Origin of the sequence: Microbacterium sp. 4NA327F11 (assembly GCF_005503465.1) — a bacterium.
Classification (GTDB): Bacteria; Actinomycetota; Actinomycetes; order Actinomycetales; family Microbacteriaceae; genus Microbacterium; species Microbacterium ginsengisoli.
In genome coordinates, this window is sequence record NZ_SCOB01000006.1 from 1 (window position 1) to 113,025 (window position 113,025).

Below are 113,025 nucleotides of genomic sequence, written 5' to 3' on the forward strand. Positions count from 1 at the left end.
GAGGCGGTCCAGGAGGGCTTTGCGGTCGGGGTTCGCGGCCGCCCAGGCGTCGAATTGTTCCTGCCAGGCGGTGTGGGCGTCGTGGCCGCGGGTGATGAGCTCACGGGTGTGGGTGAGCAGTTCCGGGGCGATCACGAAGGACTGGTCGGGGTCGTAGCCGAGGACCTTCTTCGTCGCGGCGAGTTCGGCCGCGCCGAGCGCGGAGCCGTGGATCTTGCCGGTGTTCTGCTTGCCGGGGGAGGGCCAGCCGATGATGGTGCGCAGGATGATCAGCGACGGGCGGGTCACATCGCCCTTCGCGGCCTCGATCGCGGCGTGGAGCTCGGCGACGTCTTCGACGTACTGGCCGGTCTTCTTCCAGTCCACGACCTGCACCTGCCACCCGTACGCCTCGTACCGTTTCGCGACGTCTTCGGTGAACGCGACGTTGGTGTCGTCTTCGATGGAGATCTGGTTCGAGTCGTAGATCGCGATCAGGTTGCCCAGCTGCTGATGCCCGGCCAGCGACGACGCTTCCGCGGTCACGCCTTCCTGCAGGTCCCCGTCACCGGCGATCACGTAGATGTGGTGATCGAACGGGGACGTGCCCGCGGGCGCGTCCGGGTCGAACAGGCCCCGCTCGTAGCGGGCCGCGTACGCGAACCCGACCGCGGACGCCAACCCCTGACCCAGAGGGCCCGTCGTGATCTCCACACCCTTGGTGTGTCCGTACTCCGGGTGCCCGGGCGTCAACGACCCCCACGTCCGCAACGCTTCCAGGTCCGACAACTCCAACCCGAACCCGCCCAGGAACAACTGCACATACTGCGTCAAAGACGAATGCCCCACCGACAGGATGAACCGGTCACGACCGATCCACGACGTGTCCGACGGGTCATGACGCAACACCCGCTGATACAGCAGATACGCCACCGGCGCCAGGCTCATCGCCGTCCCCGGATGACCGTTCCCGACCCTCTCCACCGCATCCGCCGCCAACACCCGCGCCGCATCCACCGCACGCTGATCCAACTCATCCCAGGCAAGAATGGCCACTTCGTCCTCCGCATCGTGACGGCACTGTCGTCGGATGTCCCGGGCGGACACCGCGAACATTATTGACAAACCGGTTGACCAATTTCAAGTCCGCCTCTCCCCGGTATCGTGTCTGCATGCCCGCCTACCCGTCCGATCGTGCCGAGGACATCGCCGCCTCGCTGGTCGCGCTGCCGACGGGAACCCCCGTGACCGAGGTCGCCCGGCGCCTCCTCGATCTGTTCACGGGCGGGCAGGTCGCCCCCGGCACCCGACTCCCTCCCGAGCGTCAGCTCGCCGCGACCCTCGGGGTCGGGCGGTCCGCGGTGCGTGAGGCGCTCGCGGCGCTCGAGATCCTCGGCATCGTCGACGTGCGTCCGGGGTCGGGAACGTACCTCCGCGGCGCGGCGAGCGAGCTGCTGCCGCAGACCCTCCGCTGGGGCCTGCTGATCAGCGAGCACAACACCGTCGAGCTGCTCGAGCTGCGTTCCGGGCTCGAGACGTACGTCGCCCGACTGGCGGCATCCCGGGCGGAGAACGCCGCAATCTCGCGGGTTCAGGGGCATCTCGACGAGATGCGCGCGGCCCGCGACGACTACGCCGCATTCGCGGTGGCCGATCGAAAGTTCCACCAGGCGCTGGCCGAATCGGCCGACAACGCGACCCTCATCGACCTGCTGCACGTCGTGCGCTCGCTGCTGCACGTGTATGCGAATCGTGCCGTGCACGACGACGACAGCGTCGCGACCGCCATCGAGGAGCACGCGGCCGTTCTCGCCGCGGTCGCCCGTGGCGATGAGAACGGGGCTGCGGCGGCGATGGCCGACCACATGGCGACCGCCACGCATCGCCTCAAGGCCGAGATCACCCGATAGCGGCGAGATGCCCGCGATGCCTCTCCTCGCCGGCCGGAGGGGTCGCGTCGGCATGCCGTCGTCGCGGAGTGATCCGAGGCATCCGGAAATTCCGTCTTGCAATTGGTCAACCGGTTTGCCAAACTGTCCAACCGTGACAGCAGTCACAGATCAACGCTGATTTGCCAGGAGTCAATGTGGACACACGACCCACCACCGAGGCGAACCCGATCGCCCGGTCAGCCATCCGCAAGGTGGCAGTGCGCCTCGTACCGTTCGTCGCGCTGATGTTCTTCATCAACTACCTCGATCGCACCGCGATCGGGTTCGCCGCCCCCAACGGCATGAACACCGACCTGGCGCTCAGCGCCGCTCAGTTCGGTTTCGCCTCGGGCGTCTTCTTCATCGGATACATCATCCTCGAGGTGCCCTCGAACCTCGCCCTGCACCGCTTCGGAGCGCGCCGCTGGCTCGCCCGCATCATGGTCAGCTGGGGCATCGTGGCGCTCCTGTTCACGTGGGTGCAGAACTTCGAGCAGCTCGTCGCGCTGCGCTTCCTCCTCGGTGTCGCCGAGGCGGGCTTCTTCCCCGGAGCGATCCTCTTCCTGAGCATGTGGGTTCCGGCCGCCTACCGCAGCCGCATCCTGATGCTCTTCTACCTCGCCCAGCCGCTGACCACCGTCATCGGTGCGCCGCTCGCCGGTGCGCTCATCCAGCAGCACGGGGTCTTCTTCGGCCTCGAGGGCTGGCGCTTCATGTACTTGGGCGTCGCGATCCCCGCGATCGTCGTCGGTGTCATCGCCTGGTTCTACCTGAAGGACAAGCCCACCGAAGCGAAGTGGCTGACCCGCGACGAGCAGTCGTGGCTGACGACGGCCCTCGACGCGGAGAAGGCCGAGACCGGCGCCGCCGCCAAGCACACCTCGGTGAAGTTCGCCTTCAAGTCGGGTCGCGTGTGGGTGCTCTCGCTCGTCTACTTCGGCTTCATCTACGGCCTGTACGCGCTGGCGTTCTTCCTGCCGACGATCATCAAGGGTTTCCAGGATGCCGCGGGCACGAAGTTCGACGTCTTCCAGACCGGACTCATCACGGCGATCCCGTACGTGCCGGCCGCCATCGCGATGTACTTCTGGTCGCGCGACGCCTCGAAGCGCGGCGTGAAGACGTGGCACATCGCGATCCCCGCGGTCGTCGGCGCCGTCACCATCCCGCTCGCGCTCTACGCCGGCTCGCCCGCTGCGACGATCGCCGTCATCGGCCTCACGGCCATGTCGATCTTCGCCGCGCTGCCGAACTTCTGGACGCTGCCGACGCGCTTCCTCACGGGGGCCGCAGCCGCCGCCGGTGTCGCGCTCATCAACACGATCGGCAACATCGCGGGCTTCAGCGCGCCGTACATCACCGGTGCGGTGCACGACTGGACGGGCGGCTACCAGGTCCCGATGATCCTCGTCGGCGTCTTCATGCTGCTCTCGGCCGTGCTCGTCGTCTCGCTCGCGCGTCGTGACGCGAAGCTGCGCGCCACGGCAGCCGTCGCGCCGCAGACCGACGCCGTGGAGGAGAACGCGCGATGACCCGCCTCTGGAACACCCCTGCCGAGTTCGCCGACGAGATGGTCGACGGCTTCGTCGCCGCCCATCCCCGCTACGTGCGGAAGATCTCCGGTGGCGTCGTGCGCCGCGCCGTCTCCCCCGAGGGCCAGGTCGCTCTCGTCGTGGGCGGCGGCTCGGGCCACTACCCCGCCTTCGGAGGTCTCGTCGGACCCGGACTCGCGCACGGTGCGGCCATGGGCAACCTGTTCGCGTCACCTTCGACGCAGCAGGTGCTCTCGGTCGCCCGAGCCGCCGACAACGGCGGCGGGGTGTTCCTCTCCTACGGCAACTACGCCGGCGATGTGCTCAACTTCGACGCCGCCCAGGAGCGGCTGCGCGCCGAAGGCATCGCCTGCGAGACCGTCACCGTCACCGACGATGTCGCGAGCGCCCCGCTCGCCGAGCGCCACAAGCGCCGCGGCATCGCCGGAGACCTCACCGTGTTCCGTGCCGCCGGTGCGGCCTCGGCGGCGGGCTACCCGCTCGCCGAGGTCGCCCGCGTGGCGCGGCTCGCGAACGACCGCACCCGTTCGTTCGGCGTCGCCTTCACCGGCTGCACGCTGCCGGGTGCCCCCGAGCCGCTGTTCACCGTCCCCGAGGGGAAGATGGCGGTCGGCCTCGGCATCCACGGCGAGCCCGGCATCGACGTGGTCGACATCCCCTCGGCCGACGAGCTCGCCGCCCTTCTCGTCGAGCGCCTGCTCGCCGAGGTGCCGGACGGCGCCGACGGGCGCGTCATCCCCATTCTCAACGGCCTCGGCTCGGTGAAGTACGAGGAGATGTTCGTCGTCTACGGGCGCATCTCGGCACTGCTCGAGGCAGCCGGACTCACCGTCATCGACGCCCACGTGGGCGAGTACTGCACGAGCTTCGACATGGCGGGGCTCTCGCTCACCCTGTACTGGCTCGACGACGAGCTCGCCGACCTGTGGGAGACGCCGGTCGACACGCCCGCCTACCGACGCGGCTCGGTCGGCGCGGTCGAGCTGTCGGATGCCCCGGACGAGGCGCCTGTCGCGGAGGTCGTGCTGACCCCCGGCGACGCCGAGTCTGTGGCTCTCGCCGAGACCGTCGTCGCGGTGCTCGAGACGATCGTCGCCACGATCGACCAGAACGTCGACGAGCTCGGCCGCATCGACGCGATCGCCGGAGACGGCGACCACGGCATCGGCATGCAGCGCGGCTCCCACGCCGCCCTCGCCGCGGGTCGTGCGGCAGCCCAGGCGGGCGCCGGCGCCGGAACGGTGCTCGCGCAGGCCGCCGACGGCTGGTCGGACAAGGCCGGCGGCACCTCGGGCGCGCTCTGGGGCGTCATCCTCACCGCGATCGCCGGGTCGCTCGGCGACACCGGACGTCCGGAGGCGGCCGCGGTCGCCGCGGGCGTCGCCGCCGGCGCGAAGGGCGTGACCGACTACGGCAAGGCCGAGATCGGCGACAAGACGCTCGTCGACGCGCTCCTGCCGCTGACCGAGACCCTCACGGCGCGCATCGCCGCCGGAGACGACTTCGTCGACGCCTGGCAGGTGGCCGCGGCATCCGCCGCCGCCGCCGCCGAGGCGACCGCCGACCTGCTGCCGCGCATGGGCCGTGCCCGCACGCACGGCATGAACAGCGTCGGCACCCCCGACCCGGGCGCGATCTCGCTCGCGCTCATCGCGACCTCCGTCGGCGCACTCCTGGCCGACCGCATCGAAAGGAAAGCCCATGCCTGAGCCGCTGCGCATCGTCGTCGGATCCGACGACGCCGGATTCGACTACAAGGAGATCCTCAAGCGCGATCTCGAGAACAACGACGGCGTCGCGTCGGTGGTCGATGTGGGCGTGGACGCAGACGGGCACACCGCGTACCCGAAGGTCGCCGTGCAGGCCGCGGAGCTCGTCGCCCGCGGCGAGGCCGACCGTGCGCTGCTCATCTGCGGCACCGGTCTCGGTGTGGCGATCGCGGCGAACAAGGTCGCCGGCATCCGTGCCGTGACCGCGCACGACTCGTTCTCGGTCGAGCGCGGGGTGCTCTCGAACAACGCGCAGGTGCTCACGATGGGCCAGCGCGTCGTCGGCATCGAGCTCGCCCGCCGTCTCGTCAAGGAGTGGCTCACGTACCGCTTCGACGAGACCAGCGCGTCGGCCGAGAAGGTCGCCGTCATCGGACAGTACGAGACCACCGGCTCCTGCTGATGAGCACGGTCACGGTGGGGGTGAGCCTGAAGGCCTACTTCGGCAGGCAGCAGGCGCGCGACTGGTTCGCCGACGTCGCGGCGCGCGTGGCGCGTCACGACGCCGTGCAGGCCGGCGCGGTCGACGTGTTCGTCATCCCCACCTACCTGCAGATCGCCGACGCGCGGGCTGCGCTCGCGGGCACTCCCGTCGCGATCGGCGCGCAGGATGTCTCCGCCTACGGCGTCGGCGCGTACACGGGGGAGATCAACGCGGCCGAGCTGGCCGACTCGGGCGTCTCGCTCGCCGAGATCGGCCACGCCGAACGCCGTCGGCTGTTCGGGGAGACCGACGACGTGGTGGCCGCGAAGGCCGCCGCCGCGCTCGCCCACGGCGTGACCCCGGTGCTGTGCATCGGGGAGACGATCGAGACGGATGCCGCCTCCGCCGCCCGCGCCACTGTCGCCCAGCTGCACACCGACCTCGCCGACGCCCCCGACGGACCGGTGATCGCCGCGTACGAGCCGGTGTGGGCGATCGGCGCCCCCGCGCCCGCCCCGGATGCGCACATCGTGACGGTGATCGCCGCGCTGCGCGAGGCGCTCGCGTCGCTCCCCGGCCGCGCCGGCTCGCGGGTGATCTACGGCGGGTCTGCCGGCCCCGGCCTCCTCGCCCGGCTCGGCGACGGCGTCGACGGACTCTTCCTCGGCCGTTTCGCACACGACCCGGCCGCGCTCGAGGCCGTGCTCGACGAGGCATCCGCTCTCGCGACCGCCCGACGGGGGGCGTGATGTTCGGCCTCAGCACCTATGCGTTCTTCTGGCAGCTCTCCGACCGGGTGAGCCGCCCGATGACCCTCGAGGAGGCGTTCGTCGCCACGACGGAGTCGGGCGTCGACCTGTTCCAGATCTGCGACTACGCGCCGCTGGACACCTGGGACGACGCGCGCGTGGCGGATGCCGCGGCATCCGCTCGCGACCTCGGACTCACCATCGAGCTCGGCACCAAGGGCGTCGACGCCGCGACGCTGCGACGCTACCTGCACCTCGCCGACCTGTTCGGCGCGACGCTCGTGCGCAGCATGCTCTACTCGCCGACGACACGGCCCGACTCGACCGCCCAGGCCATCGCGTGGCTCGGGGAGACCCTTCCCGAGTACGAGTCCGCCGGAGTCACGCTCGCGCTCGAGACGTACGAGCAGGTCGCGACCCGCGACCTCGTCGCCGTCGTCGAGGGCGCCGAGAGCCCCGTGATCGGCGTCTGCCTCGACCCGGCGAACGTCGTCGCCCGCCTCGAGACCCCCGGCGACTGCATCGCGGTCGCCGCCCCGCACGTCGTGAACGTGCACGTGAAGGACTTCGCGTTCGCGCGCCAGGACGGCTGGGTGGGCTTCACCTACTCGGGCGCGCGCATGGGCGAGGGCCTGCACAACTACCCCGACCTGCTGCGCGCGGTACGTCCGCGGGAGCGCGGCATCAACGAGATCGTCGAACACTGGCTGCCCTGGCAGGGCGACGAGGAGTCGACGACCCGCACCGAGCGGGACTGGACCCGCACCACACTCGACTATCTGAGGAGCACACTATGAGCACCACTGCGACCGACACGTACAAGATCGCGGTCATCGGGGCCGGCGGGAAGATGGGCATGCGTGTGTCCAACAACCTCGTGAAGACCGACCACACCGTCTGGTACGTCGAGAACTCGCCCGCCGGTCAGCAGCGCACCCTCGACGCGGGCCGCACCCTCACCGACGCGGCCGAGGCCGTGGCCGATGCCGACATCGTCGTGTACGCCGTGCCCGACCTTGCCCTGCAGTCGGTGACCGCGCAGCTCGTGCCGCTGATGAAGGAGGGCTCGATCGCCCTCACCCTCGACCCGGCCGCCGCCTACGCGGGCCTGCTGACCGACCGCGCCGAGGTCATCCGCGCGGTCGCCCACCCCTGCCACCCGTCGATCTTCCTGCAGCGTCAGACCCCCGAGGAGTGGGCCGACACGTTCGGCGGCATCGCCGCCCCGCAGGACGCCATCGCCGCGATCGAGTCGGACGACCCGGCCAAGAAGGCGATCCTCGACGCGACCGTGCGCGCCATCTACGCGCCCGTCATCGACGTGCACTACGTGACGATCAAGCAGCTCGCCCAGCTCGAGCCGACCCTCGTCGAGACGATCGCCTGCATGATCGGGGCGCTGCTGAACGAGTCGCTGCACGAGGCCGTGCACACCATGGGCGTGCCCGAGGCGGCGGCCCGCAGCATCCTGTACGGCCACACCCAGGTGGCCCTCGCCAACGGCCTGCGCGGCGACAACCCGTTCAGCGACGCGTGCCTGATCGCGATGGACTACGGCCGCGAGTCGATCATCAAGGACGACTGGAAGAAGATCTTCCAGGACGACGAGCTCGACAAGAACCTGTCGCGCATGCTGCACCTCGACCACATCGAGCGCTGACCCCGCACGTCGCATCCCCCGGCCGCCTCGGCGTCGGGGGATGCGACGTCTCCCGGCGCGGGAGAGAGTGGATGCCGCGGCCTCCGCGGCCGCGTCAGACGTCGCCCTCGAGCAGCTCGCGAAGGCGCGCGAGGTCGGCGGCCACCGCCGTCGCGTCGGCCTCGAACGCCTCGTCGCTCACGCCCGGGTGCTGGAACAGGGTGAAGACGATCTCGGCGCCGTCGGCGTTGCGCAGCACCCGCAGCGAGTTCTGCACGATCGTGCCATCGGGGAAGACGACGTCGTGATCGAGGATGCCGAGCTCGACAGGGGCGGTGAAGACCACCTCGACCTCGCCCATGGGCGAGTCGGTGCGCCACCGGCCGCCGTGCTGACACACCCCGCTGCTGAGGCCCGCCGCCCACCGCGGCAGATTCTCGTAGGTGCCCGCGAACTCGGCGACGATCGCCGGGTCGCGATCGATGGTCTGGGAGATGTGACGCACCGGGAAGGTCATTCCTCGATCATGCCCGCACAGCCTGTGCACGAGCCGCCCTTGCGCGGCGCCGGGGAGAGCCGGTAGGTCGTTCGCCGCGGCGGCGATATCGTCGGCGCATGAGCGACCACGACGCATCCCGTGACGAACGCGCCCGCGCCCTCAAGGAGCGCATCTACGTCACCTTCGCGGCGCTCGCCGTCGTCGTCACGCTCGCGAGCCACGGCGAACACGACGCACTGAACGCGCTCGTGACGCTGCTCGTCACCGTGCTCGGAACGATCTTCGCCGTGTTCACCGCCGACGTCATCTCCCACCTCGTCGTGCACGAGCGGCTGATGAGCGCGCGCGAGCTGCGCAGCGCCGCGGCCACCAGCTTCGGTGCGCTCGGTGCGGTGGCGCTTCCGGCGGTGCTTCTGCTCGTGGCCGCGCTCGGGGCATGGCCCACGTTCACCGCGCTGGTCGCGGCCGCCGCCGCTCTGCTGCTCGCCCTGGTCGTGATCGGGTACCTCGCGATCCGCAGGCTGCGCCTCGCCTGGTGGCAGCGGCTCGTCGCCCTGGGCGCGGAGGCCCTGCTCGGTGTGCTGACCGCCGGACTGCAGCTGCTCGCGCACGGGTGAGGGCGTCAGTCGACGACACCCGCGATCAGCACCTCAATGAGGTAAGCCCGGAGCGCCGGGATGTCGCGCACGAGAGTGCGCCAGACGCGGCGTGGATCGAGATCGTCGTACTGATGCGCGGCAAAGTTGCGCATGTCGATGATCTGCCGCCATGGCTGCCCGTCGAACCGCTCGCGAATAGCAGGTGGGATGCGTCCGATGGCCTCGCCGATGCGGATGAGACCCATCTCTGCTGCCCATTGCGCACGCAGGTCTGCGACGAAGGCGTCTTGCCCGCCCGCCACGATCTCAGCGAGCACGTCACACACCGCCACCACCCGTCGTGCGGCATCATGCGCCTTCTGCGCATCGCGCGCGGTCACAGCGCGACTGCCTCGCGCAGAATGCGCTCGCGGATATCGCCGTGCAACGCATCCGCCCCAACGACGTCGACCTCCACCTGCAGGAGGTCGGTGAGGGCGATGCGCAAACCGACCTCGTCGAGCAGCGTGGCCTCGTCGGTGAAGTCGACGAGCAGATCGACATCGGATGCCCCGTGGGCGCTGCCGCGGGCGACGGAACCGAAGAGCCGCGGGGTCGTCGCGTGGTACGCGGGGAGGAGCCTCAGGATCTCGTCGCGGTGGCGAGCGACGCGCTCGGAGGCCGTCGCGGCGAGTGCTGTGCGAATGCGTTCGACGACGGCGCCACTGGGCGAACGACGACCGTTCTCGTAGGCCGAGAGGTTGGGTTGCGAGACCTGGGAGGCCAGAGCGAGCTGCGACTGACTCATGCCCGCCGCTTCCCGTTGCGCCCTGATGTCCACGGCGCCAGGGTACCCGAGAGTTATCGCGGGCGATATAGGTGTAGAAGGTGGAGGGGCTGACGGGAATCGAACCCGCGCTGTCTGCTTGGGAAGCAGAAGTTCTGCCATTGAACTACAGCCCCGAGGCGGCGTGACCGCCGGGATGACGCCTGACGGCGCCTCGCCAGCATAGCAACCGCGCCCGGCGGCTACGCTGATCGCGTGCTGCTCTCCGATCGCGACATCCGGTCTGAACTCGACTCCGCCCGCATCGGCCTGGAGCCCTCGGATGCCTCGATGGTGCAGCCGTCGAGCGTCGACGTGCGCCTCGACCGCTACTTCCGGCTGTTCGACAACCACAAGTACCCGTTCATCGATCCGGCGGTCGATCAGCCCGAGCTGACCCGTCTCATCGAGGTCGCCCCCGACGAGCCGTTCATCCTGCACCCGGGCGAGTTCGCGCTCGGGTCGACGTTCGAGCGCGTCACCCTGCCCGACGACATCGCGGCCCGCCTCGAGGGCAAGTCGTCGCTCGGACGCCTCGGCCTGCTCACCCATTCGACCGCCGGCTTCATCGACCCCGGCTTCACCGGGCACGTGACCCTCGAGCTCTCGAACGTCGCGACGCTGCCCATCAAGCTGTGGCCGGGCATGAAGATCGGCCAGCTGTGCTTCTTCCGCCTGTCGTCGCCGGCCGAGAACCCCTACGGCTCCGGCCCGTACGGCAACCGCTACCAGGGCCAGCGCGGCCCGACCGCGTCGCGGTCGTTCCAGAACTTCCACCGCACCGACGTCAGCATCACCGACGCCGGGTCGCCCGGGCGGTGACGGATGCCGCGCCTCGGGGCCGCGGCATCCGTCACGCTCCGACGTCGAGCAGTTCTCGCAGCGTCGCGCGCTCGGGGTACTCGGAGCGGTAGGAGCCGCGGTCCTGCAGCAGCGGGATGACCCGCTCGACGAACTCGTCGAGACCGTGCGGAGACGTGGTGCCGACGACCACGAAGCCGTCGGTGGCGCGTTGCTGCACGGCGTGGTCGATGGCGTCGGCGACGGTCTCTGGCGTGCCGACGAACGACTGCCGCCCGAGGAAGCGCACCGCCAGGTCACGGGCGCTGAGGTTCTCGGCCTCGGCGAGGGCGCGCCACTCGCGCGCGGTCGCCACCGGGTCGGCGACGAACCGCACCCGGCCGGCGAACACCGTCGACTCGGGGTCGGGATCGAACGCCGGCAGCGGACCGTCGGGGTCGAGGCCTGACAGATCGGTTCCCCACACCTGCTCGAGGAACGCGATCGCGGTCGGCGGCGTGATCTGTGCGCGCGAGACGACCCGGGCGCGCTCGGCGGCCTCCTCGGCGGTGTCGCCGAGGATCACGGTCGCCGCCGGCAGGATCTTGAGGTCGTCCTCGGCGCGGCCGAGCGGGCCGAGCCGCCGCTTCACGTCGTCGTAGAACGCCCGGGCCTCGTCGAACCCGGTGTGCCGCGAGAAGATCACGTCGGCGTTCTCGGCCGCGAACTGGCGACCCTCGTCGGAGTCGCCCGCCTGCACGATCAGCGGGCGGCCCTGCCGGCTGCCCGGCAGCGTCGGCAGCGCCTGCACATCGAACTGCGAGCCGTGGAACGCCACCGGCTGCGGGGCATCCGCGCCCTGTGGCCATGCCCGCCACAGCTGCGAGGCGAGGTCGATGAACTCCGCCGCGCGCACGTAGCGGTCGGCGTGGTCGAGAAACGCGCCGCGACGGAAGTTCGCGCCGTGGAACGCGTCGTTGGTGGTCACGACGTTCCAGCCGGCGCGGCCGTCGGACACGAGATCGAGCGTCGCGAGCTGGCGTGCCAGCTCATACGGCTCGTTGAACGTGGCGCTCAGCGTGCCGACGAGGCCGATGTGCTCGGTGACGGCGGCGAGGGTGGCGAGCACCGCGAGCGTCGCGGGCCGACCGGCCACGTCGTACTCGTGGATGACGCCCTTCTGCTCCCGCAGGCGCAGCCCCTCGGCGAGGAAAAGGTAGTCGAAGCGGCCGCGCTCGGCGGTGCGCGCGAAATGCTCGAACGCCGAGAACTCGATCTGGCTGCGATGCAGCGGGTCGGACCAGACGGTCGTCGCGTTGACGCCCGGGAAGTGCGCCGCGAGATGGATCTGGCGGCGGGGTTCGGCGGTCATGCGAGCACCTTCTCGAAGCGGTTGGCGGGGCGGGCGAGACCGAGGGCCGCCCGAGCCGTGGCAGGCGCGCCGACGGTGTCGGGCAGCACGTCGGACAGGATCGCGTCGAGGTCGGCGGGCAGCCGCGCCGGCACCAGCCGCACGCCGTCGGCGCCGGCCGCGGAGAGCTCGGCGAGCCGCTCCCGCACGCCGTCGGCCGTGCCGACGAACGCCGGCGCGAGGCCGAGACGGTCGGCCGCGCGGCGTGCGAGCTGCGGGTCCGCCTCGATCAGCACCTCGAGGTCGACCCACACGCGCAGCGCCTCGTCACGATCGGATGCCGCAGCCTCGGCGCGCACCCCGGCCACCTCGTCGAGCAGCGCGGCGTCGACGAACGCCAGGTCGGCGTGGTGGGCGGCGATCCGGCGGGTGTGCGCGTCGACGACATCGACCGCGACGAGCGGCTGGCCCTGCGGCGACCGCGGCACGATCGACGGGCCCTTCACCGAGAAGCGGCTCGTCTCGACGTCGACGTAGTGCAGGCGGTCACGGTCGAGGAAGCGGCCGGAGGCGGCATCCCGGATGATCGCGTCGTCCTGCCAGCTGTCCCACAGGGCGCGGGCGGTCTCGACGACGTCGCCCGCCTCGTCCCACAGGTCGTCGGCGCGCACGGCGGCGTCGGTCGGCAGGGTGCGACGCCCGAACTGCGCGGCGTGCGCGTCGAGCGGGGAGACGGCGACCACCCAGCCGGCGCGGCCGCGTGAGGCGAAGTCGAGCGTCTGCAGTGCGGTCGCCACATGGAACGGCTCGGTGTGGGTCGTCGTCACCGTCGGAAGCAGGGCGATGCGCGAGGTCAGCGGGGCGAGGTACGACGCGAGCAGCAGCGCGTCGGGCCGCACGGCGTCGGGCGCCTCGGGGTCGGGGCCGAGTGCGTCGTCGATCGTCACCAGCGTCGCGCCACCCCGGTCGAGGCGCTGCACGGCGTCGCGCCACCACGTGACGCGGGCGGCCGGCTGATCGTGACGGGGCGTCGCGGCGGCGCCGGACAGGCGCACGCCGAGCGGCAGGTGCTGACTCATGGTGCCACCCTCGGGTGCCGCGGCCCCGCCGCCAATACGACGCGTCACCGTGGGAAACACGGACCGGCGTGTGACCTCGCGTGACGGTGAGCGACAGCGGATGACGGGTGGGTCCGCGGGGCACGGGCACGCCGTCGCAGGATCGCACCTCGGCGGCAGCCCCATGTCGCCACGACGGAGGCGATGCCATGACTCGCTACATCCTCGGACGGCTGGCGCAAGCCGTCCTCGTGCTGTGGGCCGCGTACACGGTGGCGTTCCTGCTGCTGTTCGCCCTGCCCTCCGACCCGGTGAAGATCCTCGCCGGCGCGGACGCGACCGATGTGACCGAGGCGCAGCTCGACCAGTTGCGCCACCAGTTCGGTCTCGACAAGCCCCTCTGGCAGCAGTACCTCGACAAGCTCGGCGCGCTGCTGCACGGCGACCTCGGCACGTCGATCACCTCGGGGCGTCCGGTCGCCCAGGTCGTCGGCGAGGCCATCCCCCCGACCCTGCAGATCGCCGCGCTCGCGCTCGTGATCGCGGTGATCGTGGGCACTGCCGTCGCCGTCGGGGCGACCTGGTTCCGCATCGCGTGGCTGCGCTCGCTCCTGCTCGCCATGCCGCCGCTCGGTGTCGCGGTGCCGTCGTTCTGGCTCGGCCTGCTCCTCATCCAGTGGTTCTCGTTCCAGATCCCGATCTTCCCCGCCGTCGGCGACCGCACGCTCGCGGCGGCGGCGCTGCCGGCGATCGTGCTGGCGGTGCCGGCCGGCGCGAACATCTCCCAGCTGCTCGCCAAGAGCCTCAGCGCGACCCTCGGAGAGCCGTTCATCGGCACGGCCCGCGCCAAGGGCGCGAGCCGCTCGCGGGTGCACCTGCGGCACGCCCTGCGCAACGCGTCACTGCCGGCGTTCACGATCACCGGTCTCATCGTCGGGCAGCTCCTCGCGGGCACCGTCGTCACCGAGACCGTGTTCGGACGCCCCGGGATCGGCCGCGTGACCGCGGCGGCGGTCGAGCAGCAGGACCTCCCGGTCGTGCTCGGCGTCGTACTGTTCGCGGCGGCGGCGTTCGTCATCGCGAACCTTTTCGTCGATCTGCTCTACCCCGTGCTCGACCCGCGCATCTCGGTCGTCGTGCGACGGGCCGCTGCCAGGGCGCGGGCGTCGTCGGAGCCGCCCGCGCCCTCCTCCGGTGCGTCCGCGCCGGTCGACGCGCCCCCCGTCCTCGCCGGAGGTGCCCGATGAGCGAGGTCACCGCCCTCGTCACGTCCTCGCCCGCGGCCGTCGGCGACGGGTTCGCCGACACCGCCGCCGACCGCTTCGACGACGCCGTGCGCGAGCGCGCCGGCGGAGCGACGGATGCCCCCTCCCGCACCCGCAGCCTGCTGGTCGCCGTGCGTGAGCAGCCGCTGCTCGTGGTCAGCGTCGTCTGGCTCGTCCTGGTGATCGTGTCGGCTCTCGTGCCCGCGCTTCTCGCACCGGGTGACCCGCTGCTCGCCGCTCCCGCCGACAAGCTGCAGGGTCCGAGCCTCGCGCACCTGTTCGGCACCGACCAGATCGGCCGCGACCTGTTCACCCGCGTCGTGCACGGCACCGGGCTCACCATCTCGGCGGCGTCCGCGGCCGTGCTCGTCGGCCTCGTCATCGGTGCGCTGCTCGGCCTCGTCGCCGGCTTCCTCGGCGGCTGGGTCGACAGCGTGATCATGCGCATCGCCGACGTGCTGCTCGCGATCCCGAGCCTGCTGCTCTCTCTCGCGATCATCGCCGCGCTCGGGTTCGGCACCATCAACGTCGCCATCGCCGTCGGTGTCGCCTCGATCGCGGCCGTCTCGCGCATCATGCGCGCCGAGGTGATCCGGGTGCGGTCGGCTCCGTTCATCGAGGCGGCCGGGGCATCCGGCAACACCCGGCTGCGCGTGCTGCTGCGCCACGTGCTGCCGAACTCGGTCGGCCCGGTGCTCGTGCTCGCGGTGCTCGAGTTCGGCGGCGCGATCCTCGCCGTCTCGGCGCTCGGCTTCCTCGGTTACGGGGCGCAGCCACCGACCCCCGAATGGGGCTCGCTCGTCTCCGACGGCCGCGACTTCCTACGCACCTCCTGGTGGCTGACGACGCTCCCCGGCCTCGTGATCGCCCTCACCGTGCTCGCGGCGAACCGCGTCTCGCGAGCGCTCGACCGGGACGGGGAGGGGTGGGGATGACCGCCGCGCTGCTGCAGGTCGACGGCCTGCGCGTCGAGTACACCACCCGCCGCGGGCCGGTCGTCGCCGTGCGCGACGTCTCGTTCACCCTCGCCCGCGGCGAGACCCTCGCGATCGTCGGCGAGTCGGGGTCGGGCAAGTCGACCACCGTGCACGCCCTGCTGCGGCTGCTCTCCCGGGGCGGGCGCGTGACCGCCGGGCGGGTGCTGCTCGACGGCACCGACCTGCTCGCCGCCGACGACCGCGCGTTGCGCGCCGTGCGCGGCCGCGCCGTCGGCCTCGTGCCGCAGGACCCGGTGGTCAGCCTCAACCCGGTCGTGCGCGTCGGCACGCAGATCGCCGAGGTGCTGCGCATCCACGGGCTGGCCGACCGCGACGAGGCCCGTCGCCAGGCGATCGTCGCGCTCGGCCGCGCCGGCATCGCGGACCCCGAGTTGCGCGCCGCCCAGTACCCGCACGAGCTCTCCGGCGGACTCCGCCAGCGCGTGCTCATCGCGCTCGCGATCGTCGCGGGACCGGCGCTCATCCTCGCCGACGAGCCCACCAGCGCCCTCGACGTGACCGTGCAACGGCAGATCCTCGATCATCTCGACACCCTGAAGCGCGAGGCGGGCACGAGCCTCGTGCTCGTCACCCACGATCTGGGCGTCGCCGCCGACCGCGCCGACCGCATCCTCGTGATGACCGACGGCGAGATCGTCGAGAGCGGCACTCCCGACGAGGTGCTCGGCGACCCGCGGCATCCGTACACGAAGCGCCTGATCGCCGCGGCGCCGAGTCTCGACGCCGTCTGGTCGGATGCCGCGGCCCCCGCGGCGCCGCCCACGACCGCCGCCGCGCCGGGTGCGCCGCTCGTCGTGGCGCGCGGCCTCGTCAAGGAGTTCCCGCGCCCCCGCGCGCAGGGCGGCGGACGGTTCCGGGCCGTCGACGGCGTGGATGTCGTGATCGCCGCCGGCGAGACCCTCGCGCTCGTGGGGGAGTCGGGGTCGGGGAAGACCACCACCGCCCGCCTCGTGCTGCGCCTCGACGAGCCCACTGCGGGCACCATCGCCTACGGCGACGCCGACGTCACCCGCCTCGGCAGTGCGGCCCTGCGTGGCATCCGCCGGCGGGTGCAGCTCGTGCAGCAGAACCCCTATGCCGCCCTCAACCCCCGCCTCACGGTGGCGCAGAACATCGCCGACCCGCTCGCCGCGTTCCGCATCGGCGACCGGGCCTCACGGCGCCGCCGCGCCGTCGAGCTCGTCGATCGTGTCGCCCTGCCTGCGTCCGCCCTCGACCGCAAACCCGCCGAGCTGTCCGGGGGCCAACGGCAGCGCGTCGCGATCGCCCGCGCCCTCGCCGTGCACCCCGAGCTCGTCGTGCTCGACGAACCGGTGTCGGCGTTGGACGTGTCGATCCAGGACCAGATCCTCACCCTGCTGGCCGACCTTCAGTCCGACCTCGGCCTCGCCTACCTGTTCATCTCCCACGACCTCGCCGTCGTGCGTCGCATCGCCCACCGCGTCGCGGTGATGCGCGGCGGACGCGTCGTCGAGAGCGGAACCGCCGCCGACGTGCTCGGCGACCCCCGCCACGAGTACACCCGAGCGTTGATCAACGCGATCCCCGGGCGCGTCCGCACGTCCCACTGACCCCCCGCCGTGCGTCGACCGACCCGCGGCATCCGTTCCCACACCCCTTCACCGAGGAGCACCCACCATGTCACTGCGCAGAGTCATCCTGCCCGTCGCCGCCGCGCTCGCGGCGGCGCTCGCCCTGTCGGCGTGTGCCGGCACGTCGACCCCCGCGTCGACCGCCAGCGCCCAGCCCGTCGACGGCGGCGCGCTCACCTTCGCGGTCGCCAACGACCCGATCTCCCTCAACCCGTCGGGCATCGGGTCGGGTAACGACACCTGGTATGTCACCCGCCAGCTCGTCGACTCGCTGCTCTACCAGAACCCGCAGACCGACGAGCTGCAGCCGTGGCTCGCGACCGGCTACACCGCCAGCGACGACGCCACCCAGTTCACCCTCACCCTGCGCAACGACGTCACGTTCTCCGACGGCACGCCGCTGACGGCCACCGCCGTCAAGGACACCTTCGACGACATCGTCGCCGCGGGGGCCAAGAGCGGATCGGCCTCCAGCTTCGTCGGCTACAAGGACACCACCGTCGTCGACGACCACACCGTGCGCGTCGACTTCTCGAAGCCCAACGCCGCGTTCCCGCAGGCGACCACCTCGGTCGGCCTCGGCATCGTGTCACCCGCGACCACGCAGACACTGTACGACTCCCGCGCAGACGGCAAGGCCGTCGTCGGCACCGGACCCTTCACCCTCGCCTCGTACACGAAGAACGTCTCAACGGTGCTGAAGAAGCGCACCGGCTACGCATGGGGGCCGGCCTCCCTCGGCAACTCCGGCGCCGCCCACCTCGACACCGTCACGTTCCAGATCGTCCCCGAGGCGAGCGTGCGCACCGGCGGGCTCGAGTCGCAGCAGTTCGACGCGATCGGCAGCGTGCAGCCGACGGATGTCGCGGCCCTGACCTCCGCGGGGCTCAGCCTCGTCGACCGCGGCAACCCGGGTGTCAGCTTCGGGCTCTCCTTCAACCTCGGGCACTCCATTACCGCGGACATCGCGGTGCGCCAGGCGATCGCCGAGGCCGTCGACAAGCAGCAGGTGCGCGACACCGCGCTCAACGACCTCTTCAATGTCGGCACCAGCGTGCTCGCCAAGAACACCCCCGGCTGGGTCGATGAGAGCGCCCACTTCGGATACGACCAGGCCGGGGCGAAGAAGCTCCTCGACGACGACGGCTGGACCGTCGGGTCTGACGGCATCCGCACCAAGAACGGTCAGCGCCTGTCGCTGTCGCTCATCTGGATCACCAACTTCGGTCCGAACAAGACCTCCCTCGAGCTCATCCAGCAGCAGCTGAAGGCCGTCGGCATCGAGGTCACCCTCACCGGTTCGACCGTTCCCGAGTTCCTCGCCGCCCAGACCGCCGGCACCTGGGACATCCAGTGGGGCAACCTCTCGCGCGCGGACGGCGACGTGCTGCGCACGACGTTCTCGGCCGCCACCTCGAAGTACAACATCGCCGACGCCGACCTCGAGAACCTGCTGCAGGCCCAGCTCGCCGCCGGCGACGCGGCCAAGCGCACGGCCATCATCGGGCAGATCCAGGACCGCATCGCCACGCAGTACTACCAGGTGCCGGTGCACGAGCTCACGTCGATCATCGGCACGCAGACCGCCGTGCACGGGGTCACCCTCGGCGCCGACTCTCGCCTCGACAGTCTCGTCGGCGCGTGGAAGGCCTCGTCGTGAGCGAACCGATCATCGGCCGGGCCGGGTTCATCCTCGCGGGCAACTACCCCGAGCACGACCCGGCCACCGGGCTGGCCGAGGTGCTCGACCTGGTGGAGTTCGGCGAGCAGGCCGGGTACCAGGTCGCGGGTGTGCGGCAGCGGCACGTGGAGCGCGGAATCTCCTCCGCGCTCCCGTTCCTCGCCGCGGCGTCGCAGCGCACCTTGCGCATCCGGCTCGAGACCGACGTCGTGCCCCTCGGGTACGAGACGCCGTTCCGCCTCGCCGAGGACTTCGCGACCGTCGACGCACTGTCCCGCGGGCGGGTCAACGTGGGGGTGAGCACGTCGGCGCCGCACGCCGACCTGCTCGCCGACCTCGCCCGGCCCGACGCGGCGTCGACGACCGACCCGTACGAGCTCATCGAGCGATTCCTCACCGCGCTCGAGGGCAACGTGCTCGGCGAGGACGTCGCCACACCCTACGGCACCCAGTCGCCGCGCGTGCAGCCGCACGTCGAGGGTCTGCGCTCGCGGGTGTGGCTCGGCGGAGGATCGGAGCGCTCGGTGCGCTGGACCGCCCGCCGCGGTCTGAAGCTGCTGCTCGGCAATCTCGCCGACGGCGACGGGCACGACTCGTTCGAGTCCGCGCAGCGCGCGCACATCGACCTCTACTACCAGGAGTTCGCCGGCAGCGGGGCGGCCGTCGGGGTCGAGCGGGTCATCCTGCCGCTCGACTCGACGACCGACGAGCAGCGCGCCCACTACACCGGCTACGCCGCGGCGCGTGACGAGCGAACGCAGGCGGCCGTCGGCCCGCGGGGCACACGCTTCGGGCGCGACCTCATCGGCACCGGCGAGCAGATCGCCGAGCGCCTCGCCGCCGACCCAGCGTTCGACGGCCTCACCGAGCTGAGGGTCGCCCTGCCGTACGCGTTCACCTCGGACGAGTATCGGCAGGTCCTGGGCGACATCGTCGAGCACGTGCTGCCGCATCTCGGGTGGGTGGCGGCATCCGCCCGGGAGACCGTCGCCGCGTGATGACGTGCGGGGTGACCGGGCGTCCGGTTACCCCGCATGACGGCGCGTGACCCATGTTGACACCCCTCGTCGCCGACCCGGTGGGCGGCGACGAGGCTCGTGGCACGACCACCACCGAGGAGCGCTCCATGAGCCGACCCTTCACCCTCGGCGTCGCCCTCGACGGCGCCGGCTGGCACCCCGCCGCCTGGCGCGAGCCGAGCGCACGCCCCGACGAGCTGTTCACCCCCGACTACTGGGTCGACCTCGTGCGCACCGCCGAAGCCGGCGGCATCCACTACGTGACGATCGAGGACTCGCTGGCGCTGCAGTCGGCGCAGTACAACGTGCCGGACGAGCGCACCGACGAGGTGCGCGGTCGTCTCGACGCCCTCCTGATCGCCTCGCGCGTGGCCCCGCTCACCCGCACCATCGGACTCATCCCGACGGTGACGACCACCTACACCGAGCCGTTCCACGTCTCGAAGGCCGTCGCCACCCTCGACCACATCAGCGATGGCCGCGCCGGCTGGCAGCCGAAGGTGTCGGGACGCCCCGACGAGGCCGCGCACGTCGGCCGCCGCTCCGTGCCGTCGCTCGAGGGCGGGCTGCACTCGCCCGAGGTCGAGGCCTTCATCGTCGACATCTTCGGCGACGCGGGCGAATCCGTCGAGGTCGTGCGCCGCCTCTGGGACAGCTGGGAGGACGACGCCGAGATCCGGGATGCCGCGACCGACCGCTTCCTCGACGCCGACAAGGTGCACACCATCGACTACGTCGGCGAGCGCCTGAGCGTGCGCGGCCCATCGATCACGCCGCGCTCGCCGCAGGGGCAGCCGGTCGTCGCGGCCCTCGCCCACGCCGCCGTTCCCTACCGGTTCGCCGCCGGATCCGCGGACGTCGTGTTCGTCACGCCCGCCGACCTCGACCACGCCCGCCGCATCCTCGACGAGGTCGCCGACGCGGCCGCACAGGTCGAGCGGGTCGGCGAGCCGCTGCGGGTCGTCGCCGACATCCTCGTGCTGCTCGACGGCCCCGACGAGACGGCCGCGGCACGTCTGGAGAGACTGGATGCCGCGGGCCGCCCGCTGACCTCCGACACCCGCATCGTCGCCGGCTCCGCCGACGAGATCGCCGACCTCGTCGCTCAGCTCGCCGAGCTCGGCTACGACGGCGTGCGCCTGCGCCCCGCCGTGCTCACCGACGACCTGGCCCGTATCGGCACCGACCTCGTCCCGCTGCTCGCGGCTCGCGGTGTGCTCGTCCCCGCCGACGACCAGGCCGTGGCCCTGCGCGCACGGTTCGGGCTGGAGGCATCCGTCCCCAGCCGCTACGCCACCCCCTCGCTGACGGGAGCAGACCGATGACCACCCCCACGCGCACCCCGATCATCCTCGCCGCCTACGTCGGCGGCGTGAACGAGCAGACCCTCTGGGAGCACCCCGACGCCGGCAGCCAGATCGCCTTCTCGTCGTTCCGTCACGTCGCGCAGACGGCCGAGCGCGGCCGGTTCGACTACTTCTTCCTCGCCGAGGGACTCGCCCTGCGCGAGCGCGACGGCCGCATCTTCGACCACGACATCGCCGGTCGCCCCGACACGCTGCCGGTGCTGGCCGCGCTCGCCGCGGTCACCGAGCACATCGGCCTCATCGGCACGCTCAACGCGACCTTCAACGAGCCGTACGAGCTCGCCCGGCAGGTGGCCACGCTCGACCATCTCTCCGGCGGACGCGCCGGCTGGAACGTCGTGACATCGTTCGACGCGTTCACGGGGGCGAACTTCCGCCGCGGCGGGTTCCTCCCGCACGCCCAGCGCTACGAGCGGGCCGAGGAATTCGTGGCGGCGGTGCGGGCCCTGTGGGACTCGTAGGGAGAGCACGCCATCGTCGCCGACAAGGGGGCGGGCCGGTTCCTCGCCGACGCCCGCGCGGGCGAGTTCGACGTCACCGGCAACCAGTTCGACATTCGCGGGCGCTTCACCGTGCCGCGCAGCCCTCAGGGCCGGCCGGTGCTGGTGCAGGCGGGCGTGTCCCCGCAGGGCCGCGACTTCGCCGCCGCCAACGCCTACGCGATCTTCTCGCCGTTCTCCCGGCTCGCCGAGGCGCAGCCGTTCGCCGCCGACATCCGCGCGCGTGCCGCCCGCGCCGGCCGCGACCCTCGAGACGTGAAGATCCTGCCCGGAGCGGAGTTCGTGATCGCCGACACCGAGACGCAGGCGCGGGAGAAGGCGGCTCACATCCGCGAGCAGCAGCTCACCGGACGGACCATCCGGGTGATCTTCGAACAGGTGTGGAACCGGGATCTCTCCGACTACGACATCGACGGGCCGGTGCCCGACATCGACCCGGATCCCGATGCGCCGACCTTCATCCAGGGTCGCGCATTCCTCTATCAGGACCGTTTCGAGACGGTGCGCACCTGGCGAGCCCTTGCGGAGGAGCGCTCGCTCACCCTGCGGGGCCTCGCCCGCGAGGTGTCGCGGGTGGAGACCTTCGCCGGCACCCCCGACCGGGTCGCCGACCAGCTGCTCGCGCTTGTCGATGGCGGCGGCGCCGACGGCGTCGTTCTCGGCTCGCACCTCACCCCGACCGGTCTCGACGAGTTCGTCGACCGCGTCGTGCCGATCCTGCAGGAGCGCGGCGCGCTGCGCACGGAGTACGAGGGCACCACCCTGCGCGACAACCTCGGCCTGCCCGTCCCCGTCCGCGCCGCTGAGCGCAGCGCCGTCGCCTGACCCCACCTCCTCCACCCGAAGGACTCTCATGACCGCCGCCCCTGCCCTCGACCGCGCCGCCTTCGCCCTGGAATGGGAGAGCTGGCATCGTGCGCACGAAGAACGCCGCGCGAGCGACGATGGGTTCCTCGCCGTGACGGGCCTGTACTGGCTCGACGAGACGCCGGTGCAGCCCGCGGGGGCGCCGGGGGCGTGGACGACCGGTCCTGACGGGGTCGAGGTGCGCCTCGCCGCCGGCGAGAGCGTCACGGTGGATGGGCGCGAGGTCACCGGCGGGCACCGGTTCGCGCCCATCGCCGAGCGGGCCTCGGTCGTCGTCGGCTTCGCCGACGGGGTGATCGAGGTCGCTCGGCGCGGGGGACGCGACATCCTTCGACCTCGTCGACGCGACGCGGCCTACCTCGCCGGGTACCACGGCACCCCCACCTACGTGCCGAACACGCGCTGGCGCGCGGAGGCCCGCTTCGAGGCGTACGACGCACCGCGGCCCATCACGGTCGATGCCGCCGTCGACGGCATCCAGCACGTGTACGACGCCCCGGGCGAGCTGGTGTTCTCGCTGCGCGGTGAGGAGTTCCGGCTGATCGCGTTCCCGGGACGCACCGACGACCTGCTCGTGCTGTTCACCGACGCAACGAGCGGACTCACCACGTACGCTGCGAGCCGCTCGCTCGCCGTTCCCCCGCCCGACGCCGACGGCCGCACGGTGATCGACTTCAACCGGGCCGTCAACCTGCCGTGCGCGTACACCGACTTCGCGACCTGCCCGCTGCCACCGACCGGCAACCGGCTGCCGGTCGGCATCGAGGGCGGCGAGAAGACGCCGCTGGCCCGCGTGGTCGGTCACGTGACCGCCCACGGCCTCGAGCTCGCCCCCGTCGAGGCCACGCCCGTCGAGGCCTCGCCTGCTGAGGTTGCGCCTGCTGAGGTCGCGCGATGAGAACCCAGCTGCTCGACATCATCCCCTACCGCGCCGACCCCCTGTCGGGGCACCAGGTGTCACCGGCCGAACGGCTCGAGCAGACGGTGATCGCCGCGGTACGGGCGGAGGAGCTCGGCTACGACGCCGTCGGCGTGGGCGAGCGGCACGCGGGCCCGTTCCTGTCGTCGTCACCGACGGTCGTTCTCGCCGCGATCGCGCAGGCGACCCGCACCGTGCGGCTCACAACCGGGGTCACCGTGCTGTCGGTGCTCGACCCGGTGCGGGTCGCCGAGGACTACGCGACCATCGATCAGCTGTCGCGAGGCCGACTCGACCTCGTGATCGGCAAGGGCAACGAAGCCGCCCAGTTCCCGCTGTTCGGCCTCGAGCTCGACGACCAGTGGGAGCTGCTCGAGGAGAAGTACGCCCTGCTGCGCGTGCTCTGGGAGCAGGAGTCGGTGACCTGGCCCGGCGGGCCGTTCACACGCCCGCTGAACGACGTCACGACCCTGCCGCGACCGTACGGCGGCCGACCGAGGGTATGGCACGGGTCGGCGACCACTCTCTTCTCCGCCTCCCTCGCGGCGCGTCACGGCGACCCGCTGTTCAGCGCCAACGCCATCCAGCCGCTCGAGAACTACGGCGTGCTCGTCGACCACTACCGCAGCGAACACGCCCGCCACGGCCACGACCCGCGCACCGCGTTCGTCGGTGCCGGCGCCGGGGCGCTGTTCATCGCCGACACCCGCGAGGAGGCGATCGCCCAGTACGGGCCCGTCTACGAGGCGATCGTGCAGGCCACCAACGTGCCCGGCAACAACACCCCGTTCCGCGACATCCGTCACGCGGTCGCCGAGGGTCCCGCCCTCGTCGGCACGGCCGCCGACGTGATCGACAAGATCGCACGCTTCCACGACCGGCTCGGGCACTCGCTGCAGTCCATCAGTCTGCCGACGACGCTCCCCTTCCCCCAGCAACTGGAGATCCTGGAACGATTCGCGCTCGAGGTCGCCCCGGCGCTTCGCCGCTCGTTCCCCACACACCTCTGGACCGACGACGACCCCGGGGCGGGTCGGGCGACGGTCCCGGAGAACCCGGCATGGGGCACGCCGGGAGAGGTCGTCCCGGCGGTGGGTGCGACGGCGAGTGCTGCGCCGTCGACCGCCGGGGCGACCCTGTGACCCCGGCGCTGTTACCCACCGTTGCCCTCACGCCAGGTCAGGAGTACGGGGCCGGGCAGACTGTCCGGGTGAGCGCACCGCAGACCTGGACGATCACCCCTGTTGATTGGCATGACCCACGCGCCGCCGCGCTGCGCGACGCGATGGATGCCGAGATCGGTCCGCGCTACGCCGACCGCTTCGAGGCGCGCGCCGCCGCGGGCATCCAGGACGACCCGGCCGACTTCGCGATCGACCCCGCCACCCTGCTCGTCACCGTGCTCGTGCACGACGCCGACGGCACGCCGGTCGGTCACGCCGCACTGCGCCGACTCGGCGACGAGGTCGAGGTGAAGCGGGTCTACATCGGCCCGGCCGTGCGCGGGGCGGGGGCCTCGCGCGCCCTCATGTCGGAGCTCGAACGCCTCGGCCGCGATGCCGGTGCCGTCCGCCTGATCCTGCAGACGCGCGATAGGCAGCCCGAGGCGATCGCGCTCTACGAGCACATCGGCTACACGCCGATCCCGATCTTCGCGCCGTACACGGCGTACGAATTCTCCCGCTGCTACGAGAAGAGGTTGGTGTGACCGACGCGCGTGTGATCGTCGTGGGGGCGGGCGTCATGGGCGCCGCCACCGCCTGGCAGCTGGGTCGACGCGGCATCCCGACGATCCTTCTCGAGCAGTTCCGGGTCGGTCACGACCGGGGCGCGTCGCACGGCACCAGTCGCAACTTCAACGTGTCGTACGGCGATGCCGGCTACCTCGCGTGGCTGCGCGAAGCGCGGGTGCTGTGGCGCGTTCTCGAGCACGAGGTGCGTGCACCGCTCATCACCCGCACCGGCATCGTGTCGCACGGCAGCGGGCTCGACCTCGTGGCGCTCACGACCGCGGTGCGCGCGGGCGGGTTCGACGCCCGCCTGCTCGATGTGCGGGAGGCGCAGCGCCGGTGGCCCGGGTTCCGCTTCGAGACGCCGGTGCTGCACACGCCCGAAGCGGGTCGCATCGATGCGGATGCCGCGGTGCGCGGCTTCGTCGCGGCGGCGCGTGCGACCGCGGTCGAGGTGCGCGAGGGAGTCCGGGTGGCGTCGGTGAGCGCCGATGAGCGCGGCGCCTCGGTGGTGCTGCGCGACGAGGAGGGTGAGCGCACCCTGACGGCGGAGCGCGTCGTCGTCACCGCGGGTGCGTGGACCCGCGGACTGCTCCCGGAGTCGATCGCCCTGCCGCCGCTGCGGGTGACGCAGGAGCAGCCGGCGTTCTTCGCGCCGATCGCGCCGGCCGAGGAGACCTGGCCGGGCTTCAACCACATCGCCGATTCGTCCGGGGAGACGGGATGGTTCCCAACCGGGGTGTACGGCATGGCGACGCCGGGCCTCGGTATCAAGGCCGGTTGGCATGCAGCAGGCCCCGTGGTGGATCCCGACGAGCGGTCGTTCGTTCCCGACCCGTCGCTGACCGAGGCGCTGCGACGGTACGCCCGGGAGTGGCTGCCGGGCGTCGACGCCGATCGGTTCAGCGAGGTGACGTGCACCTACACGTCGACACCCGACGCGAGTTTCGTGCTCGAACGGTTCGATCGTGTGGTGGTGGGGGCGGGATTCTCCGGCCACGGGTTCAAGTTCGCTCCGGTGATCGGCCGCATCCTCGCCGATCTCGCCGAGCTCGGCTGACATGCTCATGCGGCGATATCGCGGGGGACCGCGCGAATGCGGGCCGTGTCGGGCTCAGGCCGGCGTCAGGTCGTAGCCGAACGCGAGCAGGTCGATGAATCGGCCGGGCTGCACCTCCACGGGATGCTCGCGCTCGGGGAGCCGCACGAAGCCGAGGCGTGCGTAGAGGGCGTGGGCGCCTGTCATCTCGGGGCCGCTGTTCATGACCACCCGGTGCGAGCCGCGCGCCCGAGCCTGGGCGATCACGTGGTGAACGAGGGCCGCCCCCACGCCCCGGCGCTGGGCGGCGGGTGTCACGGCCAGCTGCCGGAAGTCGGTCTCGCCGGGCCGGGCCAGATGCGAGAGGGCCTCGCCGGGCCGCGACATCCACACCGTCCCGAGGATCTCGTCGCCGTCGAGCGCGAGCCACACCTCACCCCCGTCGGCGCGCGCGGCCACGTCGCGCAGTGAGGCGATGTACTCGTCGGTCAGCGCGCCGTAGGCCGACGTGTACGCGCTGACCGTCGCCTCCCCGGCGCGGACGTACTCATCGGGTCTGGCCTCGCGAATGGTGAGTGAGTCGGATGCCGCGGTCACGCGTGCGCGCCAACGGTGGCCGGTGTCGGGGCACCCGCGAGGCCCCAGGTCTCGGCGAGCAGCTCGACGGAGCGCTCGCGGTCGCGCGGGTCGTGCGTGATCGTGGTGATCAGCAGCTCATCGGCCCCCGTCACCCGTTGCAGGGCCTCCAGCTGCTCCGCCACCTGTTCGGGTGTGCCGACGAACCGCGTCGCGAGGCGGTCGCGCACGACCGCGAGGGCGGCGGCATCCAGAGGCTGGGCGCTGGCCTCGTCGGGCGTGGGGTAGACGATCGCGCCCTGCCCGGCCCGGATGGAGTGCACCCAGTGCGCATATCCCTCCGCGAGACGCGTCGCCTCGGCCTCGCTGTCGGCGACGAGCACGTCGACCGACACGATGACGCGCGGCTCGGCGAGGCGTCCCGGCCGGAATGCGTCGCGGTAGGCGCCGACGGCCTCGCGCACGAAGGTCGGGGCGACATGGTAGTTCGCTCCGAACGGCAGGCCGAGCCGGCCGGCGAGGGCGGCGGATGCGCCCGCCGTGCTGCCGTGGATCCAGACGTCCACGTCGGTTCCCTCGGCGGGGGTGGCGTGGATCGGCACGCCCTCCGGGGCGACGTAGTCGCCCGTGATGAGCGCGATGATGTCGAGCACGTCCTGCTCGAAGTGGTCGGCGTCACCCGGGGTGCGGCGCAGCAGGCGCGCCTGCACCGCGAAGCGCTGCAGATCGAGGGTGAAGTCCGGGGCGGCCGGGATCAGCAGGCCGTCGACGGTGACGTCCTCCTTCGCGCCCTCGGTGAGCGCGGCGAAGCTGTGGGGGGTCTGGGCGGCGCTGGTCGACCCGGAGCGCCCGATGCCGAGATCGACGCGACCCGGGAAGAGTGCGGCGAGCAGCCCGGCCGACTCGGCGACGTGCAGAGGGCTGTAGTTGCCGATGATCGTCGCGGCGGTGCCCACCCGGATACGGTCCGTCGCCTGGGCGATGAGCGGAAGCAGCACGTGGGGGAGCGCGCCGGAGATGCCCGGGTTGAGATGATGCTCAGCCAGCCAGTAGCGCGCGTAGCCGAGGGCTTCCGCGCGCTGGGCGAGGCGCACGCTCGCCCGCAGGCCGTCGGCCGGCGTCTGGCCGGTGCCGAACGGGGAGAGATCGAGGATGGAGAGGGGAACGGGCACGGTCTGCTCCTGCGCGGGTCGGTGGCGGGTCGGAAACGGGAGGAGGCGGGAGGGGACCGAGGTCCCCTCCCGCCTATGGTCGCTCAGGACTTGGGAAGTCCGGGAGGGTTGATCTCGGAGGTCGTGACGGCCTCCGCGTCCAGACCCCACGCGTCGAGCACCTTCTTGTAGGTGCCGTCCTTGATCAGCGCGTTCAGCACGATGTTGACCGGGGTGATGAGCCCGTTGCCCTTCTTCGTGGCCGCCGCGATGTTGGCCGTCAACGGCCAGCCACCGGGGATCGTGCCGACCAGCTTGATGTCGCCGGTCTCGCGAGCCTCCCAGGCTCCGGTCGGGTTCGGACCGAAGTTGGCGTCCGCGCGACCCGACTGGAGGGCCAGCGTCGCGGCGGCGACGTCGTCGTAGTACTGCAGCTCGGCCGGCGCCTTGCCGCGGGAGACGAGGTCCTTGTTCCACTCGAGGAGGATCTTCTCCTGGTTCGTTCCCGAGCCCACGATGATCTTCAGGCCCGAGATGTCGTCGGCGGTGGCGATCTTCGAGATCGAGCTCGTGGACTTCACGTAGAAGCCGAGCACGTCCTGACGGTAGCTCGCGAAGTCGTAGAGCTCCTTGCGCTCCTCGGTCACCGTCACGTTCGAGGTGATCAGGTCGTACTTGCCCGACTGGATTCCCAGCGGCCAGTCCGCCCACGCCACCACGACCGGGTTGTAGGTGAGGCCCAGACCCTGCGCGATGAGCTTGCCGAAATTCGGCTCGGTGCCGGCGGGCTCGGTCTGACCCTCCGGGATGTACGCGAGCGGCGGCTGGTAGGCCGCGACCGCGACGGTGAGCTTGCCCGGGTTGATGGGCGTGAAGCCGCTCGCCTTCAGAGCGGCGACCGCCTCCGGGACCTCGTGCCCTTCGATCCAGGTGATCTGGTCGGTCGCCGGGTTCGACGATGATGCGGCGGGGGCGGCGGCATCCGCCTTCGCCCCACCCGCGATGTTGACGGCGGCGATGATGCCGCCGACGACAGCGGCCACCGCGACGACGGCGATGCCGGCCGCGATGCCCTGCTTCTTGCTGATGGCCATTGCTGTGTTACTCCTTCGGTGGTCCTCGGGTCCGGGTGGGCCGAGGGTCGGGGGGCGGATCGGGCGGGGGTTCCGCTCAGGTGAGCACCTTGGCGAGGAAGTCCCGTGTGCGCGCATGCTGCGGGCGCACGAGAACGTCCTCCGGGGTGCCTTGTTCCACGACCACCCCTTGGTCGAGGAACACGATCCGGTCTGCCACCTCGCGCGCGAATCCCACTTCGTGGGTCACGATCACGAGAGTGGTGCCCGCGTGCGCGAGGCCGCGGATCACGTCGAGCACTTCGCCGACGAGTTCGGGGTCGAGAGCGCTGGTCGGCTCGTCGAAGAGCAGCACGCGGGGCTCCAGCGCGAGTGCGCGGGCGATCGCCACGCGCTGCTGCTGACCGCCCGAGAGCTGCCGGGGGTAGTGGTCGGCGCGGTCGCCGAGCCCGACGCGCTCGAGCAGGCCCAGGCCGAGCTCCCGTGCCGCCGTCTTCCCCACGCGCCGCAGTGCGAGCGGTGCCTCGATGACGTTCTCGAGCGCGGTGAGGTGGGGGAAGAGGTTGAAGTTCTGGAAGACGATGCCGACCTGCGTGCGACGCTTCAGGATCTCCCGCTCGCGCAGCTCGTGGAGCTTCGTGCCGCGCACCTCGTAGCCGATCAGGGTGCCGTCGATGGTGACCGAGCCCCGGTCGACCGATTCGAGGTGGTTGATCGTGCGCAGCAGGGTGGATTTGCCCGAGCCGCTCGGCCCGAGGATCGCCACGACCTCGCCGGGGGCGATGTCCAGGTCGATCCCGCGCAGCACCTCGATGCCGTTGTAGCTCTTGTGGACGTTGTGGATCTCGACCCGCCCGGTGCGGGCGGGGACGACGGTGGCGCTCATCGCGAGGCTCCTTCCGAGGCGGATGCGGCGGCCGCGCCGGCGCCCGCCGGGCTCGCCGCGGCATCCGGGCGGGGTTCGTCACCGAGACGCGCCCACCGCAGCGCCACCCAGCGGCGGAACCGCTGCAGGGGGGTCGGGGGCAGCACCCGCACGGACCCCCGGGCGTAGTGACGTTCGATGTAGAACTGGGCGATGCTCAGCAGGGTGGTGATGATCGTGTACCAGACGACCGCGACGAGAAGCAGCGGGATGACCCGGCTGTTGCGGTTGTAGATGACCTGCACGGCGTAGAAGAGCTCGGGCAGTGCGATGACGAACACCACCGAGGTGCCCTTGACGAGGCCGATGACCTCGTTGGTGGCGTTGGGGATGATGGAACGGGCCGCCTGCGGCAGGATGATGCGGCTCAGTCGTCGCCACGCCGGGATGCCGAGGGCCGCGGCCGCCTCGTGCTGCCCCTGGTCGACGCTGAGGAGTCCGCCGCGGATGATCTCCGCAGAGTAGGCCGCCTGGTGGAGGCCGAGGCCGAGCACGGCGGCGGCGAAGGCGCTGATGAGCTGCACCGTCGGGAACTGCACGATCCAGAAGTCGGTCGTGAAGGGCGTGCCGAGGCCGAGCGTCGGGTAGAGGTAGCCGAGGTTGTACCAGACGATGATCTGCACGACGAGCGGCACCGAGCGGAAGAACCAGATGTAGGTCCAGGCGATGCCGTTCAGCAGCGGCGAGCCGCTGAGCCGGGCGAGCGCGAGCAGCGTGCCGAGGCCGAATCCGACGACGGCGGCGATCACCGTCAGCGTGAGGGTGTACCCGAAGACGCCGGTGAGCACCGGCTCGGAGAAGAAGTAGCGGGCGAAGACGTCCCACTCGTAGTTCTCGTTGACGACGAGTGACCACGCGAACTGCGCGATCGCGAAGATCAGCAGGGCGCTGAGCACCCAACGGAACCAGTGCCGGGTGTGGACGACGCGGAACGATCCGAGGTCGACCCGGGCGGCCGGGGCGGGGGTCGGGTCGTCGACGACGCGGGCGCGTGCGAGCGTGTCGGTCATGCCTGCTCCTTCGGGGGATGCGGCCGGTCGCCGCGTTTCCGCCACGGTAGGGGCGTCGCCGGTGTGCGCCGGAGGGCGCGTTTCACATGCCGCAACCGCGCGTCGCACGCGGTAACAGTGCGATCAGGCGGTGCGCAGGATCCGCTCGGTCACGCGGGTGCAGAAGTGCAGGGCGTCGACCGGCACGCGCTCGTCCGCGGCGTGGAACTGCGCGAACACGTCGAACTCGTGCGGCACCTGCAGGGCCACGAAGCCGTAGCCATGGATGCCGAGCCGGGCGAAGCTCTTGTTGTCGGTGCTGGCCGGCAGCAGGTAGGGCACGACGAAGCCGTCGGAGTCCTCGGCGCCGATGGCACGGTCGAACACGTCCAGCAGGGGAGAGTCGGAAGCCGCGAGGGTGGCGGGTGTCCAACCGCCCCAGCGGATGTCGATGTCGTCGCCGACGATTCGCGTGATCTCGGCGCGCAGGGAGTCGTCGTGACCGGGGAGCACGCGGATGTCGAGGCGCGCCCGCGCCTCGGCGGGGATCACATTGGTCTTGTCGCCCGCGATCAGCACCGTGGGGGAGACGGTGTCGCGGGCTGAGGCGGCGAGGAACGTCTCCGCGTGGCCGAGGCGCGCGAGGGCGTCGGACAGGTCACCGAAGGGCTCGCCCGTGTGGGCGGCGTACACCCGCAGGAAGCGGTCGAGCGCCTCGGTGCGCTCGACCGGGAAGGGGTGGTCGCCGAGGGCGGCGACCGCGCGAGCGAGACGGACGACGGCGTTGTCGGCGGTCGGGCGAGAGCCGTGCGCGGCGCGACCGCGGGCGGTGAGGGTCGCCCAGGCGACCCCCTTCTCGCCGACGGCGGCGACGTAGGCGCGCCGGCGCCCGGCGGGGATCGAGAATCCGCCCACCTCGCTCACCGCCTCGGTGACGCCCGCGAGCAGGTCGGGTCGGTTCTCGACGATCCAACGCGCACCCCAGACGCCGCCGGTCTCCTCGTCGGCGACGAACGCGAACACGATGTCGCGCGCGGGCACGATGTCGTTGCGGCGGAAGTGGCGGGCGAGGGCGAGCAGCGTGCCGGCGAAGCCCTTCATGTCCACGACTCCGCGACCGTAGAGGTAGCCGTCGTCGTCGATCTCGGCGGCGAACGGCGGATGCGTCCAGTCGGCCGCGACGGCGGGGACCACATCGAGGTGGGCGTGAACGAGCAGGGCGCCGCGGGCCGGGTCGGCACCGGCGAGCCGCGTGACGATCGATCCTCGGCCGGGTCGCGGTTCGAGGAACTCGACCTCGTAGCCGACCTCCTCCAGCGCCTGCTGCGCGAGGCGCGCGGCGCGGGTCTCGCCGTCGCCGATCGTCGCTGCGTCGCCGGTGTTGACCGAGTCGATGCGCAGCAGGGCCCGGGTGAGGTCGAGCGCGTCCTGTTCGACGGCCGACGTCATCGCGGTTCGCCGCTCAGTGCTCGTGAGGGCGCGCGTCGCCGGCGAGCTTGAACGCGAGGCGCCCATGGGCGTAGCCGCCGCCGGCGCGGATCGCGGTAGCGACCCACGCGGCCTCCGCCAGCTCGGTGTCGGTCGCGCCGGCCTTGACGGCGTTCTGGCTGTGCGCGTCGATGCAGTACACGCACTGCGTGGTGATGCCGACGGCGAGGGCGATCAGCTCACGGTACTTGAGCGGGATCGCCCGACCCTCCTCGGCGAAGACGGCCTGGTCGAAGGCGGAGAACGCCTGCAGGATGTCGGGCGTCTCGGTCTTGTAGACCTTGGTGAAGGTGCGGTCGGCGGTGCGGTCGAAGTAGTCGGACACGATTCCTCGGGATCAGTCGAGACGGGAGTGGTCGCCGAGGCGGTGCCACGTGCGGTTGTGATAGACGAGCGCGTCGCCGTGGTCGCCGGGGTCGACGTCGCGGGCGATGCTCGACTGCAGCGCGTGGGCGGCGATGACGGTGGAGCCGCCTGCCTCCATGCGGTTGATGATCGCGCAGCGCACCCAGGCGCGCACACCGTTGTAGACGGGCTCGCCCGTGGGAAGACGCGACCAGTTCGCGGGGTCGGCGAAGCGGTCGACACCGCTGGTCGAGGCGAGCCGGGCCACGTCGAGATCGTGGGCGTCGAGCAGGTGCACGACGATCGTGTCGGCCGCGACGATCGTCGGGGTGGCCGATGAGAGCGACGACACCGAGAAGATCAGCAGCGGCGGCTCGGCGCTGACGGAGGAGACCGAGGTCGCGGTGAGGGCGACGGGTCCGCGTCCGTCGTCGGCCGTGATGACGGCGACGCCGCCCGGGTGGCCGCGGAAGAGCGCCTTGAAGTCGTCGGGCGACAGCGAGCCGCCGAGCAGGTGCGGGCTGTCGAACACGGGGGAGACCTCGGCTGCATCGGACATGACATCGACGCTACCCACCCCGGTCGGGTGCGGGGCCGTCGGTTCGAAACAAAGAGAAACCGCGTGCCCGCGCACGAGGGGATGACCTCGTGTTGCGCCGCGTGTCGCCGTGTTGCCCGGCGGGATGACGCTCGCGCGCGGCGGCGCGCAGACTCGCGCCATGTCCCCCCTCATCGACGTCGCCGGGCTCACCGAGGCGCTGACCGGTCTGCGGCCGGTGCGTCTGCTCGACGTGCGGTGGCGATTGGATGCCCCGGAGGGACGTCTGGCGTACATCACCGGTCATCTCCCGGGGGCCGTCTACGTCGACCTCGAGCGCGAGCTGTCGCGGCCGGGCCATCCCGAGGCGGGGCGGCATCCCGTGCCGGCGTTGGCCGACCTCGAGCACTCGGTGCGCCGCTGGGGGATCGACGAGGGCGATCTCGTGATCGCCTACGACGACAACGACGGGGTCGCGGCGGCGCGGGCCTGGTGGCTGCTGCGCCGTCGGGGTGTGGACATCCGGGTTCTCGACGGCGGGCTGCGCGCCTGGATCGCGTCGGGCGGTCTGCTCGACACGCACGACGTCGCGGTGGAGCCGGGCGGCATCTCGCTGCGCGATGAGGATCCGGGCGTCGCGTCGATCGATGAGGCGGCGCTCGCGCCGCTGACCGGGGTGCTGCTCGACGTGCGGGCGCCTCAGCACTACCGCGGGTCGGTGCCCTCCGCCGATCCGGTGTCCGGGCACATCCCGGGCGCCCTCAACCTGCCGACGTCGGTGCACATCTCGCCCGAGGGTGGGGCTGCTTCCGTCGAGGCGAGCGCGGCGCGATTCGCCGACGTCGGAGTGCGCGCCGGCGTGCCGGTCGTCGTGTATTGCAGCTCGGGTATCGCCTCGGCGCACACGGCGCTCGTGCTCGCCCGGCTGGGGATCGGGGCGCGGGTCTATCCGGGGTCGTGGTCGGAGTGGGCGCGTGCGCAGGGGCGCCCGGTCGCGACCGGGCCCACCCCCGCGCACGCCGTGCACGCGGTCTGATCGCGCTCAGCCGCGATCATCGGATGCCGCGTCCCGCGCGCCTTGCGCGTCGGGGCGACGGTCGCCGCGCTCGCCGTGGCCGTGGTGCCCCGCGTGGGCGGCGCACTCGCCGCGGCCGAGGTCCTCGCCGAACCGGCGGTGTGCGCCGGGGCCGAACCCGCGGTGGCGGTTGCCGCCCGCGAACGGGCGGAAGCCGCGGCCGCGACCGAACGGCGGGAATCCGGCGCGGGGGCCGAAGCCGTGCGGGGCGTCCGAGTCGGCGCCGGGGCCGAACCCGGGGCCGAAGCGGTGGCCGCGCGGGCCGCCGTGGTGGCCGAACTCGCCGGGCCGCGGCATCCCGTAGGAGTCGTCCCAGCCGAGCTCGCGGGCGATCGCCTCGAGTGTGCGCGAGGTGGTGGCGAGGTCGTCGGCGCTGGCCGCCGCCTCGACGCGCTCGCGGAATTCGCGGGGCGAGTGCACCGCGCCGCTGCGAAGCAGGGCGCCGACGGCGCGCAGCCAGTAGCCGACGGGTGCGGGGGTCTGAGGAGTGGTCTCGTCAGTCATGGGGTGTCCTTTCGTGGCGCGTCCGGAGACGCCGATTACATGTCATGTGGCATGTACATGTCTTTGTACATGCTTCTGTGATGCATGTCAAGGTGCATGTATTCTCGGATCATGACCGCCGACGACCCCGCCACCGACCCCGTCGACGCCATCGCCGCCGCCCTCGGGCAGCTGCGCGGTCGGCGCGGACCCCGGCCTCCCTGGGTGACCGGGCACGACGGCCCCCACCCCCACGGCGGGCGCGGCCGGCACGGGTTCGGACCCGGCGCGCACGGCGGCGGGCCCTGGGCCGCGGGTGCCCCCGGTGCATGGGGCGGGCCGCCCTGGGCGGGCGGCGGCAGCGGACGCTTCGCGGGGCCGGCGCGCCTCCGTCTGCTCGACGCGGTGGTGGCGGCATCCGAGCCCCTCACCGTCAGCGAGATCGCCGAGGCCGTCGGCGTCGACCAGCCGCGCGCCTCACGGCTGGTGCAGCAGTGCGTCGACCTCGGGCTCGTGCGCCGCGAGGCCGACCCCGACGACGCTCGCCGCACACGCATCGTCGTCACGGAGCAGGGCCGCACCCTCGCGCGCGGATTCCGCATCGACCGGCGGGAGGCCGTCGAGACCGCGCTCGCCGCCTTCACCGACGACGAGCGCGCCGAGCTCGCGCGCCTGCTCGCGAAGCTCGCCGCGGCCTGGCCCGCGTGAGACCGGCCGCAACCCCCGATCCCGCCGGTAGCGTGACGGGGTGACCCTCGCCTTCCACCGGGCCGCCGTGCGCGACATCCCTGCCGAGACCCTCTACCGTCTGCTCTGGCTGCGGGTCGCCGTGTTCGTCGTCGAGCAGGAGGCCGCCTACCCCGAGCTCGACGGCCGCGACATCGAGCCCGGTGCCGAGCTGCTGTGGGCCGAGGAGGACGGCGACGTGCTCGCCACCCTGCGACTGCTCGCCGACGGCGAGGCCGGTCCCGCCCGCATCGGCCGGGTCGCGACCGCGCCGCCCGCCCGCGGCAGGGGGCTCGCCGCGGACCTCATGCGCATGGCCGTCGACCGCGCGGGCGAGCGGTGGCCGGGCCGCGACATCGTGCTCGACGCGCAGGAGCACCTCGCCGGCTGGTACGCGCGGTTCGGCTTCGAGATCAGCGGCCCGGGGTTCGTCGAGGACGACATTCCGCACGTGCCGATGCGCCGCGCGGCATCCGTCTGACCCGGTTCAGCGCGGCGCGCCGGCCGCCCGCACGGGGATGAGCAGTGCGAGGCCCACGAGCAGCACCAGCACGATGCCGAGGATGCCCCACACCTGCGCGCCGCCGATCGTGACGAACAGGCCGAACGCGGTCGGTGCGAGGAACACGGCCGCGCGGCCCGTCGTCGCGTAGAGCCCGAACACCTGCCCCTCGCGCCCCGGTGGGATGAGCCGGGCGAGGTAGGTGCGCGACGCCGACTGCGCCGGGCCGACGAACAGGCACAGGATGAGGCCGAAGATCCAGAAGATCGTCTGCCCGCCGCCGTGGAACACGAACACCGCCAGTCCGCTGATCACGAGACCCACAAGCGAGGTCAGGATGAGCGGCTTGGGCCCGAACCGGTCGTCGAGGGCACCGCTCGCGATGGTCGCGACTCCGGCGACGACGTTCGCCGCGATCGCGAAGATGATGACCTGCCCGGGCGTGAAGCCGAAGGTGCCGGCGGCGAGCACGCCGCCGAACGTGAAGACGCCGGTGAGGCCGTCGCGGAAGATCGCGCTCGCGAACAGGAAGTACACCGTCTGGCGGCTGTGCGTCCACAGATCCCGGATGCTGCGGAACAGCACGCCGTACGACGCGAAGAACCCGACCCGCGGCGCCTCCGGGTCGAGCGGCCGGTTCTCGGGCACCGCGAACAGCACCGGAAGGGCCGAGAGCGCCATCCACACGGCGGCGATCAGCATCGACACGCGCACGGCGAGGCCGTCCTCGCCCGTCACGCCGAACAGGCCCACGTCGGGCTCGATGAAGCCGAAGTAGAGGATCAGCAGCAGCACGATGCCGCCGATGTATCCCATCCCCCACCCGAAGCCCGACACCTTCCCGACGGTGCGGGGCGTGGAGATCTGGGCGAGCATCGCGTTGTAGTTGACGCTCGCCAGCTCGAAGAACACCGTGCCGATCGCGAGCAGCGCGAGACCGAACCACAGGTAGGCGGGCGACGGGTGCACGAAGAACATGAGCGCGAGGGTCAGGACGACGACCGCGGTGTTGATCGCGAGCCAGCGCTTGCGGTGGGCCGAGGCATCCGATCGCTGCCCGGTGACCGGCGCGATCAGCAGCACGACGATGCCGGCGATCGCGAGCGCCCACGAGAGCGCCGCGGAGTTCGCCGTCTTGTCTCCGAAGCTCGAACCCGTGACGTAGACCGTGAACACGAAGGTCGTCGCGACCGCGTTGAACGCCGCCGACCCCCAGTCCCACAGCGCCCAGGCGAACACGCGGCCGCGCCGCGTGCGGGCGTCGAGGGACGAGACGGATGCCGCGGCTCCGGCGCCTGCGGGCGCGGCGGCCGGGGGCTCGAGTGATGCCATGAGCACACGCTATTGCCGGTGCGTGAACGAACGGTAGCGTTCGTTTCCGCAGGGCGATGCTGACGGGGGCGGGCCGGCCGTCCCCCCGGCCGGCCCGCCGGTCACAGCGAGGGGCGGGTGGCCTCCTCGAGCAGCTCCACCACGTGACGGTAGTCGCGTCCGGTGGCCCGCGTCATCCCGATCTCACAGGTGCGGTTGCACGAGGCGTGCAGGTCGGCGCCGATCGCGCGCACCTCGGCGGCCTCGGCGGCGGTCGCCGACGCGGTGAGCTCGGGGTGCAGCATGCCGCGGTCGCCGGCGAAGGCGCAGCATCCCCAGGCATCCGGCACGGTGACGGTCTCGGCGACCGCCTCGCCGAGCGCGCGCAGCGCGTCGTTCAGACCCATCTGCGTCGACGAGCAGGTGGGGTGCAGCACGAGGGAGGTCGCCACCGGCGACACCTCGCCCAGCCGCGGCAGCACCTCGCGCGCGGTGAAGGCGACGACGTCCTCGGTGCGCACGGCGACGCCCTGGTCGTCGAAGATGTGCGCGAAGCCCTCGGTGCAGCTGGCGGCGTCGCTGAGCACGAGCAGCTCGCCGTCGCGGCTCGCCTCGCGCACGATGCGGGATACCCGCTCGGCCATGACGGCCCGGCCCGCCGTGTAGCCCTTCGAGGTCCAGGGGGTGCTGCAGCACATCGACTCGATGCCCGTCGGCACGAGCACGCGCAGCCCGGCGCGCTCGAGCAGGCGCGCGAACGCCTCGGTGACCCCGAGGCCGTCGCCGCCGAACATGCTGTTCACGCACGCCGGCAGGTAGACGGCGACCGGCTCGCCCGATCCGGCACCCAGCTCCCCCTCGCGGCGACGACGTCCCGGCCCGCCGCCGGGGAGGTCGGCGGAGTACTCCGGCACGGTGTCGGCACCGAGCAGCGCCCGGCCGACGGATGTCGCGCCCCGCACGGCGCCGGCGGGCGCCCGGTCGGCGAGGGTGAGCGCGACCGATCCTGCCCGGGTCACCGGACCCCACGCCTGCGCGGCGGCCTTCCACCCGGCGGCCAGCACCGGATTCTGCTCCTCGCGTCGCAGCCGCTTCACGAGCGCGCCGGTGTTGATGAGCACCGGGCACGCGGTCAGGCACATGCCGTCGACCGCGCAGGTGTCGACGCCCGCGTAGTCGTAGTCCCGCTCCAGCTCGCGCGCGAGCTGCTCGTCACCCGCCACTCGCGCGCGGGCGATCGCGCGTCGCGTGACGATGCGCTGGCGCGGGGTGAGGGTGACGTCCCTGCTCGGGCACACCGGCTCGCAGTAGCCGCATTCCACGCACCGGTCGGCCTCCTCCTCGATGGGCTCGGCCAGCTTGATGTCGCGCACGTGCGCGGTCGGGTCGTCGTCGATGATGACCCCGGGGTTCAGGATCCCCCGCGGATCGCACAGCGCCTTCAGCGCGCGCATCACGTCGTAGAGCTCGTCGCCATACTGCCGGCGCACGTAGGGCGCCATGGCCCGGCCGGTGCCGTGCTCCGCCTTGAGGTTGCCGCCGGCGTCGAGCACGACGTCGACCATCGCCTCGGTGAATCCGGTGAGGCGCCCGAGGGCGGCATCGCCCTCGAAGCGGTCGGTGAGCATGAAGTGGATGTTGCCGTCCTTCGCGTGACCGAAGATCACGCTGTCGCGGTAGTCGTAGCGGGTGAACAGCTCCTGCAGCGACTCGCAGGTGGCGGCGAGGGAGGGCACCGGCACGACGATGTCCTCGAGCAGCGCGGTCGTGCCCGAGGGGCGCGCGCCCGCGACGGTCGTGTAGAGGCCCTTGCGCAGCTTCCACGCCGTGGCGCGCTCGCCGGCATCGGTCGACAGGCGCGCGGGCGCGAGCAGCGGCAGCTCGCCGAGCAGCCGCGCCCCGGCCGCCGTGAGCTCGGCGAGCCGGTCGTCGTCGTCGGCCTGGTACTCGACCAGCAGGGCGGCCTCGCCGGCGACCTCGAAGCCGCGGATCGCGGCGGGCGCATCCGCGAAGGACTGCCCCACGCGGATGCTGGTGGCATCCATCAGCTCGAGGGTCGCCGCTCCCGTCTCGAGCAGGCCCGGCAGGGCTCGGGTCGCGTCGTCGAGCGTCGGGAAGACGGTGAGCGCCGTCGCGATGCGCGAGTGGATCGGCACCGTGCGGTAGACCGCCTCGGCGACGAAGGCGAGCGTCCCCTCGCTGCCGATGATCAGGTGCGCGAGCAGCTGCGCCGGGCTCTCGAAGTCGAGGAACGCGTTGATGCCGTAGCCCATCGTGTTCTTCATCGCGAACTGCCGCTCGATGAGCGCGACCGAGGCGGGGTTGCTGCGCACCCGTCGCTGCAGCGCGCGCAGCCCCTCGACGAGGTCGGGCTCGCTGTCGGCCAGGTGCCGGTCGGCGTCGGGGTCGGCTGTGTCGACGATCGTGCCGGAGGGCAGCACGAAGGTCATCGACTCGAGCGTGCGGTAGGTGTTCTCGGTGATGCCGCAGGCCATGCCGCTGGAGTTGTTGGCGATGACGCCGCCGATCGTGCACGCCGCCTCGCTCGCCGGGTCGGGCCCGAGCCGGAAGCCGTGCCGCATGAGCCGGGCGTTGACCTGCCGCACGGTCGCTCCCGGCTGCACGCGCACGCGGCGTCCCCCGTCGAGCACCTCGATGTCGCGGAAGCCGCGGCGGGTGTCGATCAGGATGTCGTCGGTCGCCGCCTGCCCCGAGAGGCTCGTGCCGCCCGAGCGGAAGGTGACGTGCGCGCCGCCGGCGCCTGCGGCGGCCATGACGGCGGCGACCTCGCCGGCGCTCTCCGCTGTCACGACCGCCCGCGGGGTCAGCAGGTAGTGGGACGCGTCGCTCGCGTACGCGACGCGGTCGATCGCGCGGGTCGTGACGGTGGATGCCGCGGCCAGCGCGTCGTGAAGCGGAACGGGGAGGCCCGCCCCCTCCCGTGCGCCGCGATCGGCACGGGAGGGGGCGGGAGCGTGTGCGGTCATGGTCAGGGAACCATCCATCCGAGGATCGGGGTCGACTGCAGGAAGACGAACACGGTGAACACGGCAAGCAGGCCGAGGCTCCACCAGATGAGCCGGCGGAACAGATCGCCCTCCTTGCCGGTCATCGAGGCGGCGGCTGCCGCGACGGCGAGGTTCTGCGGCGAGAGCATCTTGCCGAGCACACCCGCCGACGAATTGGTCGCGGCCATGAGCACGGGGCTGAGGTCGGCCTGCTTCGCCGCGGTGGCCTGCAGAAGTCCGAACAGCGCGTTCGAGGAGGTGTCGGAGCCGGTGATCGTGACTCCGAGCCATCCGATCACGGGCGAGAGCAGTGCGAAGAAGCCGCCCGTCGCCGCCAGGGCGTGCCCGAGGCTCTGCGTCTGGCCCGAGAAGTTCATGACGTAGGCGAGGGCGAGCACGGCGACGACGGTGACGATCGTGAATCGCAGCTGGTGGATCGTGGCGCCGTACGCCCGCACGGCGCGCCGAGCGGAGACCCGGTAGACGATCGCCACGATGATGCCCGAGACCAGCAGCACGGTGCCGCCGGTGCTGGCCCAGGGGAGCTTGACCACGGTCGAGACCGCCTTGCCCGAGGCATCCGTGATCGTGAGGCCCGGCCACGGGAAGACGAGCGTCGCCGACTTCGCGAGGAACTGCGACACGGCCGGGATCTGGGTGATCGAGAAGAGGGCGACGATCACGACGTAGGGCAGCACGGCGAGCCAGGTGAGGGCGGCCTTCGAGCGGGTGGCGGTGTCGATGCGCGTCGCCTCGGGCACCGTGACCACGGCCGTGGCCGTGCGGCCCGACGGTGTCGGGATCGCCCGCGAGACGGTGGGGACACCGGCTGCTCCGCCGTCGTCGGTCGCGACGACGCCCGCGGGCGTCCAGAAGCGGAGCATGATCAGCACGGCCGTGACCGAGACGATCGAGGCGACGACGTCGGTGATCTCGACGGTGATGAAGTTCGAGGTGACGAACTGGGCGAGGCCGAACGAGACGCCCGCCACGAGGGCGATCGGCCAGGTCTGCCGAAGCCCGCGGCGTCCGTCGACGAGGAACACGAGGATCAGCGGCACGACGGCGGCGAGCACCGGCGTCTGTCGGCCCGCCATCTGGGCGAGCGTGTGCACGTCGATGCCGGTGACGCCGGAGAGCGCGATGATCGGCGCACCGATCGCGCCGAAGGCGACGGGTGCGGTGTTGGCGATCAGCGACACGATCGCGGCCTTCAGCGGCTTCATACCGGCGGCGATCAGCATCGCGATCGAGATGGCCACGGGGGCGCCGAAGCCGGCCAGGGACTCGAGGAGGGCGCCGAAGCAGAACGCGATGATGATCGCGAGGATGCGCTGGTCGTCGCTGATCGCGCGGATGCGCTCGCCGAGCACCTCGAACCAGCCGGTGATGACGGTGAGCCGGTAGATCCAGAGGGCGTTCACGAGGATCCACAGGATCGGGATGACGCCGTAGACGGCGCCGTCCGCCGCCGCGTTGAGCGCCTGCAGGGCGGGCATCTGCCAGACGGCGATCGCGAGGACGAGGGCGAGGACGAGGCCGGTGAGTGCGGCCTTCCATGCCTTCACCCGGAACACCCCGAGCAGCACGAACACGGTGGCGAGGGGGATGACGGCGGCGACCGCCGACAGCACGAGCGACCCGAACACGGGGTCGAGGATCTGATGGAACACGAGCGGAGCTCCTCTTTGAGTCTCTGACGTCTGAACAGGCGACCACTCGCGGTGCGGTCCTTCCGCAGTGATTGTTAGACAAGTGCACATGTAAGTCAAGTGCTCGATAAGGAGTTCCCAGGAATAGACTCGCGCCGTGGTCACCAGAGTCGCCGTCGTCTCGGTGATCGACGCCGTCACCGACGACCTGCGCACCCGCGTCCTCTCCGGCGAGCTCGAGCCCGAGGCGGCCCTCGCCGAGGTGGATGTCGCCGACACCTACGAGGTCGCCCGACCCACCGCGAAGGCCGCGATCGAGAACCTCGTGCGCGAGCGCCTGCTCGTGCGCAGCGCCCACAAGACCGCACGCGTCGTGCGGCTCTCCCCCGACGACGCGCGCGACATCTATCGCACGCGGGCGATCATCGAGGCCGAGGCGCTCCGCGCCCTCGCGCACACCCGCCGCGTGCCCGACGACGCGCGCGCCGCGAACGCCGAGATCGCCGCGCTCGACGACGCGTCGCCGCGCGACGTGGTCGACCCCGACATGCGCTTCCACCGCAGCCTCATCGACGCGCTCGGCAGCGAGCGTACGAGCCGGGTGTACGCCTCGCTCGCCTCCGAGGTCGTCTTCTGCATGTCGCAGGTGCAGGGGGCGTCGCTGCTGCCGACCGCACTGATCGCCGACGAGCACGAGCGGTTGCTCGCCCTCATCGAGGCGGGTGACGGGGATGCCGCGGCCGCCCTGCTGCGCGAGCATCTCGCCCGCGCGCGCGAGCGCCTCGTCGAGCGTCTGGGCGGCGAGCCCGGTCCCGAGGCGCGCAGCTGACGCTCGCCCAAACTTGAGCCAACTCATATCAAGTTGTGTTTGACGTCGTCGCGGCGTCGGCGTACCCTTGAGTCATCGCGACTCAACCCCGTTGATCGCGAGACGACGTGAACACCGGCGGATGGCGACATCCGCCCCTCTGAAGGAGAGACACATGCCCCGTGCAGTGGGAATCGACCTCGGGACGACCAACTCGGTCGTCTCTGTCCTCGAGGGTGGCGAGCCGAAGGTCATCGCCAACGCCGAGGGCTTCCGCACGACCCCCTCGGTCGTCGCATTCACCAAGGACGGCGAGGTGCTCGTCGGCGAGACCGCGAAGCGCCAGGCCGTCACCAACGTCGACCGCACCATCACCTCGGTCAAGCGCCACATGGGCACCGACTGGAAGACGCAGGCGATCGACGGCAAGGCCTACACGCCGCAGGAGGTGTCGGCGCGCATCCTGCAGAAGCTGAAGCGCGACGCCGAGCAGTACCTCGGCGACTCGGTCTCGGACGCGGTCATCACCGTGCCCGCCTACTTCAACGACGCCGAGCGCCAGGCCACGAAGGAGGCCGGTGAGATCGCGGGCCTCAACGTGCTGCGCATCATCAACGAGCCGACCGCCGCGGCCCTCGCCTACGGCCTCGACAAGGGCAAGGAGGACGAGCTCATCCTCGTCTTCGACCTCGGTGGCGGCACGTTCGACGTGTCCCTGCTCGAGGTGGGCAAGGACGACGACTTCTCCACCATCCAGGTGCGCGCCACTGCCGGCGACAACCGGCTCGGCGGCGACGACTGGGACCAGCGGGTCGTCGACTACCTGATCAAGCAGTTCAAGGACACCACCGGCGTGGATGTCTCGGGCGACAAGATCGCGCTGCAGCGCCTCAAGGAGGCCGCGGAGCAGGCCAAGAAGGAGCTGTCGAGCTCGAACTCGACCAGCGTCAACCTGCCCTACCTCTCGCTCACCGACTCGGGCCCCGTGTCGCTGTCGGAGACGCTCTCGCGCGCCAAGTTCGAGGACCTCACGAAGGACCTCCTCGACCGCACCAAGAAGCCGTTCACCGACGTCATCGCCGAGGCCGGCATCAAGGTCGAGGACATCGACCACGTCGTGCTCGTCGGCGGATCGACCCGCATGCCCCAGGTCACCGAGCTCGTCAAGAAGCTCACCGGCGGCCAGGAGCCCAACAAGGGCGTGAACCCGGACGAGGTCGTCGCCGTCGGCGCCGCCCTGCAGGCCGGTGTCCTCAAGGGTGAGCGCAAGGACGTGCTGCTCATCGACGTCACTCCCCTGAGCCTCGGCATCGAGACCAAGGGCGGCATCATGACCAAGCTCATCGAGCGCAACACGGCCATCCCGACCAAGCGCAGCGAGACCTTCACCACCGCCGACGACAACCAGCCGTCGGTGGCGATCCAGGTCTTCCAGGGTGAGCGCGAGTTCACCCGCGACAACAAGCCGCTCGGCACCTTCGAGCTCACCGGCATCGCGCCGGCTCCGCGCGGCATCCCGCAGATCGAGGTCACCTTCGACATCGACGCCAACGGCATCGTGCACGTGTCCGCGAAGGACAAGGGCACCGGCAAGGAGCAGTCGATGACGATCACCGGCGGCTCGTCGCTGCCGAAGGACGACATCGAGCGCATGGTGCGCGAGGCCGAGGAGCACGCCGCCGAGGACAAGAAGCGTCGCGAGTCGGCCGAGGTGCGCAACCAGGCCGAGACGCTCTCGTACTCGATCGAGAAGCTCATCGCCGAGAACGCCGAGAAGCTGCCCGCCGAGGTCAAGGACAGCGTGCAGGCCGACGTCGACGCGCTGAAGGCGGCCCTCGCCGGCGAGGACGACGACGCGGTGAAGGCGGCGTTCGACACCCTCAACCAGAGCCAGGGCAAGCTCGGCGAGGCGATCTACCAGGCCTCGCAGGCCGCCGGTGAGACCGCCGACCCGACGGCCACCGACGCCGGCAACGGCGAGGTGCCCAACCCCGACGAAGACGTCATCGACGCCGAGGTGGTCGACGACGAGGACGAGAAGAAGTAAGACGGACACATGACTGAGAACAACGTCGACCGGCCGGAAGGCGACGACGAGGTTCAGCCCGACCGGACGGAGTCGGAGGCGCAGGCCTCCGACTCCGTCGCGGACGAGGCGGAGCTGACGATCGACGACATCCTGAACGCCGTGCAGTCCGATGAGGCCGCGGTGGCCGAGGCATCCGCCGAAGACCACGACCTGCTGCTCGACCTCAAGCGCGTGCAGGCGGAGTACGCCAACTACCGCCGGCGCACCGAGGAGCAGCGCGAGACCGAGATCGAGCGCGCCAAGGGATCGGTCGCGAAGGGCTTGTTGCCCGTGCTCGACGACCTCGACCGCGCCGAGAAGCACGGTGATCTCGCCGAGGGCACCCCCTTCGCGCAGATCGCCGAGAAGCTGCGCGGCGTCGCCGAGCGCATCGGCCTCGTCACCTACGGCGCGGCGGGCGAGGTGTTCGACCCGCAGCAGCACGAGGCGATCTTCCAGCAGCCGACCCCCGGCGCGACCGAGACGACGGTCCTCGAGGTCGTCGAGGTGGGTTACCGCCTCGGCTCGATCGAGCTGCGACCCGCCAAGGTCGTCGTCGCCGTTCCGGCGGAGTAGGAGGCACAGGTGGCGAGCCAGGACTGGTTCGACAAGGACTTCTACGCCGTGCTCGGCGTCTCGAAGGACGTGTCGGAGGCCGATCTCAAGAAGACGTACCGCAAGCTCGCGCGCCAGTACCACCCCGACTCGAACCAGGGCGATGCGAAGGCGGAGGCCAAGTTCAAGGAGGTCAGCGAGGCGTACGCCGTGCTGAGCGACCCGGAGCAGCGCGCCGAGTACGACCAGATCCGCGCGATGGGGTCGGGTGCCCGCTTCACCGCGGGCGGCGCCGGCGCCGGCGGCTTCGAGGACGTGTTCTCGATGTTCGGCCAGGGCCGCGGCGCCCCCCGGGGCGGTGCGGGCGGGTTCGACGACTTCTACAGCGTCTTCAACCAGCCCGGCGGCGGCTTCGGCACCGGGTCGTTCGGCCGTTCGTCGGGCGGGTTCCGCGGTTTCGGCGGTCCGACCCGAGGGGCGGATGTCACGGCCCGCACGACGCTCGACTTCGTCACCGCCGCGGCGGGCGACACCATCACCCTGCAGGGTGAGGACGGTGCGCCGTTCAAGGTGAAGATCCCCGCGGGCGTCGCCGACGGCCAGAAGATCCGGCTGCGCGGCCGCGGCCGCCCGTCGCCCGACGGCGGCGAGGCGGGTGACATCGTCGTGCAGGTCACCGTGCGGCCGCATCCGGTCTTCACCCGCGATGGGCTGAACCTGCGCCTCTCGGTGCCGGTGACGTTCACCGAGGCGGCGCTCGGCGCGACGATCGAGGTGCCGACGCTCGGTGGCGAGATCGTGAAGCTGCGGGTCGCGCCCGGCACCCCGTCGGGGCGCGTGCTGCGCGTCAAGGGCCGCGGCATCACGACCGCGAAGGGCACCGGCGACCTGCTCGCCGAGGTGCAGATCGCGGTTCCCGCCCACCTGGATGACGACGCCCGTGCGGCGCTCGAACGCTTCCGCGAGTTCGAGCCGAAGGAGAACCCGCGCGCAGATCTGGTGGCGAAGGCCCGGTCATGAGCGAGCAGATCGACGAGGATGCCCCGATCTTCGCGATCGCGACGGCTGCCGAACTGAGCGGCATGCACCCTCAGACGCTGCGCCAGTACGACCGGCTCGGCCTCGTCGTGCCCGACCGCACCAAGGGCGGGTCGCGGCGCTACTCGCTGCGTCACGTCGAGCAGCTGCGCGAGGTCGCGCGCCTGTCGGCCGACGGCATGAGCCTGCCGGCGATCGCGCGCATCGTGTCACTCGAGAACCGCGTGCGCGACCTCACGCTGCGGGTGCGCGACCTCGAACAGGCGCTGCGCGCCGAGCTCGACAAGCGCGCCCGGGTCTTCGCGGCCGGCTCCACCGGCTCAGTCGTCACGATCCGCCAGGGCACGCGCGTGCGCCGCGCGACCGACGTCGTGATCTGGCGCCCGCGCCGGGAGCTGCCCCACCGCGACGACGAACGGGACTGACCCTCGCACCCGCAGGGGTGCGATGCTCAGCCGAGTGCGGCGTAGGCGCGGGTGACGTAGTCGATCGAGCGATCGGAGCCGATGACGCTCGCCGCCATGCGGTTCATGACGTACGCGAAGGTCATGCGCCGGTCGAGGTCGCAGATGACGAGCGAGCCGCCCCATCCGCCCCAGAAGGCGATGCGGTGATCGCCCGGCAGCCACGGAGTCGACACCGGGTGCGGCAGCGCCCACCCGAGCCCGAACCGCAACGGCAGCCGCAGCACCAGATCGGTGCTGTCGGTGGGGTGCGCGAACACCGCGTCGACCACCGCCGGTGACAGCAGGCGGGTGCCCTCGACGAGGCCGCCCTGCGCGAGCATCTGGTTCATGCGCGCGAGCGCGCGGGCGTTGCCGGTTCCGCCGGCCCCGCCGATGCCGGCGGCCCGCCACTCCCGCGTCCAGCTGTCCCGCGCCCCGAGGATCGGCCCGCTGTATGCCCGGGTCGCGATCGACCCCGGCTCGGGCCGTGACGCCGGGTCGCGCGGCACGCGCGGCGGCGGCACGACGAGGCTCACGCGGTTCTCCTCGCTCTCGGGCAGCCCCAGCCAGAAGTCCGCGCCGAGCGGGTCGGCGAGCTCCTCCGCGACGAACCGGCCGAGAGGGCGCCCGTCGATGCGCCGCACGACCTCACCGATCAGGTGGCCGAAGCACACGAGTGCGTAGCCGGACTGCGAGGTGCCCGGGGCGAACCAGGGTTCCTGGGCCGCGAGGCGGGCGGCCGCGGCATCCTGATCGAGGATGTCCGACACCGTCACCGGCTGCTCCCAGGCGGGCACACCGGCCGTGTGGTCGAGCAGTTGCCGCACCGTGATGTGCGCCTTACCGGCCGCCGCGAACTCGGGCCAGTAGCGCGCCACCGGGGCGGCGAGGTCGAGCCGGCCGCGCTCGACGAGCTGCAGCGCCGCGAGGGCGGTGACGGTCTTCGAGTTCGACCAGGTGTTCGTGATCGTGTCGGCGCCCCACGGCACCGTGCCGGCGGGGTCGGACCAGCCGCCCCAGAGGTCGACGACCACCTCGTCGTCGACGATGACGCACAGCGAGCCGCCGAGCTCCTCGCCGGAAGCCAGGTTGCGGGCGAAGGCGTCCCGCACGCCGGCGAAGGATGCCGCCGCGAACCCGTCGATCTCGCCGGGAGGTGCTGCGGGGGTTCCGGCGGTGTCGCTCACCCGGTCAGTCTTCCACGCCTCCGGCGGCGACCCGGTGCTGCAGCTGGGCGATCAGGTCGAGCTTGTCGAGCACCGGCTCTGGGATGACGAACGGGTAGAGGTCGTGCTTGCCCATCGCGCGGTTCATCATGTTCAGTGCGGTGGCCAGCGGCATCCAGATGAGCCTCACGACCTCGCTGAACCGCGGTGCCGAGCGGATGTCGCCGACCGCTGCGAGCGCGTAGGCGCGGGCCGTCTCGACACTGTCGCAGATGTGGAGGAAGTGCGCCCACGTCTCAGCGAAGTCCTCGAAGGGGTGCATGGTCGCGTAGGCGGAGATGAACGAGGCCTCCCACCCGGCAGGCGCACCGTCGGCGTAGTGACGGTCGAGGGCCTCGCCGTAGTCGATGCGCTCATCGCCGAACAGCTCGCGAGAGCGGGCGACGAGGTCGTCGTCCCGCAGGAACCGCCACTGGATGTAGTGCCCGACCTCGTGCCGCAGGTGCCCGAGCATCGTGCGGTAGGTCTCGCCGAGCTGCGCGCGCACGCTCTCGCGGTGCGCGTCGTCGGCCTCGGCCAGGTCGATCGTGACGACCCCGTCGTCGTGCCCCGTGACCACCGGCGCCGTCTCGCTCGAGAGCAGGTCGAAGCAGAGCCCGTCGATCACGTCCGCGCTCTTCGGCACCACCGGCACCCCGAGGCGGTCGAGCTCGAACACGAGGTAGCGCTTCGCGCGCTCGGCGTCCACGAGGTAGGCCAGGCCCGCGGCATCCGCATCGTTCGGACGCGTGCGCGTCAGATCGCATGCCGCGCACTGCCCGCCCTCGAGAGGGGCGAGCCAGGTGCATCCGGTGAGCGCGAGGTTGCGGCACACGTGCCAGACGAGCCCCGCCGCGTCGACGTAGCGGCCCGCCGCGTCGACGGGCACGATGTCGGCCTCGCCGCGGGAGAAGCCGAGGCCCGTGCCGCAGGTCACGCAGACAGAGTTCTCGAAGAACAGACGGGAGCCGCACACGCGGCAGGCGAAGGCCTTCACGCGACGATGGTGTCACATCCGGATGCCGCGGCCCGGGGCTTGCGCCCGGCCGCCGTCTGCGGCAGCCCGTCGCCCTGTGCCGTGGCTGCTGCCCCTTTCCGCGCCGGGAGGCACGTTGCGCGGCGCGGCGCGCGTGGCTGCCGCCGCTCTCCGCGCCGGAAGGCACGTTGCGCGGTGCGCGGCGCCCCGTGGGTCGCGCAGCGTGCCTTTTCGTGGGCGGTTGGGCCGGGGGCGGCGCGGCGGCGGTGGGGCGGCGGCGCGGTGGCGACGCCGCGGGCTCAGGCCGGGGAGAACTCGGTCTCGGGGATGACGTCGACCGCGACCTTGAGGGTCGACTTCTTCGCCTCGGTGTAGATGATGCCCTTCACCGGGGTGACGTCGCCGTAGTCGCGACCCCACGCGACGGTGACATAGCGCTCGCCCGCCCACTGGTCGTTCGTCGGGTCGATCGCGAGCCACGCGTCGGAGCCGGGCACCCAGACTGCGAGCCACGCGTGCGAGGCATCCGCACCCAGCACCCTGGTCTTGCCGGGCGGAGGCGTCGTCGACAGGTAGCCGCTGACGTAGCGCCCGGCGAGGCCGTGGCTGCGCACGCACGAGAGGGCGAGGTGCGCGAAGTCCTGGCAGACGCCCGCCCGCTTGGCGAAGACGTCGGCAACGGTGCTCGTGACCGTCGTCGCCTTGCTGTCGTAGTCGAAGTCGGCCTTGATGCGGTGCATCAGGTCGGTGACCGCCTCGCCGATCGGCCGGCCCGCGCTGAAGCTGACCGCCGCGTAGTCGCGCACCTCGGGCAGCATCGCGACCTTCGGCGACGGAATCGCGAACTCGGTCGCCGCCCACACGTCGGCGCCGATCGCGCCGTGCAGGGGGCGCGCCGACTCCCACGGGCGCGCGAGGGCGTCGACGTCGTAGGCCGTGTCGACGACCTCGACCTCGGTGCGCGCCTCGACCACCAGCCGCTCGTGCGGGTCGGTCACGTGGAAATAGGTCAGGTGGTTGCCGTAGACGTCCGCATCCAGGCGCCGATCACCCGGCACGGGGTCGATCGTCAGCTCGTGCTCGCCCACCCGCTGCCACGGCAGCGCCCGCGGGGCGAGGTGCGCGAGTCCGAGGCTGTTCTCGACCTCCGAGCTGTACGTGTACTCGGTGCGGTGCCTCACGCGGTACTTCACGACGCCACCGCCAGCAGCTCGGTGAGCGACAGCGCGGTGATCGGCTGCGCGGTCGGGCCGCTTGCGAAGTGCAGGTCGGCGACCGCCTCGGCCAGCAGCCGCAGTTGGGCGATCGTGTCGTCCAGCAGGCGCTCGAGCCCGTCACGGTGACCGTCCGAGGTCGATGCGAGGGCTGCGGCATCCGTCTCTGCCAGTGTCTGCTCGAGCTGCTCCAGCAGACGCTCGGGGCGCGTGGAACCCGTCGATCGGGGGAGCGCCGTGAGGCGCGCGCGCAGCTCGCCCAGCGCGAAGGCCACCGAGCGCGGGTTGCGGGCGTCGAGCAGCAGCAGCTCGAGCACGCCGTACACGCGCACGTTGCCGCGGTAACGGCGACGCTGGGTCACGGCGCTCTCGGCCGAGGCGAGCACCATCTCCAGCACCGACAGCTCGACGAACCGCTCGCGCTTCTCGACGACCGTGGACCGCAGCAGCAGGCACACCTGCAGCGACCGCTCGATCCAGCGGCCCGCCTCGATCGCCAACCAGCCGTCGTCGCGGATCATGTTCGCCGTCACCGCCTGCAGCGACAGGATGCCGGTGAGCATGCGGCCCGCGCCGTCGGCGATCTGACGCTGGCCGGAGGCGCGCAGCTCGCCGAGCGCACGGTCGCTCGCCGCGACGCTGCGCCACACGTCGTTCGAGAGCTGGTCGCGCACCGCCTCGAGCGCGAAGCGCAGCTGCGCGAGCGACTGCGCCGCGGTGCCGGGTCGGGATGCCTCGACGATCGCCGACCGCAGCTCCTGGTGCACCGTGCCCGGCCGTCGCCCGATGAGGCGTTCGATCGCGGCCATCGCGACCAGCACGGCGTCGTCGGCGGCCGCGTCGCCCGCCGGCAGCCGGTCGGCGTGCGTGTGCACCGCCACGACGAGGCGCAGCAGGTCCTCCGCCCGCTCGGCGTAGCGGCCGATCCACCACATGTCCTCGATCGCGCGGGGTCCGAGCGCGGGGATGACCCCGGAGACCGACACCGGCTCGAGCTCGAGCAGACCCTGGTCGGGATCGCCCGGCGTGCTCTTCATGACCCAGACGTCCTTCGAGACCCGGCCCGGACGCTGCGCGTGCGCGACGTTGGCCAGCCCCCCGACGAGGGGGCGATAGGTCGAGCCATGCCGCAGCGTGAAGGTGCGCAGCGTCACGGGGGCGGCCAGCGCCTGCCCATCAGCACCGCACACCGGCGCCTGCGACAGGGTGAGCACCTCGTGCCCGGCCCAGCGCCACGGGTTCTCGCGGATCAGCGCACGCACCGCGTCGGGCGAGGCATCCGCGTCGGGCATGCCGGCGCCGTCGATCGTGCGCACCGCGAACGACTCGTCGTCGAGGCGGGCGAGCAGCACCTCGAGGCCAGTCGCGTCGCCGCCCCACCAGGTCGCCGGTGTCGACAGCCGCAGCTGCTCGCCGAGCAGACGCTCACAGAGCTCCGGCAGCACGGGCGACAGCGCCGGGTTCTCGAGCACGCTCGCGCCCAGTCCGTTCACGACCCGCACGCGACCGCGGCGGATGACCTCGACGAGACCGGCGACCCCCAGCCGCGAGTCGGAGCGCTGCGTGAGCGGGTCGCACCACGCGGCATCCACCCGTCGCAGGATGACGTCGACGCGCTCGGTCGGGCGCACCTCGGGCCAGCCCGACGGCTTGACCCAGAGCCAGCCCTCCCAGACGACCAGATCGCTGCCCTGCACGAGCGGGAAGCCGAGGGCTCCGGCGAGGTAGGCCTGGTCGTACGCGGTCTCCGACAGGGCGCCCGGGGTGAGGATCACCACCCGCGGGTCGGCGACCCCCTCGGCCGCGCTCAGCAGGCTCTGCCGCAGCGCCGCGAAGTAGGGGTCCATGCGGTGCAGCCGGTGCTCCTGGTAGAGCTCGGGCAGCACCTGCGAGATGACGCGCCGGTTCTCCCGCGCATAGCCGAGGCCCGACGGCGCCTGGGTGCGGTCGGTGAGCACGCACCACTCGCCGGACGCGTCGCGACCGAGATCGGAGGCGAGCAGGAACAGGGATGTCTCGCCGGTGCCCGCGCGCACGGCGGAGCGCACGTAGCCCGTGTGCCCGAACACCGCCGCCGCCGGGATCGATCCGTCGGCCAGCAGCGTCTGCGGGCCGTAGAGGTCGGCGAGGATCGCATCGAACAGCTCGGCGCGCTGCGCCAGGCCCGCCTCGATGCGCGTCCACTCGTCGGGGGCGAGCACGAGCGGGACCGGGTCGAGCTGCCACGGCTGCGCGTCACCGCCCGCGGGGGCGTACGTCACTCCGTCGTCGACGAGGAACTGCCGCACCTCCGCCTCGGCCCGCTGAAGCTCCGCGGGCGTGAGCGCGACGACGCTCTCGGCCATCGCCTTCCACGCCTCGCGCAGCGTGCCGTCGGGGGCGATCACCTCGTCGTACCGCACGCGCGCGAAACCGCTCCCGCCCAGCGGCAGGGCCGGCTGGGCGAGGGTGGCGGCGTAGTCGCGGATGACCGTCACGGGCGGGGCGCCCTCCTCAGGTCGAGGGTGTGCGGGTAGTCGGCGGTCGCGGCGGCGCGCCCGCGCTCGCGCACGGCGGCGACGTCGACGGCGCCCGCCGTGAGGCCGCGCGGCTCGAAGCGGCTCGCGCGCCGCGCCTCGGCCTCGTTCGCGTTGATCGGGGGCTGGTGGTAGGCCCGGCCGCCCGGGTGCACGACGTGATACGTCGCGCCGCCGAGGCTGACCGCGGCATCCGTGTCGATCACCTCGACCGTCAGCGGCGCCTGCACCTCGATCGTCGGGTGCAGCGCCGACCACGGCTGCCAGGCGCGATAGCGCACACCCGCGTAGTGCGTGTCGGGCGCGCGGCCGGCGGTGAGGGGCACCGACACACCATTGCACGCGACGAGGTGTCGGCGCACATCGAGGCCCGTCACCCGCACCTGGATGCGCTCGAGCGACGAGTCCACGTAGCGGGCGGTTCCGCCGGAGCTGGCCTCCTCGCCCAGCACGTGCCACGGCTCGATCGCCTGGCGCAGCTCGAGTTCGATGCCGCCGGGAAGGGTCACCTGGCCGATGCGGGGGAAGCGGAACTCGGTGAACGCGTCGAGCCAGCCGTGCTCGAACGCGATGCCCGCCGCGCGCAGGTCGTCGATGACGGCCGCGATGTCGGCGGCCGCGCCCTCGGGCAGCAGGGCGTCCTCGTGGAGCCGGGTGCCCCAGCGCACGAGGGGGCCGGCGTCGGGCCGATCCCAGAGCATGGCGACGAGGGAGCGCACCAGCAGCGCCTGCACGAGGGCGAGCTGAGGATGCGGCGGCATCTCGAATCCGCGCAACTCGAGCAGCCCCAGCCGGCCGCGTGACGAGTCGGGGCTGTAGAGCTTGTCGATGCAGAACTCTGCCCGGTGCGTGTTGCCGGTGAGGTCGGTGAGCAGGTGGCGGAATGCGCGGTCGACGACCCACGGGCTCGGATCCTCGCCGGCGGTCGCGGCGGCCCGTGACATCCGCTCGATCTCGCGCAGCGCGATCTCCATCTCGTAGACCGCCTCAGGACGCCCCTCGTCGAAGCGCGGCGCCTGGCTCGTCGGGCCGATGAACCGGCCCGAGAACAGGTACGACAGGCTCGGGTGGCGCTGCCAGTAGGCGATGAGGTTGGCGAGCAGCTGCGGGCGCCGCAGCAGCGGCGAGTCGACCGGCTGCGCGCCGCCGAGCGTGAGGTGGTTGCCGCCGCCGGTGCCGGTGTGGAGGCCGTCGAGATCGAACTTCTCGGTGGTGAGGCGGGCCTGCCGGGCGTGCTCGTACAGGGTGGTGGTCAGCTCCCGCTGCTCCGCCCACGACGAGGTCGGCTGCACGTTCACCTCGATCACACCCGGGTCGGGGGTGACGACGAGCTGGCGCAGCCGGGCGTCCGGCGGCGGGCCGTAGCCCTCGATCACCACGCGCACCTCGGTCTGGGCGGCGGCGAGCTCGATCACCCGCAGCACGGCGGCGTAGGCCTCGAGCGTGTCGGTCGGGGGCAGGAACACGTGCACCTGCCCGTCGCGCGCCTCGATCGAGAGCGCCGTGGTCGGCGCGCCGTCGACCGGCACGACCGTCACCTCGGGGATCTCCACCCGCACCCGCGGGCCGGCCTCGAGATACGACGGCTCGCCGGTGCCCTCCGGGTCGACCCACGACAGCTGGTCGAGCGGCAGCCGGAGCCCTGCCGGGCTCGACCCCGCCGCCAGCACGAGCCGACCGCGGCGGAACCGCCAGCGCGGACTCGTCCACTCCTCGCCCGTCACGAGCGGCACCACCCATCCGACCGGCACGTCGGTGGCGGCGTCCAACGCGGCGACGTCGGCGACACCGCCCGGTTCCTCAGCGGGTGCACCCACGGGCTGCCGCACCTCGGCGGCGAGCGGCACGAGCGGATCCTCGTAGGCGGCCAGCAGCTGTGTGCGCGGCAGCCCCAGCACCTCGATCACGCGCTGCGCGAGCGCGTCGGCATGAGCGGATGCCGCGGCATCCGGTTCGTCCCCCCAGGGGTCGGCGAACAGGGCGGGGTCGCGCCACAGGGGTTCGCCGTCGGCGCGCCACTGCAGGGCGATGTTCCAGCGCGGCAGCGGCTCGCCGGGGTACCACTTGCCCTGGCCGCGATGCACGACGCCTCCGGTGGCGTACTCGCGTCGGAGGCGCTCGGCCAGATCGTTCGCGAGGGCGCGCTTGTGCGGCCCGTCGGCGGCGGTGTTCCACTCGGCCGAGGTCGCGTCGTCGAGGGCGACGAAGGTGGGCTCCCCGCCCATCGTGAGCCGCACGTCGGCGTCCGCCAGACGCCGGTCGACGGCCTCGCCGAGCGCGTCGATGCGCTCCCACGCGGCATCCGGGTAGGGCTTCGTGGTGCGGGGGTCCTCGTGCACCCGGCGCACCTCGTTCGCGAAGTCGAACGTCACCTCGACCGGCTCGGTGGCGCCCGCGATCGGGGCGGCCGACGAGGGGTGCGGCGTCGCGGAGAGCGGGATGTGCCCCTCGCCGGCGAACAGGGCGCTCGTCGGATCCAGGCCGATCCAGCCGGCGCCGGGCACGAACACCTCGGCCCACGCGTGCAGGTCGGTGAAGTCGGCGGCGGCGCCACTCGGCCCGTCGAGCGACTCGCGGTCGGGCGCGAGCTGCACCAGGTAGCCCGACACGAACCGGGCGGCGAGCCCGTAGCCGCGCAGCAGGCTCACGAGCAGCCACGCGCTGTCGCGGCACGAGCCGATGCCGCGGGCGAGGGTCTCGTCGGGGGTCTGCACGCCCGCCTCCATGCGCACCGAGTAGGCGACATCGCCGTAGACGGCCCGGTTCAGGTCGGCGAGGAACGTCACCGTCGGCACGCCGTCGGCGGGGAGCGGGGGCAGCTTCTCCCGCCACGCGAGCGCCGCGGCGCTGTCGTCGACCGGCCGCAGGTAGGGCGCGAGGTCGGCGGCGAGGGCGTCGTCGTAGGCGAACGGGAACCGCTCGGCGTACTCCTCGATGAAGAAGTCGAGCGGGTTGATGACCATGAGGTCGGCGACGAGGCCCACTGTCACCTCGAGGTGGTCGATCTTCTCGGGGAACACGATGCGCGCCAGCCAGTTGCCGAAAGGATCCTGCTGCCAGTTCAGGAAGTGACCCGCCGGCGACACCGTCAGCGAGTACGCCTCGATGGGCGTGCGCGCGTGCGGCGCCGGCCGCAGCCGGATCGTGTGGGGCCACGCCTTGACGGGGTGGGCGAACCGGTAGCTCGTGCGGTGCTCGAGCGCGACCTTGATCGACATGAGCACAGCATGGCCCACGGCTGTTGCGCCGTCGTTACGTCACACCGAGTGAGACGGATGCCGCGGCATCCGCTCTCAGGCCGCGACCGGGTCGCTCGGGGCCGCGTTCGCGGACACGAAGTCGCGGAAGTCGGCGGCCGAGAGGTTCGCGTACGCGAGCGACCACTCGAGGATCGCGTCGGTCACCTGGCGGCCGTTGCCCGCGTAGCCGACGATCTCCGCCGCCACCGGGTCCTGCGCGTGGGCACGGGCGAGCACCCCGCCGCACGCCTGGGCGTACTCCACGAACGACACGTCCTCGAGGGTGTCGGTGTCGATGCTGCCCTTCAGGTCGTGGAACTGGCGCACGTAGTAGTCGCCGGCCGGCGCCTGCACGTACCCGAGGAACGGGTCGCTGAAGGCCTGCTGTATGCGCTGCAGCGACACCACACGGGCACCCTGGCCTCCGTCGGCGATGCTCGCGCGCAGGGTGAACGGCTGCTCGATGCGGCCGTACTGCTCGAGCACGCTGGGACCTGCCTGCTTCATCTGCAGGAGCATGACGCGGCCGTCGCCGTCCTCGAGCGCGGCGAGGTAGCAGCGCGTGCCGACGGAGCCGACGCCGACCACGCGGCGGGCGACGTCGGCCACGGCGTAGTGCTGCAGCAGCAGCGCGATGTCGACGCTCGCCGAGCGCTGGTAGGCGCCGTACAGGCTCCGTGCGCGCTCCTCGATCTCGTCGTCGACGTGGGTCATGGTGGGCGGGGCCTCGACGAACACCGCGCGGCCCGCGGCATCCGTCGTCGTCCAGCGGCGCGCGGCACGATCGCCGGTGCGCCGCAGCGCGTCGGACATCGCCGCCGCCAGCGCCTTCCGCGACGTCTTGGCGAGAGCGCCCATGCCCTTCTTCGGGTCGAGGTGCAGCGAATACCGCTCACGGGCGCTGAGTGCGGTGAGTCGGCGCAGCGTCGCGAGGTAGGCGCCGACGGCGGCGCGCGCGGCCCGCTCGGTCACGGCGGCGTCGCGCGAGGTGTGGCGACCGCCGACGACGATGCTCGTCACCAGGCGCTTCACATCCCACTCCCACGGCGCCCACGCGGCCTCGTCGAAGTCGTTCAGGTCGAACACGAGCGTGCGCTGCGGCGAGGCGTAGAAGCCGAAGTTCGCCACATGCGCGTCGCCGCAGGAGGCGACCACGATGCCCGAGTGGGGGTCGTCGGCGAGGTCTGCCGCCATGAGTGCGGCCGTGCCCCGGTAGAAGGCGAACGGGTCGGTCGACATGCGCTCGGCCCGTAGCCCGATGAGATCGGGGATGCGGGTCTCGTTCTGCGCCGCGAGGATGCCCAGCGGATCACGGGTCGCGACCGTGAGTGTCGCGAGGTCGCGACGGGCGGTGGCGCGCCGCTCCTCGACGCCCCGGGCGTGGAGGTCGGCGGTGGACGGCAGGGGTGCATCGAGCGGCATGCGCACATCTTGGCACCACAGGGCCTCCTTTAGTCTGGATCGACGAGAGGGGCTTGGGGCGCATGCGATTCTTCTTCGACGCGCGGTACATCCGCCCGCACGGACACGACGGCATCAGCCGCTACTCCGCGGGGCTGGCGACCGCGATCGCCGAGCTCGCCGACGTGACGTTCCTCGTGCACGACCCGGAGCAGCTCGCTGTGCTCCCCGACGGCGTCGAGCACCTCTTCCTGCACGCGCCGACCTCGGCGAAGGAGCCGTTCACCGCCCGCATCCTCAACGCGTACGAGCCCGATGTGGTGTTCTCGCCGATGCAGACGATGGGCACGATCGGCCGGCGGTTCCGGCTCATCCTGACCCTCCACGACACGATCTACTATCGGCACCGCACGCCGCCCGCCGAGTTCTCTCCGCTCGTGCGGCTCGGGTGGCGGCTGTTCCACCTCTCCTACGTGCCGCAGCGGGTGACGCTCAACGCCGCCGACGTCGTCGCGACGGTGAGCGAGACCAGCCGCGACGAGTTCGCGCGGGTGCGGCTCACGAAGCGTCCGGTCGTGGTCATCCCGAACGCCCCCGACGACCTGGGCGCGTTCCTCGACGCCGAGGCGGATGCCGCGGCCACTCCGTCGCACCTCGTCTACATGGGCTCGTTCATGGGCTACAAGAACGTCGAGACCCTCATCGCCGCGATGGCCCACCTGCCCGACAAGACGCTGCAGCTGCTGAGCCGCATCGGCCCGGCGCGCCGCGCCGAGCTCGAGGCGCTCGTGCCGCCCGGCGCCCGGGTCGAGTTCGCCGGCGGCGTGAGCGACGCGGAGTACGCCCGCGCGCTCGCCGACGGCTCCGTGCTCGTCTCCGCCAGCCTCGACGAGGGCTTCGGGCTGCCGCTCGCCGAAGCACTCGGGATCGGCGTGCCGGTCGCGGCATCCGATCTGCCGATCTTCCGCGAGGTCGCCGGCCCCGGTGCGGAGTACTTCGACCCCCACGATCCCGGATCGGTCGCCCGTGCCGTGCGGCGGCTCGATGACCCCGCGCACCGTGCCGAGGTCATCGCCGCGGGCCGCGCGCACGTCGCGCGCTACTCGTGGCGGCGCTCGGCTGAGACACTCCTGGACGTCGCGTCTTCCCTCGTCGATCACCCGGGATCCCGCCGGGCCGCCAGGTAGGCTCGACTTCCGTGTCCGACAGACCCCTGACGATCCTCATCGGCTGCGACACCTTCTCACCCGATGTGAACGGTGCGGCCCGGTTCGCCGAGCGCCTCGCCGCGGGCCTTGTCGCGCGTGGACACGACGTGCACGTGATGGCCCCCAGCATCACCCACCGCGATCACGGCCCGCGGGTCGAGGTCATCGAGGGGGAGAACGTCACCGTGCACCGACTGCCGTCCTGGCGCTGGTACCCGCACGACTGGCTGCGCTTCGTATGGCCGTGGCTGGCGAAGCACTACGCCCGTCAGGTGCTCGACGCGGTGAAGCCTGACGTGGTGCACATCCAGTCGCACATCGTGATCGGGCGGGGGCTTGCGCGCATCGCGTCGCAGCGCGGCATCCCCGTGATCGCGACGAACCACGTGATGGCCGAGAACATCCTCGACTTCACGACCCTGCCGCCGCTGCTCGACAAGCTGTTCGTGAAGCTGGCCTGGGACGACGCCCGCCGCACCTTCGACCTGGCACGCGCGGTGACGACCCCCACGAAGCGCGCGGCGGACTTCCTGGTGGCGGCGATCGACCTGCAGGGGGTCATCCCGATCAGCTGCGGCATCGACGCCGGTAACTACACCGCCGACCTCGAGCCGCGGGCCGAGAACCGGGTGCTGTTCGTGGGTCGCCTGACCCGTGAGAAGCAGATCGACCTGCTGTTCAAGGCGGTCGCGTTGCTCGACCCGGCCCTCGACGTGCACGTCGACATCGTCGGCGGCGGCGACCAGCGCAAGCAGCTCGAGCTCGTCGCGCACGAGCAGGGCCTCGACGGGCGGGTGCACTTCTACGGCCGCGTCGACGACGACGAGCTGCGGCGCATCTACACGCGCGCCAGCCTGTTCGCCATGCCCTCGATCGCCGAGCTGCAGTCGATCGCGACGATGGAGGCCATGGCCTCGGGCCTGCCCGTCGTGGCCGCCGACGCGATGGCGCTGCCGCATCTCGTGCACGACGGCGAGAACGGCTATCTGTTCGATCCGACGAGCGCGGAGGACTTCGCCGCGAAGCTCACGACGGTGCTCACGGCGGATGCCGCCGAGCGCCGCCGGCTGCAGCAGGCCTCGCTCGACGGGGTGAAGGTGCACGACATCCAGCGCACCCTCTCGACGTTCGAGAAGCTCTACCGCGGCGAGCCCGTCGAAGCCTGAGCCCTCCGCACGGTGCCGCGCGGTCGCCGCGCACGCGGGGCGACCGCAGCACCGTCGTCGCGATCGGGGAGGCGCGACCAGTCGGTGCGCACCGGGCGGCTGTCTCCGCGGATCACCTCGACGACCGTCCAGAGGGCGGCCGCGAGGCCGAGGAGCGCGAGCAGCACGAGGAGGATCATGGCTCTCACGCTACGGTCGTCGTGATCACGCCAAAAGTGGCAGAATTGACAGAGAGCGTATGCTTTCTGCCACAGCCGCGCGGGTCGCGGCGCCCGAGAGGATGCCCCATGAGAACCGTCGCCGTGATCGTGCAGCCCGGCTTCGCGCCGTTCGAGTTCGGCCTCGCCTGCGAGGCGTTCGGCCTCGACCGCAGTGACGACGGCATCGAGCCGTTCGAGTTCCGCATCTGCGCCCCCGACCCCGGGGCGATCCCGTCGAATCTCGGCTTCAGCATCAACGTCGTCGACGACCTCACCTTCGCCGAGACCGCCGACCTCGTCGTCGTCACCCCCGTGCCGCGCGCATCCTGGTCCCGCATCGACCCGCGGGTCGCCGCCGTGGTGCAGGCGGCCGCCGCCCGTCGTGCGTGGCTCCTGAGCGTCTGCTCGGGCGCGTTCGTGCTCGCCGCCGCGGGCGTGCTCGACGGTCGGCGGGCCACCACCCACTGGAAGTACGCGACCGAGATGACCCGGCTCTACCCGGCCGTCGACCTCGACCCCGACGTGCTCTACGTGCAGGACGACACCATCATCACGAGCGCGGGCACCGCGGCCGGCCTCGACGCCTGCCTGCACCTGCTGCGTATCGAGCTCGGCGCCGAGGTCACCAACACCATCGCCCGCCGGATGGTCGTGCCCCCGCAGCGCGACGGCGGCCAGGCGCAGTTCATCTCGCAGCCACTGCCCGCCGTGGCCTCGCTCTCTCTGGCGCCGGTCACCGACTGGATGCTCGCGAACCTGCACCTCGACCTGACCGTCGATCAGCTCGCCGCGCGTGCCCACATGTCGACCCGCACATTCGCGCGGCGCTTCAAGCAGGACCTCGGCGCGACGCCGGCGGCCTGGCTCGCCCGGCAGCGGGTGCTGCACGCGCAGCGGCTGCTCGAGCGCACCGACCACGGCATCGACCGCATCGCCGACGAGAGCGGCTTCGGCTCGGCGGCCGTGCTGCGCCAGAACTTCGTGCGCACGCTCGGACTCAGCCCGAGCGCCTACCGATCGCGCTTCTCGTGCCCCGACGAGAGGGCGGATGCCGCGGCATCCGCCGCCTGATCAGGATGCCCCGAGCACCTCGTCGATCGTCTGCCACGCCGTGGCGAGCGCCCCGTCGGGAGCCGTGAGCGAGGCGCGCAGGAAGCCGTCCTCGGAGGAGTAGACGGTGCCGGCGGAGACGAGCACGCCGCGGGCGGCGAGCTCGTCGGCGAGGGCCGCACCCGAGCGGCCGGTGTCGCGGACGTCGAGCCAGAGGTAGAAGCCGCCGAGGCCCGACGGAGTGACCGACGCGAGGCGGCCGGGCAGTGCCGCTGCGGCATTCTCGTACCGAGCCCGATATATCGCAGAGAGCTCTGTGCCGCGGTCGGGGAGTCGCTCGAGAGCCGTGGCGCCGACGATCTGCGCGGTGATCGGCGCGCACCCGACCGTCGTGCCGTGCACCGCCGCGACGGCGAGCCGCGCCTCCGCGGGCGCGACCAACGAGCCGAGCCGCAGTCCCGTCATCGAGAACCGCTTCGAGAAGGTGCGCGCGGCGAACGTGACATCGCGGCCGCCGACCTCGAGCGGCGACGCGGCGCGACCACCGTCGAACACGATCGACTCGTAGGCCTCGTCGGAGAGGATGCGCGCGTCGTACCGCTCGACGAGCGCGACCAGCGCCGCCATCGCGGCGGCCGACGCGACCGCGCCCGTCGGGTTCGAGGGCGAGTTGGCGACGACGAGACGGAAGCCGGCGCGCAGCGCCTGCTCGATCTCGTCGAGGGCGAAGAAGTCGTCACCGGACGGTCCCTGGCGGTAGCGGGCGACGGGGAGCCCGAGCTGCTCGGCGAGCACCAGGTCGTTCGGCCACGCCGGGTCGGGGATGACCACACCTGCCGTGCCCCCGACGATCAGGGCGACCGCCACCGCACCCGTGCCGCCCACCGTGACCACCACGTCCTCGACCGGGACGCGGCCGGAGGAGCTGGTCGTGTCGGCCGCGATGAGGGCCCGAAGCTCAGGGAGTCCGAGCTTCGGGGTGTAGCCGGTGCGGCCGTCGTGGAAGGCGCGGGCCGCGGCATCCGCCAGTTCCTGCGGGAGCGGCTGGTCCGGCTCGCCGATCGCCAGATCGATCGCCCCGGCCACCGTCGACGTCGTCATCATGCGGGCGACGGCATCGGAACCGCTCGTGGGCGTGGGTGAGGTCATGGGGTGCCTTCGATCATCGTGAGGGCCGCGGCGACAGTCGGGAACGTGTCGGCGAGGCTCGAATATCGACATCGTAGGAGCCGCTCCATGTCGTCTCCGTGTCGGTATCGCGCTCGGAAACCGGAAAGCGCCCGCCACGGACATCTGGACGAAACATTCACGGGTTCTCCTGTCATCACGCCCTTCGTCGACCCGGACCGGGCGGGCACCGCTTCCCACATCCACCGCCTCATGACTCGAGGAGCACCCGTGAGATCCACCATCCGCCGCGGCATCCCGGCACTCGCCGTCGCCGCCCTGTCGGCCCTCGCGCTGTCGGCCTGCGCCGCCGGCTCGCCCCAGGCCACGTCCTCCACCACCTCCGGCGACGTCATCATCGCCGCCGCCGACCCGTCGCTGCTGCCCTACAACTTCACCGGCAGCGACGGTTCGACGTGGGAGGGCATCAACGTCGACCTGGCCGCCGCCCTCTCGACCAAGCTCGGCCGCACGATCCAGTTCCAGAGCGCCGGATTCGACACGATCATCCCCGGCCTCACCTCGGGACGCTTCGACATGGCTCTCACCGGCATGTTCGACACCAAGGAACGCCAGAAGAGCGTCGACTTCGTCGACTACCTCAAGGCGGAGAACAACTTCCTCACCCGGTCGGACTACCGCGACATCACCGACATGAACGACCTCTGCGGCGTGACCGTCGGCATCCCGTCGGGCGCCATCGAAGGCTCGCTCCTCGCGACCGCCTCCGAGAAGTGCACCTCCGAGGGCAAGGCGGCGATCACCGTCAACGAGTACTCGGACCTCAACGCCGTCGTGCTCGCCCTCACCTCCAAGCGCATCGACGTCACCCCGAACGACTCCGCCGCCAACGCCTACATCATGAAGAGCGCCAGCGGACTCAAGGTCTCGGGCGGCTACCAGAACGAGGGCTACTTCGCCGCGGCGTTCCCGAAGGGCAGCGCGCTGACCGCCGAGGTCGAGACGGCGTTCACCGAGATCATGGCTGACGGCACGTACGCCTCGATCCTCGACAAGTGGGGCGTTCCGTCCCGTGGCCTGACCGCCCCGATCGTCAACGGGTCGCCCTTCTAATGAGCGACACCCCCCGCACGGCGGCCGATGCCGACGTCATCGTCCCCCGCCCTCGGCGGTGGCGATGGCTCGGCATCGCCGTCGTGGCGGTCGTCGCCCTCTCGGTTGCGTGGTCGTTCCTCACGAACCCGCACTACGAGTGGAACGTCGTCCTGCAGTACCTGTTCGACCCCCGCATCCTCTCGGGCCTCGGCACCACGCTGCTGCTGACCCTCGTCGGCATGGTCATCGCGCTGGTCATCGGCCTCGCACTCGCCGTCATGCGGCTCTCCTCCAGCGGTCTGCTGGGCGGGGCCGCGGGCGTCTACATCTGGTTCTTCCGAGGCACGCCCGTTCTCGTGCAGATCATCCTCTGGTACAACCTGGCGATCATCATCCCCGACGTCGTGATCGGAGTGCCGTTCGGCCCGACCCTCTGGTCGATCGACACCAACACCCTCATCACGCCGTGGACCGCCGCGATCCTCGGCCTCTCCCTGAACGAGGCCGCCTACCTCGCGGAGATCATCCGGTCGGGCATCGTCTCGGTCGACAAGGGCCAGTCGGAGGCCGCGGACGCGCTCGCGATCGGTCGCGCCACCGCGTTCCGCCGCATCATCCTGCCGCAGGCCATGCGCGTGATCGTGCCGCCCGCCGCGAATGAGGCGATCGGACTGCTGAAGTACTCGTCGGTCGTGAGCGTCATCGCGCTGCCCGAGCTGCTCTACAGCGGTCAGCTGATCTACGCCCGCACCTATCAGACGATCCCCGTGCTGATAGTCGTCTGCATCTGGTACCTCGTCGTCGTGACGATCCTGACCGGGCTCGAGCATCTGCTCGAGCGACGCCTCGGCGTCGGGTTCCGCTCCGTCGGCGCCCACGGCACATCCTCGAGGAGGTGGTCGCGATGGCTGATCGCGAAGCGCTAGTCCGCCTGCGCAACATCCACAAGTCGTTCGGCCACGTCGAGGTGCTCTCGGGCATCGACCTCGACGTCGCCGCGGGCGAGGTCGTCTGCCTGATCGGGGCGTCGGGGTCGGGCAAGTCGACCCTGCTACGGTGCGTCAACCACCTCGAACGCCCCGATCGCGGTCGCGTGTACGTCGGCGACCACCTCATCGGCTACGAGGAGCGCGCCGACGGCCGCTTGCACGAGCTGTCGCCGCGGCGCATCAATGCCCAGCGCACCGACATCGGCATGGTGTTCCAGCACTTCAACCTGTTCCCGCACCTGACCGTTCTCGAGAACGTCATCGAGGCGCCGATGCGCGTGCGCCGGCTCGACCGTGCCACGGCCACGGCGACCGCGCGCGATCTGCTCGACCGGGTCGGGATGGCGCACAAAGAGGATGCGTACCCGCGCACGCTCTCCGGCGGGCAGCAGCAGCGCGTCGCCATCGCCCGCGGCCTCGCCATGCGCCCGAAGCTCATGCTCTTCGACGAGCCCACCTCGGCGCTCGACCCCGAGCTCGTCGGCGAGGTGCTCGACGTCATGCGCGACCTCGCCCGCAGCGGCATGACGATGATCGTCGTCACCCACGAGATGGCCTTCGCCCGCGAAGTGGCCGGGCGCATCGCGTTCATGTCGGGCGGCGAGATCGTCGAGATCGGCACGCCGGCCGAGGTGCTCGGCAACCCGCAGCACGAGCGCACGCGTGCCTTCCTGTCGAAGGTGCTCTGACCATGGCTCCCTCGCCGACCCTCTCCTCCCTCGTCACCGGCGGCCTGACCGCCCGTGACGCCGAGCTGCTCGGACCCGTCGTGCTCTGCGCCGAACCGGGGAGTCCCGCGGCGGCGTTGCGGGTGAAGATCGGTCGCGCCGCGTGGCCGACGGTCGCGGTCGGTGCGCCGGTGCCGGCCGCGCATGCCGCGACCGAGCGGGATGCGCGGCTCATCCTCGTCAGCGGATCGAGCATCGACTGGATCGCCGCGGCCGTGAACGTGCTCCGCACCGCGGGGCAGACCCCCATCGCCGTCGTCGACGTCGACGTGCGCGACGACGTCGAGCTCGTGCTGCTCGACGCCGGCGCGAACATCGTGGTCGGGAGGACCGTCTCGCCGCGGGAGTTCAGCGCGCGCCTCCTCGCCCTCGTGCGCGCCCGTTCGGGCGAGGAGAGCCTGCGCGTGCGGTGGCTCCAGGCCGAGGGTCTCGCTCTCGACGTCGCTACCCGCAGCTGCACCCTCGACGGCGACGACCTCGCTCTCAGCCGGCACGAGTTCGAACTGCTCACCGCGCTCATGTCGAACAGCGGCCGCGTCGTCTCCCACGAGGAGCTCGTGCAGCAGCTGTGGGAGTGGGGCGACGACGACGCCCAGAACGCACTGCGTCTCGCGATCACCCGCCTGCGCAAGAAGCTCGGCGACCCGTCCGGCGACCCCCGATGGATCGCATCGGTGCGAGGCGTCGGCTACCGCTTCCTCCCCGCGACCGCCGAGATCGGCGACAACCGCAACGAGGATCGCATGCGTGCCGCCCTGGCCCGCCTGACCTCCCAGACCGACGCGCTCGGCGCCCTCGCCGACGCGCTCGCTGCGGCCGGCAGTGTCGATGCGGTCGCCGACACGACGGTCACCTGGGCCGTGTCGCGCGGATTCGCCGATGCCTCGACCGTCTTCCGCCTCGACGGCGGCACGAGCGACGACCCCCGGGCGACCCTCATCGCGAGCGCCGGGATGTCGGCCCGTTGGCGGCAGACGATCGCCACGGGGCATCCGGTCAACAACGCGTTCATCGGATCGCACGTGTACCGCAGCGGGCAGACCGTGCAGCTCAGCGACATGTCGAACCTGTCGGGGCGCTTCCCGGTGACCGCCCGCATGTCGACGGCCGAGGACCTGCACGCGTGCGTTCTCTTCCCCCTGCACACCGGCGGCCGCATCTGGGGCGATCTCGCGTTCCTCAGCCGCTCGCCGAAGGCCTTCAGTCCTGCGGTGGCGGGCTTCTTCCGCACGGTGGCGACGATCGTGTCGCTCGCGCTCGGGGCGGTCTCGCCCACGGCCGCCGTCGGACTCGACCCCCGGGAGGCGTCGCGTGCGTGAGGTGACCGACGCCGAGGTGCGTGCCGCGGTCGACGACCGCGCGCTCGTGGACGCCTGCACGGCAGCCCTCGCCGCCCTCGGGCGCGGTGAGGCGTCGCAGGCCGCGAAGCAGATGCTCCCCGCTGCGGGCGGCGGCTTCTTCCTGTCGATCTCGGCGGTGGTCCCGGCGCTCGGCTGGGCGATCTCGAAGTGGGCGTCGTACGTTCCCGCCGAGGGCGGCGCCGGACGCTCGACGTCGACGATCCTCGCGGGTCCCGCCGACGGCTCGGCGCCGACCGCGGTGCTGCGCGGCATGCTGCCGACGCGGCTGCGCACCGCGGCGGCGGCCGTCGCCGCGATCGAGGCGCTGGGTCGCGCGGATGCCGCCTCCCCCGTCGCGCTCGTCGGGTTCGGTCCGACCAACCGGGCCGTCGCCGACATGCTCTCCTCCCTCCACGGCGTGCGGTCGTGGCGGGTGCTCGTGCGCTCGGACGCCGCAGGCGACCGTGCGCGTGCGGCGCTCCCGGGTGAGGTCGTCGTCGGAGGCAGGGACGCACTCGCCGACGCCGTGCTCGCGGTGAGCGCGACGGGCGCCGCCGGCGCCGTGGCATCCGTCGCAGATCTCGCGCCGGGCGCGGCCGTCGTCTGCCTCGACGGCGCCCGCGTGTGGGAGACCGCTCACGCGACTCTGATCGACGACCGCAGCACCGCGCACGAGGTGGGCGGGCTCGCGCGCCTCGTCGCGGGACTCGATCCGGCGCCGGACGGGGCGGTGCTGATCGATCAGGCCGGTTCGGCGGTCACCGACGTGGCGCTGGCGAGCGTGGCCCTCGGCGAGCCGCAGAGCGTGAGGGACCGATGGTGAGCCGCACCGGGTGGACCGCGACGGCGCTCACCGTCGTCGGCGCGTTCTCGGCGCTGCCGAGCGCGTTCTACACGCACATCGTCTCGGCGACCGGCACGCCCTGGGCGACCGCGCTGCTCTTCTCCGGCCACGGACTCGCGTCGATCGGCGGCATGACCGTCGCCGCGCGCGCCGCCCGACGGCGGAGCCTGGTGGCGATCGTGGTCGTGGGTGTCGTGCTGGATGCCGCGGGCGCCGCGCTGCTGGTGATCGCGCCGCTCGACCAGCTCGGGGTGCTTCTCGCGGCGCGCGTCGTCTGCGGGGCCGCGCTCGGGGTCGTGGTGGCGGCGGCATCCCTGGTCGTCGTGTCCTCCCGCGCCGGATCGGCCGGGGTGACGGCCGCGGTGTTCGGCGGCGTCGGGCTCGGGTCGCTCTCGGCCGGGCTGCTGGCCGCTGCGGGGCTCTCCGCCTCGCAGGTCTTCCTCGTCGGGGCGCTCGCGCTCGCCGCCGTCGTCGCGGCCGCCGCGCTGCTCACGCCCGGCGACGCCGGCTCGGCCGTACCCGCCGCGTCGGCGTCGACGATCGCTGTGCCGGTCTCCGTGACGCCGTCCGCCGGCCGCGTGGTGACGCTGGCCGCGGCCGTCTTCGCCGCCAACGGCATCCTGGCCCTGTTCACGTCCACGCTCCCCGGCGAGATCGCGAGGCTCGCGGGCGGCGCGAGCCTCGTCGCCGGCCTCTCGGCGGGCACCGTGATGCTCTCGGCCGGTGCCGCCCGCCTGCTCGTCGGCGCCGGCCGCACCCGCCGGCTTCCCACCGCCCTCGCGGTGCTGCTCGCGATCGGTGCCGGTGGCATCGTCGCCGCCGTCGCGGGGCCCGCGCCGATCGCGATCGCCGCTGCCCTCGTCGCGGGGATCGCCCTCGGCGCCGCCGCCGGACTCGTGTACGACCTCGCCGTGCGGCGCAGCGCCGCCGTGGGCGCCCTCGTCACCGTGCAGCGCGCCGGACAGCTCGGCCTGGTCGTGCCGCCGGTGCTCATGACCGCGGCGGTGACCCTGTGACATCCGTGATCGAGATCGCGACGATCCTCATTCCCGCGCGACCCCCGACAGCGTCGATGCGCCCCCGACACATCGACCCCTCTCCGACCGAAAGACACTCATGAAAGCCAGCTTCGACATTGGCGGGACGTTCACCGACATCGTCCTGCTCGACGAGACCACCGGGCGCACCTGGCTCGGCAAGGCCCTCACCACCTACGACGACTTCAGCCGCGCCATCGCCGCGGGCATCTCCCAGGTGCTCGCCGACGCCGACCACCACACCGACGCGATCGACTCCGCCGTCGTGGGTGCCACCACTCTCGTGACCAACGCGCTCATCGAGCGTCGCGGCGCGAAGACGGCGCTCGTGACGACCCGGGGCTTCGGCGACGTGCTCGAGATCGGACGCGAATGGCGCTACGACCTCTACGACCCGCGCCTGCAGCTGCCCGACCCCCTCGTGGCGCCGACCGAGCGGTTCGAGGTCACCGAGCGTCGCGGCCCCCGCGGCGAGGTGCTCACCCCGCTCGACCGCGCCGACGTCGAGCGCATCGCCGACGAGCTCGCGGCGGCCGGCGTGGAGTCGATCGCGGTGTGCCTGCTGCACTCCTACGTCGACGCCGCCCATGAGGAGACGATCGCCGAGATCCTCGCCGAGCGGCTCCCCGATGTCCCCGTCACGCTCTCGGGACATCTCGTGCCCGTGATCCGCGAGTACGAGCGCACCGTCACGACGCTCGCCAACGCCTACGTGCGCCCGATCGCCGGCGAGCACTTCGAGGACATCGAGCGTGCGCTCACGACGCTCGGCATCGACCAATCGCTCATGCTCATGCAGTCCAACGGCGGTGTCGTCACCACCGCGACCGCCCGCGCCTACCCGATCCGCCTGCTCGAATCGGGCCCGGCGGCCGGAGCGATCGGCGCCGCCTATGTCGGCGCCCAGCTCGGCATGGACCGCCTCATCGCCTTCGACATGGGCGGCACCACCGCGAAGGTCTGCATCGTGGAGGGCGGCGAGCCGACCGTGCGCAACGGCTTCGAGGTCGGGCGCGTGCACCGGCTGAAGCAGGGCTCGGGGCTCCCGGTGTCGATGCCCGTCGTCGACATGATCGAGATCGGCGCGGGTGGCGGCTCGATCGCCGCGCTCGACGGCCTCGGCCTGCTGAAGGTCGGCCCCCACTCGGCAGGCTCACGCCCCGGACCCGCCGGCTACGGACTCGGCGGCGAGGAACCCACCGTCACAGACGCCGACATCGTGCTCGGCTACCTCGACCCCGACTACTTCCTCGGCGGTCGCATGACACTGGATGCCGCGGCATCCCGTCAGGCGATGGTGTCGCGACTCGGCTCCGCGTTCGGTCACGACCCGGTTGCCGCGGCGGCCGGCATCGCCCGGGTCGTCGACGAGCACATGGCTCTCGCCGTGCAGGTGCACGCGACCGAGCACGGGCACGACCCGCGCACCTTCCCGATGGTCGCCTTCGGCGGTGCCGCCCCGGTGCATGCGGCGCGCATCGCCCGCATCCTCGGGGTGTCCCACGTGGTGATCCCGGCCGCCGCGGGCGTGCTCTCGGCGACCGGTCTCCTCGTGGCCCCGCCGATGGTCGAGGAGTCACGCACGCGCCTGCTCGAGCTGCGCGACTGGGACGCCGCGGCGGTCGAGGCGATCTACGCCGACCTCGTCGCCCAGGCCCAGCGCGAACTCGGCACCGACGTCGCCCGCATCGACCGGTTCGTCGAGATGCGCTTCCTCGGGCAGGGCTTCGAGATCGAGGTGGCCGTCGGCGACGGCGACGACCCCGCGGGCTACCGGGATCGCTTCGTGCGCGAGTACGAGCACATCTACGGCGTCACACCCGACTACGAACGCATCGAGATCGTCACCTGGCGCGTGCGGGTCTACGGGCCGTTCACCGTACCGACCCTCACCCGCACGGTGAGCCCCGACGCCAGCGAGGAGCGCACCCGCACCCGCACCGCCTGGTTCGCCGAGACGGGTCTGGTCGAGGTGCCGGTGCGGCGCATGCTCTCACTCCCGCCCGAGGAGCGGGTGACGGGTCCCGCGATCCTCCAGCTGCCCGAGAGCACCGCGGTCGTCGGCCCCGACGACATCGCCTGGCTCGATCAGCACGGCAACCTGCACGTCGAGATCGCGGTGCGACGCCCCGAGACGGCGGATGCCGCGGCGCTGAGCGGGGCGCGCTCATGAGCCTCGAGCGGGCCGAGGGCCTGCTCGCCGGACTCGGGATCTCCACCGGTCGCGGTGGTGAGCCGGCCACGAGCACCGAACGCTTCGCCGACGGCGGCTGGTACAAGTGGGAGGTCGCGGGCGCGCTCGATGCCGCTGCCGTCGCCGCGATCGACGACGCGCTGCGCCGCGACGGGGCGCGTCTCCACCAGGCGACGAACACCGTCGGCACGATGCGCTACCTCGACCACGAGATCGTCGACCTCGTGAACGAGGCGGCGGGGCGCGGCATCCAACTGCGGATGGCCGTGGGGCCGCGCGGCACCTACGACATCGGCGGCCAGAAGTTCGCCGCCGGTCCGGTGGCGGCGGCCAGCGCCTACCGCCTGCGCGGCGGGGAACAGCTTGCGCAGGGCCTCGAGGACGTGCTGCACGCGGTCGGGCTGGGTGTGCGCGGGTTCCTCGTGTTCGACGAGGGGCTGCTGCTCGTCCTGGCACGGCTGCGCGCGGCGGGGGAGCTTCCCGCCGAGGTGCGGCTGAAGGCGTCCTCGAACATGGGTGCCGCCAACCCCGCCCATGCGCTCCTGCTTGCCGATGCGGGTGCCGACTCGGTCAACCTGCAGCGCGATCTGGATGTCGCGATGCTCGCCGCCGTGCGCGCGACGACCGCGGTCGCACTCGACCTGCACACCGACAACCCCCGCTCGACCGGCGGCTTCGTGCGCGGCTACGACGTGCCCGAGTTCGTGCGGGTCGCCGCCCCGGTCTACCTGAAGGCCGGTAACGCCGCCCAGGACTTCTCGGATGACGCGCCCACCCCGGCGGTCGTCGCGGGCATCGTCCGACAGATCCTGCTCGATCGCCAGCTGCTCGAGCGCCATTTCCCCGAGGCGACAGCCTCCGACACGCCTGAGTTCTAGGAGTACACACCATGACCCAGTGGGATGCAGCGACGCTGCAGATCGTCTGGCAGCGACTCATCTCCGTCGCCGATGAGATGGCGGCGGTGCTGCTGCGCACCGCCTTCAGCTCGGTGGTGCGGGAGTCGAACGACCTGGCCTGCGCCGTGCTCACCGCGCGCGGCGACCTGCTCGTCGAGTACGGGCGCTCGGTGCCCGTGTTCACCGGAACCGTCGCGGGCACCGTGCGCGCGATGGTGGCGGAGCTCGGCGAGCACAACCTGCGGCCGGGCGACGTGATCGCCACCAACTCGCCGCGCTACGGCAACACGCACCTGCCCGACCTGACCGCGGCCACCCCCGTCTTCCGCGACGGTCGCATCGTGGCTTACGTCGCCTCGATCTGCCATCTCTCCGACATCGGCGGCACCTCCGAGGGCGCGTTCGCGCAGGATGCGTTCGAAGAGGGCTTCTGCCTGCCGCCCGTGAAGCTTGTGGAAGCGGGCGTGCCGAACGCCCTCGTGCGCCGCATCCTCGCCGCGAACGTGCGGGTTCCCGCGCAGGTGCTCGGCGACGTCGACGCGCTCATCGCTGCGAACGCGCTGGGCGAGCGCCGCGTGACGGCGCTGCTCGACAGCGACGCGGGGCTCGATCTCGACGAGGCCGCGGCCCACATCTGCGACGCCACCGAGCGCGCGGTGCGGGCCTCGATCGCCGAGATCCCCGACGGCCACTACGCGGCCTCGATCGATCTCGACGGCTTCGAGGAGCCGAAGACGATCGTGGTCTCGGTCGAGGTGCACGGCGATTCGATGACCGTCGACTACGAGGGCACCTCGCGCCAGTCGACGTTCGGCATCAACTCCGCCTCGCCGACCTTCGGCTACACCCGGTACGGGCTCGCGTGCCTGCTGGCACCCGAGCTGCCGAACAACGAGGGCGCCCTGCGCCCCATCGCGATCCGCGTGCCGGAAGGGTCGCTGCTGAACCCGCGAACGAACGCGGCGGTGAGCGCCAACTTCCCCGCGCACGCCATCCCCTCGGTGCTCTCCCGCGCGCTCGCCGACGTGCTGCCCGACCGGGTCTCGGCGGCCGCCGGCACGCCCTTCTGGGTGGTCGGCATCCGCGGCGAGAAGGAGACCGGTCCGTTCGCCTCGCTGCTGTGCTTCAACGGCGGTCAGGGCGCCGCGCGCGGCCAGGCCGGCTACGCGACGCTGTCGACGCCGAGCAACGTGTCGAACACGCCCGTCGAGATCGTCGAGAGCCAGGCTCCCGTGCTCGTCGAGTCGAAGTCGATCGTGCGCGGCTCGGGCGGCGAGGGCGCGTGGCGCGGCGGCGACGGCCAGGAGGTCGCGCTCGTGTCTCGGCACGACGCCCCGCTCGACGTGATCTTCCTCACGGAGCGCATCGAGCACGCCGCGCCGGGTCTCGCCGGCGGCGGCGACGGCGCCCCGGGAGTGCTGCGGGTCGACGGCAGCGATGTCGCCGAACCCAAGGGGCGCATCCGCTGGGCGCCGGGATCCCGCATCCTCATGCGCACTCCGGGCGGCGGCGGATACGGCGCCCGATGACAGACCTGCTGACGACGACGGACGAAGGAACACACATGACTGACGCACACGACACGACCACGATCGCCTGGGCGGAGCCGGGATCCACCGTGCTCGCTCCCAAGGGGCGCCTCGCGCTGGCCCTCCGCAAGGGGCAGACTCTCACGATCACCGACCTCGAGGGGCAGCAGGTCATGGACTTCATCGCCTCGATGGTCTCCGACCCCGACGAGCGCCTGTCGGCGATGTTCACGCGCGTGAGCTCGGGCAAGTGGGACCTCAACGAGGGGTACACGATCTACTCCGACCGCTGCCGCCCGATGTTCCGCGTAGTGCGCGACGACAACGGCATCCACAACATGACCGGCGGCTACTGCTCGAAGTACTCGAACTCGATCCGCTACGGGGTCGAGGAGACCTGGGGATGCCTCGACAACCTCGTCGGCGACTGGCGCGAGCTGGGTCTGGACGAGACGAAGATCAACCCCGACCAGTGCATCTCGCTCTTCATGAACATCATCCATCACGCCGACGGACGCATGGAGATCGTCGAGCCGACGACGAAGGCCGGCGACTGCATCGTGCTCGAAGCGCTCGACGACCTCTACGTGGGTCTGTCGAACTGCCCGGAGGAGCACAACCCGTGCAACGCGTTCCACGTGACGCCGATGCAGGTGACGGTGGCCTGACGCGCCGCACGCCGATGGGGCGGGCCGTGCCGGGTGACCGGCGCGCCCGCCCCATCCGCGTCAGAGCGCGGGCGTGCGCGGCGGCGCCACGCGCCGCGGCCGGATCGCCTCGAACGCGGCGGCGAGGCGCAGCATCCGCTCGTCGTCGTAGGCGCGGCCGGCGAACGTGAGTCCGACGGGCATGCGGATGTCGGCGAGCAGCCCCATCGGCACGGTGACGGTCGGGATGCCGAGGTGCCGGATCGCCAGGTTGCCGTTCGCGACCCAGACGCCGTTGGCCCAGCCGGCGTCGGCCGAGGCGGGGTTCACGTCCATGTCGGCGCGTGCGATGTCGGCGACGGCGGGGAAGGCGAGCACGTCGAGGCCCTGGGCGTCCATCCACTGCTCGAGGTCGATGCGTCGGGTCTCCTCGAGTCCGCGCAGGCCGTCCTCGAGCTCGGGCATGCCCTCCCACCCGGCGCCGGGGTGCGCGCGCACCCAGTCGGGGTAGGTGACGAGGTCGTCCTCGAACCCGTCGTAGCGGTCGGGCAGCGCGCCGGGCGGGGCCGGGAAGATGCGGTGGCCGTCGACGCCGGCGAGCGAGTGCAGCGCCGGGTCGCCGTTCGCCGCGAGGAACTCCTCCATCGCCCACGCCGACAGGTCGACGATCTCGCGCCGCAGATAGGCGGGCGACACGAGTCCGCGGGTGGCGATGGTGGATGCCCCGGGCCGGTCGCCCTCGTAGTTGCTGACGACGGGCAGGTCGACCTCGACGACCCGCGCGCCGCGCGCCTCGAGGTCGGCGCGCGCCGCCTGCCACAGCGCGATGACGCTGTCGCGGGTGACGATGCGGCGCCCGGTGGGGCCGCCGATCCCCGGGGATGCCGCGGTGCCGGCGTCGGGGTCGGCGTTGATGTACATGCGGGGCACGCCGACGGTCACTCCCCGCAGGACGTCGGTGCCGTGGGCGAGAGCGGGGTAGGAGGCGGGGCGCACGGCGGACGCCGCGGGGATCGTCACCCACGTCTGGGTGCGCCACAGGTCGCCGCGCGTCTCGGGGTCGTCGGCGACGATGACGTCGAGCACCTCGAGCAGGTCGGCCATCGTGCGGGTGTGGGGGACGACGACGTCCATCGTGGGCACGAGCGGCCAGTTGCCGCGCACCGAGATCACCCCGCGCGAGGGCGTGTAGGCGCAGAGCGCGTTGTGGGAGGCCGGGCCGCGCCCGCTCGACCAGGTCTCCTCGCCGAGCCCGAACGCGGCGAAGCTCGCGGCGGTCGCCGTGCCGGAGCCGTTCGACGAGCCGGAGCCGAACGGCGCCGTCAGGTGGTCGGCGTCATACGGGCTCTCGGCCCGCCCGTAGACCCCGCGCTGCATGCCGCCGTTGGCCATCGGCGGCATGTTGGTGAGGCCGAGGCAGATCGCGCCCGCAGCCCGCAGCCGCTCGATCGTGAACGCGTCACGCTGGGCGACGAGGTCGGCGAACGCGGGGCTGCCTGCCGCCGCGGTGAGGCCGCGCACCAGGTAGCTGTCCTTCGCGGTGTACGGGATGCCCTCGAGCGGCCCGCGTCCCTCGCCGCGGGCGCGTCGGGCATCGGATGCCGCGGCCTCCGCCCGCGCATCGGGGTTCGCCACGATGACGGCGTTGAGTGCGGTGGGGGTGCCGGGGGCGTCGTAGGCGGCGATGCGCGCGAGGTAGGCGTCGACGAGCGCGACGCTCGTCGTGCGGCCGTCCTCGAGGGCCGACCGCAGCTCGGCGATCGACGCCTCGACGACGTCGATCATGCCGACGCGCCGAGGGAGGGCTGCTGCTGAGTGATGCAGTGGATGCCGCCGCCCCGATCGAAGATCGGACGCGACTCGACCGACACGACGCGGCGGCCCGGGTAGGCCTCGGCGAGGATCGCCCGCGCGTCGGCGTCCGCGCGCTCGTCGCCGAAGCCGCACGCGATCACGCCGCCGTTGACGACGAGGTGGTTGACGTAGCTCCAGTCGACGACGCCGTGCGCGTCGCGGAGCGTCGACGGGGCGGGAAGGCGCACGATCTCGAAGGGGCGGCCCGCGGCATCCGTCTCGTGCGACAGCAGGTCGACGAGGTCGCGGGTGACCGCGTGGTCGGGATGCCCCGCATCCCGCTGGTCGTGCAGCAGCAGGCGACCGGGCGAGGGGATCGTGGCGACGATGTCGACGTGGCCCTTCGTGCCGAAGCGGTCGTAGTCGCGGGTGAGGCCGCGGGGCAGCCACACCGTGCGGGTGGTGCCGAGGGTGCGCGCGAACTCCGCCTCGACGCGCTCGCGGGTCGCGAACGGGTTTCGCTCCGCGCCGAGCTGCACGGTGTCGGTCGCGAGCACGGTGCCCTCGCCGTCGACGTGGATGCCACCGCCCTCGTTCACGAGCAGCGACGGGATGCGCTCGGCGCCGACGAGGGCGGCGACGATGCCGGCGATCTCGTTCGAGAGCGCCGCGTTCGCCCAGTCGGGGGAGCCCCAGCCGTTGAACACCCAGTCGACGGCGCCGAGCGCGCCGGGTCGGTCGGCGTCGACGACGAAGGTGGGGCCGAAGTCGCGGATCCAGAACTCGTCGAGCGGGGCCTCGACGATCTCGACCGCGCCGCCCAGCAGGCGCCGCGCCCGCGCGGTCTCGGACGGGTCGACGACCATCGTGACCGGCTCGAACTCGGCGACGGCGAGTGCGACGTCGGTCCACGCGCGGTAGCCCTCCTCGCGCAGCGCGTCGGTGTCGCCCAGGGTGACGCCCTCGACCGGGAAGGCCATCCAGGTGCGGTCGTGCGGGGCGGTCTCGGAGGGCATGCGCCAGGCCATGGGCGTCCGTTCGTTCGCGTGGGGCGCGCGGGTGGATGCGCCTCTCGGGGCACGATACCTCCGGCCCACCCCGTAGCGCTCGACATCCGCGAGTGCTAAACTTGAGCGCGTAAGACTCAACTTTGAGCAGCGAACTTCAGGAGCATCATGAACGCCACACCGCAGCCGGGCCAGGAGGAGGCGCAGAGCGCCCTCGAGCAGTTCGGCATCAACCTCACCGAGCGCGCCCGCCAGGGCAAGCTCGACCCCGTCATCGGACGCGACAGCGAGATCCGCCGCGTCAGCCAGGTGCTCACCCGACGCACCAAGAACAACCCCGTCCTCATCGGCGAGCCCGGCGTCGGCAAGACCGCCGTCGTCGAAGGCCTCGCCCAGCGCATCGTCGCGGGCGACGTCGCCGAGTCGCTCAAGAACAAGGAGCTCGTCTCCCTCGACATCTCCGCCCTCGTCGCCGGCGCGATGTACCGCGGCCAGTTCGAGGAGCGCCTCAAGAGCGTGCTGAAGGAGATCACCGAGTCCGAGGGCCGCGTCATCACCTTCATCGACGAGCTGCATGTGCTGATGGGTGCCGGCGGCGGCGAAGGGTCGGTCGCGGCATCCAACATGCTCAAGCCCATGCTCGCCCGCGGTGAGCTGCGCCTCATCGGCGCCACCACCCTCGACGAGTACCGCGAGTTCATCGAGAAGGATGCCGCACTCGAGCGCCGCTTCCAGCAGGTCTACGTCGGCGAGCCGAGCGTCGAGGACACGATCGCGATCCTGCGCGGACTCAAGGAGCGCTACGAGGCCCACCACAAGGTGGCCATCGCCGACGGGGCGCTGGTGGCCGCGGCATCCCTCTCGAACCGCTACCTGCCCTCGCGCCAGCTGCCCGACAAGGCCATCGACCTGATCGACGAGGCCGCGTCGCGGTTGCGCATGGAGATCGACTCCGCTCCGCTCGAGATCGACGAGCTGCGCCGCCACGTCGACCGGCTCAAGCTCGAAGAGCTCGCCCTCAAGAAGGAGAAGGACGCGGCCTCGAAGGAGCGTCTCGAGAAGCTGCGCACCGACCTCGCCGCCGAGGAGTCCCGACTCACCGAGCTGCAGGCCCGGTGGGAGCGCGAGCGCGCCTCGCTCAACCGCGTCGGCGACCTCAAGACCCGCCTCGACGCCGCCCGCGTCGAGGCGGAGCGCGCCCAGCGCGAGGGCAACCTCGAGAAGGCGTCGCGGCTACTGTACGCCGAGATCCCGGCGCTCGAGCGCGAGCTCGTCGCCGCCGAGCAGGCCGAGTCGACCGATGAGCGCATGGTCGGCGACCAGGTGACCGACGAGGACATCGCTGCCGTGATCGCCGCGTGGACGGGCATCCCGGTGGGGCGCCTGCTGCAGGGCGAGACCGAGAAGCTCGTGCACCTCGAGGCCGAGCTCGGCCGGCGGCTCATCGGCCAGAAGCCGGCCGTGCGCACGGTGTCCGACGCGGTGCGCCGCTCGCGCGCCGGCATCAGCGACCCGAACCGCCCGACCGGATCGTTCCTGTTCCTCGGGCCGACCGGTGTCGGCAAGACCGAGCTCGCGAAGGCGCTCGCCGAGTTCCTCTTCGACGACGAGCGCGCCATGGTGCGCATCGACATGTCGGAGTACGGCGAGAAGCACTCGGTGTCGCGCCTGGTCGGCGCCCCTCCGGGATACGTCGGCTACGAGCAGGGCGGTCAGCTCACCGAAGCCGTGCGTCGGCGCCCCTACAGCGTCGTGCTGCTCGACGAGGTCGAGAAGGCGCACCCCGAGGTGTTCGACGTGCTGCTGCAGGTCATGGACGACGGCCGCCTCACCGACGGCCAGGGCCGCACCGTCGACTTCACGAACGTGATCCTGATCCTGACGTCGAACCTCGGCTCGCCGATCCTGATCGACCCGCTGCTCACCCCCGACGAGAAGCGGGAGCAGGTGCAGGCGCTCGTGCGCCAGGCATTCCGTCCCGAGTTCGTCAACCGTCTCGACGACGTCGTGATCTTCCAGGCGCTCACCGAGGACGACCTCGCCCAGATCGTCGAACTGTCGGTCGACGCCCTGCAGCGCAGGCTGAAGGAGCGGCGCCTCACCCTCGCCGTGACCCCCGACGCCCGCACCTGGCTGGCCGAGCGCGGATACGACCCGGTGTTCGGCGCGCGTCCGCTGCGCCGCCTCATCCAGTCGGAGATCCAGGACCGCCTCGCGATGGCGATCCTCTCCGGACGCGTGCACGACGGTGACGTGGTACGTGTCGACGTGGATGCCGCGGGCTCGCAGCTCGTGCTGACGAGCGACGGCCAGGCGCCCGCCGCCGACGACGAGGGCGACGTCATCGAGGCGATCATCGAGGACTGAGCGCCCCGCCTCCGACGCCCCCGCGCGCCGCGTCGGCGCCGGGGGTCTCGGGTGTCGTGCGACGGATGCCGCGGCTCAGTCGTTCGCGATGAGGATGCCCTCGAGCGAGTTGCGCACACGCGGCGCGGCCTCGCGCTCGCGCAGCTGCTCGGAGGCGAGCTGCGGGTCGCCGAGCGTGCCGACCGCCATGATCGAGACGGGCTCGTAGGTCGCGGGCAGGTCGAACGCCGCCCGCAACTTGGCGCGGTCGATGCCGCCCATCTGGTGGGTGGCGAGTCCCTCGGCGTGGGCCTGCACGGTGAGGAACGCGGCGGACTGGCCGAGGTCGTACTCGCTCCACGGCAGCGCCCTGCCGTCGCGCTCGGTCTCGGTGACGAACGCGATCAGCACCGAGGCGGTGCCCGCCCAGGCCTGGTTGAAGTCGAGCAACCCGTCGAAGAGCTTGGCGTGGGTGTCGGTGCCGCGGCGGCCCACGATGAAGTGCCACGGCTGCGTGTTCGACGCGGACGGCGCCCAGCGCGCGGCCTCGAGCACGCTGCGCAGGGCGTCCTCGTCGATGACGGCGGTGGCGTCGAAGATACGGGTGCTCCAGCGCTCGGCGAAGACGTCGAGCACGGGGGCCTCGATGAGCGCGGGATGCGCGATGGACTGAGACATGTCTGCTCCTCGGAATCGGATGGCGCGGGACGTCGTCGGCCCAGTGCATCCAACAGCATGACGCGATGAGGTGTTCCCAGGTACGCACAGGTTGTCATTGACCGATACAGAAGGATCGGCGATCTTCCCCGCGCAACAGAGCGGATGCCGCGGCATCCGGCCCGTACCGTGGGGTCATGACCATCGCGACGGCCGACCTCTACGACGAGCGCGGCGACGACCTGGATTCGCTGTCGGTGCCGTTCCAGGACATCGGCGGGCGCACCGCGTTCGACGGGCCGGTGCGAACGATCCGCTGCCACCGCGACAACGCCCTCGTGAAGGCGACGCTCGCGACGCCCGGCGACGGGGCGGTGCTCGTCGTCGACGGGGGAGGGTCGCTGGAGTCGGCGCTCGTCGGCGACCTCATTGCGGCATCCGCCGTCGCGAACGGGTGGGCGGGCATCATCGTGTTCGGCGCGATCCGTGACCGTGAGGCGATCGGCGGCCTCGACCTGGGCGTGAAGGCGCTCGGCTCGAACCCGCGAAAGTCCGCGAAGGAGGGCGTCGGCGAGGTCGACGTGCCGATCGTGATCGGCGGGGTCGTGTTCGCGCCGGGACTGCACGTCTGGGCCGATGCCGACGGGGTGCTCGTCGAGCGCTGAGGGGGCCGCGGCATCCCTCGCCCTTTACAGCGCGACCCGCGCGGAGCAGTGTGGAGGCGTTCGAGTTCCCCGCGCGCGAAGGAGGCGGCCATGTTCACGACCGAAGGGGCGTTCAGCGGATTCAGCGTCGACGACGTCGAGGCGGCTCGGGTCTTCTACGGCGACACGCTGGGGCTCGACGTCGAGGTGAACGCGATGGGCTTCCTCGACATCACACTGCCCTCCGGCGGCCGGGTGCTCGCGTACTCGAAACCCAACCACGAGCCGGCGAGCTTCACGATCATGAACTTCCCGGTCGACGACGTGGATGCCGCGGTCGACGACCTGCGTGCCCGCGGCGTCGAGACGAAGATCTATCCCGACGACCAGGTGCCGTCCGATGCGAAGGGCATCGTGCGGGGCTGGGGCCCCGACATCGCCTGGTTCCGCGACCCCGCCGGCAACGTGCTGGCCGTGCTCTCGCGCAGCTAGCGCTCGCTGGCGCTTCGGCGCTCTGCGAGCGATCGCCCCACTCGCTCCGCCTCTTCCCGCTTCCTTACCCTCCCCCACCCTCTTCCCGCCGAATCAACATCTGCGCGCCCATTCCACTCCGCGCCGGCGTTTGCACGAGGTGGATTCGGCGGCGACGAGTGGATTCGGCGGCAGTGAAGATACCGCGTGAGAGCGCGCGCGAAGAGCGCGAGCGGATGCCGCGCCGCGGCCGTCAGCCGAGCGGGGGCCACCCGTCGGGGCCGGTCGAGCCTGCGGGGTACTCGTCGAGCGGCACGTCGCCGCGCCGCCAGGCGTCGAGCACGGGCTGCACGATGCGCCAGCACTCCTCGGCGGCGTCGCCGCGCACGGCGAGGGCCGCGTCGCCCGAGAGGATCGACGACAGCACTTCCGCGTAGGCCTTCAGCGCGCCCTCGCCGAGCTCGGCGTGCATCGTGGCGCGGGAGAGTGAGAACGGGTCGGCGGCGCCGTTGACGTTGAGGTCGAGGCAGAACACGTCGGGGCCGAGCGAGAACCGCAGCACGCTGCCCTGTTCCTCGCCGGAGAAGCCGGTCGGCAGGTGGTGCACGGGCTTGAAGCGCAGCACGACCTCGGCGAGCCGGGCCGACATCGCCTTGCCCGAGCGCAGCGTGAACGGCACACCCTCCCAGCGGGCGGTACGCACCTCGAACACGGCCTCCGCGAGCGTCTCGGTGCCCCGCGACGGGTCGACGCCCGGCTCGTCGACGTAGTTCGGCAGCGCCGTGCCGTCGATCGTGCCGGCGGTGTAGCGGGCGCGACGCGAGCTGTGCACGGCGTTGTCGTCCCACACGTGGGTGGCGCGCAGCGCCGCCCCGGTCGCGTCGCGCAGGTCGCGCTCGTCGAGCGTCGCGGGCGGCTCCATGGCGACGAAGGCGAGCACCTGCAGCAGGTGGCTCTGGATCATGTCCTCGAGCGCGCCGGCCTTGTCGTAGTAGCCGGCGCGGCCCTCGAGGCCCAGCGACTCGTCGTAGCGGATGGTGACCGACGCGACGTTCTCCGACGACCACACCGGCTCGAACACGCGGTTCGCGAACCGCACGCCGAGCATGTTGAGCACCATCGACCGGCCGAGGAAGTGGTCGACGCGGAAGATCTGCTGCTCGGGCAGCAGCTGCGCGAGCACGGCGTTCAGCTGCTCGGCGCTGTGCTGGTCGGTGCCGAACGGCTTCTCGAGCGCCAGGATCGTCTCGGCCGGCAGCGTCACGCCGGTGAGCGCGCGGCACGCGGCGGCCGCGACGGCGGGCGGCACGGCGAAGTAGAGCACGGGGCGTTCGCCCGCGTCGGCGAGGAGGGCAGTGAGGTCCTTCGTCGCGGTGATGTCGCACTGCACGTAACGGGTCGCCTTCACGACGGCGGATGCCGCGGCCCCCACGCCCTCGCCGAACGCCGCCTTCACGCGGCTGCGCCACGCGGCATCCGTCTCGGCATCCATGCCGGCGCCGACCAGGCGCACCTTCGTGTCGGGTTCCGCGTCGAGCAGCTGGGCGAGGGCCGGCAGCAGCAGGCGGGAGGTCAGGTCCCCGGTGGCGCCGAGGATGACGAGGGTGCGTTCGTCGGTCACGCTCACACGCTACGCCCTCGACACGCGCGACGACGCGGATGCCGCGGCGACGCCGGTGCGGGGCAGAATCAGGGTGTGTCCGCATCGATCGGGGAATACGCGCTGCTCAGCGACTGCCGCACGGGGGCGCTCGTGTCGCGGCACGGGTCGATCGACTGGTTCTGTCCACCGCGATGGGATGCCCCGTCGGTGTTCGGCGCTCTGCTGGGCACTGAGGAGCACGGCCACTGGACCCTGCGTCCCGTCGACCGCGCGGCGACCGTCACCCGCCGCTACGACGGCGACACCTTCGTGCTCGTCACCCGGTGGGAGACGGCGACGGGTGTCGCCGAGGTGCACGAGTTCATGCCGGTGTGGCCGCACCGCGTCGACATCGTGCGGCGCATCGTCGGCCTGTCGGGCCGGGTGCCGTTCGAGACCGCGCTGCGGCTGCGTTTCGACTATGCCCGGGCGATCCCGTGGGTGCGCCAGCTCGACGGTGCGGTGCCCGAGCTGCACGCGACGGCCGGCCCCGACCGGGTGACCGTGCGGGGCATCCGTCTCGAGGCGCGTGACCACGTGCATCGCGGCACCGTATCGATCGACGCGGGCGGCACGCATGACCTCACGCTGACGTGGTCGCATTCGTTCCGCGACCGTCCCGAGCCGGTCGACGTCGACGCGGCGCTCGTCGCGACCCGCACCGGCTGGCAGGACTGGGCGGACCACATCGCGCACGACGGTCCGTACCGGGCCGAGGTGATCCGCTCGCTGCTCGTGCTGCGCGCCCTCAGCCACGCCGATACCGGCGGCATCGTGGCCGCCGCGACCACGTCGCTGCCGGAGCAGTTCGGCGGCGCCCGCAACTGGGACTACCGCTACGTGTGGCTGCGCGACGCGTCGCTGACGTTGCAGACGCTCGTCGCGCACGGGTTCGTCGAGGCCGCCGACCACTGGCGGCTGTGGCTGCTGCGCGCCATCGCCGGCGACCCCGCGCAGATGCAGATCATGTACGGCATCGCGGGCGAGCGCGACCTCGCCGAGCGCGAGCTCGCGAGTCTCCCGGGCTACAAGGGGGCGGCGCCCGTGCGCATCGGCAACGGCGCCGTCACCCAGTTCCAGGCCGACGTCGTCGGCGAGGTGATGGTCGCGCTGCAGCTGGCCCGGGAGGCGGGCCTCGCCGAGACCGAGTACTCGTGGCCGCTGCAGCTCGCGCTCGTGCGCCGCGCCGAGGTGAGCCTCGACCGGCCCGACAACGGCATCTGGGAGATCCGCGGCGAACCGCGCCGCTTCACCCACTCCCGCGCGATGCTGTGGGCGGCGTTCGATCGGGCGGTGACCGCGGCCGAGAGCACGGGGCTGCGCGGCCCCGTCGCGCACTGGCGCCGGCTGCGCGACGACCTGGCCGCGGAGATCGCCGCGCAGGGCGTGGCATCCGACGGTCATTTCACCCAGTACTACGGCACCGACGAGGTGGATGCCTCGCTGCTGATCCTCGCTCAGGTCGGATTCTGCGCGTACGACGATCCGCGCATGGTCGCCACCGTCGCCCGCATCGAACGCGACCTCATGCCCGACGGCTTCGTGCGGCGCTACCGCACCTCGAGCGGGGTGGACGGGCTCGCCGGTGCGGAGAACCCGTTCCTGGCGTGCAGCTTCTGGCTCGTCGAGCAGTACGCCCACACCGGCCGGTGCGCCGACGCGGAGCGTCTGATGGCGGCCGCCGCGGGGGCGGCGAACGATCTCGGGCTGCTGTCGGAGGAGTACGACCCCGCGCACGAGCGCCAGGCCGGGAACACCCCGCAGGCGTTCTCCCACCTGGCGCTCGTGCGTGCCGCCGACGCGCTGGCCGCGGTATCCTGAGCGCTATGCGCGGCTGAGCGCCTCGCTCAGCTTCACGCGCGCGCCCATGCGCAGCAGCGTGTTCTGGTAGATGCGCGCCCCGACGAGCACGGCGCCGACGCATGTCGCGATGAGCACGATCAGCGCCACGATCGGCTCCCACACCTGCGCGGTGCCGAGGTAGAGCCGCAGCGGCATCGCGACCGGCGCCGAGAACGGCACGTACGACATGACCGCGAGTACGACGGGGTTGTCGTTGAAGAAGATCACGAGGAAGTAGGGCAGCATCACGAGCATCGTGAGCGGGAAGGTCGTCGACCCGATGTCCTCCTGGCGGGACACCATGCTGCCGGCCGCGGCGAACAGCGACGCGAGCAGGATGAAGCCGAACAGGAAGAACACCGCGAACCACACGATCGGGGCGCCGAGGCCGGTGAGCACGGCGTCCTGGCCGGTGATCGAGAGCCCGACGATCGCGATCGCCGCGAGCACGAGGATCTGCGCCATCGCGAGGATCGTGTTGCCGATCACCTTGCCCGCCAGCAGCACCCGCACCGGGATCGCCGAGATCAGCAGCTCGACCACGCGGGTCTGCTTCTCCTCGACGACCGACTGGGCGATCGTGCCGCCGAAGGTCGAGGCGGCCATGAGGAAGACGACGCCGAAGCCGATCGCGGCGAAGTAGCGCAGCATCCCGTCGGTCGACGGCGGGTCGAGCAGATGCACCTGCGGGGTCGCGCTCAGCTGCGCGACGAGGCTCTGTGGCACGTCCTGGTCGCCGACGACCGTGTAGGGGAAGGGCGAGGTGGATGCCGCGGCCCCCGGCACGTCCGCAGACGGCACGATCGCGGCTTTCACGTCGCCGTCGCGCACGGCGGCGAGCGCGGCCTCCGTCGTGGCGGCGGTGGTGACCTCGAGCCCCGGGAGCCCGGCGACGACGGTCGCCGTCTCGGCGGTCACCGCGACCTTGGTGTCGGAGACGTTCTTCGCCGCGAAACCGCCCCAGATGACACCGCCGAGCGCGATCGCGAAGAGGATCAGGGTCGAGATCACGAACGCCTTGCTGCGCAGACGCGAGCCGATCTCGCGCTCGGCGACGAGCCAGACGCCCTGGGCCGCCGAGGGGGCGGCGGGGTGCAGACGGGTCATTTCACGACCTCCTTGAAGATCTGGGCGAGGGAAGGATGCTGCGCGGTGAACGTCGCCACGTCACCGAGCTCGACCGCGCGGCGCAGCACCCGCTGCGCGGTCTGGTCGTCGTCGACGTCGAACACGGCGTGGCCGCCGGCGAACTCGACGACGGTGACGCCCGGCTCGCCGCGGAGCCACCCGGCATCCGTCGCCGAGACGAGCTCGAACCGGTGCGCTTCGTGCTGCGCTCGCAGCTCGGCGCGAGTGCCGGCCGCGCGGATCGTGCCGCCGGCGATGATCACGAGCTCGTCGCAGAGGCGCTCGACGACGTCGAGCTGGTGCGACGAGAACAGCACCGCGGCGCCGCGCTGCGCTCGCTCGTGCAGCACACCGGCGACGACGTCGACGGCGAGCGGGTCGAGTCCGGAGAACGGCTCGTCGAGGATCAGCACCTCGGGGTCGTGCACGAGCGCCGCCGCGATCTGGGCCCGCTGCTGGTTGCCGAGCGAGAGCGTCTCGATGTTGTCGCCGAGGCGCTCGCCGAGCCCGAGACGCTCGAGCAGGTCGTTCGCCTGTCGCGCGGCATCCGTCTTGCCGTAACCGTGCAGGCGGGCGAGATAGGCGATGTGCTCGCCGACCTTCATCTTCGGGTAGAGCCCGCGCTCCTCGGGCATGTAGCCGAAGCGGCGACGGTCGTCGCGGCTCACCGGGGCGCCGTCGAGCAGCACGCTGCCGCCGTCGGCGGCGAGCACGCCCAGCGCGATGCGCATCGTGGTCGTCTTGCCGGCGCCGTTGCCGCCGACGAAGCCGGTGAGCGCGCCGCCGGTCACGCGGAAGCCGACGCCGTCGAGCACCCGGCGTCCGCCGTAGCTCTTGGTCACACCCTGCAGTTCGAGCATGGATCCTCCTCGGGGGTCGTCTCGAACCTACGGATGCCGCAGCCCCCGCGCCTCCCCCCACGGGTGGATCGTGTGGGCGTGCCCCTCCGCCGCGCGGCGGGCGGGCCCTCAGACGAGCCCGCGCCGGTAGGCGAGCACGATCGCCTGCACCCGGTCGCGGGCGCCGAGAGCGCGCAGCACGTTCGACACGTGCGTCTTCACCGTCGCCTCCCCGATGTAGAGCCGCGCGGCGATCTCGGCGTTCGAGAGCGCGTCGGTCATCAGCCGCAGCACGTCGCGCTCGCGGTCGGTGAGGGCGGGCTCGAGGTGCGCGTCATCCGTCGTCGCCGGCTCGGCCGGCGCGACCACCACGGCCGCGCCGGCCGGGCGGGCAGCGGTGACCGGCGGGTGACCGGCGGATGCCGCGGCGAACCGCTCGATCACGCGACGGGTGACCTCGGGCGCGAGCAGGGCGTCGCCGGCCGCGACCGCCCGCACCGCGCGCACGATCTCCTCGGGGCCGGCGTTCTTCAGCAGGAAGCCGCTGGCTCCGGCATCGAGCGCCTGGAACAAGTAGTCGTCGCGGTCGAACGTCGTGACCACCAGCACGCGTGCCTCGACGACGGGATCCGCCGTCAGCAGGCGGGTCGCTTCGAGGCCGTCCATGTCGGGCATCTGCACGTCCATGCACACGACGTCGGGGCGCGTCTCACGCACCACCTCGAGCGCGCGGCGTCCGGTGGGCGCCTCCCCGACGACCTCGATCCCGGTTTGCGCGTCGAGGATCGCCCGGAACCCGGCCCGCATCATCGCGTGGTCATCGACCAGCACCACCCGCACGGCGCTCACGGGGTCTGCTCCACCCGGGCCAGCGGCACCCGCGCCCGCACGATGAAGCCGCCGCCGGTGCGGGGGATGAGCTCCAGGGTTCCGCCCGACACCGTCACGCGCTCGCGCATGCCGACCATCCCGAGGCCGGGGGTGACGGATGCCGCCACCCGCCCGGTGTTCGCGACCTCCAGCTCGACCGCGTCGGCCTCGAAGCGCAGACGCACGTCGGCGGTCGCGTCGTGGCCGCCGTGACGGCGCGCGTTGGTGAGCGCCTCCTGGGCGATGCGCACGAGGTTCACCTGCACGAGATCGGGCACCTCGCACGGTGCGCCGACCGTCGTGAGGGTCGTCGGGAGGCCGGCGGCCGCGGCATTCGTCACCAGCGTCTCGATCGCGTCGAGCGACAGCGACGGCTGGGGTGCGGCATCCGCGTCGGGAGAGGTGCGCAGCGTCTCGAGCAGCTGCCGCAGCTCGGCGAGAGCCGAGCGGGCCGACCCCTCGACCTGCGTGAGGGAGGTGGTCGCGAGCGCCGGGTCGGAGGCCATCACTGTGCGCGCGACCCCCGCCTGCACGCCCATGAGCGACACGTGGTGGGCGACGACATCGTGCAGCTCGCGGGCGATGCGCACCCGCTCGAGCGCGACCGCCTGTGAGGCCGTCACCTCGCGCTCGCGCTCGAGCTCGGCGGTGCGCTCCTCGAGAACCCGGCGCTGCACCCCCGCGGTCCACGCCCTGTCTCCGAAGCCCCATGCGGCGCCGAAGTAGAGCACGTTGATCAGCACGCTCAGCAGCACCTGCGCGATCGCGGGTGACAGTGCGACACCCTGGGGCACGTCGGTCGAGGTCGCGGTCGTCGCGGCCTCGAACATCGACACCACGAGCCACGCGAACATCGCGACGACGATCGCCGCGCGCACGAGGTTCGCGCGGCGGCGGTTCGGCGTCCACGCGCCGATCGAGTAGAACGCGAGGAACACCGCGATGTTGCCGACGAGCACCTCGGGGATGTGGGCGGTCACCGCCACGAAGTACGCGGCCGACACGATCGCCGTCACGATCCCCGGCCACCGGCGTCGCAGGGCGAGGGGCGCCGCCAGCACCGCGGCGTAGGCGATGCCCACCGCGAGCGGCGCCTGCGCCGCACCCCACAGACCGCCGATCGCCGACAGCGCCACGCTCACGAGCGCGAGCACGAAGACCCCGGCGGCGATCACCAGATCGACGCGCTGCTCGCGCCGCCCGAGCGGCAGCGGGCGCAGCGGCGGGGGAAGGGGGGACATCCCTCCAACCTATGGGCGGGCGATGCGCCGCGGCATCCCCCCTGCGGAGGAGAGGAGCGCGCGCACTTGACACGGCGCCGACGCGGACCGAGGCTCATCCTGCGCGCAGCCCGCGCGCCCGAGGCCGAGGAGTCGCCATGTCCGTTCCGCAGATGGTGTTCGTCAACGTCACCACCGAAGACCTCACCCGCAGCATCGCGTTCTATGAGGCGCTCGGCTGCCAGATCAACCCGCTGTTCACGGACGAGAACGCGGCGTGTGTGGTGTGGAGCGACACCGTGTTCTTCATGGTGCTGCGCCGCGACTTCTTCGCGACCTTCACCGACAAGCCCATCGGCGACCCGCGCGCCGAGGTGCAGACGATGATCGCGCTCACCCGCGACTCGCGCGAGCACGTCGATGCGACGCTCACGAAGGGTCTGGATGCCGGCGGCGTCGAGCCGCGCCCGGCTCAGGACCTCGGCTTCATGTACTCGCGCGACCTCGAGGACCCGGATGGCAACATCCTGTCGTTCCTGTGGATGGATCCGGCGGCCGCGGCCCAAGGTCCCGAGGCGTACACCGCCGAACAGGGCTGATCGCGGCGGTTCCCGCGCGCGAGCGGATCGTCGATCCCGGGCGCGCGCGGGGCGCGGGTCAGAAGATCATCGGGCGGTCGTCGTCATCGGGACCCTCGAGATCGAGGTCGACGACGACGGGCACGTGATCGCTCGGGATCTCTCCCTTGCGCTCGTCGCGCGCGATCGAGGCTCCCGCGACCGCGTCGGCGAACGCGTGCGAACCGAGCACGAAGTCGATGCGCAGGCCCTCGTTGCGGGGGAAGCGCAGCTGCTTGTAGTCCCAGTAGGTGTAGCCGGTCGGCACGAGCGGCCGCACGACGTCGCTGAGCCCCGCATCGAGGAGCGCCTGGAACGCCTCTCGCTCGGGCGGGGACACGTGCGTCGTCACGCCCTCGACGACGGTCGGGTCGCCGTTGTCGGCGTCGAGGGGCGCGATGTTGAAGTCTCCGACGAGCGCGAGAGGCAGGTCGGGGTCGGCGCCGAGCGCCCCGCGCGTGTAGCCCTGCAGCGCGGCGAGCCACTCGAGCTTGTAGCGGTAGTGCGGGTCGTCGAGCCCACGGCCGTTGGGAACGTACAGGCTCCACACCCGCACGCCGTCGATCGTCGCGCCGAGCGCACGCGCCTCCTGCGGGGCATCCGGTCCGTCGTAGCCCTTCTGGAAGCCCGGCATGCCGTCGAAGGCGAACGAGACGTCCTCGATGGGCTCACGGCTCGCGATCGCGACGCCGTTCCACTGGTTGTGCCCGTGCGCGACGACCTGGTAGCCCGCCGCCTCGAACTCGGCGTAGGGGAACTGCTCGGGCTTGCACTTGATCTCCTGCATGGCGAGCACATCGATGTTCTCTCGCACGCAGAACTCGACGGTGCGCACGACCCGTGCGCGGATGGAGTTGACGTTCCAGGTCGCAAGCCGCATGGCCCCAGCCTAGGGCGCACCCCCGACGCCGAGTCCGGGTCGCGGCGGGTCCGGCGTGACGGGCGGATGCCGCGCCCCGCCCTACACTCGGAGGCGTGACCGCTGCCTCCGCGCCCGAGCTCGAATCCGACCGTCAGGCGCTCATCGCGCTCATCAAGGACGAGGCCGTGTTCCACGGCGACTTCATCCTCTCCAGCGGCAAGCGGGCGACGTACTACGTCGACATGCGCAAGCTCACGCTCGACCATCGGGCCGCCCCCGCGATCGGTCGCATCATGCTCGACCTCATTCGCGACGTCGACGGCATCGTCGCCGTCGGCGGGCTCACCCTCGGCGCCGACCCGATCGCCAATGCCGTGCTGCACGAGTCGGTGCACGCCGGTCGCCCGCTCGACGCCTTCGTCGTGCGCAAGGAGCCCAAGGACCACGGCCGCGGCCGTCAGATCGAGGGAGCGGATGTCGCGGGCAAGCGCGTCGTCGTGCTCGAGGACACCTCGACCACCGGCCAGTCCGCCCTGAAGGCGGTCGAGGCGCTGCGCCGCGAAGGCGCCGAGCCAGTCGCGGTCGCGGTGATCGTCGACCGTCGCACGGGCGCCCAGGCGGCGATCGAGGCCGAGGGCCTGCAGTGGCTCGCGGCGATCGACCTCGACGACCTCGGTCTCGACCCCCAGTAGCCCCGGGAGTACCCCGCATGAGCACCGTCGCTCTCGCCGTCGACCTCGGCGGCACGAAGATCGAAGCCGCGCTCGTCGAGGCATCCGGTCTCGTGCGCGCTGTCGGCCGCACCCGGCGACCTACCGGGCCTGACACCGATCCTGCCCGATTGGATGCCGCGGCCGCCGCGGTCGTGAGCGCTGCCGTCGCCGCGCTCGGCCCCGACGACGAGCTCGTGGGCGTCGGCATCGGCGCGGCCGGCCCGATCGATGCGGTGCGCGAGACGATCGACCCGGTGAACATGCCCGGCGTACACGGGTTCGCGCTCGCCGATGCGGTGCGGCGCGTGGTCGGCCGCGGCGTGCCGGTGCGACTGCGCCACGACGGCGGCTGCATCGCGCTCGCCGAGAACTGGATCGGCGCGACCGCCGGAACCCGCGCGTCGATGTCGATCGTGGTCTCGACGGGCGTCGGCGGTGGACTCGTCGTCGACGGCGCGCTCGTCGGCGGCGGCACCGGCAACGCCGGCCACATCGGGCAGGTGTCGGCTCCCGCCGGGTTCGAGGGATTCGGCCCGACCCTCGAGCACGTGGCATCCGGCCCCTCGAGCGTGCGCTGGGCGCAGGCCCAGGGGTGGGGCGGCGAGCGTGGTGAGGACCTCGCCCGCGACGCCGCCGCGGGCGACCCGGTCGCGCGCGCCGCGATCGAGCGCTCGGCGCGGGCGGTGGGCATCGTGCTCGCCGACGCCGCGACCCTCATCGACCTCGAGGCCGTCGCGATCGGCGGGGGCTTCTCGACCGTCACGCCCGACTACATCGACCTCGTGCAGGCCTCGCTGCGCGAGAGCGCGGCTCTGCCGTTCTCGCGGGCGACGCGGGTCGTGCCGAGCGGACTCGCCGGCGACGGCCCGCTGATCGGCGCCGCCGCCCTCGTGCTGCGCTGAGGCGAGGCATCCGCTCTCGGTGACGACGGGCGGATCGCTCTTGGATCGATGGATACCCCCACCCGTATTTGACCCAAGTACCCCAGGGGGTATAGCTTCGCTCCGTCGAGAGGAATGCCATGTGCAGTCGAATCACCTGCCCTGAATGCGGCAAAGCCACCTGGACGGGGTGCGGCCAGCACGTCGAGGACGCCCTGCGCGGCGTGGACCCGTCGGAGCGCTGCCCGGGGCACCCCGATGCGTGAGAGCGGAGCACCTCATCGCCTGGTCATCGTGGGGGGCGTTGCCGGAGGCATGAGCGCAGCGGCTCGCGCCCGCCGACTGGACGAGCGCGCGGAGATCGTCGTGCTCGAGCGTGGGGCCTATGTCTCCTTCGCCAACTGCGGATTGCCCTACTTCGTGGGAGGAGAGATCGCCGACGAGAACTCGCTCCTCGTGCAGACACCGAGCTCGCTGCGGGCCGCGCTCGCACTAGATGTGCGCACCGGACATGACGTGCTCGGTCTCGACATCACACGTCGCGTCGTCAGCGTTCGCACGATCGACGGCGACTATGAGATCGCCTACGACGACCTGATCCTCGCCCCGGGCGCTCGGCCGGTGCGCCCCCCGATCCCCGGTCTCGACTCCCCGCGAGTACGCACGCTCCGATCCGTCGACGATGCAACGTCGCTGCGTCGCACCGTCGACCGCGGCATCCGCCGCGCGGTGGTGCTCGGTGCCGGTTTCATCGGGATCGAGGCCGCGGAAGTCATCGCTCGTCGCGGACTCGCGGTCAGCCTGGTGGACGTCGCCTCCCACCCCCTCCCGCCGCTCGAGCGAGAGCTCGCGGCTGTGGTCACTGCCGAGCTTCGTGCCCTGGGCGTCGATCTGCACCTCGGCGTCGCAGCCGACGCCATCGAGCAACACGATGAGGAGGACGTCGTCATCCTCGGCGACGGAGCCAGACTCGCCGCCGATCTCGTCGTTCTCTCTGTCGGCGTGCGGCCGGACACCGAAGTGTTCGAGGCGGCAGGCGTGGGCTGCGAGCGCGGAGCGATCATCGTCGACGGGCACGGTCGAACGACAGTCCCGAACGTCTGGGCCGTCGGTGACGCTGTGCTCAGTGTCGACGGGGTGACCGGCGCACGGCGGCCGATCGCCCTCGCCGGCCCCGCCAATCGCGTCGGACGCCTCGTCGCCGACGCCATCTTCCGGCCCGAGCACGCCCGCATGCTGCCGGCGCCGACGGGCACGGCGATCGTTCGCGTCGGCGACCAGGTCGCCGCGCTGACCGGGGCGAACCGACAGGCGCTCGACGCGGCTGAGGTCGACTACGTCACCCTGCACCTCCACCCGAACCAGCACGCCGGATACTTCCCCGGCGCCACACAGGTGCACCTCGTCGTGCACGCGGCGACATCGAACGGTCGTCTTCTGGGGGCCCAAGCCGTAGGACGGGACGGCGTCGATAAGCGGATCGACGTGCTTGCGACAGCGATTCGCGCCGGGCTCTCGGTCGAGGACCTCATCGACCTCGACCTCGCATACTCGCCGCCGTTCGGGCAGGCGAAGGACCCCGTCAACCTCACCGGGATGCTGGGTGAGAACGTGCGCACCGGTGCGCTGCGCCTCTGGTACGCCGACGAGCTCGCCGCGGTACTCGACCGGGCGCTTCTCCTGGACGTCCGCACGGCGGCAGAGGTCGCCGCAGGCGCAGTACGTGGCGCGATGCACATCCCGCACACCGAGCTGCGGGGGCGCATCGAGGAGGTTCGGTCGGCCGCGGGCGGCCGTCCGATCCGCGTGATGTGCCAATCCGGGGTGCGTTCGGCGATTGCTCATCGGGTCCTCGCGCAAGAGGGGTTCGACTCGGCATCGCTTTCGGGCGGAATGCTCACCCTCCGTGCATGGTGGGGCGGCGAGGCCAGCGAGATCCTCGAGCGGCCCGAGGCGATGCAGCATGCGTGACCGGGTGCCGCGGCTCCCGGTCTGCGCCGCGCCGCCCGGCGAGCGCGCTGTGTACATCGCAGGTGCCGTCGTCCTCCTGTCGGCCGCCGCCGGCCTGTCGGACCAGCCCTGGGCGGCGATTCCGGCCGCAATCGGCGGGCTGCTGCTCGCCTTCTCCGCCATCACCGGTCGCTGCGTCGACTCCCCGATCTCGCGCCGACGCCGGCGTTCCGACGAAGCCGGGCGCGAGTCGAATCCGGCGGCGGCGCCGTCGACCGATCACCCCCGAGAGGATGTCCATGAAGACTGATGACCCCGAAGCGCAGAAGCGCATCCTGCACCGCCTGCGTCGCGCGCGAGGACAACTCGATGCGGTGATCGCCGCCGTGGAGCAGGACAAGCCGTGCCGTGACATCGTCACCCAGCTCGCCGCCGTCTCGAGCGCGCTCGACCGTGCGGGATTCGCGATCGTCTCGACGGCGATGAAGGAGTGCCTCGCCGATCCCGAGAGCGCCGAGCCGGGGCTGAGCACCGACGAACTCGAGAAGCTCTTCCTGATGCTCGCCTGACGGGCTCGGCGAACAGCACCACACCCACGAACACCTACGGAGAGCATCATGTGCACGACCGTCACCTGCCGCACCTGCGGCAAAACCACCTGGCGAGGCTGCGGGCAGCACGTCGACCAGGTCATGCGGGGCATTCCCCAGTCCCAGCGATGCCAGGGACACGAGAAGACGAGTCTGTTCTCGCGGCTCTTCGCGCGCTGACCCTCGTGCTGCGCTGAGGCGAGGCATCCGCTCTCGGTGACGACGGGCGGATGCCGCGGCTCAGTCGACCTCGGGCAGGTCCGACTCGACGGGGGCGCGCTGGATGAGGTCGGCGACCGAGGTGAGGACCTCGTCGGGACGGAACGGGAACCGCTCGATCTCGGCGGGGTCGCTGATGCCGGTCATGACGAGCACCGTGTGCAGTCCCGCCTCGATGCCGGCGACCACGTCGGTGTCCATGCGGTCGCCGATCATCCCGGTCGACTCGGAGTGCGCGCCGATGCGGTTGAGCGCCGAGCGGAACATCATCGGATTCGGCTTGCCCACGACGTACGGCTCGCGGCCGGTCGCCTTCGTGATGAGGGCGGTGATCGCGCCGGTCGCGGGCAGGATGCCGTCGACCGACGGGCCGGTCGCGTCGGGGTTCGTGGCGATGAAGCGGGCACCCGCGGCGATGTAGCGGATCGCCTTCGTGATCGCCTCGAACGAGTAGTTGCGGGTCTCGCCGACCACGACGTAGTCGGGCATCGTCTCGGTGAGGATGAAGCCCGCCTCGTGCAGCGCCGTGGTGAGGCCGGCCTCGCCGATCACGAACGCCGATCCGCCCGGCGCCTGCGCCTTCAGGAAGTCGGCGGTCGCGAGCGCCGACGTCCAGATCGCGGTCTCGGGCACGATGAGCCCCGATGCCCGCAGGCGCGCACTCAGGTCGCGCGGCGTGAAGATCGAGTTGTTCGTCAGCACGAGGAACGGCGTGCCCGTGTCGGTCCACTGGGCGAGCAGTTCGGCGGCTCCGGGGATCGCCTGGTTCTCATGCACGAGAACCCCGTCCATGTCGGTCAGCCAGCACTCGACGTCGGCACGTGTACGCATGTGTTCAGCCTAGGGTGCGGCATCCGTCATCGCCGTGAAACGGCCCGGGCGTAAGGTCGTAGCCGTGAGCGCGAGAGCGGCTGAGTGGAACCCCCTGCACCTGCCCGATCTGCGCGGGCGCAGCTATCTCGTGACGGGTGCCAACGCGGGGCTCGGCTATTTCTCGTGCGAGCAGCTCGTGCGCGGCGGCGCCCACGTCATCATGACCGGCCGCAACCCGCATCGGCTGTCGGCGGCGAAGGCTGCCGTGCTCGGTCGCACGGCGGATGCCCCGCATCGCGGCACGATCGAGACGCTGCTGCTCGACACCTCCAATCTGGGCTCGGTGCGTGCGGCCGCCGCGACGGTGCGGCATCGCGGGCGCCTGCACGGACTGCTGCTCAACGCCGGCATGGTGCACCCGCCGCGGCACCGGCAGACGACCTTCGACGGCAACGAGCTGGTGTTCGCGACGAACGCGCTCGGTCACTTCGCGCTCGCCGGCGCCCTGCTGCGCACGCTCGCGGCCGCGCGCGGCCGCATGGTGTGGCTCGGCAGCATGTCGACCTCGCTCGGGCGCATCGATCCCGTCGATCCGCAGCTCGCCTCGGGCTACTCCGGCTGGCGCGCCTACGTGCAGTCGAAGATCGCGACCACCGCGCTCGGCCTCGAGGCCGATCGTCGCCTGCGCGCCGAGCGCGTGCCGGTCGCGAGCGTCATCGCCCACCCGGGCTATTCGGTCAGCGGGCGCACCGCCGGCATCCAGGGCGTCAATGAGCCGAGTCGCCTGGGCCGGTTCGTCGACAACCTCCAGTCGCCCCTCACCCAGTCGAAGGAGCACGGCGCCTGGCCGCTCGTGCGCGCGCTCGTCGATCCCGACGTCGTCGGCGGGCAGTTCTGGGGACCGGCGCGGGTGACGAGCGGACCGCCGCGGCTCGCGGCTCCCGCCAAGGTCACCCAGGATCCGGCCGTCGCGGAGCGGTACTGGGTGACGTGCGAGAACGCGACGCGTCTGCGCTGGCCGTTCGAGGCCGCGCGCCGCTGAGGGCGCCCGGTCGCGGCGGTGCGATGTCGGTGCGGGCCGCCGTGCGGCGCGGCGCTAGGCGCTGAGCCAGACCGCCGTCGCCGCGCCGTCGGGAAGTGCCGCCGCGGCTCCGTCGAGCGTCACCACCGGGCTCGCGCCCGCGGTCACGACCGTGACGGTGTGCCCCACATCGACCCCCGCCTGCTCGAGGGCGCGCAGCAGCGCCGGGTCGTAGTCGCTCACGCGCAGCACCCGTCCGCGATGCCCGGTCTCGGCCTCGGCGAGCAGCACGAACGGCTCGCGCTCCACCTCGCCGTCGGCATCGGGGATCGCGTCGCCGTGCGGATCGAACCGGGGCCGCCCGAGCCGGGCGTCGATGCGTTCGAGCAGCCGGTCGCTCAGCGAGTGCTCGAGCACCTCGGCCTCGTCGTGCACCTCGTCCCAGCTGTAGCCGAACTCCTGCACGAGCCACGTCTCGATGAGACGGTGGCGGCGCACCATCTGCGCGGCGCGGTGCAGTCCGCCGTTGGTCAGCTCGATCGGGCCGTACGGGCGGTGCCGCACGAGACCCGCAGCGGCGAGCTTCTGCACCATCTCGGTCACGCTCGACGGGGCGAGGCCGAGCACGGTCGCCAGCTGCGAGGGAGTGATGCGGTCCGGCTGCCACTCGGTGTGCTGGTAGATCGTCTTCAGGTAGTCGTCGACGGCCGGACTCGACGAGGACGCGGGGGACACGGCATCCAGGTTATCCGGCGCCCGTCGTGACCAGCACGAGCAGCACGGCGTTCAACGCCACCAGAAGGACGGATGCCACGGCCCCCAGCGCGATCGTCACTCCCCGGTTGCGGTGGGTGCCGAGCACAGACCGGCGGGAGGTCAGCCACACGAGCGGGACGATCGCGAACGGGATGCCGAATGACAGCACGACCTGACTGAGCACGAGCGCCCAGGTCGGGTCGACACCCGCCCCGAGGATCGCGAGCGCCGGAACGAGGGTGACGATGCGGCGGGCGACGAGCGGCACCCGCACGCGCAGGAGGCCGTGCATGATCTCCGAGCCCGCATACGCTCCGACCGACGTGCTGGCGAGGCCGCTGGCGAGGAGCCCGACCGCGAAGAGCACCGCGATGATCGGGCCGAGGCTGTCGCGGATCGCCGCGTACGCGCCCTCCAGGGTGTCGGTTCCGGCCGCGCCCGGAAGGGTGACGGCCGCGATCAGCAGCATCACGAGGTTGACCGACCCGGCCACGATCATCGCGATCGAGACGTCCCAGCGCGTGGCGACGAGGATGCGGCGGGTGGCGGCATCCGTCAGCGTCGACGCCCGGCGCGGGAGCGACGTCGTCGGCGTGCCGTGGAAGCGGTCGCGGGTGAGCGCCGAGTGCGCGTAGATCGCATGCGGCATGACCGTCGCCCCGAGGATCGACGCGGCCAGCAGCACCGAGTCGGTGCCCTGGAAGCGCGGCACGAGACCGCCGAGCACCCCGGCCGCATCGGGCGGGGCGATGAGCACGCCCGCCGAGAAGCCCACCACGATGACGACGAGGAACGCGGCGATCGTGAGCTCGAACCGTCGGGCGCCGCCGCGGCTGTGCACGATGAGCACGCCGAGGGAGATCGCGCCGGTGATGGCCCCGCCGAGCACGAGCGGGAGGCCGAACAGCAGATGCAGCGCCACCGCGCCGCCGATGACCTCGGCGATGTCGGTGGCCATGGCGACGACCTCGGCCTGCAGCCAGTAGGCGCGCCGTCCCCACGGTGAGCGGATGCGGCTGCCGAGCACCTCGGGCAGGCTCGCGCCGGTGACGACGCCGAGCTTCGCCGACAGGTACTGCACGAGCCAGGCGGTGAGGTTCGCCGCGACGATGACCCACACGAGCAGGTAGCCGTAGGCGGCGCCGGCCGACATGTTGCTCGCGACGTTGCCCGGGTCGAGGTAGGCGACCCCCGCGACGAGCGCCGGGCCGAGCAGCAGCACGAGCCGCGGCTGCGCGGTGCGCGCCGGCGCCGGGTCGAGGGCGACCTCGGCCGTGCTGCGCATATTTTTCGGCATGCCGAAACCTTACCCATTTTTCGGTACGCCGAAAACCCTCAGCGCCCGGGGCGACGACTACCGTGAAAGCCGTGACCGACAGCCCCGCCGACCCTGACGAGCCCGAACTCGCGCACGGCGTCGGTCCCTGGCCGGGAGGCGGCGCCGCCTGGCCCGACGACGACCGTTACGACCCCGAGCTGCTCGCCGACGGCGACCGCCGCAACGTCATCGACCGCTACCGGTACTGGCGCATGGCGGCGATCGTCGCAGACCTCGATGAGAGGCGGCATCCGTTCCACGTCGCCATCGAGAACTGGCAGCACGACCTCAACATCGGCTCCATCGTGCGCAGCGCCAACGCGTTCCTCGCCGACACCGTGCACATCATCGGGCGCCGGCGGTGGAACCGCCGCGGCGCCATGGTCACCGACCGCTACCAGCACGTCGTGCACCACGACGACATCGCCGCCTTCACCGCCTGGGCCGCCGCCGCGCAGCTGCCGGTCATCGCGATCGACAATGTCGACGGGTCGGTGCCCGTCGACCGGGCCGACCTTCCCGAGCGCTGCGTGCTGCTGTTCGGCCAGGAAGGGCCGGGGCTCTCGCCCGAGGCGCTCGCCGCGGCATCCGCCACGGTCGAGATCACCCAGTACGGGTCGACCCGCTCGATCAACGCCGGGGCCGCCGCCGCGATCATCATGTACGAGTGGTGCCGGCGTCACGCCGGCTGAGGGATGCCGCGGAATACCCCGGGCTCCTCGCGGCTTGTGCTCACCGGCGGCGATGCCGCGGAACGGAGTGCGCATGAGTGACGGCGTCGGTCTCAGGTCGGAACGCGGACCCATCCTGCTCGCGCTCATGGTGGCGACCGGCATCGTCGCGATCGACGCGACCATCCTCGCGACCGCCGTGCCGAGCGTCGTCGAGGACCTCGGCGGCTACAGCCAGTTCCCGTGGCTGTTCTCCATCTACCTGCTCGCGCAGGCGATCACCGTGCCGATCTACTCGAAGCTCGCCGACACGATCGGGCGCAAGCCCGTCATGATCATCGGCATCGCCCTCTTCCTGCTCGGCTCGGTGCTGTGCGCGGTGGCCTGGTCGATGCCAGCGCTGATCGTCTTCCGCGCGATCCAGGGTCTCGGCGCGGGGGCGGTGCAGCCCATGGCGATCACGATCGCCGGTGATATCTACACGATCGCCGAGCGGGCCAAGGTGCAGGGCTACATCGCCGGCGTGTGGGCGGCGGCGAGCGTGGTCGGCCCGGCGCTCGGCGGGATCTTCGCACAGCTGGGCATCTGGCGCTGGATCTTCTGGGTCAACCTGCCGCTGTGCATCGCGGCGCTCTGGCTCATCGCCCGCAACTTCCACGAACCCGGGGTGCGGCGCGCCGACGCGCCGCGGCACCGCATCGACGTCGCCGGGTCGCTGCTGATCATGGGCGGCGCGGGCCTCGCGATCCTCGGTGTGCTCGAAGGCGGCGTCGCGTGGGCATGGGACTCGCCCGCGAGCATCGGCGTGTTCGTCGCCGCGGCGGTGCTGCTGATCGTGTTCGTGTTCGTCGAACGACGCGCGGCCGAGCCCGTGCTGCCGCTCGCGCTCATGGGGCGACGCCTCATCTGGAGCAGTTCGCTCATCTCGCTCGGCATCGGCGCCGGCCTCATCGGCCTGACCTCGTTCGTGCCCGGCTACCTGCAGCACGCGGCGGGTGCGATCCCGCTGATCGCGGGCTTCGCCGTCGCCGCCCTCACGATCGGCTGGCCGATCGCGGCGAGCATGTCGGGGCGGGTGTTCTACCTGCGCATCGGCTTCAAGCCCACGGTTCTCATCGGGCTCACGATCGCCATCGTCGGAACCGCCGCGCTCGCGATCACCTCGGCGTGGCCCTCGGTCGCCCTCGTGGCGCTGTGCTGCATCGTCACCGGCTTCGGGTTCGGCCTCGTCGCCACCCCGAGCCTGATCGCCGCGCAGGCGAGCGTCGAGTGGAGCCAGCGCGGCGTCGTCACCGGCGCCAACATGTTCGCACGCTCGATCGGCAGCGCCGTGGGCGCGGCGATCTTCGGGGCCATCAGCACGGCCGCCCTCGCCGGACGGGCCGAGACGGATGCCGCGGGCGCCGCCGCGGCCGGCACCGCGGTGTTCGTGGCGGTGCTCGTCACGGTCGCGGCGATGATGCTGGTCGCCGTCGCGATGCCCGCGGTGCGCGCCGACGTGACGCCCATCCCGCAGCCCGCCGCCGGCGACTGATCACGGTCTGCGGGTCAGCGGGCCTGCGGCATCCGATCTAGACCCCGACGGTCATCCACGCCGTGCCGCGTACACGGCGGGAGAGCGTCACCAGCCGGGCGAGCATGTAGACCCCGAAGAACGCGACGGCCAGCCATGCGAGACCAGCGGCCCCCGACGCGCCGACGAGCGCCAGCACGACGAGCAGCGGCACGAACGGCACGAGGTTGAGCACCCCGACCACCGCGAGGTAGCGGCCGTCGCCGGCTCCCATCAGGACGCCGTCGAGCACGAACACCACCCCGCACAGCGGCTGCGCGATCGCGAGCACGATCAGTGCCGGCTGTGCGAGCGGCGAGAGCGAGGCGTCCCCGGTGAACAGGCCGCCCAGCACACCCGACAGGGCCGCGATCACGGCGCCCACGACGACACCGAACCACGCGCCCCACGCGACCGTGCGCCGCAGCACGTGGCGCACGAGCACCCGATCGCCCGCGCCGAGGCTCTTGCCGACGAGCGCCTGCGCGGCGATCGCCAGGGCATCGAGCGCGAATGCGGCTGTCGAGAAGATCGTGAACGCGACCTGCCAGGCGGCGAGCTCCGCGGTGCCGAGCGCGGTCGCCGCCGCGACGGTCGCGAGCAGGGCCGCGCGCAACGACACCGTGCGCAGGAACAACCACCCGCCGAGCCGTGCCGATCCGGTGATGCCGGCGCGCTGCGGTCGGACGGATGCCGCATGCCGGCGGGCGAGCCGCGCGACGACGGCGACGTACACGCCCACCATGCCCCACTGCGCGAGCACGGTGCCGAGCGCCGAGCCCGCGATGCCGAACCCGAGCCCGTAGATGAGCAGGGCGTTGAGTCCGGCGTTCGCGGCGAAGCCGAACCCGGCGACCCACAGCGGCACCACCGTGTTCTGCATGCCGCGCAGCAGGCCGGTCGCCGCGAACACGACGAGCATCGCCGGCAGCCCCCACACCGAGATCGCGAGGTAGGTGTCGGCCGCGGCGGTCACCTCGGGCGAGGCGCCGAAGAGGGCCACGATGCCCGGCGACGCGACGGATGCCGCGAGCGCGAGCACCGCGCCCAGGCTCACCGCGAGCCACATGCCGTCGATGCCCGCCGACACGGCGGCGCCCGGGTCGCCCGCGCCGAACCGCCGCGCCACCGCCGGCGTCGTCGCGTAGGCGAGGAACACCATGAGCCCGACGATCGTCTGCAGCACCGCTGAGGCGATGCCGAGACCCGCGAGGGCGTCGAGGCCGAGGTGGCCGACGAGCGCCGCGTCGACGATGAGGAACAGCGGCTCGGCGACGAGCGCGCCGAGTGCGGGCACCGCGAGCGCGAGGATCTGCCGGTTGAGCGTGGCCCCGCGTGCGGTCATGCGCTCAGCGTAGGGAGAGTCCGGGGGCGACGGGGTCGTTCACCGACCCAGGGCGACCTCGCCGGCCGTGGCGGTGCCGGCCGACTTGCCGGGAGCCGATTGGAACGACCAGTAGAGGTTCGTGTGCGCGATGACGTCGGGAACGCTCGGGGCGCCCCACGCGGTCTTGTCGCCGGCGGTGTGGGCGTCGCTCACGAGCACCGTGTCGTAGCCGCGCGCGAACGCGCCGTGGATGGTCGAGCGGATGCAGGCGTCGGTCTCGGCGCCCGCGACGACCAGACGGTCGACACCGAGCCGGGCGAGCAGGTCGTCGAGGTCGGTGCCCTCGAACGAGTCGCCGTAGCGCTTGTGCACGTGCGCGTCGCCGTCGACCGGCACGAGCTCGGGCACCAGTTCCCACGCTTCCGTGCCCTGCTCGAGCTCGCCGTCCTCGGAGTGCTGCACCCACACGACGGGCACGCCGTCGTGTCTCGCGCGGGCGACCAGCCCGGCGATGCGGGTGACCACGCCGTCGCGGTCATGGGCGCCGTCGACGACGCCGTTCTGCACGTCGACCACGAGCAGCGCCGTGGCGCCGTCGCGTGCGGTGAGTGTCGACATCCTGACCTCTTCTCCGCCCGCCGGTGCGGGCCCGACGCGACAGTACCGCGCGGCGCCGACACGGCGGACGCGGGTGCGCGGATGTGCGCAACTCCCGGCCGACCCATGAGTGCGCGGCGTAGGGTGGAGCCCATGTCTGCAGACCTCCGCTCCGGTCTCGAGCTCGGCGAACTGAGCACCGAGATCCGCCCGCAGGACGACCTGTTCCGCCACGTCAACGGCGCCTGGCTCGACCGCACCGCGATCCCCGACGACAAGGCCCGCTGGGGCTCGTTCCACCTCATCGCCGAGCAGGCCGAGAAGGACGTCGCCGCGATCATCACCGAGTCGCAGCAGGCCGAGCCCGGCACCGAGGCCCGCAAGATCGGTGACCTCTACGCCAGCTTCATGGACACCGAGCGCATCGCCGCGGCATCCCTCGCGCCGATCTCGGCGCAGCTCGCCCGCATCGACGCGATCGGCTCGGTCGAGGACCTCCTGATCGCGATCGGCGAGCTCGAGCGCGACGGCGTGCGCGGACTCATCGACCTCTACGTCGAGCCCGACCCCGGCAACCCGACCCGCTACGTCCCCTTCCTCGTGCAGGGCGGGCTGTTCCTCCCCGACGAGAGCTACTACCGGCTCGAGAACTTCGGCGAGACCCGCATCGCGTACCGCGAGCACATCGAGCGTCTGCTCGGCCTCGTCGACGTGACGGATGCCGCGGCCCAGGCCGACCGCATCGTCGCGCTCGAGACCGAGATCGCCGCCGCGCACTGGGACAACGTGCGCAGCCGCGATGCGGTCGCCACCTACAACCTGAAGACCTGGGACGAGGTGCAGTCGCTCGTGGGCGTCGACCTGGAGCCGTGGCGCTCGGCGCTCGCACCGGGGCATCCCGATGCGTTCGCCGAGGTCGTCGTGCAGCAGCCGAGCTTCCTGGAGGGTCTGGGCGCACTGCTCGTCGACGCGCACCTCGAGGGCTGGAAGTCGTGGCTGCGCTACGCGATCGTCCACGGCTCGGCGCCGTTCCTCACCGAGGAGATCGTCGCCGAGAACTTCTCGTTCTACGGCACTCAGCTCACCGGCGTGCCGGTGAACCGCGAGCGCTGGAAGCGGGGCGTGAGCCTCGTCGAGGCGGCGCTCGGCGAGGCCGTCGGCCGCGTCTACGTCGAGCGGCACTTCCCGCCGCAGGCGAAGGTCGCCATGGACGAGCTGGTCGCGAACCTCATCGAGGCCTACCGTCAGTCGATCACGACCCTCGAGTGGATGAGCCCCGAGACCCGTGAGCGCGCGCTCGCCAAGCTCGACGCCTTCACACCGAAGATCGGCTACCCGGTGCGGTGGAAGGACTACTCGGCACTCGTCGTCGACCCCGCCGACGTGGTCGGCAACGTGCGCCGCGCGCACGTCGTCGAGCACGACCGGCAGCTCGGAAAGGTCGGTGGGCCCATCGACCGCGACGAGTGGTTCATGACCCCGCAGACCGTCAACGCCTACTACAACCCGCTCATGAACGAGATCGTGTTCCCGGCGGCGATCCTGCAGTACCCGTTCTTCGACGCCGATCGCGACGCGGCCGCCAACTACGGCGGCATCGGCGCGGTGATCGGCCACGAGATCGGCCACGGGTTCGACGACCAGGGCAGCCGGTACGACGGCGACGGGTCGCTGCGGGACTGGTGGACCGACGCCGACCGTGCGGCGTTCGAGCAGCGCACGGCGAGCCTCATCGCCCAGTACGACGAGCTCGTGCCGCAGGGTCTCGCTCCCGAGAACCACGTCAACGGCGCTCTCACGATCGGCGAGAACATCGGTGACCTCGGGGGCCTCGGCATCGCGATCCGCGCCTACGAGATCTCGCTCGGCGGCGAGCCCGCTCCCGAGATCGACGGGTTCACCGGCATCCAGCGGCTGCTGCTGAGCTGGGGGCAGATCTGGCAGCAGAAGGGTCGCGACGCCGAGACCATCCGGCTGCTGACGATCGACCCGCACTCGCCCAACGAGTTCCGCTGCAACCAGATCGTGCGCAACGTCGACGCCTTCTACGCGGCGTTCGGCGTGACCGAGACCGATGCGCTCTGGCTCCCCGAGAGCGAGCGCGTCACCATCTGGTAACCCGGCCGTGCTGGCATGGCCTCACGCGAACGGATGCTGACAGTCGCCGTGCGCGCGCACCGCACCCGACGGGAGGGAGCCCACCGTGGCACCGACTCCTGATCGTGCGCGGGGCGCCGAGGCGTCGCCCGGGCGCCGCCGTGCGGCGAGCCGGTCGGGCCGCCGGGTCGCCGTGGGGCGACGCTCGTTCACGTCGACCATGGCGGCGCTCGACGCCCTCGCTGTCGCGGGAGCCCAGGTGTCGGTGCACGTCGACGACCTCGACCGCGGCAGCGCGGTGCTCGTCGGTGACGACTACGTGAGCCTGCCGATCGCGGGGCTCGGCGTCGTGCCTCTTCTGGTGGAGGTGGCGGCGCAGATCGACCAGAACCGCCTCGACCCTTACGAGGTGGTCGACCGCACGAGCCTCCCCGCGGTCGCGGGGCCGGGAACCTGGCAGCATCTCGCCGCGCCGTCGCTGCCCGTCGTCGACCTCGCGGTGCTGGCGGCATCCACCGGCGACGCCCTCGCGGCGAACGCGCTGCTCGCCCGCATCGGACTCCCCGCCGTGCGGGTGCGGCTCGAGCAGCTCGGGCTGTCGCGCTCGGCCATGATGGACGCCTTCCGCGACCGGCGCGGCCCCGACGACGCCCCGCACGTCGCGCTCGGCGCGACCCGCGAGTACGCGCGGCTGTTCGCCGACCTCGTGAACTCCCGCGTCGTGACACCCGCCGTCAGTGCGCAGGTGTCGGAGTGGCTGAGCCATGGGCACGACCTGAGCCTCGCGGCATCCGTCACCGGGCTCGACCCGTTCGCTCACGAGGGCGACGAGCATGGTCTGCTGTTCCTGAACAAGACCGGCCGGGGCGACGGCGTACGCGCCGAGGCGGGGGTGCTCGCCGGTCCCCGCGCGGGGGTGTCCTACGCGCTGACGGTCTGCTTCGACGACCTGTCGATCGCGCACCGGCTGCGGGCGCACGACGCGTTCCGGGTGCTCGGGCTCGAGCTCATGGAGTACGTGTTCTGACCACTTCGGGGCGGATGCCGCGGCCCACGCCGCGCCCGCCTCAGAAGACGATCGTCTGGTTGCCGTGGCGGATCACGCGGTCCTGCGCGTGCCACAGCACCGCGCGGGAGAGCACGGCGCGCTCGACGTCGGCGCCGTGGCGCTGCAGGTCGGTGCGGGTGTCGGCGTGGGTGACGCGCACGACGTCCTGCTCGATGATCGGCCCCTCGTCGAGGTCCTCGGTCACGTAGTGCGAGGTCGCGCCGATGAGCTTCACACCGCGCTCCTTGGCCTTGCGGTACGGGTCGGCGCCGATGAAGGCGGGGAGGAACGAGTGGTGGATGTTGATGACCGGCACCCCGAGCTCGGCGAGGAAGTCGCCCGACAGGATCTGCATGTAGCGGGCGAGCACGACGAAGTCGACGTTGCCCTTCAGTAGCTTCAGGATCTCGGCCTCGGCCGCCGACTTGTCGGCGCCCTGCGAGGGCACGTGGAAGAACGGCACCCCGAACGAGCGCACGTCGTCGGCCGTGTTGGTGTGGTTCGAGACGACCATCGGGATCGACACCGGCAGCTCGCCGCGGCGGTGACGCCACAGCAGGTCGAGCAGGCAGTGGTCGGAGGTCGACGCGAGGATCGCCATGCGCTTCGGGATCGACTGGTCGGTCAGCCGCCACTCCATCGCGTAGGGGGCGAGGGTCTCTGCGAGGTCCTCCTCGATGCTCGGCAGCGCCGCCGTCAGGTTCGGCCGGTGGAACACCACCCGCTGGAAGAACGCCCCGCCCTGCGGGTTGTCGGAGTACTGATCGAGGGAGACGATGTTGCCCTCGTGGCGGGTGATGAGCGCCGTGATGGCCGCCACGACCCCGGCCTTGTCCGGCCCGTACACGATGAGGCACGCGTGGTCGCGGGACGTGCGGATGGGGGCGGTGAGAGGGCCGGTCACACCCGTCAGTCTAGGAGCGCCAGGCCTCGGGCTCGGCGCTGTGCGGGCGGTGAGAGGGCGCGGATGCCGCGGGCCGCGGCATCCGACTCACTACGCTGTCGTGCGTGACCCCCGACGCGGAGCCCGCTGCGCTCGCCCATCCCGCCGCCGGTCGTGATGACCGGATCACGCTGCGCTTCCTCGCCACCCCCGGCGACACCGCCGCCGGCGGACGCTCGGTCGCCGCCGGCAGCGTCATGGAGTGGATCGACAAGGCCGCCTATGCGTGTGCGGTCGGCTGGGCCGGCGGCTACTGCGTCACCGCGTACGTCGGCAACATGCGCCACCGGCGTCCGATCCCGCCGGGCAGTCTCATCGAGGTGAGCGCCCGCATCGTGCACACCGGCACCACGAGCATGCACATCGTCGCCACGGTCGCCTCGGCCGACGTGAGCACCCGCGAGTACACCCCGGCGACCACGTGCATCCTGGTCTTCGTCGCGAAGGGTGCCGACGGCCGGCCGGCCCCCGTGGCGGCGTGGAGCCCCGTGTCGGCTGCCGACGCCGAGCTGCAGCGCCTCGCGCTCGACCGCATCGCCTCGCGCACCGAGATCAAGTCGCTCATGCTCGACGAGGAATACACGGATGCCTCGGCCGCCCCCCGCACGACGCTGCGTTTCCTCGTGCCGCCCGGCGTCGTCAACTGGGGAGGCAAAGCCCACGGCGGCACGGTGATGCGGTGGATGGACGAGGCCGCCTACGCGGTCACCGCGGCATGGGTGCGCGACGGCGCCGAGGCCAGCGCCGCGGTCGGGGCCTACTCGGGCGGCATCCACTTCTTCACGCCGATCTCGATCGGCGACCTCGTCGAGATCGACGCCCGCATCGTCTACACCAGCGCGCGCAGCGCGCACGTCGTCAGCCGCGTGCTCACCGGCGACCCGCGCACGCCCCACGAGCGACGCCTCGCGACGCTCTGCATGAGCGTGTTCGTCGTGCCCTCACCGGACGGCGAGGCGCTTCCGGTGCCGCAGTGGCTGCCCGAGCTCGCCGAGGACGTGCGCCTGCACACCCACGCGCGACGCATCCTCGAGCTGCGCGAGCGCATCGAGCCGATCCCGGCGGGGCTCACCCTCGAGGCGTGAGGCCATGACAGAGACGGTGTTCGGTCGCGTGACCCGGCTGCTCGCGGCGTTCGACGAGGACGAGCCGTCGCTGCCGGTCGCGGTGCTCGCCGCGCGTGCGGGCATCCCGCTCTCGAGCGCGCACCGACTGGTCGCCTCCCTCGTCGCCGAAGGATGGCTCGTCGCCGTCGGCGAGGCGCGTTACGCCATCGGCACGCGGCTGTGGGAGCTCGGCGAGCTGTCGCCGGTCGCCGTGCGGCTGCGGGAGGTCGCGCTGCCCCACATGGTGCGCCTCTACGAGGCGACGGGGGAGAACGTGCACCTCGCGGTGCTCGACGTCGACGTGCCGCCCGAGCGGGCCGAGATCGTGTTCGCCGGACGCATCACCGGACGCGCCTCGGTGCCCACGCTCGGCCGGGAGGGCGGGCGGCATCCGCTGCATACGACCGGGGTCGGCAAGGCCATCCTGCTGGGGCGCGACGAGGCGTGGCTCGACCGCTACCTGGCGGTGCCCCTGCTGCCCGAGACGTCCCGGTCGATCACCGACCCCGAGGCGCTGCGCGCCGACCTCGCGCGGGCCCGCGCACGCGGGTGGGCGTCGACCCACGGGGAGATGACGCTCGGCAACATCTCGGTCGCGGCGCCGCTCGCACCCCTCACCGGGCTGCCCCCCGCCGCGATCGGGGTGGTCGCGCACGCGGGCGACGCCCTCGAGAAGCGCCTTGCGCCGATGGTGACGCAGGCGGCGCGAGAGCTGTCGCGGGCGCTCCGCCCCGACGCATGATTCTCACTCAATGAGAACATCTCCTCGGCGCGCCAGCGCGCGGTGCGACGCTGGCATCCCCACGGATCGTCGAAGGAGACACCATGACGAGCGAACGCACCGCGGCGGCGCCCGAATCGCTGCTCGCGGCCCCCGACCAGGCCACCCAGGCGGCCATCACCGCCGAGATCACCGCCCTCCACGCCGAGTGGGATGCGCGCGAGGCCGCCGGCGAGCACGTGCCCGCCACTCTGTACGACTTCCCGCCCTACCGGTCGAGTGTGCTGCGGCATCCGACCAAGAACCCGAAGCTCGTCGACCCCGAGACCATCGAGCTGTTCTCCCCGGCCTTCGGCCAGCGGGATGTCGCGGCGATCGAGTCCGACCTCACCCTGCAGCACGCGGGCGAGCCCCTCGGTGAGCGCATCACCGTGCACGGCCGGGTGCTGGACTCCTGGGGGCGCCCCGTGCGCAACCAGCTCGTCGAGATCTGGCAGGCCAACGCCGCGGGTCGCTACATCCACCAGCGCGACCAGCACCCCGCGCCGCTCGACCCCAACTTCACCGGCGCCGGCCGCATCGTCACCGACGACGACGGCGCCTACCGCTTCACGACCATCAAGCCCGGGCCGTACCCGTGGAAGAACCACGTGAACGCGTGGCGACCCGCCCACATCCACTTCTCGGTCTTCGGCAACGCGTTCACCCAGCGCATCGTGACGCAGATGTACTTCCCCGGCGACCCGCTGTTCGCGCTCGACCCGATCTACAACACGATCCGTCGCGCGAAGGACCGTGAGGCGCTCATCAGCGTCTACGACCACGACCTCACCGTGCCGGAGTTCTCGATGGGCTACCGCTTCGACATCGTCGTGGACGGCCCCGACGCCACCTGGACCGAGCAGGAGGAGCACTGATGCCCACCCCGCCCCGCACCCTCGACGCCACCGCCGGGCAGACCGTCGGCCCGTTCTTCGCCTACGGCACCGAGTACCCGCGCATGCACCAGGTCGCCTTCCCGCACTCGCCGGGCGCGATCGTCGTCTCCGGAACCGTCTACGACGGCGCCGGCAACCCCATCCCCGACTCGATGGTCGAGATCTTCGGCGCCGACACCGACGGCACCGTGCCGCGGGCGCGCGGGGCGTTCCGTCGCGACGACCACACGTTCACCGGCTTCGGCCGCGCGTTCACGACCGACGAGGGCCACTTCGAGTTCTGGACCCGCAACCCCGGCGCCGAGCCCGGACGCGCCCCCTTCCTCGCGGTGATCGTCTACGCGCGGGGCCTTCCGAACAAGCTCCACACCCGCCTCTACCTGCCCGACGACGAGGCCGCGCTCGCCGCCGACCCGCTGCTGGCGTCGCTGAGCCCGGCCGAGCGCGCTACTCTCATCGCGACGCGCACGCCCGGCGGCGATCTGCATCACGACATCCATCTGCAGGGCGATGAGGAGACCGTGTTCCTTGCCTTCTGATCCCCCCGTCTTCGATGTCGGCCTGCTCTCCCCGGTGACCGTCGGCGCCGACGCGATCGTGTCGGATGCCGCGGTGCTCGCCGCCCTCGTCGACGTCGAGGTCGCTCTCACTCGCGCGTGGGGGGCCGTCGGATCCGTCCCCGCCGACGTGGTCGACGCGGTCGCCGCGGCGATCGCCGACGTGCCCGTGGATGCCGCCGACCTCGCGCGTCGCGCGGTGTCTGGTGGAAACCCGGTGATCCCGCTCGTCGGCGACCTGCGGGCCGCCGTCGCGCCCGCCGACCGCGGGTGGGTGCACCGCGGCGCGACCAGCCAGGACATCGTCGACACCGCGCTCGCGCTCGTCGCGCGCCGCGCGGGGGAGCAGATCGACCTCGACCTGCGGGCGACCGCCCGTTCCCTCGCGGCCCTCGCCCGCGCTCACCGCGACGTGCCCGCAGCGGCCCGCACGCTCACCCAGCACGCCGTGCCGACGACGCTCGGCGCCCGGTTCGCGTCGTGGCTGCGCGGTGTGCGCGCGGCGCGCGCCGATCTCGCCGCGGCGCTCGCCGCCCTGCCCGCGCAGCTCGGCGGCGCCGGCGGCACCCTCGCGTCCGCGGTCGTGCTCAGTGATCCCGCGACGGCCCGCGAGCTGCCCGCCGCCTTCGCCGCGCAGCTCGCTCTCGCCGCTCCCGCCGCCCCCTGGCACGTGGAACGCCGCCCCGTGACCCGCCTCGGCGATGCGCTCGTGGCCGTCACCGACGCGCTCGGCGTGATCGCCGCCGACGTCGCGACCGCGTCGCGCACCGAGATCGGCGAGCTGTCCGAGGGGGTCGGCGGTGGCTCGAGCGCCATGCCGCAGAAGCGGAACCCCGCGGCATCCGTGCTCGTCAGATCGGCGGCGCTGCGCGCACCGCAGCTCGCGGCCACCCTGCACCTCGCGGCGGCCGGCGCCGTCGACGAGCGCCCCGACGGCGCCTGGCACGCCGAATGGCCCGCGCTGCGCGAGCTGCTGCGCGTCGCGCTGGGGGCCGCACGCACGGCGGCGGCGCTCACCGCCGGTCTTGTCGTCGACCTCGACGCCGTGGCGCGCACCCTCGCGCTCAGCGACGGGCTGATCGTCGCCGAACGGCTCTCGGCCGAGCTCGCCCCGCTCATCGGCGCCGACACGGTGGCTGCCGCGATCGCCGGCGCGACGACGGGCGGAGACCTGCGCACACTGCTCGAGGCACCGCTCGCGGCCCGCGGCCTGCGCGTCGACCTCGACGACCTGCTCGACCCCGCGCGCTATCTCGGGCTGGCCGCGGCATTCGTCGACGAGACCCTCGCCGAGGAGGACGCATGACCGCGCCCGTGATCGCGGCGACCAATCCGGTCGGGCCCGCCGATGCGCCGCTGCTCGTGCTCGGGCCGTCCCTCGGCACCTCGACGATCCTGTGGGAGAACACCCTCCCGGCGCTCGCGGAGCGCTTCCGCGTGATCGCGTGGGATCTGCCGGGTCACGGTGACGCTCCCTCCCCGGCCGCCCCGTTCACGGTGGGCGAGCTCGCCGACGCGGTCGCCGACCTCATCCGTGCGCACGGCGGACACGCCCTCTACGCGGGCGTGTCCCTCGGAGGCGCCACCGGGCTCGAGCTGCTGCTGCGGCATCCGGGTCTCGTCGACGCGGCCGCTATCGTCGCCTCCGGGGCCTTGCTCGCCACCCCCGAGAGCTGGCACGAGCGCGCCGCGACCGTGCGCGCGCAGTCGACGTCGGCGCTCATCATCGGGTCGGCCCAGCGCTGGTTCGCCCCCGAGTCGATGGCGCGCGAGCCCGAGCTGTCGGGCCGCCTGCTGCACGCCCTGCAGGACGCCGACGACGAGGGCTACGCCGCCTGCTGCGAGGCGCTCGCCGCCTACGACGTGTCCGCCCGCCTCGGCGAGATCGACACCCCGGTGCTCGCGCTGTGGGGTCGGCACGATCAGGTCGCCCCGGAGGCGAAGGCCCGCCAGATCGCCGAGGGCGTCGCTGACGGTCGCGCCGCGGTGATCGAGGATGCCGCGCACCTCCCGCCCGCCGAGCAGCCGGCCGCGACCGCCGCGGCGCTGATCGCATTCCTCACCCCCCACGCCCGGAAGGCGCAGCCATGACGACCGATCCCCTCGACGACGAGACCCGCCGCAGCCAGGGCATGACCGTGCGCCGCGCGGTGCTCGGCGACGCGCACGTCGACCGGGCCGTCGCCGGCACGACGCCGTTGACAGCGGACTTCCAGGACTTCATCACCCGGTACGCCTGGGGCGACGTGTGGTCGCGTCCCGGGCTCGACCGGCGGTCGCGCTCGGTCGCGGTGCTGACAGCGCTCATCGCGCTCGGCCACCACGAGGAGCTCGCGATGCACCTGCGGGCGGCCGTCACCAACGGGCTCACGCACGACGAGATCGCCGAGGTCATCCTGCAGTCGGCGATCTACTGCGGCGTGCCGGCGGCGAACACGGCCTTCCGCATCGCGAAGGACGTGCTCGGCGACGCCTGAGCGCTCAGACCGCGACGCTCCGCCCGGTGCGCGCCGCCCGCGCCACCGCCTCGACGATCGCGACGTTGCGCGCGCCGTCGGCGGCGCCGACGACCGGCTCCGCCTCGCCGCGCGCGACGGCGGCGAAGTGATCGAGCTGACGGTCGAACGCGTTCGCCGCGTCGAGGGGCAACGGGATGCCACGCAGCGGCGTCGTCCACACGGCCTCGCCCGCATGCGACCACACCGTCGCGTCGGGCAGTGACACCGAGGCATCCGTGCCGACGATGCGATGCGAGTCGACAGCGTGCACGGGGAAGCGGGGCGCGTCGCCCGCGGTGAGATCCCAGCACCACGGCGCAGCGGCGATGTCCGAGACGACGATCGTCGCGACCGCGCCGGAGGCGAATGTCAGCACGAGCGCTCCGGTGTCCTCGACGTCGAGCCCCCGGGCCGCGCGGGAGGCGACGGCCGACACCGCGACGACCTCGCCGCACAGGTGCCGCAGCAGGTCGACGTCGTGGATGAGGTTGATGAGGAACGTGCCCCCGGTGCCGGCCGTGCGGTGCCAGGGCACGTCGAAGTAGTCGTCGGGCTTGCGCAGGAACGAGGTGACCGACGCCGCGACGATGCGTCCGAGGGCCCCCTCGGCGATCGCCGCGGACGCGGCACGCACGGCCGGGTGGTGCCGCCGGTGGTGCCCGACGAGCACCGGCACCCCGGCACGGGCCGCCGCGTCGGCGAGCAGCGTCGCCTCGTCGGCGGTCGCGCCGAGCGGCTTCTCGACGAGCATCGGGATGCCGCGACGCACGAGCTCGTGCGCGAGCGGCACGTGCAGCTCGTTGGGGGTGGCGATGATGACGGCGTCGGGGGCCGTCGCGCCGAGCAGCGCGTCGAGGTCGGGGAACGACGGCACCCCGTGCGCGTCGCCGAGCCGAGCCGCCGCGGGCGTCGGGTCGGCGACGCCGACGAGGGTCGCCGTCGCCGATCGGGCGAGCGTCTCCGCGTGGGTGAGACCGATCGCCCCGGCGCCGACGAGCCCCACCCGTACGGGCGCCGCGCTCACGCGGGCACGCCCGCCCGCGCCGACGTGGCCGCGACGGCTTCCCGGCCGGCGGCGTCGCCCGCCGCGTAGGCGCGTGCGACGGCCGACCCGAGGGTCGCCCCGCCGCCCGGATACGTGTTGCGGAAGACTCCCGCCGCCACGTTCCCCGCCGCGAACAGCCCCGGCAGCGGCGCGCCCGACCAGTCGAGCACGTGCGCGTCCTCGTCGACGGCGAGGCCGCCCGAGGTGCCGAGCACTCCGGGGGACAGCGGCACGGCGGCGAACGGCGCCT

General features: G+C 72.1%; 107 protein-coding genes, 1 tRNA gene and 1 pseudogene (1 of these 109 only partly in view). 65 read left to right on the forward strand and 44 right to left on the reverse strand.

Annotated elements, in window-relative coordinates:
- The coding region (locus FFS51_RS05340; protein ID WP_137877748.1) for a thiamine pyrophosphate-binding protein at positions 1–1,035 on the reverse strand (1,035 nt) is incomplete at its 3' end.
- A 116-nt stretch (positions 1,036–1,151) separates the two neighbouring features.
- Between FFS51_RS05340 and FFS51_RS05345 the strand changes: the two genes are divergently transcribed.
- The 7 genes from FFS51_RS05345 to FFS51_RS05375 all read left to right on the forward strand — a co-directional run bounded on the left by FFS51_RS05345 (position 1,152) and on the right by FFS51_RS05375 (position 8,065).
- On the forward strand, positions 1,152–1,889 hold the full coding sequence (locus FFS51_RS05345) for a FadR/GntR family transcriptional regulator (RefSeq protein ID WP_045245836.1): 738 nt from the start codon (positions 1,152–1,154) through the stop codon (positions 1,887–1,889).
- Positions 1,890–2,155: 266 nt separating this feature from the next.
- The gene (locus FFS51_RS05350; RefSeq protein WP_171006119.1) at positions 2,156–3,442 is read left to right on the forward strand and encodes an MFS transporter; all 1,287 of its coding nucleotides are present in this window, start codon (positions 2,156–2,158) and stop codon (positions 3,440–3,442) included.
- Positions 3,439–5,172 (forward strand): dihydroxyacetone kinase family protein, encoded by a 1,734-nt coding sequence (locus FFS51_RS05355; protein WP_056518978.1) that lies wholly within the window; start codon positions 3,439–3,441, stop codon positions 5,170–5,172. Before FFS51_RS05350 ends, FFS51_RS05355 begins: the two co-directional genes overlap by 4 nt.
- Complete coding sequence (locus tag FFS51_RS05360) at positions 5,165–5,635, forward strand: ribose-5-phosphate isomerase (protein ID WP_045245840.1); 471 nt, start codon at positions 5,165–5,167, stop codon at positions 5,633–5,635. The genes FFS51_RS05355 and FFS51_RS05360 overlap by 8 nt, the downstream gene beginning before the upstream one ends.
- The gene (locus tag FFS51_RS05365) at positions 5,635–6,405 is read left to right on the forward strand and encodes a triose-phosphate isomerase family protein (RefSeq protein ID WP_056206701.1); all 771 of its coding nucleotides are present in this window, start codon (positions 5,635–5,637) and stop codon (positions 6,403–6,405) included. The genes FFS51_RS05360 and FFS51_RS05365 overlap by 1 nt, the downstream gene beginning before the upstream one ends.
- Positions 6,405–7,202, forward strand: a complete 798-nt coding sequence (locus FFS51_RS05370; RefSeq protein ID WP_171006112.1) for a sugar phosphate isomerase/epimerase family protein — start codon at positions 6,405–6,407, stop codon at positions 7,200–7,202. Before FFS51_RS05365 ends, FFS51_RS05370 begins: the two co-directional genes overlap by 1 nt.
- On the forward strand, positions 7,199–8,065 hold the full coding sequence (locus FFS51_RS05375) for a phosphogluconate dehydrogenase C-terminal domain-containing protein (protein WP_045245845.1): 867 nt from the start codon (positions 7,199–7,201) through the stop codon (positions 8,063–8,065). The genes FFS51_RS05370 and FFS51_RS05375 overlap by 4 nt, the downstream gene beginning before the upstream one ends.
- Before the next feature lie 94 nt (positions 8,066–8,159).
- Here the strand turns inward: FFS51_RS05375 and FFS51_RS05380 are convergent, their stop codons facing one another.
- Positions 8,160–8,561, reverse strand: a complete 402-nt coding sequence (locus tag FFS51_RS05380; RefSeq protein WP_056206695.1) for an SRPBCC family protein — start codon at positions 8,559–8,561, stop codon at positions 8,160–8,162.
- 98 nt (positions 8,562–8,659) lie between these two features.
- On the opposite strand from FFS51_RS05380, the gene FFS51_RS05385 reads away from it, so the two are divergent.
- Positions 8,660–9,160, forward strand: coding sequence for a hypothetical protein (locus FFS51_RS05385; protein ID WP_045245849.1), 501 nt, complete (start codon positions 8,660–8,662; stop codon positions 9,158–9,160).
- 5 nt (positions 9,161–9,165) lie between these two features.
- On the opposite strand, the gene FFS51_RS05390 is transcribed toward FFS51_RS05385, so the two are convergent.
- The 3 genes from FFS51_RS05390 to FFS51_RS05400 form a co-directional block, all read right to left on the reverse strand.
- The gene (locus FFS51_RS05390) at positions 9,166–9,522 is read right to left on the reverse strand and encodes a HepT-like ribonuclease domain-containing protein (RefSeq protein ID WP_056206693.1); all 357 of its coding nucleotides are present in this window, start codon (positions 9,520–9,522) and stop codon (positions 9,166–9,168) included.
- On the reverse strand, positions 9,519–9,962 hold the full coding sequence (locus FFS51_RS05395) for a helix-turn-helix domain-containing protein (protein WP_268768687.1): 444 nt from the start codon (positions 9,960–9,962) through the stop codon (positions 9,519–9,521). The genes FFS51_RS05390 and FFS51_RS05395 overlap by 4 nt, the downstream gene beginning before the upstream one ends.
- A gap of 48 nt (positions 9,963–10,010) precedes the next feature.
- A tRNA-Gly gene (locus tag FFS51_RS05400) sits at positions 10,011–10,084 on the reverse strand.
- Positions 10,085–10,163: 79 nt separating this feature from the next.
- Here FFS51_RS05400 and dcd point away from each other — a divergent pair.
- Positions 10,164–10,769: a dCTP deaminase gene (gene dcd / locus FFS51_RS05405; RefSeq protein WP_056206690.1), complete on the forward strand. Its 606-nt coding sequence runs from the start codon at positions 10,164–10,166 to the stop codon at positions 10,767–10,769.
- 31 nt (positions 10,770–10,800) lie between these two features.
- Here the strand turns inward: dcd and FFS51_RS05410 are convergent, their stop codons facing one another.
- Both FFS51_RS05410 and FFS51_RS05415 read right to left on the reverse strand, forming a co-directional pair.
- On the reverse strand, positions 10,801–12,099 hold the full coding sequence (locus FFS51_RS05410; protein ID WP_137877749.1) for an NtaA/DmoA family FMN-dependent monooxygenase: 1,299 nt from the start codon (positions 12,097–12,099) through the stop codon (positions 10,801–10,803).
- The gene (locus FFS51_RS05415) at positions 12,096–13,157 is read right to left on the reverse strand and encodes an LLM class flavin-dependent oxidoreductase (protein WP_056206684.1); all 1,062 of its coding nucleotides are present in this window, start codon (positions 13,155–13,157) and stop codon (positions 12,096–12,098) included. Before FFS51_RS05415 ends, FFS51_RS05410 begins: the two co-directional genes overlap by 4 nt.
- Positions 13,158–13,345: 188 nt before the next feature.
- Between FFS51_RS05415 and FFS51_RS05420 the strand changes: the two genes are divergently transcribed.
- From FFS51_RS05420 to FFS51_RS05470, 11 genes and pseudogenes are all read left to right on the forward strand, one after another.
- Positions 13,346–14,383 (forward strand): ABC transporter permease, encoded by a 1,038-nt coding sequence (locus FFS51_RS05420; RefSeq protein WP_056206682.1) that lies wholly within the window; start codon positions 13,346–13,348, stop codon positions 14,381–14,383.
- Positions 14,380–15,336 carry an ABC transporter permease gene (locus tag FFS51_RS05425; protein ID WP_056518977.1) on the forward strand — a complete coding sequence of 319 codons (957 nt, stop codon included), beginning with the start codon at positions 14,380–14,382 and terminating at the stop codon, positions 15,334–15,336. The genes FFS51_RS05420 and FFS51_RS05425 overlap by 4 nt, the downstream gene beginning before the upstream one ends.
- Complete coding sequence (locus FFS51_RS05430) at positions 15,333–16,970, forward strand: dipeptide ABC transporter ATP-binding protein (protein WP_056206679.1); 1,638 nt, start codon at positions 15,333–15,335, stop codon at positions 16,968–16,970. The genes FFS51_RS05425 and FFS51_RS05430 overlap by 4 nt, the downstream gene beginning before the upstream one ends.
- A 67-nt stretch (positions 16,971–17,037) precedes the next feature.
- Complete coding sequence (locus tag FFS51_RS05435) at positions 17,038–18,651, forward strand: ABC transporter substrate-binding protein (RefSeq protein ID WP_056518975.1); 1,614 nt, start codon at positions 17,038–17,040, stop codon at positions 18,649–18,651.
- Positions 18,648–19,670, forward strand: coding sequence for an LLM class flavin-dependent oxidoreductase (locus FFS51_RS05440; protein ID WP_056518972.1), 1,023 nt, complete (start codon positions 18,648–18,650; stop codon positions 19,668–19,670). Before FFS51_RS05435 ends, FFS51_RS05440 begins: the two co-directional genes overlap by 4 nt.
- Positions 19,671–19,723: 53 nt before the next feature.
- The gene (locus FFS51_RS05445; RefSeq protein ID WP_082486300.1) at positions 19,724–21,016 is read left to right on the forward strand and encodes an LLM class flavin-dependent oxidoreductase; all 1,293 of its coding nucleotides are present in this window, start codon (positions 19,724–19,726) and stop codon (positions 21,014–21,016) included.
- Positions 21,013–22,383: pseudogene (locus tag FFS51_RS05450) on the forward strand (NtaA/DmoA family FMN-dependent monooxygenase). Before FFS51_RS05445 ends, FFS51_RS05450 begins: the two are co-directional and overlap by 4 nt.
- A 28-nt stretch (positions 22,384–22,411) precedes the next feature.
- Positions 22,412–23,323 (forward strand): DUF1684 domain-containing protein, encoded by a 912-nt coding sequence (locus FFS51_RS05455; RefSeq protein WP_082483020.1) that lies wholly within the window; start codon positions 22,412–22,414, stop codon positions 23,321–23,323.
- Positions 23,320–24,486 carry an LLM class flavin-dependent oxidoreductase gene (locus tag FFS51_RS05460; protein WP_082483019.1) on the forward strand — a complete coding sequence of 389 codons (1,167 nt, stop codon included), beginning with the start codon at positions 23,320–23,322 and terminating at the stop codon, positions 24,484–24,486. The genes FFS51_RS05455 and FFS51_RS05460 overlap by 4 nt, the downstream gene beginning before the upstream one ends.
- Positions 24,487–24,554: 68 nt before the next feature.
- The gene (locus tag FFS51_RS05465) at positions 24,555–25,052 is read left to right on the forward strand and encodes a GNAT family N-acetyltransferase (RefSeq protein WP_056518970.1); all 498 of its coding nucleotides are present in this window, start codon (positions 24,555–24,557) and stop codon (positions 25,050–25,052) included.
- Positions 25,049–26,134, forward strand: coding sequence for an FAD-dependent oxidoreductase (locus FFS51_RS05470; RefSeq protein ID WP_235557395.1), 1,086 nt, complete (start codon positions 25,049–25,051; stop codon positions 26,132–26,134). Before FFS51_RS05465 ends, FFS51_RS05470 begins: the two co-directional genes overlap by 4 nt.
- A 54-nt stretch (positions 26,135–26,188) precedes the next feature.
- On the opposite strand, the gene FFS51_RS05475 is transcribed toward FFS51_RS05470, so the two are convergent.
- The 8 genes from FFS51_RS05475 to FFS51_RS05510 form a co-directional block, all read right to left on the reverse strand.
- On the reverse strand, positions 26,189–26,710 hold the full coding sequence (locus FFS51_RS05475; RefSeq protein ID WP_056206667.1) for a GNAT family N-acetyltransferase: 522 nt from the start codon (positions 26,708–26,710) through the stop codon (positions 26,189–26,191).
- On the reverse strand, positions 26,707–27,861 hold the full coding sequence (locus FFS51_RS05480; RefSeq protein WP_056206666.1) for an LLM class flavin-dependent oxidoreductase: 1,155 nt from the start codon (positions 27,859–27,861) through the stop codon (positions 26,707–26,709). Before FFS51_RS05480 ends, FFS51_RS05475 begins: the two co-directional genes overlap by 4 nt.
- Positions 27,862–27,944: 83 nt before the next feature.
- On the reverse strand, positions 27,945–28,934 hold the full coding sequence (locus FFS51_RS05485; protein ID WP_056518969.1) for an ABC transporter substrate-binding protein: 990 nt from the start codon (positions 28,932–28,934) through the stop codon (positions 27,945–27,947).
- A gap of 76 nt (positions 28,935–29,010) precedes the next feature.
- Positions 29,011–29,799, reverse strand: a complete 789-nt coding sequence (locus FFS51_RS05490) for an amino acid ABC transporter ATP-binding protein (RefSeq protein WP_056206663.1) — start codon at positions 29,797–29,799, stop codon at positions 29,011–29,013.
- The gene (locus FFS51_RS05495) at positions 29,796–30,848 is read right to left on the reverse strand and encodes an amino acid ABC transporter permease (protein ID WP_082486296.1); all 1,053 of its coding nucleotides are present in this window, start codon (positions 30,846–30,848) and stop codon (positions 29,796–29,798) included. Before FFS51_RS05495 ends, FFS51_RS05490 begins: the two co-directional genes overlap by 4 nt.
- A 123-nt stretch (positions 30,849–30,971) precedes the next feature.
- Entirely contained in the window at positions 30,972–32,342 is a 1,371-nt protein-coding gene (locus FFS51_RS05500) for a M20/M25/M40 family metallo-hydrolase (protein ID WP_056518967.1), read from the reverse strand.
- Positions 32,290–32,640: a carboxymuconolactone decarboxylase family protein gene (locus FFS51_RS05505; RefSeq protein WP_056206660.1), complete on the reverse strand. Its 351-nt coding sequence runs from the start codon at positions 32,638–32,640 to the stop codon at positions 32,290–32,292. The genes FFS51_RS05500 and FFS51_RS05505 overlap by 53 nt, the downstream gene beginning before the upstream one ends.
- A 12-nt stretch (positions 32,641–32,652) precedes the next feature.
- Positions 32,653–33,219, reverse strand: a complete 567-nt coding sequence (locus tag FFS51_RS05510; protein ID WP_056518965.1) for a flavin reductase family protein — start codon at positions 33,217–33,219, stop codon at positions 32,653–32,655.
- Between the two features lie 160 nt (positions 33,220–33,379).
- On the opposite strand from FFS51_RS05510, the gene FFS51_RS05515 reads away from it, so the two are divergent.
- On the forward strand, positions 33,380–34,234 hold the full coding sequence (locus FFS51_RS05515; RefSeq protein ID WP_056518990.1) for a sulfurtransferase: 855 nt from the start codon (positions 33,380–33,382) through the stop codon (positions 34,232–34,234).
- Positions 34,235–34,240: 6 nt separating this feature from the next.
- Here the strand turns inward: FFS51_RS05515 and FFS51_RS14895 are convergent, their stop codons facing one another.
- The gene (locus FFS51_RS14895; RefSeq protein WP_056518963.1) at positions 34,241–34,777 is read right to left on the reverse strand and encodes a hypothetical protein; all 537 of its coding nucleotides are present in this window, start codon (positions 34,775–34,777) and stop codon (positions 34,241–34,243) included.
- Positions 34,778–34,888: 111 nt separating this feature from the next.
- Between FFS51_RS14895 and FFS51_RS05525 the strand changes: the two genes are divergently transcribed.
- Both FFS51_RS05525 and FFS51_RS05530 read left to right on the forward strand, forming a co-directional pair.
- A complete protein-coding gene (locus tag FFS51_RS05525) occupies positions 34,889–35,464 on the forward strand; it encodes a MarR family winged helix-turn-helix transcriptional regulator (protein WP_082486294.1) in 576 nt (191 codons plus the stop codon).
- Between the two features lie 40 nt (positions 35,465–35,504).
- Positions 35,505–35,963, forward strand: a complete 459-nt coding sequence (locus tag FFS51_RS05530; RefSeq protein ID WP_056206653.1) for a GNAT family N-acetyltransferase — start codon at positions 35,505–35,507, stop codon at positions 35,961–35,963.
- Between the two features lie 6 nt (positions 35,964–35,969).
- Here FFS51_RS05530 and FFS51_RS05535 read toward each other — a convergent pair whose 3' ends face one another.
- The 3 genes from FFS51_RS05535 to FFS51_RS05545 all read right to left on the reverse strand — a co-directional run bounded on the left by FFS51_RS05535 (position 35,970) and on the right by FFS51_RS05545 (position 41,976).
- Positions 35,970–37,316, reverse strand: a complete 1,347-nt coding sequence (locus FFS51_RS05535; RefSeq protein ID WP_056518988.1) for an MFS transporter — start codon at positions 37,314–37,316, stop codon at positions 35,970–35,972.
- Positions 37,317–37,417: 101 nt separating this feature from the next.
- Entirely contained in the window at positions 37,418–40,282 is a 2,865-nt protein-coding gene (locus tag FFS51_RS05540) for an FAD-binding and (Fe-S)-binding domain-containing protein (RefSeq protein ID WP_082486292.1), read from the reverse strand.
- Positions 40,283–40,284: 2 nt separating this feature from the next.
- Positions 40,285–41,976 (reverse strand): L-lactate permease, encoded by a 1,692-nt coding sequence (locus FFS51_RS05545; protein ID WP_056206651.1) that lies wholly within the window; start codon positions 41,974–41,976, stop codon positions 40,285–40,287.
- Between the two features lie 136 nt (positions 41,977–42,112).
- Between FFS51_RS05545 and FFS51_RS05550 the strand changes: the two genes are divergently transcribed.
- The 5 genes from FFS51_RS05550 (at position 42,113) to FFS51_RS05570 (ending at position 46,849) form a co-directional block, all read left to right on the forward strand.
- On the forward strand, positions 42,113–42,784 hold the full coding sequence (locus FFS51_RS05550) for a GntR family transcriptional regulator (RefSeq protein WP_056518960.1): 672 nt from the start codon (positions 42,113–42,115) through the stop codon (positions 42,782–42,784).
- 154 nt (positions 42,785–42,938) lie between these two features.
- Positions 42,939–44,810 (forward strand): molecular chaperone DnaK, encoded by a 1,872-nt coding sequence (gene dnaK / locus FFS51_RS05555; RefSeq protein WP_056206649.1) that lies wholly within the window; start codon positions 42,939–42,941, stop codon positions 44,808–44,810.
- A 9-nt stretch (positions 44,811–44,819) separates the two neighbouring features.
- Positions 44,820–45,407: a nucleotide exchange factor GrpE gene (locus FFS51_RS05560; RefSeq protein WP_056518958.1), complete on the forward strand. Its 588-nt coding sequence runs from the start codon at positions 44,820–44,822 to the stop codon at positions 45,405–45,407.
- Positions 45,408–45,416: 9 nt separating this feature from the next.
- Positions 45,417–46,406 carry a DnaJ C-terminal domain-containing protein gene (locus FFS51_RS05565; protein ID WP_045246711.1) on the forward strand — a complete coding sequence of 330 codons (990 nt, stop codon included), beginning with the start codon at positions 45,417–45,419 and terminating at the stop codon, positions 46,404–46,406.
- Entirely contained in the window at positions 46,403–46,849 is a 447-nt protein-coding gene (locus FFS51_RS05570) for a heat shock protein transcriptional repressor HspR (protein WP_045246710.1), read from the forward strand. Before FFS51_RS05565 ends, FFS51_RS05570 begins: the two co-directional genes overlap by 4 nt.
- Before the next feature lie 26 nt (positions 46,850–46,875).
- Here FFS51_RS05570 and FFS51_RS05575 read toward each other — a convergent pair whose 3' ends face one another.
- From FFS51_RS05575 to FFS51_RS05600, 6 genes are all read right to left on the reverse strand, one after another.
- The gene (locus tag FFS51_RS05575; protein ID WP_200930839.1) at positions 46,876–48,057 is read right to left on the reverse strand and encodes a serine hydrolase domain-containing protein; all 1,182 of its coding nucleotides are present in this window, start codon (positions 48,055–48,057) and stop codon (positions 46,876–46,878) included.
- A gap of 4 nt (positions 48,058–48,061) precedes the next feature.
- Positions 48,062–49,072 carry a zinc-binding metallopeptidase family protein gene (locus tag FFS51_RS05580; RefSeq protein WP_137877752.1) on the reverse strand — a complete coding sequence of 337 codons (1,011 nt, stop codon included), beginning with the start codon at positions 49,070–49,072 and terminating at the stop codon, positions 48,062–48,064.
- Between the two features lie 278 nt (positions 49,073–49,350).
- On the reverse strand, positions 49,351–50,232 hold the full coding sequence (locus FFS51_RS05585) for a transglutaminase family protein (protein ID WP_249352663.1): 882 nt from the start codon (positions 50,230–50,232) through the stop codon (positions 49,351–49,353).
- An 8-nt stretch (positions 50,233–50,240) separates the two neighbouring features.
- Positions 50,241–52,742 carry a circularly permuted type 2 ATP-grasp protein gene (locus FFS51_RS05590; RefSeq protein ID WP_137877754.1) on the reverse strand — a complete coding sequence of 834 codons (2,502 nt, stop codon included), beginning with the start codon at positions 52,740–52,742 and terminating at the stop codon, positions 50,241–50,243.
- Positions 52,739–55,999 (reverse strand): transglutaminase family protein, encoded by a 3,261-nt coding sequence (locus FFS51_RS05595; RefSeq protein ID WP_137877755.1) that lies wholly within the window; start codon positions 55,997–55,999, stop codon positions 52,739–52,741. The genes FFS51_RS05590 and FFS51_RS05595 overlap by 4 nt, the downstream gene beginning before the upstream one ends.
- A 75-nt stretch (positions 56,000–56,074) precedes the next feature.
- On the reverse strand, positions 56,075–57,442 hold the full coding sequence (locus FFS51_RS05600) for a DUF2252 domain-containing protein (RefSeq protein ID WP_045246705.1): 1,368 nt from the start codon (positions 57,440–57,442) through the stop codon (positions 56,075–56,077).
- 62 nt (positions 57,443–57,504) lie between these two features.
- Between FFS51_RS05600 and FFS51_RS05605 the strand changes: the two genes are divergently transcribed.
- Entirely contained in the window at positions 57,505–58,608 is a 1,104-nt protein-coding gene (locus FFS51_RS05605) for a glycosyltransferase family 4 protein (protein WP_137877774.1), read from the forward strand.
- Between the two features lie 11 nt (positions 58,609–58,619).
- Positions 58,620–59,795 carry a glycosyltransferase gene (locus tag FFS51_RS05610; RefSeq protein WP_249352664.1) on the forward strand — a complete coding sequence of 392 codons (1,176 nt, stop codon included), beginning with the start codon at positions 58,620–58,622 and terminating at the stop codon, positions 59,793–59,795.
- Here FFS51_RS05610 and FFS51_RS05615 read toward each other — a convergent pair.
- Positions 59,768–59,974 (reverse strand): hypothetical protein, encoded by a 207-nt coding sequence (locus FFS51_RS05615; protein WP_137877756.1) that lies wholly within the window; start codon positions 59,972–59,974, stop codon positions 59,768–59,770. The genes FFS51_RS05610 and FFS51_RS05615 overlap by 28 nt on opposite strands.
- A 108-nt stretch (positions 59,975–60,082) precedes the next feature.
- Between FFS51_RS05615 and FFS51_RS05620 the strand changes: the two genes are divergently transcribed.
- Complete coding sequence (locus FFS51_RS05620; protein ID WP_045246701.1) at positions 60,083–61,066, forward strand: GlxA family transcriptional regulator; 984 nt, start codon at positions 60,083–60,085, stop codon at positions 61,064–61,066.
- Here FFS51_RS05620 and FFS51_RS05625 read toward each other — a convergent pair whose 3' ends face one another.
- A complete protein-coding gene (locus FFS51_RS05625) occupies positions 61,067–62,194 on the reverse strand; it encodes a pyridoxal phosphate-dependent aminotransferase (protein WP_171006113.1) in 1,128 nt (375 codons plus the stop codon).
- Positions 62,195–62,443: 249 nt separating this feature from the next.
- On the opposite strand from FFS51_RS05625, the gene FFS51_RS05630 reads away from it, so the two are divergent.
- From FFS51_RS05630 to FFS51_RS05675, 10 genes are all read left to right on the forward strand, one after another.
- Positions 62,444–63,286, forward strand: coding sequence for an ABC transporter substrate-binding protein (locus FFS51_RS05630; RefSeq protein ID WP_048809307.1), 843 nt, complete (start codon positions 62,444–62,446; stop codon positions 63,284–63,286).
- On the forward strand, positions 63,286–64,194 hold the full coding sequence (locus FFS51_RS05635; protein WP_137877759.1) for an amino acid ABC transporter permease: 909 nt from the start codon (positions 63,286–63,288) through the stop codon (positions 64,192–64,194). The genes FFS51_RS05630 and FFS51_RS05635 overlap by 1 nt, the downstream gene beginning before the upstream one ends.
- On the forward strand, positions 64,173–64,946 hold the full coding sequence (locus FFS51_RS05640) for an amino acid ABC transporter ATP-binding protein (protein WP_045246699.1): 774 nt from the start codon (positions 64,173–64,175) through the stop codon (positions 64,944–64,946). The genes FFS51_RS05635 and FFS51_RS05640 overlap by 22 nt, the downstream gene beginning before the upstream one ends.
- A gap of 2 nt (positions 64,947–64,948) precedes the next feature.
- Entirely contained in the window at positions 64,949–66,304 is a 1,356-nt protein-coding gene (locus tag FFS51_RS05645; RefSeq protein ID WP_137877760.1) for a winged helix-turn-helix domain-containing protein, read from the forward strand.
- 1 nt (position 66,305) lies between these two features.
- Positions 66,306–67,148 carry a hypothetical protein gene (locus FFS51_RS05650; RefSeq protein ID WP_212742784.1) on the forward strand — a complete coding sequence of 281 codons (843 nt, stop codon included), beginning with the start codon at positions 66,306–66,308 and terminating at the stop codon, positions 67,146–67,148.
- Positions 67,142–68,185: a hypothetical protein gene (locus tag FFS51_RS05655; protein ID WP_137877762.1), complete on the forward strand. Its 1,044-nt coding sequence runs from the start codon at positions 67,142–67,144 to the stop codon at positions 68,183–68,185. The genes FFS51_RS05650 and FFS51_RS05655 overlap by 7 nt, the downstream gene beginning before the upstream one ends.
- A gap of 100 nt (positions 68,186–68,285) precedes the next feature.
- Positions 68,286–70,379 (forward strand): hydantoinase/oxoprolinase family protein, encoded by a 2,094-nt coding sequence (locus FFS51_RS05660; protein ID WP_056518951.1) that lies wholly within the window; start codon positions 68,286–68,288, stop codon positions 70,377–70,379.
- A complete protein-coding gene (locus FFS51_RS05665) occupies positions 70,376–71,278 on the forward strand; it encodes a hypothetical protein (RefSeq protein WP_056206628.1) in 903 nt (300 codons plus the stop codon). Before FFS51_RS05660 ends, FFS51_RS05665 begins: the two co-directional genes overlap by 4 nt.
- An 11-nt stretch (positions 71,279–71,289) precedes the next feature.
- On the forward strand, positions 71,290–72,828 hold the full coding sequence (locus tag FFS51_RS05670) for a hydantoinase B/oxoprolinase family protein (protein ID WP_056518950.1): 1,539 nt from the start codon (positions 71,290–71,292) through the stop codon (positions 72,826–72,828).
- Between the two features lie 35 nt (positions 72,829–72,863).
- Positions 72,864–73,496, forward strand: a complete 633-nt coding sequence (locus tag FFS51_RS05675) for a DUF1989 domain-containing protein (protein WP_056206624.1) — start codon at positions 72,864–72,866, stop codon at positions 73,494–73,496.
- A gap of 60 nt (positions 73,497–73,556) precedes the next feature.
- Here FFS51_RS05675 and FFS51_RS05680 read toward each other — a convergent pair whose 3' ends face one another.
- Together FFS51_RS05680 and FFS51_RS05685 are read right to left on the reverse strand one after the other, a co-directional pair.
- A complete protein-coding gene (locus FFS51_RS05680; RefSeq protein ID WP_056518948.1) occupies positions 73,557–75,260 on the reverse strand; it encodes an amidase in 1,704 nt (567 codons plus the stop codon).
- A complete protein-coding gene (locus tag FFS51_RS05685) occupies positions 75,257–76,297 on the reverse strand; it encodes an agmatine deiminase family protein (protein ID WP_056518946.1) in 1,041 nt (346 codons plus the stop codon). Before FFS51_RS05685 ends, FFS51_RS05680 begins: the two co-directional genes overlap by 4 nt.
- 147 nt (positions 76,298–76,444) lie before the next feature.
- Here FFS51_RS05685 and FFS51_RS05690 point away from each other — a divergent pair, with 147 nt between their 5' ends.
- Positions 76,445–78,643: an ATP-dependent Clp protease ATP-binding subunit gene (locus tag FFS51_RS05690; RefSeq protein ID WP_082486290.1), complete on the forward strand. Its 2,199-nt coding sequence runs from the start codon at positions 76,445–76,447 to the stop codon at positions 78,641–78,643.
- 75 nt (positions 78,644–78,718) lie between these two features.
- Here FFS51_RS05690 and FFS51_RS05695 read toward each other — a convergent pair whose 3' ends face one another.
- The gene (locus FFS51_RS05695) at positions 78,719–79,300 is read right to left on the reverse strand and encodes a nitroreductase family protein (RefSeq protein ID WP_045246690.1); all 582 of its coding nucleotides are present in this window, start codon (positions 79,298–79,300) and stop codon (positions 78,719–78,721) included.
- A gap of 176 nt (positions 79,301–79,476) precedes the next feature.
- Here FFS51_RS05695 and rraA point away from each other — a divergent pair, with 176 nt between their 5' ends.
- The gene (gene rraA / locus FFS51_RS05700; RefSeq protein ID WP_056206621.1) at positions 79,477–79,944 is read left to right on the forward strand and encodes a ribonuclease E activity regulator RraA; all 468 of its coding nucleotides are present in this window, start codon (positions 79,477–79,479) and stop codon (positions 79,942–79,944) included.
- Positions 79,945–80,034: 90 nt separating this feature from the next.
- Positions 80,035–80,415, forward strand: coding sequence for a VOC family protein (locus FFS51_RS05705; protein WP_056206618.1), 381 nt, complete (start codon positions 80,035–80,037; stop codon positions 80,413–80,415).
- A 232-nt stretch (positions 80,416–80,647) separates the two neighbouring features.
- Here the strand turns inward: FFS51_RS05705 and FFS51_RS05710 are convergent, their stop codons facing one another.
- On the reverse strand, positions 80,648–82,015 hold the full coding sequence (locus FFS51_RS05710) for a glucose-6-phosphate dehydrogenase (protein ID WP_137877763.1): 1,368 nt from the start codon (positions 82,013–82,015) through the stop codon (positions 80,648–80,650).
- Between the two features lie 75 nt (positions 82,016–82,090).
- Here FFS51_RS05710 and FFS51_RS05715 point away from each other — a divergent pair, with 75 nt between their 5' ends.
- The gene (locus tag FFS51_RS05715; protein ID WP_137877764.1) at positions 82,091–83,857 is read left to right on the forward strand and encodes a glycoside hydrolase family 15 protein; all 1,767 of its coding nucleotides are present in this window, start codon (positions 82,091–82,093) and stop codon (positions 83,855–83,857) included.
- 3 nt (positions 83,858–83,860) lie between these two features.
- Here FFS51_RS05715 and FFS51_RS05720 read toward each other — a convergent pair whose 3' ends face one another.
- The 4 genes from FFS51_RS05720 to FFS51_RS05735 form a co-directional block, all read right to left on the reverse strand.
- On the reverse strand, positions 83,861–84,985 hold the full coding sequence (locus FFS51_RS05720) for an ABC transporter permease (protein WP_056518891.1): 1,125 nt from the start codon (positions 84,983–84,985) through the stop codon (positions 83,861–83,863).
- Positions 84,982–85,866, reverse strand: coding sequence for an ABC transporter ATP-binding protein (locus FFS51_RS05725; protein ID WP_056518889.1), 885 nt, complete (start codon positions 85,864–85,866; stop codon positions 84,982–84,984). The genes FFS51_RS05720 and FFS51_RS05725 overlap by 4 nt, the downstream gene beginning before the upstream one ends.
- Before the next feature lie 108 nt (positions 85,867–85,974).
- A complete protein-coding gene (locus FFS51_RS05730) occupies positions 85,975–86,655 on the reverse strand; it encodes a response regulator (RefSeq protein ID WP_056206432.1) in 681 nt (226 codons plus the stop codon).
- Between the two features lie 35 nt (positions 86,656–86,690).
- Complete coding sequence (locus FFS51_RS05735; protein ID WP_056206331.1) at positions 86,691–87,956, reverse strand: sensor histidine kinase; 1,266 nt, start codon at positions 87,954–87,956, stop codon at positions 86,691–86,693.
- Between the two features lie 137 nt (positions 87,957–88,093).
- Here FFS51_RS05735 and FFS51_RS05740 point away from each other — a divergent pair, with 137 nt between their 5' ends.
- Positions 88,094–88,534 carry a VOC family protein gene (locus tag FFS51_RS05740; RefSeq protein ID WP_137877765.1) on the forward strand — a complete coding sequence of 147 codons (441 nt, stop codon included), beginning with the start codon at positions 88,094–88,096 and terminating at the stop codon, positions 88,532–88,534.
- A gap of 58 nt (positions 88,535–88,592) precedes the next feature.
- On the opposite strand, the gene FFS51_RS05745 is transcribed toward FFS51_RS05740, so the two are convergent.
- A complete protein-coding gene (locus FFS51_RS05745; protein WP_045246378.1) occupies positions 88,593–89,432 on the reverse strand; it encodes an exodeoxyribonuclease III in 840 nt (279 codons plus the stop codon).
- Positions 89,433–89,527: 95 nt separating this feature from the next.
- On the opposite strand from FFS51_RS05745, the gene pyrE reads away from it, so the two are divergent.
- The 7 genes from pyrE (at position 89,528) to FFS51_RS15015 (ending at position 93,728) form a co-directional block, all read left to right on the forward strand.
- Entirely contained in the window at positions 89,528–90,106 is a 579-nt protein-coding gene (pyrE, locus tag FFS51_RS05750) for an orotate phosphoribosyltransferase (protein WP_056206332.1), read from the forward strand.
- A 17-nt stretch (positions 90,107–90,123) separates the two neighbouring features.
- Positions 90,124–91,029, forward strand: coding sequence for an ROK family protein (locus FFS51_RS05755; RefSeq protein WP_056206334.1), 906 nt, complete (start codon positions 90,124–90,126; stop codon positions 91,027–91,029).
- Between the two features lie 119 nt (positions 91,030–91,148).
- Entirely contained in the window at positions 91,149–91,274 is a 126-nt protein-coding gene (locus tag FFS51_RS15010; RefSeq protein WP_489433926.1) for a DUF8730 family Cys-rich protein, read from the forward strand.
- Positions 91,267–92,979, forward strand: coding sequence for an FAD-dependent oxidoreductase (locus tag FFS51_RS05760; RefSeq protein ID WP_056518886.1), 1,713 nt, complete (start codon positions 91,267–91,269; stop codon positions 92,977–92,979). Before FFS51_RS15010 ends, FFS51_RS05760 begins: the two co-directional genes overlap by 8 nt.
- Positions 92,972–93,268, forward strand: coding sequence for a YgaP family membrane protein (locus FFS51_RS05765; protein ID WP_056206336.1), 297 nt, complete (start codon positions 92,972–92,974; stop codon positions 93,266–93,268). The genes FFS51_RS05760 and FFS51_RS05765 overlap by 8 nt, the downstream gene beginning before the upstream one ends.
- Entirely contained in the window at positions 93,258–93,527 is a 270-nt protein-coding gene (locus FFS51_RS05770; RefSeq protein ID WP_045246373.1) for a metal-sensitive transcriptional regulator, read from the forward strand. Before FFS51_RS05765 ends, FFS51_RS05770 begins: the two co-directional genes overlap by 11 nt.
- 48 nt (positions 93,528–93,575) lie before the next feature.
- Positions 93,576–93,728 (forward strand): DUF8730 family Cys-rich protein, encoded by a 153-nt coding sequence (locus tag FFS51_RS15015; protein WP_048809382.1) that lies wholly within the window; start codon positions 93,576–93,578, stop codon positions 93,726–93,728.
- Between the two features lie 60 nt (positions 93,729–93,788).
- On the opposite strand, the gene FFS51_RS05775 is transcribed toward FFS51_RS15015, so the two are convergent.
- Entirely contained in the window at positions 93,789–94,598 is an 810-nt protein-coding gene (locus FFS51_RS05775) for an HAD-IIA family hydrolase (RefSeq protein ID WP_045246372.1), read from the reverse strand.
- A gap of 64 nt (positions 94,599–94,662) precedes the next feature.
- Here FFS51_RS05775 and FFS51_RS05780 point away from each other — a divergent pair, with 64 nt between their 5' ends.
- Positions 94,663–95,622 carry an SDR family NAD(P)-dependent oxidoreductase gene (locus FFS51_RS05780; protein ID WP_045246371.1) on the forward strand — a complete coding sequence of 320 codons (960 nt, stop codon included), beginning with the start codon at positions 94,663–94,665 and terminating at the stop codon, positions 95,620–95,622.
- 54 nt (positions 95,623–95,676) lie between these two features.
- Here FFS51_RS05780 and FFS51_RS05785 read toward each other — a convergent pair whose 3' ends face one another.
- Both FFS51_RS05785 and FFS51_RS05790 read right to left on the reverse strand, forming a co-directional pair.
- On the reverse strand, positions 95,677–96,336 hold the full coding sequence (locus FFS51_RS05785) for a metal-dependent transcriptional regulator (protein WP_056206340.1): 660 nt from the start codon (positions 96,334–96,336) through the stop codon (positions 95,677–95,679).
- Between the two features lie 10 nt (positions 96,337–96,346).
- Entirely contained in the window at positions 96,347–97,654 is a 1,308-nt protein-coding gene (locus FFS51_RS05790; protein WP_171006115.1) for an Nramp family divalent metal transporter, read from the reverse strand.
- Between the two features lie 71 nt (positions 97,655–97,725).
- Here FFS51_RS05790 and FFS51_RS05795 point away from each other — a divergent pair, with 71 nt between their 5' ends.
- Together FFS51_RS05795 and FFS51_RS05800 are read left to right on the forward strand one after the other, a co-directional pair.
- A complete protein-coding gene (locus FFS51_RS05795) occupies positions 97,726–98,367 on the forward strand; it encodes a TrmH family RNA methyltransferase (RefSeq protein WP_056206345.1) in 642 nt (213 codons plus the stop codon).
- A gap of 73 nt (positions 98,368–98,440) precedes the next feature.
- Positions 98,441–99,880: an MFS transporter gene (locus FFS51_RS05800; protein WP_056518883.1), complete on the forward strand. Its 1,440-nt coding sequence runs from the start codon at positions 98,441–98,443 to the stop codon at positions 99,878–99,880.
- Positions 99,881–99,917: 37 nt separating this feature from the next.
- On the opposite strand, the gene FFS51_RS05805 is transcribed toward FFS51_RS05800, so the two are convergent.
- On the reverse strand, positions 99,918–101,243 hold the full coding sequence (locus FFS51_RS05805) for an MATE family efflux transporter (RefSeq protein WP_056206346.1): 1,326 nt from the start codon (positions 101,241–101,243) through the stop codon (positions 99,918–99,920).
- Positions 101,244–101,282: 39 nt separating this feature from the next.
- The gene (locus tag FFS51_RS05810; protein WP_056518881.1) at positions 101,283–101,843 is read right to left on the reverse strand and encodes a cysteine hydrolase family protein; all 561 of its coding nucleotides are present in this window, start codon (positions 101,841–101,843) and stop codon (positions 101,283–101,285) included.
- Positions 101,844–101,975: 132 nt separating this feature from the next.
- Between FFS51_RS05810 and FFS51_RS05815 the strand changes: the two genes are divergently transcribed.
- Together FFS51_RS05815 and FFS51_RS05820 are read left to right on the forward strand one after the other, a co-directional pair.
- Positions 101,976–103,940: a M13 family metallopeptidase gene (locus FFS51_RS05815; protein ID WP_056518878.1), complete on the forward strand. Its 1,965-nt coding sequence runs from the start codon at positions 101,976–101,978 to the stop codon at positions 103,938–103,940.
- 85 nt (positions 103,941–104,025) lie between these two features.
- On the forward strand, positions 104,026–104,946 hold the full coding sequence (locus FFS51_RS05820; RefSeq protein ID WP_045246363.1) for a serine hydrolase: 921 nt from the start codon (positions 104,026–104,028) through the stop codon (positions 104,944–104,946).
- Positions 104,947–104,986: 40 nt separating this feature from the next.
- Here FFS51_RS05820 and purU read toward each other — a convergent pair whose 3' ends face one another.
- Positions 104,987–105,871 carry a formyltetrahydrofolate deformylase gene (purU, locus tag FFS51_RS05825; protein WP_045246362.1) on the reverse strand — a complete coding sequence of 295 codons (885 nt, stop codon included), beginning with the start codon at positions 105,869–105,871 and terminating at the stop codon, positions 104,987–104,989.
- Between the two features lie 104 nt (positions 105,872–105,975).
- On the opposite strand from purU, the gene FFS51_RS05830 reads away from it, so the two are divergent.
- The 7 genes from FFS51_RS05830 (at position 105,976) to pcaC (ending at position 111,709) form a co-directional block, all read left to right on the forward strand.
- Positions 105,976–106,995: an acyl-CoA thioesterase gene (locus FFS51_RS05830; RefSeq protein ID WP_056518877.1), complete on the forward strand. Its 1,020-nt coding sequence runs from the start codon at positions 105,976–105,978 to the stop codon at positions 106,993–106,995.
- A 4-nt stretch (positions 106,996–106,999) separates the two neighbouring features.
- Positions 107,000–107,758 (forward strand): IclR family transcriptional regulator, encoded by a 759-nt coding sequence (locus tag FFS51_RS05835; RefSeq protein WP_056518875.1) that lies wholly within the window; start codon positions 107,000–107,002, stop codon positions 107,756–107,758.
- Between the two features lie 83 nt (positions 107,759–107,841).
- On the forward strand, positions 107,842–108,654 hold the full coding sequence (pcaH, locus tag FFS51_RS05840) for a protocatechuate 3,4-dioxygenase subunit beta (protein WP_056206352.1): 813 nt from the start codon (positions 107,842–107,844) through the stop codon (positions 108,652–108,654).
- Positions 108,654–109,214, forward strand: coding sequence for a protocatechuate 3,4-dioxygenase subunit alpha (pcaG, locus tag FFS51_RS05845; protein ID WP_056518873.1), 561 nt, complete (start codon positions 108,654–108,656; stop codon positions 109,212–109,214). The genes pcaH and pcaG overlap by 1 nt, the downstream gene beginning before the upstream one ends.
- Positions 109,204–110,538, forward strand: a complete 1,335-nt coding sequence (locus tag FFS51_RS05850) for a lyase family protein (RefSeq protein WP_235557387.1) — start codon at positions 109,204–109,206, stop codon at positions 110,536–110,538. The genes pcaG and FFS51_RS05850 overlap by 11 nt, the downstream gene beginning before the upstream one ends.
- Positions 110,535–111,323, forward strand: a complete 789-nt coding sequence (locus FFS51_RS05855) for an alpha/beta fold hydrolase (protein WP_056206356.1) — start codon at positions 110,535–110,537, stop codon at positions 111,321–111,323. The genes FFS51_RS05850 and FFS51_RS05855 overlap by 4 nt, the downstream gene beginning before the upstream one ends.
- On the forward strand, positions 111,320–111,709 hold the full coding sequence (gene pcaC / locus FFS51_RS05860) for a 4-carboxymuconolactone decarboxylase (protein ID WP_056206358.1): 390 nt from the start codon (positions 111,320–111,322) through the stop codon (positions 111,707–111,709). The genes FFS51_RS05855 and pcaC overlap by 4 nt, the downstream gene beginning before the upstream one ends.
- A gap of 4 nt (positions 111,710–111,713) precedes the next feature.
- On the opposite strand, the gene FFS51_RS05865 is transcribed toward pcaC, so the two are convergent.
- Entirely contained in the window at positions 111,714–112,754 is a 1,041-nt protein-coding gene (locus tag FFS51_RS05865) for a Gfo/Idh/MocA family protein (protein WP_056206360.1), read from the reverse strand.
- Positions 112,751–113,025, reverse strand: partial view of an FAD-dependent oxidoreductase gene (locus FFS51_RS05870; RefSeq protein ID WP_056206363.1) — the end only. It continues 1,375 nt past the right edge of the window; 275 of the gene's 1,650 nt are visible here — the last part of the coding sequence; the start codon falls outside the window, past its right edge; its stop codon occupies positions 112,751–112,753. Before FFS51_RS05870 ends, FFS51_RS05865 begins: the two co-directional genes overlap by 4 nt.

What these genes read in the sequence shown, in the direction of transcription:
- FFS51_RS05345 (WP_045245836.1), top strand. Translation starts at nt 1,152, where the DNA reads ATGCCCGCCTACCCGTCCGATCGTGCCGAGGACATCGCCGCCTCGCTG.
- FFS51_RS05350 (WP_171006119.1), top strand. Translation starts at nt 2,156, where the DNA reads ATGTTCTTCATCAACTACCTCGATCGCACCGCGATCGGGTTCGCCGCC.
- FFS51_RS05355 (WP_056518978.1), top strand. Translation starts at nt 3,439, where the DNA reads ATGACCCGCCTCTGGAACACCCCTGCCGAGTTCGCCGACGAGATGGTC.
- FFS51_RS05360 (WP_045245840.1), top strand. Translation starts at nt 5,165, where the DNA reads ATGCCTGAGCCGCTGCGCATCGTCGTCGGATCCGACGACGCCGGATTC.
- FFS51_RS05365 (WP_056206701.1), top strand. Translation starts at nt 5,635, where the DNA reads ATGAGCACGGTCACGGTGGGGGTGAGCCTGAAGGCCTACTTCGGCAGG.
- FFS51_RS05370 (WP_171006112.1), top strand. Translation starts at nt 6,405, where the DNA reads ATGTTCGGCCTCAGCACCTATGCGTTCTTCTGGCAGCTCTCCGACCGG.
- FFS51_RS05375 (WP_045245845.1), top strand. Translation starts at nt 7,199, where the DNA reads ATGAGCACCACTGCGACCGACACGTACAAGATCGCGGTCATCGGGGCC.
- FFS51_RS05380 (WP_056206695.1), bottom strand. Translation starts at nt 8,561, where the DNA reads ATGACCTTCCCGGTGCGTCACATCTCCCAGACCATCGATCGCGACCCG.
- FFS51_RS05385 (WP_045245849.1), top strand. Translation starts at nt 8,660, where the DNA reads ATGAGCGACCACGACGCATCCCGTGACGAACGCGCCCGCGCCCTCAAG.
- FFS51_RS05410 (WP_137877749.1), bottom strand. Translation starts at nt 12,099, where the DNA reads ATGACCGCCGAACCCCGCCGCCAGATCCATCTCGCGGCGCACTTCCCG.
- FFS51_RS05415 (WP_056206684.1), bottom strand. Translation starts at nt 13,157, where the DNA reads ATGAGTCAGCACCTGCCGCTCGGCGTGCGCCTGTCCGGCGCCGCCGCG.
- FFS51_RS05420 (WP_056206682.1), top strand. Translation starts at nt 13,346, where the DNA reads ATGACTCGCTACATCCTCGGACGGCTGGCGCAAGCCGTCCTCGTGCTG.
- FFS51_RS05425 (WP_056518977.1), top strand. Translation starts at nt 14,380, where the DNA reads ATGAGCGAGGTCACCGCCCTCGTCACGTCCTCGCCCGCGGCCGTCGGC.
- FFS51_RS05430 (WP_056206679.1), top strand. Translation starts at nt 15,333, where the DNA reads ATGACCGCCGCGCTGCTGCAGGTCGACGGCCTGCGCGTCGAGTACACC.
- FFS51_RS05435 (WP_056518975.1), top strand. Translation starts at nt 17,038, where the DNA reads ATGTCACTGCGCAGAGTCATCCTGCCCGTCGCCGCCGCGCTCGCGGCG.
- FFS51_RS05445 (WP_082486300.1), top strand. Translation starts at nt 19,724, where the DNA reads ATGTTGACACCCCTCGTCGCCGACCCGGTGGGCGGCGACGAGGCTCGT.
- FFS51_RS05455 (WP_082483020.1), top strand. Translation starts at nt 22,412, where the DNA reads ATGACCGCCGCCCCTGCCCTCGACCGCGCCGCCTTCGCCCTGGAATGG.
- FFS51_RS05460 (WP_082483019.1), top strand. Translation starts at nt 23,320, where the DNA reads ATGAGAACCCAGCTGCTCGACATCATCCCCTACCGCGCCGACCCCCTG.
- FFS51_RS05485 (WP_056518969.1), bottom strand. Translation starts at nt 28,934, where the DNA reads ATGGCCATCAGCAAGAAGCAGGGCATCGCGGCCGGCATCGCCGTCGTC.
- FFS51_RS05490 (WP_056206663.1), bottom strand. Translation starts at nt 29,799, where the DNA reads ATGAGCGCCACCGTCGTCCCCGCCCGCACCGGGCGGGTCGAGATCCAC.
- FFS51_RS05495 (WP_082486296.1), bottom strand. Translation starts at nt 30,848, where the DNA reads ATGACCGACACGCTCGCACGCGCCCGCGTCGTCGACGACCCGACCCCC.
- FFS51_RS05500 (WP_056518967.1), bottom strand. Translation starts at nt 32,342, where the DNA reads ATGGGCGCCTCGCGTTCAAGCTCGCCGGCGACGCGCGCCCTCACGAGC.
- FFS51_RS05510 (WP_056518965.1), bottom strand. Translation starts at nt 33,219, where the DNA reads ATGTCCGATGCAGCCGAGGTCTCCCCCGTGTTCGACAGCCCGCACCTG.
- FFS51_RS05515 (WP_056518990.1), top strand. Translation starts at nt 33,380, where the DNA reads ATGTCCCCCCTCATCGACGTCGCCGGGCTCACCGAGGCGCTGACCGGT.
- FFS51_RS14895 (WP_056518963.1), bottom strand. Translation starts at nt 34,777, where the DNA reads ATGACTGACGAGACCACTCCTCAGACCCCCGCACCCGTCGGCTACTGG.
- FFS51_RS05525 (WP_082486294.1), top strand. Translation starts at nt 34,889, where the DNA reads ATGACCGCCGACGACCCCGCCACCGACCCCGTCGACGCCATCGCCGCC.
- FFS51_RS05535 (WP_056518988.1), bottom strand. Translation starts at nt 37,316, where the DNA reads ATGGCATCACTCGAGCCCCCGGCCGCCGCGCCCGCAGGCGCCGGAGCC.
- FFS51_RS05540 (WP_082486292.1), bottom strand. Translation starts at nt 40,282, where the DNA reads ATGACCGCACACGCTCCCGCCCCCTCCCGTGCCGATCGCGGCGCACGG.
- dnaK (WP_056206649.1), top strand. Translation starts at nt 42,939, where the DNA reads ATGCCCCGTGCAGTGGGAATCGACCTCGGGACGACCAACTCGGTCGTC.
- FFS51_RS05560 (WP_056518958.1), top strand. Translation starts at nt 44,820, where the DNA reads ATGACTGAGAACAACGTCGACCGGCCGGAAGGCGACGACGAGGTTCAG.
- FFS51_RS05570 (WP_045246710.1), top strand. Translation starts at nt 46,403, where the DNA reads ATGAGCGAGCAGATCGACGAGGATGCCCCGATCTTCGCGATCGCGACG.
- FFS51_RS05595 (WP_137877755.1), bottom strand. Translation starts at nt 55,999, where the DNA reads ATGTCGATCAAGGTCGCGCTCGAGCACCGCACGAGCTACCGGTTCGCC.
- FFS51_RS05600 (WP_045246705.1), bottom strand. Translation starts at nt 57,442, where the DNA reads ATGCCGCTCGATGCACCCCTGCCGTCCACCGCCGACCTCCACGCCCGG.
- FFS51_RS05605 (WP_137877774.1), top strand. Translation starts at nt 57,505, where the DNA reads ATGCGATTCTTCTTCGACGCGCGGTACATCCGCCCGCACGGACACGAC.
- FFS51_RS05615 (WP_137877756.1), bottom strand. Translation starts at nt 59,974, where the DNA reads ATGATCCTCCTCGTGCTGCTCGCGCTCCTCGGCCTCGCGGCCGCCCTC.
- FFS51_RS05620 (WP_045246701.1), top strand. Translation starts at nt 60,083, where the DNA reads ATGAGAACCGTCGCCGTGATCGTGCAGCCCGGCTTCGCGCCGTTCGAG.
- FFS51_RS05625 (WP_171006113.1), bottom strand. Translation starts at nt 62,194, where the DNA reads ATGACCTCACCCACGCCCACGAGCGGTTCCGATGCCGTCGCCCGCATG.
- FFS51_RS05635 (WP_137877759.1), top strand. Translation starts at nt 63,286, where the DNA reads ATGAGCGACACCCCCCGCACGGCGGCCGATGCCGACGTCATCGTCCCC.
- FFS51_RS05640 (WP_045246699.1), top strand. Translation starts at nt 64,173, where the DNA reads ATGGCTGATCGCGAAGCGCTAGTCCGCCTGCGCAACATCCACAAGTCG.
- FFS51_RS05645 (WP_137877760.1), top strand. Translation starts at nt 64,949, where the DNA reads ATGGCTCCCTCGCCGACCCTCTCCTCCCTCGTCACCGGCGGCCTGACC.
- FFS51_RS05655 (WP_137877762.1), top strand. Translation starts at nt 67,142, where the DNA reads ATGGTGAGCCGCACCGGGTGGACCGCGACGGCGCTCACCGTCGTCGGC.
- FFS51_RS05660 (WP_056518951.1), top strand. Translation starts at nt 68,286, where the DNA reads ATGAAAGCCAGCTTCGACATTGGCGGGACGTTCACCGACATCGTCCTG.
- FFS51_RS05665 (WP_056206628.1), top strand. Translation starts at nt 70,376, where the DNA reads ATGAGCCTCGAGCGGGCCGAGGGCCTGCTCGCCGGACTCGGGATCTCC.
- FFS51_RS05670 (WP_056518950.1), top strand. Translation starts at nt 71,290, where the DNA reads ATGACCCAGTGGGATGCAGCGACGCTGCAGATCGTCTGGCAGCGACTC.
- FFS51_RS05675 (WP_056206624.1), top strand. Translation starts at nt 72,864, where the DNA reads ATGACTGACGCACACGACACGACCACGATCGCCTGGGCGGAGCCGGGA.
- FFS51_RS05680 (WP_056518948.1), bottom strand. Translation starts at nt 75,260, where the DNA reads ATGATCGACGTCGTCGAGGCGTCGATCGCCGAGCTGCGGTCGGCCCTC.
- FFS51_RS05685 (WP_056518946.1), bottom strand. Translation starts at nt 76,297, where the DNA reads ATGGCCTGGCGCATGCCCTCCGAGACCGCCCCGCACGACCGCACCTGG.
- FFS51_RS05690 (WP_082486290.1), top strand. Translation starts at nt 76,445, where the DNA reads ATGAACGCCACACCGCAGCCGGGCCAGGAGGAGGCGCAGAGCGCCCTC.
- FFS51_RS05695 (WP_045246690.1), bottom strand. Translation starts at nt 79,300, where the DNA reads ATGTCTCAGTCCATCGCGCATCCCGCGCTCATCGAGGCCCCCGTGCTC.
- rraA (WP_056206621.1), top strand. Translation starts at nt 79,477, where the DNA reads ATGACCATCGCGACGGCCGACCTCTACGACGAGCGCGGCGACGACCTG.
- FFS51_RS05705 (WP_056206618.1), top strand. Translation starts at nt 80,035, where the DNA reads ATGTTCACGACCGAAGGGGCGTTCAGCGGATTCAGCGTCGACGACGTC.
- FFS51_RS05720 (WP_056518891.1), bottom strand. Translation starts at nt 84,985, where the DNA reads ATGACCCGTCTGCACCCCGCCGCCCCCTCGGCGGCCCAGGGCGTCTGG.
- FFS51_RS05725 (WP_056518889.1), bottom strand. Translation starts at nt 85,866, where the DNA reads ATGCTCGAACTGCAGGGTGTGACCAAGAGCTACGGCGGACGCCGGGTG.
- FFS51_RS05730 (WP_056206432.1), bottom strand. Translation starts at nt 86,655, where the DNA reads ATGATGCGGGCCGGGTTCCGGGCGATCCTCGACGCGCAAACCGGGATC.
- FFS51_RS05735 (WP_056206331.1), bottom strand. Translation starts at nt 87,956, where the DNA reads ATGTCCCCCCTTCCCCCGCCGCTGCGCCCGCTGCCGCTCGGGCGGCGC.
- FFS51_RS05740 (WP_137877765.1), top strand. Translation starts at nt 88,094, where the DNA reads ATGTCCGTTCCGCAGATGGTGTTCGTCAACGTCACCACCGAAGACCTC.
- FFS51_RS05745 (WP_045246378.1), bottom strand. Translation starts at nt 89,432, where the DNA reads ATGCGGCTTGCGACCTGGAACGTCAACTCCATCCGCGCACGGGTCGTG.
- FFS51_RS05755 (WP_056206334.1), top strand. Translation starts at nt 90,124, where the DNA reads ATGAGCACCGTCGCTCTCGCCGTCGACCTCGGCGGCACGAAGATCGAA.
- FFS51_RS15010 (WP_489433926.1), top strand. Translation starts at nt 91,149, where the DNA reads ATGTGCAGTCGAATCACCTGCCCTGAATGCGGCAAAGCCACCTGGACG.
- FFS51_RS05760 (WP_056518886.1), top strand. Translation starts at nt 91,267, where the DNA reads ATGCGTGAGAGCGGAGCACCTCATCGCCTGGTCATCGTGGGGGGCGTT.
- FFS51_RS05765 (WP_056206336.1), top strand. Translation starts at nt 92,972, where the DNA reads ATGCGTGACCGGGTGCCGCGGCTCCCGGTCTGCGCCGCGCCGCCCGGC.
- FFS51_RS05770 (WP_045246373.1), top strand. Translation starts at nt 93,258, where the DNA reads ATGAAGACTGATGACCCCGAAGCGCAGAAGCGCATCCTGCACCGCCTG.
- FFS51_RS15015 (WP_048809382.1), top strand. Translation starts at nt 93,576, where the DNA reads ATGTGCACGACCGTCACCTGCCGCACCTGCGGCAAAACCACCTGGCGA.
- FFS51_RS05775 (WP_045246372.1), bottom strand. Translation starts at nt 94,598, where the DNA reads ATGCGTACACGTGCCGACGTCGAGTGCTGGCTGACCGACATGGACGGG.
- FFS51_RS05790 (WP_171006115.1), bottom strand. Translation starts at nt 97,654, where the DNA reads ATGCCGAAAAATATGCGCAGCACGGCCGAGGTCGCCCTCGACCCGGCG.
- FFS51_RS05800 (WP_056518883.1), top strand. Translation starts at nt 98,441, where the DNA reads ATGAGTGACGGCGTCGGTCTCAGGTCGGAACGCGGACCCATCCTGCTC.
- FFS51_RS05805 (WP_056206346.1), bottom strand. Translation starts at nt 101,243, where the DNA reads ATGACCGCACGCGGGGCCACGCTCAACCGGCAGATCCTCGCGCTCGCG.
- FFS51_RS05810 (WP_056518881.1), bottom strand. Translation starts at nt 101,843, where the DNA reads ATGTCGACACTCACCGCACGCGACGGCGCCACGGCGCTGCTCGTGGTC.
- FFS51_RS05815 (WP_056518878.1), top strand. Translation starts at nt 101,976, where the DNA reads ATGTCTGCAGACCTCCGCTCCGGTCTCGAGCTCGGCGAACTGAGCACC.
- FFS51_RS05835 (WP_056518875.1), top strand. Translation starts at nt 107,000, where the DNA reads ATGACAGAGACGGTGTTCGGTCGCGTGACCCGGCTGCTCGCGGCGTTC.
- pcaH (WP_056206352.1), top strand. Translation starts at nt 107,842, where the DNA reads ATGACGAGCGAACGCACCGCGGCGGCGCCCGAATCGCTGCTCGCGGCC.
- pcaG (WP_056518873.1), top strand. Translation starts at nt 108,654, where the DNA reads ATGCCCACCCCGCCCCGCACCCTCGACGCCACCGCCGGGCAGACCGTC.
- FFS51_RS05855 (WP_056206356.1), top strand. Translation starts at nt 110,535, where the DNA reads ATGACCGCGCCCGTGATCGCGGCGACCAATCCGGTCGGGCCCGCCGAT.
- pcaC (WP_056206358.1), top strand. Translation starts at nt 111,320, where the DNA reads ATGACGACCGATCCCCTCGACGACGAGACCCGCCGCAGCCAGGGCATG.